Raw genomic sequence first — 115343 nt, 5'->3', positions numbered from 1 at the left:
AGTTCGGCTTCGATGGCTTCGGCCAGGGCACGGCCTTCGGCAGTCAGGCTCAGTGCCTTGGCGCGGCGATCCAGTGGGTCCTCGCTGCGGCACACCAGGCCAGCTTTGCACAATTGGTCAAGCAGGCGTACCAGCGACGGGCTTTCCAGGCCAGCGGCCTGGGCCACAGCTACCTGGTGCACGCCGTCGCCCAGGCGCACGATCATCAGCAGCGGTGCAGCGCAGGCCTCGGAAATGCCGTAGCCGGTCAAGGCGGTATGACAGATGCGCCGCCAGTGGCGGGCAGCGACTACCAGGCCACTGCTGACTTGCAGGCGCAGGAAATCAAGGGACATGAAGAGAACCAAATATATTCATAGTTTGCTAACTATCAATATACGCCCCGACATCCCCCTGTCGTCAACAGGGGGCGACGGATAGCCTGGGTTAAATGTTGTTCATTTTTCAGTCAGCACTGAAGAGACATACTCAGGGATGGATCTGGTCTTCCAGCTTCATGGTCAAGGCCAATGTGCTGCCCATCTGCACCGCCCGGTCCCGCCACTCCTGATACCGCACCGCATCACGGCTGCTGAAATGCACCGCCAGCTCCTCTGCCGCTTGCACCACCCCCGCCGCTGCCGCCAGCTCAAGCCAGTACAGCGCTGCCTTGAGGTTGGCCTCTACGTGCAGCCCATGCATCAACCGGTAGCCCACTTCAAAACGACAACGCGCTTCGCCCTGTTCGGCGCCACGCAAGAACCACTGATAGGCTTGCACCAGGTCAACCTGCCATTCCAGGTCACCGTCGCACACCTCCTCCTCATACAGGTCACCCAGGGCGGCGGCGGCATGCAGCATGCCGCGGTCGAAGGCCTGCCGGTAACACTCCGCCGCCTGCACATAGGAAGGGTCGATGCCTTTGCCGAAGTAGTGCTGCTGGCCAAGGTTGAACCAGGCAGCAGCATTGCCCTGCAGGGCCGCCATGCGCAACAGGTGCCCGGCCAGCACGGTATCGGCCCGCCAGTACTTGCCGTTGAGCCAGATCCAGCCGAGGTCGTTCAATGCGGACACGCTGCCTTGCAATGCCTGACGACGCAGGTCGACATACACCGCCTGCAGGTCGTTGGCCTCATCCAGGCGGTTGACCAGCAGCGACCGCTGGCTGGGCAAGCCCACACCGGAAAACAGCCGCTGTCGCCTTCCTGCAGGGGCAGGAGGGGCGATGACCCGCTCGGGCAGAAGGCGGGCAAGTAGCGAATGGATATTGCTGGCAACAGACATGTTCATCCTCATTGAACGACGCACAACCCCAACCTTCGGCTGTGATGAGGCGTGATTCTGCGTGATGTCACGTCAAAACCTGTCGCGAACGATTCGGCACGAGGCAACCAAATGCGACTTCCTTGATCTGAGCAGGCTGTGGCCAATTGCCATGCCCCACGCATGCCGCCATCCTATTGCGGCAAGCCTAGACAAGGACGTTATCTTTTGCCGTTCGCCACCACTCGCGCCACCCTCAGCCGACAGTGGGCGCTGCTGCGCCAGTTGCCCAGCCGTTCCCCAGGCATAACCAGCGCCGAGCTGGTCTGGCGCCTGCGTGACGTGGGGTTCACGGTCAGCAAACGCACTGTCGAGCGTGACCTCAACGAGCTTTCGCTGATATTCCCGCTGGAGCGCAATGACAAGAGCATTCCGTTCGGTTGGCACTGGTCGGCCAGTGCCGTGGGCGAATTGCGCGGTAATTTCGACTTGCTGACACATCTGCGAGGGGATGCGTTGCAGCCATCGCAGGGTGAGGGCGTGGAGCTGGTGGCACGAGTCAGCGATGCACTGGCGCGGCAGTTGCGGGATGCGCCATTGAGCAGCGACATGCAACTGACGGCGCTGGAGCATGGGCATCGGTTACGCGGCACGGTAAGTGACGGCTGGCCATTACGCTGGTGGCTGTTGAGCCATGGGGACAGGGTGGTGGTAGAGCAGCCTGCCGGCTTGCGGGAGGAGATTGGCAGGATTCTTAGCAATGCGGCAGCTCAGTACCAGAATTTGTAGCCAGTACAGGGTCTTTCGCGGCGGTTCGGCGCGTCGCGCCTCTTTCAAGGACGAAGATCCCGCAGACGCGGACTCTAGCGTCAATCTGCCGCGAAAAGGCCGGTACTGGCTTACCTGCTAGCGCTGCATCCCCCATCGCCGCACAGTCAACCGCTCCAGCGTATTGAACACCAGCCCTTCCACCAGCAGACCGATCAGGATCACCACCGCCAACCCGGCAAAGACCTTGTCGGTATACAGCTCGTTGCGGTTCTGGAAGATGTACCAACCCAACCCGCCTTTGCCACTGCTGGCACCAAACACCAATTCAGCGGCGATCAGGGTACGCCAGGCAAACGCCCAGCCGATCTTCAACCCCGACAAGATCGACGGCAGGGCTGCTGGCACGAGGATGTGCAATACCAGCCGCAGGCCCTTCAGACCATAGTTGCGGCCAGCCATGCGCAGCGTCTCCGACACACCGAGGAAGCCGGCATAAGTATTCAGCGCCAACGCCCATAGCACCGAATGCACCAGCACGAAGATCAGGCTGTTGTCACCCAGCCCGAACCACAGCAAGGCCAGCGGCAGCAGAGCAATGGCCGGCAACGGGTTGAACATCGAGGTCAGCGTGCCCAGTAAGTCTCGGCCCAATTGGGTCGACACCGCCAGGCTGGTCAGGCCAAAGGCCAGGACGATACCCAGCACATAGCCTTTGAGCAGTATTACCAGCGAAACACCGACCTTGGCGGGCAGTTCGCCACTGATCATGCCGTCCCATAGCGCCGTGGCGGTTTGCAGAAAGCTTGGCAGCAGCAGGTCATTGTCCTGGTAGCGGGCAACGGCTTCCCATAGCACAGCGATCACCAGCAATATGACCGCCTTTCTCAACCAGCCTTGCTGCCACAGGCGTTGGGCCAAGGGGAGTTGTCGTTCTACAGGCACACTGAGCAGGGGCTCCAGCTGCACCTCGTATTCCTGGCGTACAGGTGTAGTGGTCATGGCTGAGGCTCCTGTCAGTAGGCGATACGAATATCGTTGAACCCAAGGTTGTCAGGCTGTTCCGGGATATCGGCTTCATCGAACAGCAAACGGTGGATACGCCGGGCACTGGCCTGGAAGTCGCTGCCACCCAGGCTGCCCAGGCCGTATTGATGGCTATGCACCTCGGCGCGCACCCGCCCCGGGTGCGGCGACAACAGCAGGATACGATTGCCAACCACCAGTGCTTCTTCGATGGAGTGGGTGACGAACAACAGGGTGAACCGCACTTCCTCCCACAGCAGCAGCAGCTCTTCCTGCATCTTGCGCCGGGTCAGCGCATCCAGGGCGGCGAACGGCTCATCCATCAACAGGATCTTAGGCTGGGTGGCCAAGGCCCGGGCAATTGCCACACGTGCCTTCATACCACCGGACAACGTGTGTGGATAAGCATCGGCAAAGGCGGCCAGACCGACCTTCTCCAGATAATGCAGCGCCCGCTCCTCCGCTTCCGCACGCTTGAGTTGGCCAGACACCAGCAGCGGAAAGATGACGTTCTGCTTCACCGTTTTCCACGGCGGCAACTGGTCAAACTCCTGGAACACCACGATGCGGTCGGGGCCTGGGCCACGAACTGTCTGGCCCTGCAGCAGAATCTGGCCTTCTTGCGGCTGGATAAAACCGGCCACGGCTTTGAGCAGGGTGGACTTGCCACAGCCTGAGGGGCCGAGCAGTACAAAACGATCAGTGCGGTCGACTTCGAAGCTGACCTGATGGGTGGCCCGCACCACGCGTTGCGCAGTACGGTATTCGAGGCTGAGGTTATCCACCTTGAGCAAAGGCGGCGTTGCAACACGGCTCAGGTTGCTGGCCGTGTGGCCTGGCAATGGGGCGGTCATGATCGGTCAGCTCCCCTGCAGCGGGCGTTCATCCTGGAAGAAGTAATCCTTCCACGATTGCGGCTTGTGCTTGATGGCGCCTACCCGATAGAGAAAATCGGCCAGCTTGTAGGTGTTCTTGGGCGTAACGGTAAATTCGTACTGCGGGTTGTCGATCAGCTTGATCAGCGCGTCGCGGTCGATCTTGGCCTTGGTTACGCGGATATAGGTGTCGGCGGCAGCGGCCTTGTCTTTCTGGGCGAAGTCTGCGGCTTCGGCCAGGGCATCGACGAAGGCCTTGTAGGTCTTGGGGTTGTCCTTGCGGAACTTCTCGGTAGCAAACAGCAAGGTCGGCGAGTTGGGGCCGAGCAGGTCGTAGCTGTTGAGCACCACGTGCACATCCTTGTTGGCCAGCACCTGGTCCTGGAACGGCGGGTTGGAGAAGTGCCCGTTCAGCTCGGTGCCGCCCGCCAACAGTGCGGCGGTGGCGTCCGGGTGCGGCACGGCCAAGGTGTATTTGTCGAGGCGGTTGTATTCCTTGTCGCCCCACTGCTGGGCAGCGGCGTACTGCAGGAAGCGCGACTGCACCGAAACACCCACCGCCGGAACGGCGATACGGTCTTTGTCGGAGATGTCGGCGATGGTCTTCACGTTGGGGTTGCTGCTGACCAGGTAGTACGGAAAGTTGCCCAGCGAAGCCACGGCCTTCACGTTCTGCCGGCCCTTGGTGCGGTCCCAGACGGTCAACAGCGGCCCGACACAGGCGCCGGCGATGTCCACCGAACCGGACAACAATGCGTCGTTGATGGCCGAGCCACCCGACAGCTGCGCCCAATCGACTTCGATGTCGATGCCCTGCTCCTTGCCGTGCTTCTCAATCAGGTGCTGGTCACGCACCACGTTCAGCAGCAGGTAGACGATGCCGAATTGTTCGGCAATACGGATCTTGCCTTCGGCCTGGGCCACGGCGGGGGCGGCTAGGCTGCCGACGACCAGGCTTGCGCCCAGGCCGATGCTTGCCGCCAGGCGGCTGATGGATTTGCGCATGATGGTTTCCTCAGTCGTCAGAACGGGGCATCGCCCTGGATGGTGGTGCGGTACAGCTTGCGCCGCAGGTGCGCGGGGCAGCCGGTGGCCAAGTGGATCAGCGAGCGGTTGTCCCAGAACACCAGGTCATGGGGCTGCCACTGGTGGCGGTAAATGTTCTGCTCCAGCACGCTAAGGGCATACAGCTGCTGCAGCACGTCGCGGCTTTCATCATCAGGCAGGCCGACAATGCGGGTGGTGAAGCCTTCACTGACGAACAGGGCCTTGCGGCCGTTTTCCGGGTGGGTGCGGACTACCGGGTGAATGACCTCCTTTACCTGCGCCAGTTGCTCGGCAGTCAGGGTCGGGCGCCAGTTGCCTTCGAATTTGGTTTCAGCGTAACGGGCGGTATAGGAGTGAGCGGCACTGCGGCTCTCGACCACTTTGCGCAGGGTGTCAGGTACAGCGTCCCAGGCTTTATGCATGTCGGCGAACAGGGTGTCACCGCCTTCACTGGGCAGTTCCTGAGCATGCAGCATGGAACCGAGGCTTGGCAGCTCTTTGTACGACAGGTCCGAGTGCCAGAATTTGCCGGCATCACCCAGGCCGATGTTCTGGCCATTTTCGATGATGTTGGAAACGATCAGGATCTCGGGGTGGCCAGTCAGCAGGAACTGCTTGAGCACATGGATCTGTAACTCACCGAAGCGGCGGCTGAAGGCGATCTGCTGTTCCGGGCTGATACGCTGGTCGCGGAACACCAGCACATGGTGGTCGAGGTGGGCGCAATGGATACGGGTGAAATCCTCGGCGCTGACTGGTTTGGCCAGGTCCAGGCCTATGATCTCGGCGCCGACGGCACCCGAGAAGGGGCGAACTTCAAAAACTTGCGGCTGGGCGCTGTCGATGGACGACAAGGCGTTCAAGGCGGCTGACATTTTTCACTCCCACGCAATGCGCGACCTCAATGGCGCGCAACGATCAGAAACGCACGGGGATTTCCCGTGTGGGTTCAAGTCGTGCGGCGCATCGATTGGTCGACGGGTACGCAGTGAAAGTGACTATAAAGTCATAAATCCAATATTTTAAATACCATTAAGGAATAACAATATCACTGTCGCAGGAGCGTCCGGCAGTCAGATCAGCCCGCCCTGCTCTTCTTCGTCAATCAGGTTATTGAGGCTGCTGAGCGCCTTGCGCGCCGTGGAACGGTTGAGCAGCTTGGCCTGCGCGCCGGCGGGCAGGTCGGTGATCTTGAACACGCCCTTGGCGGTCAGCACGTCGATCAGATCCTCAAGCACGCGGATCATGTCCAGGTCGCTTTGTTTGAGCTGGTTGAGGCTGTTTTCCACGACATCATCGGCAAACCATTCCTGGATATCGGCATGGTCTGAAGGGAGCATTTCGGTGAACTGATCAAACGCGGCTGCTTCCACCCGCAGCAACTGGCCGGCGGCGTTGCGTTGCACGTAGAACATGGCGATGTCCCTCGTCACGTTGGTTCCTTGTTGGTAGACAGCAGCATAGGCAAAGATCGCCGGGCGCGCAGGCCCGGCGCCAGAGTATGCGCTGTGGTGGGGGTTGCGGGAAAGAGCTGGTAATGGCCTTGCCTGCCTGATGCCATCCCTGTAGGAGCGGCCTTGTGTCGCGAACGGGGCGCGAAGCGGCTCCAGCGATCTCGGCATTGCTGCTGAAACCGTGGGGGCCGCTTCGCGCCCCGTTCGCGACACAAGGCCGATCCTACAACGGACCAGTGTCAGCCAGTGATGAGCGATTGGGCTGCAGAGCAGCCCGCTAGCGCATCAGTTGTCCTTGTTGTCGATGCGGATCAATGGGTCGCTACCGGTGATTAACGAGTTGATCGAGTTGCCCGACCAGTTCACACCTTCAAGTTTGATGGTTACGTCCGCGTTGGCAACACCACCCGCAGCGTTGAGCTTGCCTTCGCTGCTGATCTGCAAAGTGGTAGAGCCGTCTGCGAAACTCATCTTCAGGTAGTTGTCGATGGTCTTGCCGGTTTCATTGACAAGCAAATCCTTCAGGTCGATCCGGTCACCTTCAGCGACCTTGAAGTCCTTGATTACGTCATTGCCGTAATCGCCGGCCTTCCAGATGAAGGTGTCCTTACCTGCTCCACCGATCAAAGTATCGTCGCCATGGCCACCAATCAGGAAGTCATCGCCGCTGCCACCCAACAGAATGTCGTTACCTCTGCCACCATCGAGCCTGTCGATGCCGCCTTGCCCGAAGAGGATATCGTTGCCATTTCCGCCTGTGAGGATGTCATCACCGTCGTTGGCACCCGAGATATCAAATTCGGTGTAGTGCTCGGCGATGTACTGATGCACGTTCTTGGCAGTGATGGTGCTGACATCCACATTACTCTTCTGCGCGACGTACTCCTGCAACCCTTGATAACCCTCGCTGACAACGCCGTTGAGGGTAATCAAGTCACCGAAGATGATGTCGTTGCCATTGCCACCATCGATGCTATCCGAGCCCGGAACGGTGGCCTCGGTATGTCCGAGAATTGCCGCCGCCAGTTTGGACGGGTCGATATTGGTTTGTGGTTTACCGGCGCTGTCATAGTCCTTGAGATCGTTCCAGCTGACATCGTTGTTAAGCCCGATAGCCTGAACTTTAGTCAAGCCAGAAAGCAGCTTGAAGCTGGCCGCCGAACCGTCACTCGCGCTATCCCAACTGCTCGAGTTACCGGAGCCCGCCCGAGAAGAAATCTCGTAGGTGCCATCCCCTTGAGCATGGATCGTCCCCAAGGATTTGTAAGAGTTGTTGACGTAAACATCACCGCTGGAGGTAATAGTAAGTCTTTGACCGTCGATCACCTTGTCGAAATAGTCACCGATCTTAAAGTTGTTGACGTTCACAACATCATCCAAATACATGCCGCGCCACAGCCGAGGATTAGTATCCTCATGGTTCTGCCAGAAGGTCGGCTTACCATCGGTGATGAAATACGTCAGGTTCTCCGCCCCTGTGTTACTGGTGGCCATGGTGCTCTTGAAGAAGTTGGCCGTTGCCTTGAACACATCTTCATAGTTGGTACCGCCACCATAGTACTCACCGCCCACCATCGAATTGAGCACCGCCTGCAGCTTGCTGAGGGCATTCGAATCGGCAAGGTTGACCGAGACGTTCTTGTTAACCTGACTGTCGAAGTCAGCCAGGAAGATGTTCACCGTACCCGAGGCATCAGATCCCAAGCTGGCTTTGAGTGAATTGAACACCGATGCAAGCTGTGCCTTGGCATCGGCAATCGATTTTTCGCTCATACTGCCGGAGCTGTCGACCATGAATGCGATGTTGTAGTTTTTGCCCTGAACCACGTTCAAGCCAGATACATCTGCCACGATGATATCGTTGCTTTCGCCACCCGTGAGTGTGTCGTTGCCCGTGGTGCCGACTGTTGGCTTGTAGTCAGCCTTGTAGACCGTAACCGGAATCTGGCCGGGGGTGCTATCCGAACCACCAAGGCTTTCAGTAGCGGTAGCGGTTACTGCGATAGTGAACTTGCCCTCGTAGTAGGCTGGCGGCGTCAGTGTCAGGCTGCTGAGTTTCCAGCCAGTCACATCTACAGGCGTACCGCCCACCTTAATCGTGTGGCCCGCACCATCGCTCAGCACCGAACCAGCCGGAATGCCACTGAGGGTTACGCTCAAGCTTTCAGAGCCGTCGGTGTCAGTAAGACCAGCAGTAATGCCAACCAACTTGACCGAGCCACCTTCCGGTCCTTCGTTCAGCTTGTAGCCGTCGTAGTAGCTCTGGCCATTAACAGTGTGCAAGTCAGACGCGGTCAGGCCTGCGGTGGCCATGTCCGCCACGCTCTGGTACATCGGGATGTTGGCACTGCTCAGGTCAACCGCAGTACCCGAACCCACCTTGATATTAAGGTCATAGCTACCAGGACCTGCCTGGTTAGCATGGTAAACCTCGATCGGGTAGTAGCCGCTGGCTTTAGCCGTGAAGGTACCCGAAATCTGTCCACCGCCACCCCAAGTGGTGGTTACGACCGTAGTACCGCCCACGGTGACCACCAAACTATCATCGGCAGTGCCGCTGAAGGTGTAGGTTTTGCCTTCTTCCAGATAGATCAGGCCAGAGGTTTTCGAGCCACTGCCAGCGTTGACGCTGCCATCAGACTGTACATTCGTTGTAGAGCCCGTTGAGGTCGCGGTACCCGAGTTGGCGAATACGGTCTTCAATGCGTCGCCCGTAATGCCATTGCCATCGGTCCCCAGTCCTTTCAAAGAAGTCCAAACTTCCTTGATCAAAGACTTGGACACGACATCGGCGCTGCCGATGCTCAGGGTGGGTTTATCAACCTGCGGAGCGATGTCGACTTTCATGGTCACTTCGCTGCCGGTATTGGTGCCATCGTTCGGTTTGTACTTGAACTGGGCGTAGTCAGCCTGCTTGTTACCAACGCCGGCACCACCGTATCCATCAATACCCGACTCGTTCAACTTTGGTACGAACTTGAGGTAGCCCTTATCAATATCCGCCTGGCTGACAACCTGTCCTGAAGTCACGTTGTTCCAGGTGTTGGTAGTGCTGTTGTAGGCCTTGAGGCTGCCGTCGACCGGGAGCGATGTGATAGTCACTGACAAGCCGGTGTTACCATCGACATCGGTGACTTTGAAGTCGCTCCAATTAAAGAGGTACTCGGTATCCTCTACACCTTCGACGGCACCGCCAGTCGAGACAGGCAGATGGTCGTTGTCGAGGACCTTGGTGGTGGCCGCAGCCGGATCCAGAGTCAGTTTCTCGAACTTGCCGTCATCTGCACCGCCAACGGTGGCGATCGAGTTGACCACTGCCGAGTTGGTACCGACGTAGACGTTGTCCGGGGCAATCACAGTAGCCGAACCGGTGGTGCTGTTGGCCGCCACGACAATTGTGGTCTTGTCGCTCAGGGTGAAGGTCAGTTCACCGTGGTTGTTGATCGGCAAGCCGTCTTTGTTGGTCAGCGTGATGGTGTAGGTGATCTCGCCGCCTTCGGTCACCGAAGGCGTCGCGGTCAGCTTGGCCACTACTTCGTCAATGGTATCGGTCACCTGGACAGTGGCCTCACCGCCCAGTTGCAGGTTCTCGAAGGTCGCGCCGGTAGCGTCTACCGCCGATCGATACCGCTTGATGCACCCTTGTCATGTAGACGTCTTCGCCTTGCCGTCAGGATGTACGCGCGCTGTTCGCCGGCTGGTGACTGGCGTTGTGTTCAGGTCGACAGTCGTGGGCACTTGGTGTTGATGTCACGTGACGCGCTTGACGTTCTCACCGAAGGCTGATCGCGGTTGGTCACCGGACAGTCGCCTTCGTACGTCTGGGACCCCGGATGCTGGCGTCGGTACTGGTTACTCGGTCCAGAGTCAGTTCTCGACTTCGTATCTGCACCCAACGGGGCATCGAGTTGACCACTGCGAGTTGGTACCGAGTAGACGTTGTCGGCAATCACGCGAACCGGTGGTGCTGTGCCGCCCGACTTGTGGTCTGTCGTCAGGTGAGGTCAGTCACCGTGGTTGTTGTCGCGCCGCTTGTGGTCAGCATGGGTGTAGGTGATCGCCGCCTTCGGTCACCGAGGTCGCGGTCAGCTTGGCCACTTCTCAGTTCGGTACGGACAGTGGCCTCACGCCGTTGCAGTTCGAAGTCCCGGTAGCGTCTACCGCCGATCGACCCAGCTGATGGCACTGTCGATGTACTCTTCGCCTCGTCATGGATGTACGGCGCGCTGGTCTCGCCGGCCTTGATGGTGACCTGGGCGTTGTTGCTCAGGGTCACGACCAGGTCGTGGGCCAGCTTGGTGTTGATGTGCACGGTGAACGCCGCTTTGACGTTCTCGGCTACCGAGGTCTGATCGGCGGTGATGGTCACCAGGACCAGATCGCCTTCGTTACCGTCTGGGACACCCGGAGTGCCTGGCTCGTCGGTAACCTGGGTTTTGACCTCGGTCTTGTCCAGAGTCAGTTTCTCGAACTTGCCGTCATCTGCACCGCCAACGGTGGCGATCGAGTTGACCACTGCCGAGTTGGTACCGACGTAGACGTTGTCCGGGGCAATCACAGTAGCCGAACCGGTGGTGCTGTTGGCCGCCACGACAATTGTGGTCTTGTCGCTCAGGGTGAAGGTCAGTTCACCGTGGTTGTTGATCGGCAAGCCGTCTTTGTTGGTCAGCGTGATGGTGTAGGTGATCTCGCCGCCTTCGGTCACCGAAGGCGTCGCGGTCAGCTTGGCCACTACTTCGTCAATGGTATCGGTCACCTGGACAGTGGCCTCACCGCCCAGTTGCAGGTTCTCGAAGGTCGCGCCGGTAGCGTCTACCGCCGACTCGATACCCAGCTTGATGGCACCCTTGTCGATGTAGACGTCTTCGCCTTGCTCGTCATGGATGTACGGCGCGCTGGTCTCGCCGGCCTTGATGGTGACCTGGGCGTTGTTGCTCAGGGTCACGACCAGGTCGTGGGCCAGCTTGGTGTTGATGTGCACGGTGAACGCCGCTTTGACGTTCTCGGCCACCGAGGTCTGATCGGCGGTGATGGTCACCAGGACCAGATCGCCTTCGTTACCGTCTGGGACACCCGGAGTGCCTGGCTCGTCGGTAACCTGGGTTTTGACCTCGGTCTTGTCCAGAGTCAGTTTCTCGAACTTGCCGTCATCTGCACCGCCAACGGTGGCGATCGAGTTGACCACTGCCGAGTTGGTACCGACGTAGACGTTGTCCGGGGCAATCACAGTAGCCGAACCGGTGGTGCTGTTGGCCGCCACGACAATTGTGGTCTTGTCGCTCAGGGTGAAGGTCAGTTCACCGTGGTTGTTGATCGGCAAGCCGTCTTTGTTGGTCAGCGTGATGGTGTAGGTGATCTCGCCGCCTTCGGTCACCGAAGGCGTCGCGGTCAGCTTGGCCACTACTTCGTCAATGGTATCGGTCACCTGGACAGTGGCCTCACCGCCCAGTTGCAGGTTCTCGAAGGTCGCGCCGGTAGCGTCTACCGCCGACTCGATACCCAGCTTGATGGCACCCTTGTCGATGTAGACGTCTTCGCCTTGCTCGTCATGGATGTACGGCGCGCTGGTCTCGCCGGCCTTGATGGTGACCTGGGCGTTGTTGCTCAGGGTCACGACCAGGTCGTGGGCCAGCTTGGTGTTGATGTGCACGGTGAACGCCGCTTTGACGTTCTCGGCCACCGAGGTCTGATCGGCGGTGATGGTCACCAGGACCAGATCGCCTTCGTTACCGTCTGGGACACCCGGAGTGCCTGGCTCGTCGGTAACCTGGGTTTTGACCTCGGTCTTGTCCAGAGTCAGTTTCTCGAACTTGCCGTCATCTGCACCGCCAACGGTGGCGATCGAGTTGACCACTGCCGAGTTGGTACCGACGTAGACGTTGTCCGGGGCAATCACAGTAGCCGAACCGGTGGTGCTGTTGGCCGCCACGACAATTGTGGTCTTGTCGCTCAGGGTGAAGGTCAGTTCACCGTGGTTGTTGATCGGCAAGCCGTCTTTGTTGGTCAGCGTGATGGTGTAGGTGATCTCGCCGCCTTCGGTCACCGAAGGCGTCGCGGTCAGCTTGGCCACTACTTCGTCAATGGTATCGGTCACCTGGACAGTGGCCTCACCGCCCAGTTGCAGGTTCTCGAAGGTCGCGCCGGTAGCGTCTACCGCCGACTCGATACCCAGCTTGATGGCACCCTTGTCGATGTAGACGTCTTCGCCTTGCTCGTCATGGATGTACGGCGCGCTGGTCTCGCCGGCCTTGATGGTGACCTGGGCGTTGTTGCTCAGGGTCACGACCAGGTCGTGGGCCAGCTTGGTGTTGATGTGCACGGTGAACGCCGCTTTGACGTTCTCGGCCACCGAGGTCTGATCGGCGGTGATGGTCACCAGGACCAGATCGCCTTCGTTACCGTCTGGGACACCCGGAGTGCCTGGCTCGTCGGTAACCTGGGTTTTGACCTCGGTCTTGTCCAGAGTCAGTTTCTCGAACTTGCCGTCATCTGCACCGCCAACGGTGGCGATCGAGTTGACCACTGCCGAGTTGGTACCGACGTAGACGTTGTCCGGGGCAATCACAGTAGCCGAACCGGTGGTGCTGTTGGCCGCCACGACAATTGTGGTCTTGTCGCTCAGGGTGAAGGTCAGTTCACCGTGGTTGTTGATCGGCAAGCCGTCTTTGTTGGTCAGCGTGATGGTGTAGGTGATCTCGCCGCCTTCGGTCACCGAAGGCGTCGCGGTCAGCTTGGCCACTACTTCGTCAATGGTATCGGTCACCTGGACAGTGGCCTCACCGCCCAGTTGCAGGTTCTCGAAGGTCGCGCCGGTAGCGTCTACCGCCGACTCGATACCCAGCTTGATGGCACCCTTGTCGATGTAGACGTCTTCGCCTTGCTCGTCATGGATGTACGGCGCGCTGGTCTCGCCGGCCTTGATGGTGACCTGGGCGTTGTTGCTCAGGGTCACGACCAGGTCGTGGGCCAGCTTGGTGTTGATGTGCACGGTGAACGCCGCTTTGACGTTCTCGGCCACCGAGGTCTGATCGGCGGTGATGGTCACCAGGACCAGATCGCCTTCGTTACCGTCTGGGACACCCGGAGTGCCTGGCTCGTCGGTAACCTGGGTTTTGACCTCGGTCTTGTCCAGAGTCAGTTTCTCGAACTTGCCGTCATCTGCACCGCCAACGGTGGCGATCGAGTTGACCACTGCCGAGTTGGTACCGACGTAGACGTTGTCCGGGGCAATCACAGTAGCCGAACCGGTGGTGCTGTTGGCCGCCACGACAATTGTGGTCTTGTCGCTCAGGGTGAAGGTCAGTTCACCGTGGTTGTTGATCGGCAAGCCGTCTTTGTTGGTCAGCGTGATGGTGTAGGTGATCTCGCCGCCTTCGGTCACCGAAGGCGTCGCGGTCAGCTTGGCCACTACTTCGTCAATGGTATCGGTCACCTGGACAGTGGCCTCACCGCCCAGTTGCAGGTTCTCGAAGGTCGCGCCGGTAGCGTCTACCGCCGACTCGATACCCAGCTTGATGGCACCCTTGTCGATGTAGACGTCTTCGCCTTGCTCGTCATGGATGTACGGCGCGCTGGTCTCGCCGGCCTTGATGGTGACCTGGGCGTTGTTGCTCAGGGTCACGACCAGGTCGTGGGCCAGCTTGGTGTTGATGTGCACGGTGAACGCCGCTTTGACGTTCTCGGCCACCGAGGTCTGATCGGCGGTGATGGTCACCAGGACCAGATCGCCTTCGTTACCGTCTGGGACACCCGGAGTGCCTGGCTCGTCGGTAACCTGGGTTTTGACCTCGGTCTTGTCCAGAGTCAGTTTCTCGAACTTGCCGTCATCTGCACCGCCAACGGTGGCGATCGAGTTGACCACTGCCGAGTTGGTACCGACGTAGACGTTGTCCGGGGCAATCACAGTAGCCGAACCGGTGGTGCTGTTGGCCGCCACGACAATTGTGGTCTTGTCGCTCAGGGTGAAGGTCAGTTCACCGTGGTTGTTGATCGGCAAGCCGTCTTTGTTGGTCAGCGTGATGGTGTAGGTGATCTCGCCGCCTTCGGTCACCGAAGGCGTCGCGGTCAGCTTGGCCACTACTTCGTCAATGGTATCGGTCACCTGGACAGTGGCCTCACCGCCCAGTTGCAGGTTCTCGAAGGTCGCGCCGGTAGCGTCTACCGCCGACTCGATACCCAGCTTGATGGCACCCTTGTCGATGTAGACGTCTTCGCCTTGCTCGTCATGGATGTACGGCGCGCTGGTCTCGCCGGCCTTGATGGTGACCTGGGCGTTGTTGCTCAGGGTCACGACCAGGTCGTGGGCCAGCTTGGTGTTGATGTGCACGGTGAACGCCGCTTTGACGTTCTCGGCCACCGAGGTCTGATCGGCGGTGATGGTCACCAGGACCAGATCGCCTTCGTTACCGTCTGGGACACCCGGAGTGCCTGGCTCGTCGGTAACCTGGGTTTTGACCTCGGTCTTGTCCAGAGTCAGTTTCTCGAACTTGCCGTCATCTGCACCGCCAACGGTGGCGATCGAGTTGACCACTGCCGAGTTGGTACCGACGTAGACGTTGTCCGGGGCAATCACAGTAGCCGAACCGGTGGTGCTGTTGGCCGCCACGACAATTGTGGTCTTGTCGCTCAGGGTGAAGGTCAGTTCACCGTGGTTGTTGATCGGCAAGCCGTCTTTGTTGGTCAGCGTGATGGTGTAGGTGATCTCGCCGCCTTCGGTCACCGAAGGCGTCGCGGTCAGCTTGGCCACTACTTCGTCAATGGTATCGGTCACCTGGACAGTGGCCTCACCGCCCAGTTGCAGGTTCTCGAAGGTCGCGCCGGTAGCGTCTACCGCCGACTCGATACCCAGCTTGATGGCACCCTTGTCGATGTAGACGTCTTCGCCTTGCTCGTCATGGATGTACGGCGCGCTGGTCTCGCCGGCCTTGATGGTGACCTGGGCGTTGTTGCTCAGGGTCACGACCAGGTCGTGGGCCAGCTTGGTGTTGATGTGCACGGTGAACGCCGCTTTGACGTTCTCGGCCACCGAGGTCTGATCGGCGGTGATGGTCACCAGGACCAGATCGCCTTCGTTACCGTCTGGGACACCCGGAGTGCCTGGCTCGTCGGTAACCTGGGTTTTGACCTCGGTCTTGTCCAGAGTCAGTTTCTCGAACTTGCCGTCATCTGCACCGCCAACGGTGGCGATCGAGTTGACCACTGCCGAGTTGGTACCGACGTAGACGTTGTCCGGGGCAATCACAGTAGCCGAACCGGTGGTGCTGTTGGCCGCCACGACAATTGTGGTCTTGTCGCTCAGGGTGAAGGTCAGTTCACCGTGGTTGTTGATCGGCAAGCCGTCTTTGTTGGTCAGCGTGATGGTGTAGGTGATCTCGCCGCCTTCGGTCACCGAAGGCGTCGCGGTCAGCTTGGCCACTACTTCGTCAATGGTATCGGTCACCTGGACAGTGGCCTCACCGCCCAGTTGCAGGTTCTCGAAGGTCGCGCCGGTAGCGTCTACCGCCGACTCGATACCCAGCTTGATGGCACCCTTGTCGATGTAGACGTCTTCGCCTTGCTCGTCATGGATGTACGGCGCGCTGGTCTCGCCGGCCTTGATGGTGACCTGGGCGTTGTTGCTCAGGGTCACGACCAGGTCGTGGGCCAGCTTGGTGTTGATGTGCACGGTGAACGCCGCTTTGACGTTCTCGGCCACCGAGGTCTGATCGGCGGTGATGGTCACCAGGACCAGATCGCCTTCGTTACCGTCTGGGACACCCGGAGTGCCTGGCTCGTCGGTAACCTGGGTTTTGACCTCGGTCTTGTCCAGAGTCAGTTTCTCGAACTTGCCGTCATCTGCACCGCCAACGGTGGCGATCGAGTTGACCACTGCCGAGTTGGTACCGACGTAGACGTTGTCCGGGGCAATCACAGTAGCCGAACCGGTGGTGCTGTTGGCCGCCACGACAATTGTGGTCTTGTCGCTCAGGGTGAAGGTCAGTTCACCGTGGTTGTTGATCGGCAAGCCGTCTTTGTTGGTCAGCGTGATGGTGTAGGTGATCTCGCCGCCTTCGGTCACCGAAGGCGTCGCGGTCAGCTTGGCCACTACTTCGTCAATGGTATCGGTCACCTGGACAGTGGCCTCACCGCCCAGTTGCAGGTTCTCGAAGGTCGCGCCGGTAGCGTCTACCGCCGACTCGATACCCAGCTTGATGGCACCCTTGTCGATGTAGACGTCTTCGCCTTGCTCGTCATGGATGTACGGCGCGCTGGTCTCGCCGGCCTTGATGGTGACCTGGGCGTTGTTGCTCAGGGTCACGACCAGGTCGTGGGCCAGCTTGGTGTTGATGTGCACGGTGAACGCCGCTTTGACGTTCTCGGCCACCGAGGTCTGATCGGCGGTGATGGTCACCAGGACCAGATCGCCTTCGTTACCGTCTGGGACACCCGGAGTGCCTGGCTCGTCGGTAACCTGGGTTTTGACCTCGGTCTTGTCCAGAGTCAGTTTCTCGAACTTGCCGTCATCTGCACCGCCAACGGTGGCGATCGAGTTGACCACTGCCGAGTTGGTACCGACGTAGACGTTGTCCGGGGCAATCACAGTAGCCGAACCGGTGGTGCTGTTGGCCGCCACGACAATTGTGGTCTTGTCGCTCAGGGTGAAGGTCAGTTCACCGTGGTTGTTGATCGGCAAGCCGTCTTTGTTGGTCAGCGTGATGGTGTAGGTGATCTCGCCGCCTTCGGTCACCGAAGGCGTCGCGGTCAGCTTGGCCACTACTTCGTCAATGGTATCGGTCACCTGGACAGTGGCCTCACCGCCCAGTTGCAGGTTCTCGAAGGTCGCGCCGGTAGCGTCTACCGCCGACTCGATACCCAGCTTGATGGCACCCTTGTCGATGTAGACGTCTTCGCCTTGCTCGTCATGGATGTACGGCGCGCTGGTCTCGCCGGCCTTGATGGTGACCTGGGCGTTGTTGCTCAGGGTCACGACCAGGTCGTGGGCCAGCTTGGTGTTGATGTGCACGGTGAACGCCGCTTTGACGTTCTCGGCCACCGAGGTCTGATCGGCGGTGATGGTCACCAGGACCAGATCGCCTTCGTTACCGTCTGGGACACCCGGAGTGCCTGGCTCGTCGGTAACCTGGGTTTTGACCTCGGTCTTGTCCAGAGTCAGTTTCTCGAACTTGCCGTCATCTGCACCGCCAACGGTGGCGATCGAGTTGACCACTGCCGAGTTGGTACCGACGTAGACGTTGTCCGGGGCAATCACAGTAGCCGAACCGGTGGTGCTGTTGGCCGCCACGACAATTGTGGTCTTGTCGCTCAGGGTGAAGGTCAGTTCACCGTGGTTGTTGATCGGCAAGCCGTCTTTGTTGGTCAGCGTGATGGTGTAGGTGATCTCGCCGCCTTCGGTCACCGAAGGCGTCGCGGTCAGCTTGGCCACTACTTCGTCAATGGTATCGGTCACCTGGACAGTGGCCTCACCGCCCAGTTGCAGGTTCTCGAAGGTCGCGCCGGTAGCGTCTACCGCCGACTCGATACCCAGCTTGATGGCACCCTTGTCGATGTAGACGTCTTCGCCTTGCTCGTCATGGATGTACGGCGCGCTGGTCTCGCCGGCCTTGATGGTGACCTGGGCGTTGTTGCTCAGGGTCACGACCAGGTCGTGGGCCAGCTTGGTGTTGATGTGCACGGTGAACGCCGCTTTGACGTTCTCGGCCACCGAGGTCTGATCGGCGGTGATGGTCACCAGGACCAGATCGCCTTCGTTACCGTCTGGGACACCCGGAGTGCCTGGCTCGTCGGTAACCTGGGTTTTGACCTCGGTCTTGTCCAGAGTCAGTTTCTCGAACTTGCCGTCATCTGCACCGCCAACGGTGGCGATCGAGTTGACCACTGCCGAGTTGGTACCGACGTAGACGTTGTCCGGGGCAATCACAGTAGCCGAACCGGTGGTGCTGTTGGCCGCCACGACAATTGTGGTCTTGTCGCTCAGGGTGAAGGTCAGTTCACCGTGGTTGTTGATCGGCAAGCCGTCTTTGTTGGTCAGCGTGATGGTGTAGGTGATCTCGCCGCCTTCGGTCACCGAAGGCGTCGCGGTCAGCTTGGCCACTACTTCGTCAATGGTATCGGTCACCTGGACAGTGGCCTCACCGCCCAGTTGCAGGTTCTCGAAGGTCGCGCCGGTAGCGTCTACCGCCGACTCGATACCCAGCTTGATGGCACCCTTGTCGATGTAGACGTCTTCGCCTTGCTCGTCATGGATGTACGGCGCGCTGGTCTCGCCGGCCTTGATGGTGACCTGGGCGTTGTTGCTCAGGGTCACGACCAGGTCGTGGGCCAGCTTGGTGTTGATGTGCACGGTGAACGCCGCTTTGACGTTCTCGGCTACCGAAGTCTGGTCGGCTGTGATGGTGACCTTGACGATATCGCCTTCGTTACCTGGAGTGCCTGGCTCGTCAGTGACGGTAGTGCTGACCGGGGTCTTGTCCAGGTTCAGGTTTTCGAACTTCCACGCATCTGCGCCGCTGACGGCGTCAATGGCATTGACCACCGGCGCGTTGGTGCCGACATAGACGTTGTCCGGGGCGGTTGCAGTGGCCGAACCGGTGGTGCTGTTGGCTGCCACGACGACAGTGGTGCCGTCGGTCAGCTTGAAGTACAGCTCCGAGTGGTTGTTGATCGGCAAGCCGTCTTTGTTGGTCAGGGTGATGGTGTAGGTGATCTCGCCGCCTTCAGTGACCGACGGGGTCGCGGTCAGCTTGGCCACCACCTCGTCGAGGGTGTCGGTGACATCCACTTTCGCGGCACCGCCCAACTCGAGGTTCTCGAACGCAGCACCAGTGGCGTCCACCGCCGAGTTGATGCCCAGGCTGATCTGGCCCGCATCCTGATAGACGTCATCGCCTTGCGCGTCGTGGGTGTACGGCGCGCTGGTTTCGCCAGCCTTGATGGTGACCTGAGCGTTGTTGCTCAGGGTCACGACCAGGTCGTGAGCCAGGGCGGTGTTGATGTGCACGGTGAACGTCGGTTTGACGTTCTCGGCCACCGAAGTCTGGTCAGCAGTAATAGTGACTTTGACGATGTCGCCTTCGTTGCCTGGGGTGCCTGGCTCGTCGGTCACCTCGGTGCTGACCGGGGTCTTGTCCAGGTTCAGGTTTTCGAACTTCCACGCATCTGCGCCGCTGACGGCGTCAATGGCATTGACCACCGGCGCGTTGGTGCCGACATAGACGTTGTCCGGGGCGGTTGCAGTGGCCGAACCGGTGGTGCTGTTGGCTGCCACGACGACAGTGGTGCCGTCGGTCAGCTTGAAGTACAGCTCCGAGTGGTTGTTGATCGGCAAGCCGTCTTTGTTGGTCAGGGTGATGGTGTAGGTGATCTCGCCGCCTTCAGTGACCGACGGGGTCGCGGTCAGCTTGGCCACCACCTCGTCGAGGGTGTCGGTGACATCCACTTTCGCGGCACCGCCCAACTCGAGGTTCTCGAACGCAGCACCAGTGGCGTCCACCGCCGAGTTGATGCCCAGGCTGATCTGGCCCGCATCCTGATAGACGTCATCGCCTTGCGCGTCGTGGGTGTACGGCGCGCTGGTTTCGCCAGCCTTGATGGTGACCTGAGCGTTGTTGCTCAGGGTCACGACCAGGTCGTGAGCCAGGGCGGTGTTGATGTGCACGGTGAACGTCGGTTTGACGTTCTCGGCCACCGAAGTCTGGTCAGCAGTAATAGTGACTTTGACGATGTCGCCTTCGTTGCCTGGGGTGCCTGGCTCGTCGGTCACCTCGGTGCTGACCGGGGTCTTGTCCAGGTTCAGGTTTTCGAACTTCCATGCATCTGCGCCGCTGACCGCGTCGATGGCATTGACCACCGGCGCGTTGGTGCCGACATAGACGTTGTCTGGGGCGGTTGCAGTGGCCGATCCGGTGGTGCTGTTGGCTGCCACGACGACGGTGGTGCCGTCGGTCAGCTTGAAGTACAGCTCCGAGTGGTTGTTGATCGGCAGACCATCTTTGTTGGTCAGCGTGATGGTGTAGGTGATCTCACCGCCTTCGGTCACCGAAGGGGTGGCGGTAAGTTTGGCCACCACTTCGTCGAGGGTGTCGGTCACTTGAACCGAAGCAGCACCGCCCAGTTCCAGGTTCTCGAAGGTGTGACCGTCTACATCCACAGCGGACGTGATGCCCAGACTGATCTGGCCAGCGTCCTGGTAGACGTCATCGCCTTGCGCGTCGTGGGTGTACGGCGCGCTGGTCTCACCGGCCTTGATGGTGACCTGGGCATTGTTGCTCAGGGTCACGACCAGGTCGTGGGCCAGCGGCTGGTTGACGTGCACAGTGAAGGTTGGCTTGACGTTCTCGGCTACCGAAGTCTGGTCGGCCGTGATGGTGACCTTGACGATGTCGCCTTCGTTGCCTGGGGTGCCTGGCTCGTCGGTCACCTCGGTGCTGACCGGGGTCTTGTCCAGGTTCAGGTTTTCGAACTTCCATGCATCTGCGCCGCTGACCGCGTCGATGGCATTGACCACCGGCGCGTTGGTGCCGACATAGACGTTGTCTGGTGCTGCTACAGTCGCCGAACCGGTGGTGCTGTTCGCTGCCACGACGACAGTGGTGCCGTCGGTCAGCTTGAAGTACAGCTCCGAGTGGTTGTTGATCGGCAGACCATCTTTGTTGGTCAGCGTGATGGTGTAGGTGATCTCACCGCCTTCGGTCACCGAAGGGGTGGCGGTAAGTTTGGCCACCACTTCGTCGAGGGTGTCGGTCACTTGAACCGAAGCGTTGCCGCCCAATTCCAGGTTTTCGAACGCAGCACCAGTGGCGTCCACCGCCGAGTTGATGCCCAGGCTGATCTGGCCCGCATCCTGATAGACGTCATCGCCCTGCGCGTCGTGGGTGTACGGTGCGCTGGTTTCGCCGGCCTTGATGGTGACCTGAGCGTTGTTGCTCAGGGTCACGACCAGGTCGTGAGCCAGGGCGGTGTTGATGTGCACGGTGAACGTCGGTTTGACGTTCTCGGCCACCGAAGTCTGGTCAGCCGTGATGGTGACTTTGACGATATCGCCTTCGTTGCCTGGCGTACCTGGCTCGTCGGTCACCTCGGTGCTGACCGGGGTCTTGTCCAGATTCAGGTTTTCGAACTTCCACGCATCTGCGCCGCTGACCGCGTCGATGGCATTGACCACCGGCGCGTTAGTGCCGACATAGACGTTGTCCGGGGCGGCTACAGTGGCCGAACCGGTGGTGCTGTTGGCTGCCACGACGACGGTGGTGCCGTCGGTCAGCTTGAAGTACAGCTCCGAGTGGTTGTTGATCGGCAGGCCGTCTTTGTTGGTCAGGGTGATGGTGTAGGTGATCTCACCGCCTTCGGTGACCGAAGGGGTCGCGGTCAGCTTGGCCACCACTTCGTCGAGGGTGTCAGTGACATCCACTTTCGCGGCACCGCCCAACTCGAGGTTCTCGAACGCAGCGCCAGTGGCGTCTACTGCCGAGTTGATGCCCAGGCTGATCTGGCCAGCGTCCTGGTAGACGTCATCGCCTTGCGCGTCGTGGGTGTACGGTGCGCTGGTTTCGCCGGCCTTGATGGTGACCTGAGCGTTGTTGCTCAGGGTCACGACCAGGTCGTGGGCCAGCGGCTGGTTGACGTGCACAGTGAAGGTCGGTTTGACGTTCTCGGCCACCGAAGTCTGGTCGGCCGTGATGGTGACCTTGACGATATCGCCTTCGTTGCCTGGCTCGTCGGTGACCTCGGTGCTGACCGGGGTCTTGTCCAGATTCAGGTTTTCGAACTTCCACGCATCTGCGCCGCTGACGGCGTCGATGGCATTGACCACCGGCTGGTTGGTGCCGACATAGACGTTGTCTGGTGCAGCTACAGTCGCCGAACCGGTCGTGCTGTTCGCTGCCACAACGACAGTGGTGCCGTCGGTCAGCTTGAAGTACAGCTCCGAGTGGTTGTTGATCGGCAGACCGTCTTTGTTGGTCAGGGTGATCGTATAAGTGATCTCGCCGCCCTCGGTGACCGACGGGGTGGCGGTCAGTTTGGCCACCACTTCGTCGAGGGTGTCGGTGACTTGAACCGAAGCGTTGCCGCCCAGTTGCAGGTTCTCGAACGCAGCACCAGTGGCGTCCACCGCCGAGTTGATGCCCAGGCTGATCTGGCCCGCATCCTGATAGACGTCATCGCCTTGCGCGTCGTGGGTGTACGGCGCGCTGGTTTCGCCAGCCTTGATGGTGACCTGAGCGTTGTTGCTCAGGGTCACGACCAGGTCGTGAGCCAGGGCGGTGTTGATGTGCACGGTGAACGTCGGTTTGACGTTCTCGGCCACCGAAGTCTGGTCAGCAGTAATAGTGACTTTGACGATGTCGCCTTCGTTGCCTGGGGTGCCTGGCTCGTCGGTCACCTCGGTGCTGACCGGGGTCTTGTCCAGGTTCAGGTTTTCGAACTTCCATGCATCTGCGCCGCTGACCGCGTCGATGGCATTGACCACCGGCGCGTTGGTGCCGACATAGACGTTGTCTGGTGCTGCTACAGTCGCCGAACCGGTGGTGCTGTTGGCTGCCACGACGACAGTGGTGCCGTCGGTCAGCTTGAAGTACAGCTCCGAGTGGTTGTTGATCGGCAGGCCGTCTTTGTTGGTCAGGGTGATGGTGTAGGTGATCTCACCGCCTTCGGTGACCGAAGGGGTCGCGGTCAGCTTGGCCACCACTTCGTCGAGGGTGTCAGTGACATCCACTTTCGCGGCACCGCCCAACTCGAGGTTCTCGAACGCAGCACCAGTGGCGTCCACCGCCGAGTTGATGCCCAGGCTGATCTGGCCCGCATCCTGATAGACGTCATCGCCCTGCGCGTCGTGAGTGTACGGTGCGCTGGTTTCGCCGGCCTTGATGGTGACCTGAGCGTTGTTGCTCAGGGTCACGACCAGGTCGTGAGCCAGCGGCTGGTTGACGTGCACGGTGAAGGTTGGCTTGACGTTCTCGGCTACCGAAGTCTGGTCGGCCGTGATGGTGACCTTGACGATGTCGCCTTCGCTGCCTGGGGTGCCTGGCTCGTCGGTCACCTCGGTGCTGACCGGGGTCTTGTCCAGGTTCAGGTTTTCGAACTTCCACGCATCTGCGCCGCTGACAGCGTCGATGGCATTGACCACCGGCGCGTTAGTGCCGACATAGACGTTGTCCGGGGCGGCTACAGTCGCCGAACCCGTGGTGCTGTTGGCTGCCACGACGACAGTGGTGCCGTCGGTCAGCTTGAAGTACAGCTCCGAGTGGTTGTTGATCGGCAGGCCGTCTTTGTTGGTCAGCGTGATGGTGTAAGTGATCTCACCGCCTTCGGTCACCGAAGGGGTGGCGGTCAGTTTGGCCACCACTTCACTTATAGTGTCCGAGATCTCAACGGTAGCCGGGCCACCCAAGGCCAGCTTCTCGAAGGTGGCACCCGGTACTGTAGCGTCGGTAACACTGAGCGTGATGGAGCCTGCATCAAGATAGACGTCATCGCCCTGAACCGAGGTCTTGTACTCGACTTCGGTCTTACCGGCTTCGATCGTCACGGTGTCGCCGTTAGACAGGGTTACGGTCAACGGACGGTCCAGCGCCTGGCTTACTTTCACAGTAAAGGAAGGCTGCTGGTCTTCGGTCACATTGCCATTGCTGACAATACTTACGGTGACGGTATCGATGCTGTCATTGATGACAGTCGAGGCTGGGGTCGGATTCGGAGTCAGCTGTTCGAAGTTGCCGCCCGTGGCGCTCTCGATGGTGACGCTGACGGTCGAGCCGTTGTTGTAGACGTCATTGGCCGGGGTCTGGAATCAACGCTGCCCTGGGTTTTGCCGGCCTCAACGGTGATGGTTTGGCCGTTGGACAGGGTCACGGTCACCGGCGTCTGGGCAGGATTGCTCAGGGTCACGGTGTAGGTGATCACGCCGCCTTCGGTCACGCTTGGCGAGGCGGTCAGGGTCGCGGTGGTGGTATCGACCGAGTCGTTGATCGTGGTCTGAGCCGGGGTCGGATTCGGGGTCAGTTGCTCGAAATTACCGCCCGTGGCGCTCTCGATGGTGACGCTGACAGTCGAGCCGTTGTTGTAGACGTCATTGGCCGGGGTCTGGAAATCAACGCTGCCCTGGGTTTTGCCGGCCTCAACGGTGATGGTTTGGCCGTTGGACAGGGTCACAGTCACCGGAGTCTGGGCAGGATTGCTCAGGGTCACGGTGTAGGTGATCACGCCGCCTTCGGTCACGCTTGGCGAGGCGGTCAGGGTCGCGGTGGTGGCATCGACCCGAGTCGTTGATCGTGGTCTGAGCCGGCGTCGGGTTCGGGGTCAGTTGCTCGAAGTTGCCGCCCGTGGCGTTCTCGATAGTGACGCTGACGGTCGAGCCGTTGTTGTAGACGTCATTGGCCGGGGTCTGGAAATCAACGCTGCCCTGGGTTTTGCCGGCCTCAACGGTGATGGTTTGGCCGTTGGACAGGGTCACAGTCACCGGAGTCTGGGCAGGATTGCTCAGGGTCACGGTGTAGGTGATCACGCCGCCTTCGGTCACGCTTGGCGAGGCGGTCAGGGTCGCGGTGGTGGTGTCGACCGAGTCGTTGATCGTGGTCTGAGCCGGCGTCGGGTTCGGGGTCAGTTGCTCGAAGTTGCCGCCCGTGGCGTTCTCGATAGTGACGCTGACGGTCGAGCCGTTGTTGTAGACGTCATTGGCCGGGGTCTGGAAATCAACGCTGCCCTGGGTTTTGCCGGCCTCAACGGTGATGGTTTGGCCGTTGGACAGGGTCACAGTCACCGGAGTCTGGGCAGGATTGCTCAGGGTCACGGTGTAGGTGATCACGCCGCCTTCGGTCACGCTTGGCGAGGCGGTCAGGGTCGCGGTGGTGGCATCGACCGAGTCGTTGATCGTGGTCTGAGCCGGGGTCGGATTCGGGGTCAGTTGCTCGAAATTACCGCCGGTGGCGTTCTCGATGGTGACGCTGACGGTCGAACCGTTGTTGTAGACGTCATTGGCCGGGGTCTGGAAATCAACGCTGCCCTGGGTTTTGCCGGCCTCAACGGTGATGGTTTGGCCGTTGGACAGGGTCACAGTCACCGGAGTCTGGGCAGGATTGCTCAGGGTCACGGTGTAGGTGATCACGCCGCCTTCGGTCACGCTTGGCGAGGCGGTCAGGGTCGCGGTGGTGGCATCGACCGAGTCGTTGATCGTGGTCTGAGCCGGGGTCGGATTCGGGGTCAGTTGCTCGAAATTACCGCCGGTGGCGTTCTCGATGGTGACGCTGACGGTCGAACCGTTGTTGTAGACGTCATTGGCCGGGGTCTGGAAATCAACGCTGCCCTGGGTTTTGCCGGCTTCAACGGTAATCGTTTGGCCGTTGGACAGGGTCACGGTCACCGGCGTCTGGGCAGGGTTGCTCAGGGTCACGGTGTAAGTGATCACGCCGCCTTCGGTGACCGACGGGCTCGCCGTTAGGGTCGCGGTGGTGGTGTCGACCGAGTCGTTGATCGTGGTCTGAGCCGGGGTCGGATTCGGGGTCAGCTGTTCGAAGTTGCCGCCAGTGGCGCTCTCGATGGTGACGCTGACGGTCGAGCCGTTGTTGTAGACGTCATTGGCCGGGGTCTGGAAATCGACGCTGCCCTGGGTTTTGCCCGCTTCAACGGTGATGACCTGGCCGTTGGACAGGGTCACGGTCACCGGCGTCTGGGCAGGATTGCTCAGGGTCACGGTGTAGGTGATCACGCCGCCTTCGGTCACGCTTGGCGAGGCGGTCAGGGTCGCGGTGGTGATGTCGACCGAGTCGTTGATCGTGGTCTGAGCCGGCGTCGGGTTCGGGGTCAGTTGCTCGAAGTTGCCGCCCGTGGCGTTCTCGATGGTGACGCTGACGGTCGAACCGTTGTTGTAGACGTCATTGGCCGGGGTCTGGAAGTCGACGCTGCCCTGGGTTTTGCCGGCTTCAACGGTGATGATCTGGCCGTTGGACAGGGTCACGGTCACCGGCGTCTGGGCAGGGTTGCTCAGGGTCACGGTGTAGGTGATCACGCCGCCTTCGGTCACACTTGGCGAGGCGGTCAGGGTCGCGGTTGTAGTGTCGATTGTATCGGTCACTTGGGTAACCGCTGGCGATTGCGGCAATGTCACCGTCAGCCCGCCACCACCGGTACTACCTGTCACGGTGGCCGAAATCTGGCCACCGTCGATGTAGGGTGTGTCGTTTGCCGGAACTGCGACGTTGACGCTACCACTGGTCTGCCCAGCCGGAATGACGATCACGGCACCGTTGGACAGAGTAATTACCAGGTTGGTGGTCGGCGCCTGACCAACGGTGGCGGTATAAACGATTACGCCACCCGCTTCACTGATGGAAGGGGTTGCGCCAAGCGTCAGCTCAGTAGCGACGGCGGTATCCGTCGGTGTGGTCACCAGGTTGTTGCCGTTAGTGTCCAGCAGGCCCACTTCTTGGTTATCGGGTACGCCCGCAAAGCCCAGCCCGTCAGTCGGGAAGCCAACCGTCGGGTCAACTCGGCCAGCCGTCTCTTCGAGCATCACGAAGCTGTGGCCACCGCCCAGCGCACCACCACCCGCTGATGACGGGCCAGCGGCGGTAGCTTCAAGCTCAGTAGTCGGGTCAACACCAGCAGCAATTGCCTGCTGCAGCTCTTCCACCGAAGGCGCGGCCTGAGCTGCCGCCTGGCTCAGGTCGGTGCTACTGTCAGGCGCATCGGCGCTCCATTGGCTGTCACGTCCAAGATCGAGCAGTCGGCCATCAGCCAGCTCCAAAGTAACTGCGCCACCCGGACCGGTGAGCACTTCCTCACCGGCCAACAGGCGGTCACCTTCGATAAGTACACGCCGGATGCCCTCTGGGGATACCGCAATAACCTGGCCGACAATGCTTTTGACGATGGCTACAACGCTGCTCATTGGACTCTCCGTGTGACCCGATGGGGTACTTCCCTGCCAGAGCGGCGCTTGCTAGCCACTTCAGGCGGAACTATGTCGATGATCTCTTGACGTTTTTGACGTCAATATTCCGTCTATAACTTTTTGGAATTGCCTAACTGCCAAACTATTGACCTTATACATGCCATCCTAAACAATCGGCAATGTAATGTCACATTGATATTTGTACCTTAGCCAAGCGTTTCCTGAGGACAAATGTCTTACATCATCAAAAAGGTGTTAAGCCATCAGTCGTAGCACTTTTTCATACACCTCAGCAGCCGTAAATCATGCGGCGCGACCCTCATACTCGGCAATGTCAGCGTTACTGGCGTCAATATCCAGATTACTGTCAATCGCCCGGACACTGATTGCCAAATAAGCACAAACCTTGCCGGAATGCGGCCAGGCAGAGGTCGATAGCCAGCCAGAGCCGGGGCGCTTGCTCACCCGAGGCCCACCAGGCTTTCAGCGCTGCGCGAGTCACAAGCAGCGATGTGTCGCAAATCAATGAGATGACGTACGAGTGCGTGAATAATGGTATCCCGATCATTGAAAATCGCTTGCGGATATTGAATGCAAGAAGGCAAGGATCCGCGCTCTATAGATGAATTCTGACTAACAAGCCACAGATATGCGCCAACAAACCAGCGCCTGTTTACTGACAGTGACTAAGCTGGAACCCAAAGCCCTTGCATGCCTTGGCTGAGTGGCAGGCTATGCTGCAACAAGCTGGATGATGGCTGGATCAAAAATGAAACAATCATTGCCCCGCTAAGTCTGGTGAAAATGAAGCACGTAGAATTGTTTACTCAACACCGATTCAAGGCGAACATTGGCCAGCTGCTCCAGCACCAGGGCGTGATAACCCTTATCAGCACAGCTTCGCAGCACCAAAGAATGCCAGGGTGAGCCGGCCTGACCTTAACGACGGCACACCCACCCCACCCACCACAAGGATGAAGAGAGCGCCGCGTGGAATCCGAAGTCAGTCGAGTTCAACTCAGCCACGATCCACGCAGTCAGCATGACGATCCCCTGCTGGATAGTCTGCTGAGCCTGTGTGTCCTGCACCAGAAGCCCGCCAGCCGGGTCATGCTGACAACAGGCCTACCGCTACCCGCCCAGCGCCTGAGCCCTGAACTGCTGCCCCGCGCTGCAGCCCGGGCAGGCCTGCAGGGGCGCCTGCTTCAGCGAAAGCTGGAGCAGATCCCAAGTATCGCCATGCCGGCCATGCTGCTGCTCAAGGAGGGCCGCAGCGCCGTCCTGCTCGGCTGGGAGAACGATGACACCGCGCGCCTGCTACTCAGCGAGAGCGACGGTGGCGAGGTGCACGTCAGCCGCGAAGCACTGCTAAGCGACTACAGCGGCCGCGTGTTCTTCGCGCAGCCGCAGCACAAGTTCGATGTCAACCACGGCAACCTCATCCCACGAGCGAAGTCGTGGTTCCGCGACACCCTGCTGCGCAGCAAGTGGTTGTATATCGACGCCATCGCCGCCAGCCTGGTGATCAACCTGATCGCCTTGGCCGCGCCGCTGTTCGTGATGAACGTGTATGACCGGGTGGTGCCAAACCAGGCCACCTCGACGCTCTGGGTATTGGCCATCGGTATCGCCGGCGCGTATATCTTCGACCTGATCCTCAAAGGCCTTCGCGGCCTGTGCCTGGACCTGGCAGGCAAGAAGACCGACCTGATCATCTCGGCAACGCTGTTTGAACGTATCGTCGGCATGTCGATGAAGTACCGGCCGGCGCGGGTCGGCAGCTTTGCCCAGAACATTCACGAGTTCCAGGGCCTGCGCGACTTCCTCGCCTCGCTGACCCTGACCAGCCTGATCGACCTGCCCTTTACCATACTGATTTTGATCGTCATCGCCATCATTGGCGGGCACCTGGTGTGGATACCGATCATCGCCTTCCCGCTGGCTCTGGGCATCGGCTACGCCCTGCAGCGGCCACTGATGGCGACCATGGAGCGGACCATGGCTTTGGCATCAGAGCGCCAGTCCAGCCTGATCGAAACCCTCGCCGGCCTGGATGCGGTAAAGGTCAACAACGCCGAGAGCGAACGCCAGTACATGTGGGAACAGACGCTCGGCACCCTAAGCCGCCTGGAGCTGCGGGTGAAGGTGCTGTCGAGCCTGGCGATGAACATCACCCTGCTGATCCAGCAACTGGCAGGCGTGGCAATGATCTGCGTCGGCGTGTACCTGATCATTGATGGCAACCTCAGCATGGGCGGCCTGGTGGCTTGCTACATGCTCAGCGGCCGCGCCCTCGGCCCGTTGGGCCAGCTCAACGGCCTGCTGGCCCGCTACCAGCAAGCCAAGGTGACCATGGTCTCCACCGACCACATGATGGATCTGCCGCAAGAGCGCAACTTCGAAGAGCGCCCACTGAGCCGCAAGGTGCTGCAGGGCAGCGTCGAGTTCCGCGGGGTCGACTTCACTTATCCGAACCAGCAGAACCTGGCCCTGAAGAATATCAACCTGACCATCCGCCCTGGCGAGAAGGTCGGTATCATCGGCCGCAGCGGCTCCGGCAAGAGCTCGCTGGCCAAGCTCATTGTCGGCCTGTACGAGGCCGATGGTGGCTCGCTGCTGGTCGATGGCGTCGACATTCGCCAGATCGATGTCAGCGAACTGCGCCACAACATCGGCTACGTCCCCCAGGATATCCAGCTGCTGGCCGGCACCTTGCGTGACAACCTGGTCAGCGGCGCCCGCTACATCGAGGACGAATTGATCCTGCAGGCCGCTGAACTGGCGGGCGTACATGAATTCGCCCGGCTGCACCCCGACGGCTACGAGCTGCAAGTGGGTGAACGCGGGCAGAACCTGTCCGGCGGCCAGCGGCAGAACGTCGCCTTGGGCCGTGCGCTGCTGCTCAACCCGCAGATCCTGCTGCTGGACGAGCCGACCAGCGCCATGGACAACACCGGTGAAGAACGCCTCAAGCAGCGCCTGCAAGCGGTGGTGGAGGGCAAGACGGTACTGCTGGTCACGCACCGTGCCTCGTTGCTGTCACTGGTAGACCGGCTGATCGTGATCGATCGCGGGCAGATTGTCGCCGACGGCCCGAAAGCCGCGGTCATGGATGCACTGAAGAAGGGGCAGATCAGTGTTGCATAAGCTGGATATGGGGCAGTTCAAGGACGGCCTGCGGCGCTATTTCAAAGGCAGCGACTCGCTTGGCGGCCAGCCGCTGCCCGAGGTAAACAAAGCCCTGATCGAAGATGCACCGCGGGTGGTGCGGCTGACCATCTGGGGCGTGATCCTGTTCTTCGTGTTCTTAATTGTATGGGCCAGCGTTGCGCCCATCGACGAAGTTACGCGGGGTGAAGGCAAGGCCATTCCGTCTTCCAAGGTGCAGAAGATCCAGAACCTGGAGGGCGGCATCGTCGCCGAAATCTTCGCCAAGGAGGGGCAGATCGTCGAAGTGGGCCAGCCATTGCTGCGCCTGGATGAAACCCGCTTCGCCTCCAACGTTGGTGAAACCGAGGCTGACCGCCTGGCCATGGCCCTGCGAGTCGAACGTTTGAGTGCCGAGGTAGAGGACCGCCCGCTGATTATCGACGAAAAGCTGCGTAAAGCCGCGCCAAACCAGGCGGCCAGTGAAGAGTCGCTGTACCAGAGCCGGCGCCAGCAACTGCAGGACGAAATTGGCGGCCTGCAGCAGCAGTTGGTCCAACGCCAGCAGGAGCTGCGCGAATACAGCTCCAAACGCACCCAGTACGCCAACAGCCTTGAGCTGCTGCGCAAGGAAATCAGCATGTCCGAACCGCTGGTGGCAACCGGCGCGATTTCCCAGGTTGAAGTGCTGCGCCTGCGCCGTGCTGAAGTGGAAAACCGCGGTCAGCTGGACTCCACTGCGCTGGCGATCCCGCGCGCAGAGGCGGCGATCCGCGAGGTGCAAAGCAAGATCGAAGAAACGCGTGGCAAGTTCCGAAGCGAAGCGCTGACCCAGCTGAACGAGGCACGCACCGAACTGAACAAGGCTACCGCCACCAGCAAGGCGCTGGACGACCGGGTGCACCGCACACTGGTCACTTCGCCCGTACGCGGTATCGTCAAGCAACTGCTGGTGAACACCATTGGCGGGGTAATCCAGCCAGGCAGCGATATCCTCGAAGTCGTGCCACTGGACGACACGCTGGTCATCGAGGCGAAGATTTTGCCCAAAGACATCGCCTTCCTGCACCCTGGCCAGGAAGCGACGGTCAAGTTCACCGCGTATGACTACACCATCTACGGTGGGCTAAAGGCCAAGCTGGAGCAGATTGGCGCCGACACCATTACCGATGAAGACAAGAAGACTACGTATTACCTGATCAAGCTGCGCACTGATCGCAGCCACCTGGGGACTGACGAGAAGCCACTGCTGATCATTCCGGGGATGGTGGCGACGGTGGACATCATGACAGGCAAGAAAACCATCATGAGCTACCTGCTCAAGCCGATCATGAAAGCGCGTTCGGAAGCGCTGCGGGAGCGGTGATAGCCAACCTGCAGGTTTCGCCATTGCTTTAGGAGCGGCCTCATGTCGCGACAAGGCTGTACAAGCAGCCCTGCAAATCGCTACGTGAACCTGGGGGCCGCTACGCGGCCCTTTTGCGGCTCTAGCCCACGCCTACAGCGGCACGCGGGAGGCCATTCAGCGCCAAGGCGCAGGCTCACCCACCAGTTTCCCCTGAATCCCGCCTACTCCCATCTCCAGCAACACCAACCGCTCTCCTTCCGTCTCGACTCGCTCGGCAATCAGCGGCAGGTCGATGCTATGCGCCGCACGCTGGATCGCTTCGATGAACAGCCGCTTGTGCTGCTCATGATCGATGTTGCGGATGTAACTGCCGTCAATCTTCAGGTACGCCAGGCCCAAATGCGCCAGGTTGCCAATCATGCTGAAGCGCCCACCGAAGCGTTGCAAAGCCAACCCGAAGCCAAGCCCATGCAGGCGCCGGGTGAGTTGCTCCAACGCGGCCTGCTCAGGCAACTGCTCCTCGCCAATTTCAAAAACCAGCCGCGGACCGAGCGCCGCATTCTGGCCCAGCAGCTCGAAAACGCGCTGAAGGGCCTTGGGGTCGGCCAGGGTGGCGGCGGACAGGTTCAACGCCAGCACCTGGTCATGCCCTCGCAGGTGCGCCAACACTTTCTCCAGCACCAGCACATCCAGCCGCGGCATCCAGCCGAAGCGCTCCAGCCAAGGCAGGAAGCGGCCCGCCGGCAAGGCCTCGCCCTGGCCATCGCGCAAACGCGAAATAACTTTGTGGTGCAGTACCCGTTGCGAGGAAGCGCACTCTATCACTGGCTGGAAGAACAACTCGAAATGCCCATTGATGAACGCCTGGTCGAGCCGTTCGTGCCAGGCATGCTGGCTATCTGCAGCAACCGCAGCAACACCTTGCTCAAGGCATACCCAGCCCGGCGTTGGCTGATTCTCAGCGCGGGCCAGAGCCTCGTCGGCCAGCTTCAGCAATGCCTGGGGTGAATCACCAGGGCTGAATGGTGCCAGGCCTATACAAGCCACCGGGTCGATATCACTGGCCCCCGTTTCGTGCAGGCTCTGCAACGTTGCCTCCAGAGCCTGGGCAAGGTGTACTGCCTCCTCATGCACCATGCCCGGTGCCAGCACTGCAAACTCGCCGCCGCGGCTGCGGGAAATGAGGTCGTTGGTTTCCGGGTAGCTGGCACAAGTACGACGCAGCTGTTCACCTACCGCTTGCAACAACTGGTCGGTACGCTGGCCGCCAAGGCGGGCGTTCAGGCCAGCCAGGCCCTGAACCCGCAGCAACAGCAGGTAGCCGGCGCGCGCGTCTTCCAGGTTGCTTACCCGATTGTTCAGCTGCATTTCAAAATAGCGGCGGTTCGACAGCCCGGTCAGGCTGTCCTGGTAGGACTCCGCACGTAGCCGCTCACTGCGCTCGGCCTGCTCGGTGAACAGGGCTTTGAGTTTCTCGACCATCTGGTTCATCGCTTGCACTACGCGGCGTAGCTCCGGCGTGCGTGGCAACTCTGGCAGGCTGAGGAATTCGCGGCGGGCAATAGCGTGGGATTGCTCGACCATGTAGTCCAGCGGCCTCAACTGGCGGCGCAACAGCAAAGCACCGAGCACGGCACTGGCCGCACCGCACAACAGCAACCAACCCAGGCTGCCCAAGGCGCTTTGCCAAAGCTTGGCAATGGCGAACATCGGGTGGCTGATCACTTCAACGCGCGCGGCCTGCTGCCAGCCACGACTGACGATTGCATCGCCGCCGGCGGCCTCAAGGCCGATCAGGCGCACGAACCAAAGCGGCACACCGCCAGGGTCTGGCTCGGCGTGACGCTCCACCAGCACGGCGTTGGAACCCAGGTCGACGACCTTGATGCTTGCATAGTAACCACTGTCGAAAATCGAGCTGACCATCAGCTCGACCATCGCTGGGTCGTCGATATTCGGCGTCAGCGAAAGCGCCAGCGCGGTGGCCGCATCCTGGGCGTGCGAGCGCAGCTGGTTGACGTACTGGCTGCGCGAGCTTTCCAGGCTGACCATGAAACTGCCACTGAAGGCGACCACCAGGAACAGGCAAATGGCCAACAGCAATTGTTTGAACAGTGACATCTGTGCTCCTTCAGTAAACCGGCTCGGCCGGGAACCCTTCGGCCTGCATTTTCTTCAACAAATCCTGCCAGCGTGACAGCCGCTTGGTATCACCAACCTTCTTGTTCCCTGCCGCGCCCGTCAGCCACAACCCCTCGCCATTGAAGGCGTACACCGGCAGCAGGTCGGTACGCTGGCTTGCCGGCTTTATGGCATCCATCAGACTGTCCAGCACCAAAGGTTGGGCCTGTGGGCTTGAATAATAGGTCAGGACCATGTGTGCCCGGTTCTGCCGCAGCGCCTTGACGTAGGTGATGCGCAGTTTCTCGCTGGGGATTCCCATGCGCCGTAGACTGAAATATTTGGCGATGGCGTAATCCTCGCAGTCCCCTGCACCTTTGATCAGTGCCTGCACAGGTGTGGCCCAGTAGTCGACCTCATGCCACAGATCGATATCCTCGACATAACGCAATTGCTGGTTGAAGAAGCGGTTGACCACTTGCAACCGTTCAAGCTCAGTACCCTGCTTCTGCGTGGCCATCAGGCTCTGCCAAGCATCGATGCGACCCTGCCCGGCACCTAGTGGGCCGTACAGAGCCTGCGACTTGCGGCTGATCTGGGAGAAATCCCAATCCGCGTGCAAGCCGCCCAGCAGAAGACTGCCCAGCAGCGCGGCAAAGCCGACATATCGCACTACGGTTTTGAGCAACCAGGATATCGCCACTGCGAAGCCCTGTTCAGACCAGTCGAAAGCAGCGATGGTGGGGCTTGCCACCGCAAAAGACAATGGCACCCTGCAATCACGCACCCGGCTGTCAGCCCGCCTATACTTTCTGCTTACATCTTTCTATAGGCAGCTTCCTTTGACGTGCGACTTCCTCCACCATAGCCGCGCTTTTGGGGCGCCCGTACCAGTGTGGGTGCAGGTTTGACACACTCACAAGCTGTTACTAGTTTAATTGGATCCAATATAGTCATCGTTGAGGCAGGCGTCGCGTGGCCAAGAAAATCAAATTGAGCAATGTGCTGGCCAGCGAGCAGTTGTTGCCGCATCAGGCCCGTGGCGTGATCGAAGAACGCCTGCGCAGCGCCATTCTCGATGGTCGCTTGCCGCCTGGTACTGCAGTTCGCCAACAAGAGCTCGCCACCTTGTACGGCGTCAGTCGCATGCCCGTGCGCGAGGCCCTGCGCCAGCTCGAAGCGCAATCCCTGTTGAAAGTGGAGATGCACAAGGGCGCCGTCGTTGCACCGCTGATCGGCGAGGATGCAGTGGACACCTATGCCCTTCGCGTATTGCTCGAGAGCGAGGCGCTGCGCCAGTCTATCCCGCTGCTTGATGCCAGCGACATCGCCAGCGCCCGCGGGTATATCCAGCAACTGGAGAACGAGACCAGCCACACCGAAATTGGCCGCCTCAACCGCCTGCTCCACATGGCGCTGTACAGCAAGGCGCCGAACAAGAAACTACTGCGCCTTATCGAGAACGAACTGAACGAGGAAGAACGCTTCCTGCGCTTCCATCTTTCGTCCATGGGCCTGGGCAAGCTCACTCAGGACGATCACAACGCACTGGTAGATGCAGCCAGCGACAAGCTGGTGGACGAAGCGGTAGCGGTGCTGGAACGGCACCTCAATGGCGGGGCGCGGGTGATCCGTAATTACCTGGATACGCAATTGGGGCGTTAGCCCATTACCGGCTTTACGCGTTAATTGATGGGTTGCAAATTAATCTTGCTCCGCCAACAATGAGACTAATTATCATTAACGTCCATTGATGCCGGCGCCCTCCTCCATGCCCAGCAACGATTCCGTGCAAACGCTCTACAGTGACCACCACGGCTGGTTGCATACCTGGCTGCGTAGCAAGCTCGGCAACGCAGCCGATGCGGCTGACCTCGCCCAGGATACCTTCGTCCGCTTGCTACAGCGTCGTGAACAATTGCAGCTGAATGCTCCCAGGGCCTTCCTGCGCACGGTAGCGCGTGGGTTGGTGATCGATCATTGGCGCCGCGAGGAACTGCACAGGGCCTACCTGGAGGCTTTGGCCCATGTGCCGGAAGCACTGGTCCCCTCAGTCGAGACCCGCGAGCTGCTGCTGGAATTGCTTGAACGTATTGCACGCATGCTCGACGGCCTCAAACCCAAGGTACGTCGCGCATTCCTGCTGGCTCAATGCGAGGGGCTGAAGCATCAGGCCATCGCCGAACAGATGGGTATCTCCGTGCGCACCGTTGAGCGCTACATCGCCGATGCGCTCTATCACTGCTACGTGCTGCGCTATGAAGACGACTGCTGATTCCATGACCGTCGCACGCCCTGATCCAAAAACGGTCAGGCAGGCCATTCAGTGGATGCTGCGGCTACGTGAGAGCGGGCACGATCCAGCTCTGCAACAACAGTGCGCGCAATGGCGCAGCAGCCACCACGAAAACGAACAGGCCTGGCAGCGTATGGTTCACCTTCATAAGGACCTCGACCTGCGCGCTATCCCGGGTGCCGGGCTGGCATTGCAGACACTGGAAACCAGCCAGCAGCGCCTGCGCCGTCGACAGGCGCTGAAGCTGCTTGGCGGCGTTGTCATGGCAGGATCAGCGAGCTGGCTGGCCAAAGACCTCGATACTGTGAGTGCCTGGACGTCAGACTATGCCACCGGCACGGGCGAGCGACGCGTCTTCACCCTGCCCGATGGCTCACTGATGCAACTCAATACCTGCAGTGCCGTGGACCTGGCCTTCCATGATCAACAGCGCCTGGTCCGCCTGAAGCATGGGGAATTGATGATCAACTGCAACCCCCGGAATCCCCTGCTGGTACAAACCCGCGACGCGCTGCTTGAAGGCTTCGAAGGACGCTTTGTGGCCTATCAGGATAGCGACTACACACGTGTCAGCGTCAGCCACGGCAAAGTGGCGATACACCGGCCTGGTGCTGGCCAACTTCAGTGGATCGAAGGTGGCCAGAACTGGCGCCTGGATGCTCAAGGTGCGCACCGGCTCGCGCACATGGACATGGATGCGATGGCCTGGACTGAAGGGTTGATCGTCACTCAGGACATGCGCCTCTCCAACTTCCTCGCGCAGGTCAGCCGCTATCGCCATGGTTACCTGGGCTGCAGCAATGATATTGCCGACCTGCGCCTGTCGGGGGTGTTCCGCCTCGAAGACCCGGAGCAACTGCTTCGGCTGCTACCGCAGACGTTGCCCGTACGACTTCGTCGACGTACACGCTGGTGGGTGCATGTAGAGAGCATCACCTGATAAGGCGTTATCGATTTCTGGCGGGTTTTGAATCCAGGTCCGGCTAGGACAGTAAGCAACACTTTCTGCCCTCGACACTTTAACGGACCCTTCATGTCTACCAACCCGGTGTTAACCCACACTTTCAGCCCGAATGATTTTCGTCCAGTCCTGCAATCAGCTCACTTGCGCCATGCCATCCGGGCTGTTCTGTTTGGTACCGCCCTGGGCCTGGCAACTGTTCCGCAACTTTCCGTTGCGGCCGACACAGCCGAAGTGAGCCAACACTATGCAATACCAGCTGGCCAACTGACCGACGTGCTCAACACAATCGCTCGCCAGGCCGGGATCACCCTATCGAGCACGCCTCAGCTGACCGATGGCCTGCATTCCAACGGACTGCAGGGGCAGTACACAGCCGATCAGGCGCTGCGCCAGTTGCTAAATGGCAGCGGACTGGAAGCCGTCAGCCAGGGGGGACGTAACTATGTGCTGCAGGCACAGCGTCAGAACGCTGCCCTGGCATTGCCAGACACCGACATCCGTAGTTTCTCCCTCGGCAACGCACTGGGCAGCATGGAGGGTTACAACGCCACGCACAGCCAGGTGGCGACCAAGACCAGCATGCCCTTGGTGGAGACATCCCAATCGGTCTCGGTGGTTACTCGCCAGCAAATGGATGATCAGGGCTCTCAGACCGTTGCCCAAGCCATGCGCTACACGCCTGGAGTACTGACCAACCCGTACGGTGCCACTCATCGCTATGACTATGTAGCCATGCGCGGCTTCAACGACGGTTCGGTGGACAACATCTACGTCGATGGGCTCAAGTCAATGGGAGACAACGGCACCTACAGCACAATGCAGGTAGACCCATACTTCCTTGAGCGCATCGACATTCTCAAGGGACCGTCCTCGGTACTGTACGGGCGAAGCTCGCCGGGTGGCCTGGTAGCCCTGACCACCAAGAAGCCACTCTTTGCCCCTTACCATCAGGTTCAGGCCACGGTAGGTACTCAGGGCCAGCGTGGCGTGGGCTTCGACTTCAGTGGGCCTGTGAATGACGACAAACGCATTGCGTATCGCCTGACGGGTTTGGCGGATGCTTCCGACACTCAGTTCGACCACAACAAGGAAGAACGTTACGCCATCGCCCCTGCTATCAGTGTCGACTTCACCGAAGACACCTCACTCACGCTGCAGGCCTATTTGCAGCACGACCCTAACGGTGGGTACCACGGCGGCAACCCTGCAGACGGCATGCTGCACAAACGCAACGGTTTTCGCCTGTCAGACCATTTCTTCGAAGGCGAGCCGAGCATCGACAACTACGAGCGCACGCAGCAATCCTTCAGTTACCAGTTTGAGCACCGCTTCAATGATGTTTTCACCGCGCGGCAGAACTTCCGTTATCAGGATTCCGACGTGTCGATGGACCAGGTGTACGCCGCCGGCTGGGCAGATGTTGACAGCAACATGCTAAACCGCGCCTATACCGGCGGCGACGAGCGTCTGCATTCATACATCATTGATAACATGCTGCAGGCAGAGTTTTTTACTGGGGCCGCCAAGCACACCCTGCTCTTGGGGGCTGACTACCAGCGGCGCAAAGCCGACGTGACATGGCGTTATGGCACCGTCGACCCGCTGGATGCTGGCAATCCGCAGTACGGCAATGGCAACCTTCAGGTACTGAGCGAGAACCGCTACCAGCGGCGTTTGCAACAAACGGGTGTGTACCTGCAGGATCTGGTGGAGCTGGACCAGTGGCGCTTTTCCTTGGGACTGCGCCAGGACTGGGTGAAGGTGTCCGAAGAGAACCGTGACAGCGACAGCAAGGTCAGTGATCAACGCTCCAGGTTCACCTCCCGGGCTGGAGTGCTCTACCTGTTCGAGAACGGCATTGCGCCCTACATCAGCTACTCGGAGTCGTTCAACCCGAACACCGTGTCCGACCAGCAAGGCCGGCCGCTAGCACCGACGGAGGGCACTCAGTGGGAAGCCGGCATCAAATATCAGCCACCAGGGAGCGACAACCTGTTCACCGCATCGGTGTTCCGCATCGAGCAGGAGAATTTGGCGTCTAAACAGCCTGACGAAGACTTCTACCGCCCTGTCGGTGAAGTCCGCTCGCAAGGGCTGGAGCTGGAGGCCCATGTGCAACTGACCGACAGCCTCAAACTGCTGGGTGGCTATACCTTCACCGATATCGAGTATTCGAAGTCAATGCCGAGCCTTGTGTCGGGCAACTTGGACAACAAGGGTAATTCGCCGACTCAGGCGCCGAAACAGATGCTCTCGCTGTGGGCCGACTATAACTTCCGCCAGGGGGCACTGGATGGCCTGCGGCTGGGCGGTGGGGTGCGATATGTGGGGTACAGCTGGGTCGATGCGGAAAACAGCATGAAGGTGCCTTCCTACACCCTGTTCGACGCCTCGATCGGCTATGACCTGGGCAAGGTCGGCCTGACGGGTGTGGATGTGCGCTTGAACGCCAACAACCTTACCAATGAAAGCTACATTACCTCATGTGCCAGCCTGAACTACTGCTACATGGGTGAAGAGCGCAATGTGAGCGCCACGGTCAGCTATCAGTTCTAACCGATATTGAAACCCGGAAAAGACAAAGCCCCTGTCTGCATCGCAGACAGGGGCTTTGGGTTTGAATCTTGACGATGACCTACTCTCACATGGGGAAACCCCACACTACCATCGGCGATGCATCGTTTCACTGCTGAGTTCGGGATGGGATCAGGTGGTTCCAATGCTCTATGGTCGTCAAGAAATTCTGTGTGCTGGCCCGTCCCTAGGACGTGCCTGCGAATCTGTGTAGTTCCTACTTAAAGACAAAACCCCTACCTGCATGCGCAGATAGGGGTTTTGCGAAATGAATCTTGACGATGACCTACTCTCACATGGGGAAACCCCACACTACCATCGGCGATGCATCGTTTCACTACTGAGTTCGGGATGGGATCAGGTGGTTCCAATGCTCTATGGTCGTCAAGAAATTCTGTTGCCAGAATGTCCAGATGGACAGCCCAGCGAATCCGGATATGCGATATTTGTGGTCTTACGAATTTTCGGGTCTTTCGTCTTCACCACCGCAATCTGCGTCAGCAAATTGCTTGGGTGTTATATGGTCAAGCCTCACGGGCAATTAGTATTGGTTAGCTCAACGCCTCACAGCGCTTACACACCCAACCTATCAACGTCGTAGTCTTCGACGGCCCTTTAGGGGATTCAAGATCCCAGTGAGATCTCATCTTGAGGCAAGTTTCCCGCTTAGATGCTTTCAGCGGTTATCTCTTCCGAACATAGCTACCCGGCAATGCCACTGGCGTGACAACCGGAACACCAGAGGTTCGTCCACTCCGGTCCTCTCGTACTAGGAGCAGCCCCTCTCAAATCTCAAACGTCCACGGCAGATAGGGACCGAACTGTCTCACGACGTTCTAAACCCAGCTCGCGTACCACTTTAAATGGCGAACAGCCATACCCTTGGGACCGGCTTCAGCCCCAGGATGTGATGAGCCGACATCGAGGTGCCAAACACCGCCGTCGATATGAACTCTTGGGCGGTATCAGCCTGTTATCCCCGGAGTACCTTTTATCCGTTGAGCGATGGCCCTTCCATACAGAACCACCGGATCACTAAGACCTACTTTCGTACCTGCTCGACGTGTTTGTCTCGCAGTCAAGCGCGCTTTTGCCTTTATACTCTACGACCGATTTCCGACCGGTCTGAGCGCACCTTCGTACTCCTCCGTTACTCTTTGGGAGGAGACCGCCCCAGTCAAACTACCCACCATACACTGTCCTCGATCCGGATGACGGACCTGAGTTAGAACCTCAAAGTTGCCAGGGTGGTATTTCAAGGATGGCTCCATGAGAACTGGCGTCCCCACTTCAAAGCCTCCCACCTATCCTACACAAGCAAATTCAAAGTCCAGTGCAAAGCTATAGTAAAGGTTCACGGGGTCTTTCCGTCTAGCCGCGGATACACTGCATCTTCACAGCGATTTCAATTTCACTGAGTCTCGGGTGGAGACAGCGCCGCCATCGTTACGCCATTCGTGCAGGTCGGAACTTACCCGACAAGGAATTTCGCTACCTTAGGACCGTTATAGTTACGGCCGCCGTTTACCGGGGCTTCGATCAAGAGCTTCGCTTGCGCTAACCCCATCAATTAACCTTCCGGCACCGGGCAGGCGTCACACCCTATACGTCCACTTTCGTGTTTGCAGAGTGCTGTGTTTTTAATAAACAGTCGCAGCGGCCTGGTATCTTCGACCGGCATGGGCTTACGGAGCAAGTCCTTCACCCTCGCCGGCGCACCTTCTCCCGAAGTTACGGTGCCATTTTGCCTAGTTCCTTCACCCGAGTTCTCTCAAGCGCCTTGGTATTCTCTACCTAACCACCTGTGTCGGTTTGGGGTACGGTTCCCAGTTATCTGAAGCTTAGGAGCTTTTCTTGGAAGCATGGTATCAACCACTTCGTCGCCTAAAGGCAACTCGTCATCAGCTCTCGGCCTTGAAATCCCGGATTTGCCTAAGATTTCAGCCTACCACCTTAAACCTGGACAACCAACGCCAGGCTGGCCTAACCTTCTCCGTCCCTCCATCGCAATAACTGGAAGTACAGGAATATTAACCTGTTTTCCATCGACTACGCTTTTCAGCCTCGCCTTAGGGACCGACTAACCCTGCGTCGATTAACGTTGCGCAGGAAACCTTGGTCTTTCGGCGTGCGAGTTTTTCACTCGCATTGTCGTTACTCATGTCAGCATTCGCACTTCTGATACCTCCAGCAAGCTTCTCAACTCACCTTCACAGGCTTACAGAACGCTCCTCTACCGCATCATCGTAAGATGATACCCGTAGCTTCGGTGCATGGTTTGAGCCCCGTTACATCTTCCGCGCAGGCCGACTCGACTAGTGAGCTATTACGCTTTCTTTAAAGGGTGGCTGCTTCTAAGCCAACCTCCTAGCTGTCTAAGCCTTCCCACATCGTTTCCCACTTAACCATGACTTTGGGACCTTAGCTGACGGTCTGGGTTGTTTCCCTTTTCACGACGGACGTTAGCACCCGCCGTGTGTCTCCCATGCTCGGCACTTGTAGGTATTCGGAGTTTGCATCGGTTTGGTAAGTCGGGATGACCCCCTAGCCGAAACAGTGCTCTACCCCCTACAGTGATACATGAGGCGCTACCTAAATAGCTTTCGAGGAGAACCAGCTATCTCCGAGCTTGATTAGCCTTTCACTCCGATCCACAGGTCATCCGCTAACTTTTCAACGGTAGTCGGTTCGGTCCTCCAGTCAGTGTTACCTAACCTTCAACCTGCCCATGGATAGATCGCCCGGTTTCGGGTCTATACCCAGCGACTAAACGCCCTATTAAGACTCGCTTTCGCTACGCCTCCCCTATTCGGTTAAGCTCGCCACTGAATATAAGTCGCTGACCCATTATACAAAAGGTACGCAGTCACCTAACAAAGTAGGCTCCCACTGCTTGTACGCATACGGTTTCAGGTTCTATTTCACTCCCCTCTCCGGGGTTCTTTTCGCCTTTCCCTCACGGTACTGGTTCACTATCGGTCAGTCAGTAGTATTTAGCCTTGGAGGATGGTCCCCCCATATTCAGACAAAGTTTCTCGTGCTCCGTCCTACTCGATTTCATTGACAAGAGATTTTCGTGTACGGGGCTATCACCCACTATGGCCGCACTTTCCAGAGCGTTCCACTAATCTCAAATCAACTTAAGGGCTGGTCCCCGTTCGCTCGCCACTACTAAGGGAATCTCGGTTGATTTCTTTTCCTCAGGGTACTTAGATGTTTCAGTTCCCCTGGTTCGCCTCTTGCACCTATGTATTCAGTACAAGATAACCAGCTTATGCTGGCTGGGTTCCCCCATTCAGAGATCTCTGGATCACAGTCTGTTTGCCGACTCCCCAAAGCTTATCGCAGGCTACCACGTCTTTCATCGCCTCTGACTGCCAAGGCATCCACCGTATGCGCTTCTTCACTTGACCATATAACCCCAAGCAATCTGGTTATACTGTGAAGACGACATTCGCCGAAAATTCGTACGTTGCTCTTTCGAGCAGAACTCACAAATTTTACCTTAGCCTGATCCACCAGCAGTGAAACTGGTGTTCAGTCTATATCTATCACATATCCGAATTTTTAAAGAACGATCTGACAAAAGCCAGAAATCAACATTCGAGCTGAATGTTCATTTCTAAGTTCTGACAAGTAACTGCGTACGGCGAAAGTGGTGGAGCCAAGCGGGATCGAACCGCTGACCTCCTGCGTGCAAGGCAGGCGCTCTCCCAGCTGAGCTATGGCCCCGTATTCTACGGCTGAACCATGTAATGGTAGGTCTGGGCAGATTTGAACTGCCGACCTCACCCTTATCAGGGGTGCGCTCTAACCAACTGAGCTACAGACCTATAACAGGGTCGCGTTACAGCATCGTCTTTTACAATGAATCAAGCAATTCGTGTGGGAGCTCATCAGCAGGCTGATGTCGTCGATTAAGGAGGTGATCCAGCCGCAGGTTCCCCTACGGCTACCTTGTTACGACTTCACCCCAGTCATGAATCACACCGTGGTAACCGTCCTCCCGAAGGTTAGACTAGCTACTTCTGGTGCAACCCACTCCCATGGTGTGACGGGCGGTGTGTACAAGGCCCGGGAACGTATTCACCGCGACATTCTGATTCGCGATTACTAGCGATTCCGACTTCACGCAGTCGAGTTGCAGACTGCGATCCGGACTACGATCGGTTTTGTGAGATTAGCTCCACCTCGCGGCTTGGCAACCCTCTGTACCGACCATTGTAGCACGTGTGTAGCCCAGGCCGTAAGGGCCATGATGACTTGACGTCATCCCCACCTTCCTCCGGTTTGTCACCGGCAGTCTCCTTAGAGTGCCCACCATAACGTGCTGGTAACTAAGGACAAGGGTTGCGCTCGTTACGGGACTTAACCCAACATCTCACGACACGAGCTGACGACAGCCATGCAGCACCTGTGTCAGAGTTCCCGAAGGCACCAATCCATCTCTGGAAAGTTCTCTGCATGTCAAGGCCTGGTAAGGTTCTTCGCGTTGCTTCGAATTAAACCACATGCTCCACCGCTTGTGCGGGCCCCCGTCAATTCATTTGAGTTTTAACCTTGCGGCCGTACTCCCCAGGCGGTCAACTTAATGCGTTAGCTGCGCCACTAAAATCTCAAGGATTCCAACGGCTAGTTGACATCGTTTACGGCGTGGACTACCAGGGTATCTAATCCTGTTTGCTCCCCACGCTTTCGCACCTCAGTGTCAGTATCAGTCCAGGTGGTCGCCTTCGCCACTGGTGTTCCTTCCTATATCTACGCATTTCACCGCTACACAGGAAATTCCACCACCCTCTACCGTACTCTAGCTTGCCAGTTTTGGATGCAGTTCCCAGGTTGAGCCCGGGGCTTTCACATCCAACTTAACAAACCACCTACGCGCGCTTTACGCCCAGTAATTCCGATTAACGCTTGCACCCTCTGTATTACCGCGGCTGCTGGCACAGAGTTAGCCGGTGCTTATTCTGTCGGTAACGTCAAAACAGCAAGGTATTAACTTACTGCCCTTCCTCCCAACTTAAAGTGCTTTACAATCCGAAGACCTTCTTCACACACGCGGCATGGCTGGATCAGGCTTTCGCCCATTGTCCAATATTCCCCACTGCTGCCTCCCGTAGGAGTCTGGACCGTGTCTCAGTTCCAGTGTGACTGATCATCCTCTCAGACCAGTTACGGATCGTCGCCTTGGTGAGCCATTACCCCACCAACTAGCTAATCCGACCTAGGCTCATCTGATAGCGCAAGGCCCGAAGGTCCCCTGCTTTCTCCCGTAGGACGTATGCGGTATTAGCGTTCCTTTCGAAACGTTGTCCCCCACTACCAGGCAGATTCCTAGGCATTACTCACCCGTCCGCCGCTGAATCAAGGAGCAAGCTCCCGTCATCCGCTCGACTTGCATGTGTTAGGCCTGCCGCCAGCGTTCAATCTGAGCCATGATCAAACTCTTCAGTTCAATACTGCTTGGGTTTTTAAGAAACCCTAAACTTGGCTCAGCAATCTCAAATGACTATGTGATTTCTCGCATGGTCACTTGTGATGCTGATAATCTTTTTGACTATCAGTCCATACTCACAAGCACCCACACGAATTGCTTGATTCGATTTGTTAAAGAGCGTTTGGTTAAGAGCTTTTCGTCTCAACCGAGGCGCGCATTCTACGCTTTCCTCAGAGCCTGTCAAGCGTTTATTTTGAAGTTTTTTGCGAGAAACTCGTTTAACTTCAGACACTTAACTCGCTTCGATCTCTCGTCGCGGGAGGTGAATAATACAGCATTCAAAAACACTGTCAACCACCTTTTTACTGCAGCTGGTTGACCTTGCGGCTTACCAGGACGAAGCATGAGCTTCTACTTAAAGACAAAACCCCTACCTGCATGCGCAGATAGGGGTTTTGCGAAATGAATCTTGACGATGACCTACTCTCACATGGGGAAACCCCACACTACCATCGGCGATGCATCGTTTCACTACTGAGTTCGGGATGGGATCAGGTGGTTCCAATGCTCTATGGTCGTCAAGAAATTCTGTTGCCAGAATGTCCAGATGGACAGCCCAGCGAATCCGGATATGCGATATTTGTGGTCTTACGAATTTTCGGGTCTTTCGTCTTCACCACCGCAATCTGCGTCAGCAAATTGCTTGGGTGTTATATGGTCAAGCCTCACGGGCAATTAGTATTGGTTAGCTCAACGCCTCACAGCGCTTACACACCCAACCTATCAACGTCGTAGTCTTCGACGGCCCTTTAGGGGATTCAAGATCCCAGTGAGATCTCATCTTGAGGCAAGTTTCCCGCTTAGATGCTTTCAGCGGTTATCTCTTCCGAACATAGCTACCCGGCAATGCCACTGGCGTGACAACCGGAACACCAGAGGTTCGTCCACTCCGGTCCTCTCGTACTAGGAGCAGCCCCTCTCAAATCTCAAACGTCCACGGCAGATAGGGACCGAACTGTCTCACGACGTTCTAAACCCAGCTCGCGTACCACTTTAAATGGCGAACAGCCATACCCTTGGGACCGGCTTCAGCCCCAGGATGTGATGAGCCGACATCGAGGTGCCAAACACCGCCGTCGATATGAACTCTTGGGCGGTATCAGCCTGTTATCCCCGGAGTACCTTTTATCCGTTGAGCGATGGCCCTTCCATACAGAACCACCGGATCACTAAGACCTACTTTCGTACCTGCTCGACGTGTTTGTCTCGCAGTCAAGCGCGCTTTTGCCTTTATACTCTACGACCGATTTCCGACCGGTCTGAGCGCACCTTCGTACTCCTCCGTTACTCTTTGGGAGGAGACCGCCCCAGTCAAACTACCCACCATACACTGTCCTCGATCCGGATGACGGACCTGAGTTAGAACCTCAAAGTTGCCAGGGTGGTATTTCAAGGATGGCTCCATGAGAACTGGCGTCCCCACTTCAAAGCCTCCCACCTATCCTACACAAGCAAATTCAAAGTCCAGTGCAAAGCTATAGTAAAGGTTCACGGGGTCTTTCCGTCTAGCCGCGGATACACTGCATCTTCACAGCGATTTCAATTTCACTGAGTCTCGGGTGGAGACAGCGCCGCCATCGTTACGCCATTCGTGCAGGTCGGAACTTACCCGACAAGGAATTTCGCTACCTTAGGACCGTTATAGTTACGGCCGCCGTTTACCGGGGCTTCGATCAAGAGCTTCGCTTGCGCTAACCCCATCAATTAACCTTCCGGCACCGGGCAGGCGTCACACCCTATACGTCCACTTTCGTGTTTGCAGAGTGCTGTGTTTTTAATAAACAGTCGCAGCGGCCTGGTATCTTCGACCGGCATGGGCTTACGGAGCAAGTCCTTCACCCTCGCCGGCGCACCTTCTCCCGAAGTTACGGTGCCATTTTGCCTAGTTCCTTCACCCGAGTTCTCTCAAGCGCCTTGGTATTCTCTACCTAACCACCTGTGTCGGTTTGGGGTACGGTTCCCAGTTATCTGAAGCTTAGGAGCTTTTCTTGGAAGCATGGTATCAACCACTTCGTCGCCTAAAGGCAACTCGTCATCAGCTCTCGGCCTTGAAATCCCGGATTTGCCTAAGATTTCAGCCTACCACCTTAAACCTGGACAACCAACGCCAGGCTGGCCTAACCTTCTCCGTCCCTCCATCGCAATAACTGGAAGTACAGGAATATTAACCTGTTTTCCATCGACTACGCTTTTCAGCCTCGCCTTAGGGACCGACTAACCCTGCGTCGATTAACGTTGCGCAGGAAACCTTGGTCTTTCGGCGTGCGAGTTTTTCACTCGCATTGTCGTTACTCATGTCAGCATTCGCACTTCTGATACCTCCAGCAAGCTTCTCAACTCACCTTCACAGGCTTACAGAACGCTCCTCTACCGCATCATCGTAAGATGATACCCGTAGCTTCGGTGCATGGTTTGAGCCCCGTTACATCTTCCGCGCAGGCCGACTCGACTAGTGAGCTATTACGCTTTCTTTAAAGGGTGGCTGCTTCTAAGCCAACCTCCTAGCTGTCTAAGCCTTCCCACATCGTTTCCCACTTAACCATGACTTTGGGACCTTAGCTGACGGTCTGGGTTGTTTCCCTTTTCACGACGGACGTTAGCACCCGCCGTGTGTCTCCCATGCTCGGCACTTGTAGGTATTCGGAGTTTGCATCGGTTTGGTAAGTCGGGATGACCCCCTAGCCGAAACAGTGCTCTACCCCCTACAGTGATACATGAGGCGCTACCTAAATAGCTTTCGAGGAGAACCAGCTATCTCCGAGCTTGATTAGCCTTTCACTCCGATCCACAGGTCATCCGCTAACTTTTCAACGGTAGTCGGTTCGGTCCTCCAGTCAGTGTTACCTAACCTTCAACCTGCCCATGGATAGATCGCCCGGTTTCGGGTCTATACCCAGCGACTAAACGCCCTATTAAGACTCGCTTTCGCTACGCCTCCCCTATTCGGTTAAGCTCGCCACTGAATATAAGTCGCTGACCCATTATACAAAAGGTACGCAGTCACCTAACAAAGTAGGCTCCCACTGCTTGTACGCATACGGTTTCAGGTTCTATTTCACTCCCCTCTCCGGGGTTCTTTTCGCCTTTCCCTCACGGTACTGGTTCACTATCGGTCAGTCAGTAGTATTTAGCCTTGGAGGATGGTCCCCCCATATTCAGACAAAGTTTCTCGTGCTCCGTCCTACTCGATTTCATTGACAAGAGATTTTCGTGTACGGGGCTATCACCCACTATGGCCGCACTTTCCAGAGCGTTCCACTAATCTCAAATCAACTTAAGGGCTGGTCCCCGTTCGCTCGCCACTACTAAGGGAATCTCGGTTGATTTCTTTTCCTCAGGGTACTTAGATGTTTCAGTTCCCCTGGTTCGCCTCTTGCACCTATGTATTCAGTACAAGATAACCAGCTTATGCTGGCTGGGTTCCCCCATTCAGAGATCTCTGGATCACAGTCTGTTTGCCGACTCCCCAAAGCTTATCGCAGGCTACCACGTCTTTCATCGCCTCTGACTGCCAAGGCATCCACCGTATGCGCTTCTTCACTTGACCATATAACCCCAAGCAATCTGGTTATACTGTGAAGACGACATTCGCCGAAAATTCGTACGTTGCTCTTTCGAGCAGAACTCACAAATTTTACCTTAGCCTGATCCACCAGCAGTGAAACTGGTGTTCAGTCTATATCTATCACATATCCGAATTTTTAAAGAACGATCTGACAAAAGCCAGAAATCAACATTCGAAGCGAATGTTCATTTCCAGGTTCTGACCAGGGAAAACGTCTTCGACAATGAATCAAGCAATTCGTGTGGGAGCTCATCAGCAGCTGATGTCGTCGATTAAGGAGGTGATCCAGCCGCAGGTTCCCCTACGGCTACCTTGTTACGACTTCACCCCAGTCATGAATCACACCGTGGTAACCGTCCTCCCGAAGGTTAGACTAGCTACTTCTGGTGCAACCCACTCCCATGGTGTGACGGGCGGTGTGTACAAGGCCCGGGAACGTATTCACCGCGACATTCTGATTCGCGATTACTAGCGATTCCGACTTCACGCAGTCGAGTTGCAGACTGCGATCCGGACTACGATCGGTTTTGTGAGATTAGCTCCACCTCGCGGCTTGGCAACCCTCTGTACCGACCATTGTAGCACGTGTGTAGCCCAGGCCGTAAGGGCCATGATGACTTGACGTCATCCCCACCTTCCTCCGGTTTGTCACCGGCAGTCTCCTTAGAGTGCCCACCATAACGTGCTGGTAACTAAGGACAAGGGTTGCGCTCGTTACGGGACTTAACCCAACATCTCACGACACGAGCTGACGACAGCCATGCAGCACCTGTGTCAGAGTTCCCGAAGGCACCAATCCATCTCTGGAAAGTTCTCTGCATGTCAAGGCCTGGTAAGGTTCTTCGCGTTGCTTCGAATTAAACCACATGCTCCACCGCTTGTGCGGGCCCCCGTCAATTCATTTGAGTTTTAACCTTGCGGCCGTACTCCCCAGGCGGTCAACTTAATGCGTTAGCTGCGCCACTAAAATCTCAAGGATTCCAACGGCTAGTTGACATCGTTTACGGCGTGGACTACCAGGGTATCTAATCCTGTTTGCTCCCCACGCTTTCGCACCTCAGTGTCAGTATCAGTCCAGGTGGTCGCCTTCGCCACTGGTGTTCCTTCCTATATCTACGCATTTCACCGCTACACAGGAAATTCCACCACCCTCTACCGTACTCTAGCTTGCCAGTTTTGGATGCAGTTCCCAGGTTGAGCCCGGGGCTTTCACATCCAACTTAACAAACCACCTACGCGCGCTTTACGCCCAGTAATTCCGATTAACGCTTGCACCCTCTGTATTACCGCGGCTGCTGGCACAGAGTTAGCCGGTGCTTATTCTGTCGGTAACGTCAAAACAGCAAGGTATTAACTTACTGCCCTTCCTCCCAACTTAAAGTGCTTTACAATCCGAAGACCTTCTTCACACACGCGGCATGGCTGGATCAGGCTTTCGCCCATTGTCCAATATTCCCCACTGCTGCCTCCCGTAGGAGTCTGGACCGTGTCTCAGTTCCAGTGTGACTGATCATCCTCTCAGACCAGTTACGGATCGTCGCCTTGGTGAGCCATTACCCCACCAACTAGCTAATCCGACCTAGGCTCATCTGATAGCGCAAGGCCCGAAGGTCCCCTGCTTTCTCCCGTAGGACGTATGCGGTATTAGCGTTCCTTTCGAAACGTTGTCCCCCACTACCAGGCAGATTCCTAGGCATTACTCACCCGTCCGCCGCTGAATCAAGGAGCAAGCTCCCGTCATCCGCTCGACTTGCATGTGTTAGGCCTGCCGCCAGCGTTCAATCTGAGCCATGATCAAACTCTTCAGTTCAATACTGCTTGGGTTTTTAAGAAACCCTAAACTTGGCTCAGCAATCTCAAATGACTATGTGATTTCTCGCATGGTCACTTGTGATGCTGATAATCTTTTTGACTATCAGTCCATACTCACAAGCACCCACACGAATTGCTTGATTCGATTTGTTAAAGAGCGTTTGGTTAAGAGCTTTTCGTCTCAACCGAGGCGCGCATTCTACGCTTTCCTCAGATCCTGTCAAGCGTTTATTTTGAAGTTTTTTGCGAGAAACTCGTTTAGCTTCAAACACTTGGCTCGCTGCGATCTCTCGTAGCGGGAGGCGAATCATACAGCACTTGGAAGCGCTGTCAACCATCATCTCAACCGCTGGCGATCATTTGATCGTAGCCCTTTCAGCTTTTGCTTTCACTACTTAACTCATTGAATCCCAAGGAGTTTTTCGTTCCGATGTCGCTGGAAGTGGGGCGCATTATAAGGGGATTCGAGAGGGCGTCAACCTTTAATTTCAATAAACTTTGATAGCGCTGAAAAGCAAAGCGGGGAGGCCTGACGGCCTCCCCGCTTTTCATCTAGAGCACCCCAGCATCACGCAGACGCTGTACCTCGCCAGCATCCAGCCCCAACACTTCCCCCAGCACCACTTCGGTATGCTCGCCCAGCAGTGGTGGCGCCCGGCGATACTCCACTGGCGTCTCCGACAACCGTATCGGGCTCGCAACTTGCGGCACACTACCCGCCAATGGATGCGGGATATTCAACGCCAACCCGCGCGCCAGCACCTGGGGGTCCTGGAACATCTGCGCCAGGTTATTGATAGGCCCACATGGCACTCCTGCAGCCTCCAACTGGGCCACCCACTCAGCCGTGGTCTTGAACACCGTAGCCTGGCGAATCAAAGGTATCAGCTCAGCCCGGTTGGCGACCCGCAGCTTATTGGTAACGAACCGAGGGTCCTCCGCCCATTGCGGCTGCCCGGCCACCTCAGCGAACTTGCGGAACTGGCTGTCATTACCGACGGTAAGAATGAAATCGCCATCTGCCGTCGGAAAGTCCTGGTAAGGGACTATATTAGGATGCGCATTACCCAGCCGACGGGGAGGGGTGCCCGTGGTCAGGTAGTTCATCGCCTGGTTCGCCAGACAGGCCACCTGCACATCGAGCAATGCCATGTCGACATGCTGGCCGACCCCTGTCTGATCCCGGTGGGCGAGGGCAGCCAGCATGGCGACCGTGGAATACAACCCGGTCAGAATATCGGTAAGCGCCACACCCACCTTGACCGGCCCTGCGCCTTCTTCACCCTCCGGACGACCGGTCAGGCTCATCAGCCCACCCAACCCCTGGATCATGAAGTCATAGCCAGCACGCTTGGCATAGGGCCCGGTCTGACCGAAGCCGGTAATGGAGCAATAGATAAGCTGCGGGTTGATCGCCTTCAGGCTCTGATAGTCCAGGCCATAGGCAGCCAGCCCACCTACCTTGAAGTTCTCTATGACGATGTCGCACTTCGCCGCCAGTTCCCGCACCAGCCGTTGCCCCTCCGGCTGGGTAAAGTCGATGGTCACTGAGCGCTTGTTGCGGTTGGCCGACAGGTAGTAAGCCGCCTCATTGGTATCCTCACCTTCAACATCCTTGAGGAAAGGCGGCCCCCATGAGCGGGTATCGTCGCCACTGCCTGGGCGCTCGACCTTGATCACGTCGGCGCCAAGGTCAGCCAGAATCTGACCAGACCATGGGCCGGCCAACACGCGCGAAAGGTCTAGCACCCGCAGATGTGATAGCGCGCCCATGGCTTGCTCCTTATTAATAGAACGCCTGGATACCAGTCTGCGCACGCCCCAGGATAAGTGCATGCACGTCGTGGGTACCTTCATAGGTGTTGACCACCTCCAGGTTAACCAGGTGGCGGGCCACACCAAACTCGTCGGAGATGCCATTGCCGCCCAGCATGTCACGCGCCATACGGGCGATATCCAGCGCCTTGCCGCAGGAATTGCGCTTCATGATGGAGGTGATTTCCACCGCAGCCGTCCCTTCATCCTTCATGCGCCCCAGACGCAGGCAGCCCTGCAGCGCCAGGGTGATTTCTGTCTGCATGTCGGCAAGCTTCTTCTGTATCAACTGGTTGGCGGCCAGTGGACGACCAAACTGCTGACGGTCCAGGGTGTATTGGCGGGCGGTGTGCCAGCAGGCTTCAGCGGCACCCAGCGCACCCCACGAAATACCATAGCGAGCCGAATTCAGGCAGGTGAACGGGCCCTTGAGGCCACGCACGTCCGGGAAGATGTTCTCTTCTGGCACGAACACATTGTCCATGACGATTTCGCCAGTGATCGAGGCGCGCAGGCCAACCTTGCCATGAATTGCCGGGGCACTCAGGCCTTGCCAGCCTTTTTCCAGTACAAAGCCACGGATATCGCCCGCATCATCCTTGGCCCACACCACGAACACATCGGCGATGGGGCTGTTGGTGATCCACATCTTGCTGCCGGTCAGCCGGTAGCCACCGTCGACCTTTCTCGCCCGGGTAATCATCGAGCCAGGATCGGAGCCATGGTTAGGCTCGGTCAAACCGAAGCAACCGATCCACTCGCCACTGGCCAGCTTGGGGAGGTACTTCTGCTTTTGAGCTTCGGTGCCAAATTCGTTGATCGGCACCATCACCAGCGACGACTGCACACTCATCATCGAGCGATAACCCGAGTCGATACGTTCCACTTCGCGAGCAATAAGGCCGTAGCACACATAGTTCAGGCCGCTGCCACCGTATTGCTCGGGGATGGTTGCACCCAACAGGCCGACTTCACCCATCTCGCGGAAGATCGCCGGATCGGTCTGCTCGTGGCGGAAGGCCTCGAGCACACGCGGCGCCAGCTTGTCCTGGGCGAACTGATAAGCGCTGTCACGCACCATGCGCTCTTCTTCAGTGAGTTGCTGATCCAGCAGCAACGGGTCGATCCAGTTGAAGCTTGCTTTACCGGCCATGAGCGAATCCTCGAAATAGGGGTCAGTTTCTTGTGCCTTTGAGCCTAGGCCTGATCGGCTGCGGGGACAAACGAGGATTGCGCACCGATTAGTGATATTTTGTCACTCCGTAAATCGGCAAAACGCCTTATTGACAGCCTTACAAGTGAGGTTGACGTACATGCGCCGCAAGATCCCCAGTACCGCCGCCCTGATTTGCTTCGAGGCGGCAGCCCGTAACGAGAGCTTTACCAAGGCTGCCCAGGAACTCGCGCTGACCCAGGGTGCCGTCTGTCGGCAGATCGGTGGCCTGGAGGCCTTCCTTAATGTGGAACTGTTCCGTCGCTCGCGCCGCGGCGTAAGGCTGACCGAAGCCGGCCTGTCCTACAGTCGCCAGGTGGCGGCCCAACTGGACGCCGTGGAGCGCGATACCTTGTCGGTGATGCGCCAGCAAGGCGCCAATGTGATCGAGCTGGCGGTAGTTCCGACGTTTGGCACTCAATGGCTGCTACCACGGCTCAAGGACTTCCAGCAGCGCCATCCGGAGGTCACAGTCAACCTCACCAACCGCACCCGGCCATTCTTGTTTGCCGACACTACCTTCGATGCCGCCATCTATTTTGGTGATGCGGACTGGTCAGGCACCCAATCGCACCAACTGATGGGTGAAAACCCGGTACCTGTGTGCAGCCCGGCGCTGCTGAACGGCCAAGGCATGCTCGAGGCACGCCACATCGCGCAGCTACCACTGCTGCAGCAGAGCACGCGCCCGTATGCCTGGCGGCAATGGTTCGGCAGTGTGGGCATGAATGTGGAGCGCGACATGACAGGCCCGCGCTATGAACTATTCTCGATGCTCGCCCAGGCGGCCATGCACGATATGGGCATTGCCCTGATACCACCGTTCCTGATCCAGCGGGAGTTGGAGGAGGGAAGGCTGGTGGTCGCTAACAGGCATGCCCTGAGTAGCGACAAGGCCTACTATCTGATGATTCCAGAGCGCAAGGTGGAGTCGGCGTCGCTACGCGCCTTCCGCGACTGGCTGGTAAGCCAGGCTCAGGCCTACATAAATAGCTCAGGGACAAACGCGACAAATTGACCCTGTAGTCAATTATTTTAAACACCTACAGATGTATGTATATGTCGCATATTCGCAAACTGTAACGCAAGCACAAAAACACCCTTTAACCGTGCTCAGTACGCGGCTTTGCGGGTTATTTTGCGACATCCAACTAGTCGTAAGCGAATTGGCCGCTTTTTTTTGATTTTTTCTCCTAATCTGCCAATGGCGCATGTTTGACGGGCTGCAACCCTATTGCTGCGACAAGCGGTCACAGGGTGACTTGTAGTTTTGACTTCGTTTCGCTCCAGAACCGGTTGAAGGCCTTCGGGTTCGTCTGCAAAATGCTTCGCCCCGCCCGGGATCCGGCGGGTTGGCGCTCCACAGCCGCCCCAGCGCACCATCCGAAGTGTGTTGGCTTCTACAAAGACAAAAGGTCACCGCAGGAGAAATAGTCGTGCACATTGGTGTTCCTCTCGAGACGCAGACCGGTGAGACAAGGGTCGCTGCGACCCCCGAAACCATCAAGAAACTGATTGGCCAGGGCCATCAGGTCACCGTTCAACGGGGGGCAGGGCTCAACGCCGCCATTCCGGACAGTGCCTATGAAGCCGTGGGTGCTTCCCTTGGGAGCGCCGCCGATGCCTACGGCGCCCAATTGGTACTCAAAGTGGTCGCCCCCAACGACCAGGAACTGGCCCTGATCAACAGCGGCAGCCTTCTGGTGGGCATGCTCAACCCCTTCAACGGTGAACTGATCGGCAAGATGGCCGAACGCGGCATTACCGCCTTCGCCCTGGAAGCCGCGCCGCGAACCTCGCGGGCGCAGAGCCTGGACGTGCTGTCGTCGCAGGCCAACATCGCCGGCTACAAGGCCGTGTTGCTGGCAGCCCATCACTACCCACGCTTCATGCCAATGCTGATGACCGCTGCCGGTACCGTTAAGGCCGCACGCGTGCTGGTACTGGGCGCCGGCGTTGCCGGCTTGCAGGCCATCGCCACAGCCAAGCGCCTGGGTGCAGTGATCGAAGCATCCGACGTTCGCCCGGCAGTGAAAGAGCAGATCGAATCACTGGGTGCAAAATTCATCGACGTGCCATACGAGACCGACGAGGAGCGAGAATGCGCCGAAGGTGTTGGCGGCTATGCCCGACCAATGCCGGCCAGTTGGATGCAGCGCCAGGCGCAGGCCGTGCACGAGCGCGCCAAGCAGGCGGATATCGTCATCACCACCGCGCTGATCCCCGGGCGCAAGGCGCCGACCCTGCTAAGCGCCGAAACCGTGGCGCAGATGAAGCCCGGCTCGGTGGTCATCGACCTGGCTGCAGCCCAAGGCGGCAACTGCCCGCTGACCGTCGCAGACCAGGTGGTGCAGGAAAACGGCGTGATCATCGTCGGCCCGACCAACCTGCCGGCCCAGGTGAGTGCCGATGCCTCGGCACTGTATGCACGCAACCTGCTGGACTTCATGAAGCTGCTGTTCGACAAGGATGGCGCGCTGATCATCAACCTCGAAGACGACATCGTCGCGGCCTGCCTGATGTGCCGTGATGGTCAGGTCGTCCGCAAAAACGGCTAAGGAGCACGACAATGGAAGACATGCTGATTTCCCACGGCATCTATAACCTGATCATTTTCGTGCTGGCCATCTATGTGGGCTACCACGTGGTGTGGAACGTCACCCCGGCGCTGCACACCCCACTGATGGCGGTCACCAATGCCATCTCGGCAATCGTCATCGTCGGCGCCATGCTGGCCGCGGCCCTGACCGTGACCCCAGCTGGCAAGCTGATGGGCACCCTGGCCGTGGCCCTTGCCGCAGTCAACGTGTTCGGTGGCTTCCTGGTCACCCGCCGCATGCTTGAGATGTTCAAGAAGAAAACCAAGAACGAGGCGAAGAAGTAAGCATGAGCATGAATCTGGTAACGCTCCTCTACCTCGTCGCCTCGGTGTGCTTCATCCAGGCGCTCAAGGGCCTGTCGCACCCGACCACCTCGCGGCGCGGCAATCTGTTCGGCATGATCGGTATGGGGCTCGCCATCCTCACTACGGTTGGCCTCATTTATAAGCTCGGGGCTGAACTTGCCACTGCCGGTATCGGCTATGTCATCGTCGGCCTGCTGGTCGGTGGCACCGCCGGTTCGATCATGGCCAAGCGCGTCGAAATGACCAAGATGCCCGAACTGGTCGCCTTCATGCACAGCATGATCGGCCTGGCCGCGGTATTCATCGCCATCGCCGCCGTACTGGAGCCGCAGTCGATGGGCATTGTGGCTGCCATCAGCGACCCGATCCCCACCGGTAACCGCCTGGAACTGTTCCTCGGCGCCGCCATTGGTGCCATTACCTTCTCCGGTTCGGTGATCGCCTTTGGCAAGCTGTCGGGCAAGTACAAGTTCCGACTGTTCCAGGGCGCACCGGTACAGTTCGCTGGCCAGCACAAACTGAACCTGATCCTTGGCCTGACCACCATCGCCCTGGGCCTGCTGTTCACTTTCACTGGCCACTACAGTGCCTTCACCCTGATGCTGGTCCTGGCCTTCATCATGGGTGTGCTGATCATTATTCCGATCGGCGGCGCCGACATGCCAGTGGTGGTGTCGATGCTCAACAGCTACTCGGGCTGGGCAGCGGCCGGCATCGGCTTCTCGCTGAACAACTCGATGCTGATCATCGCCGGTTCCCTGGTAGGTTCGTCCGGTGCCATCCTCTCGTACATCATGTGCAAGGCGATGAACCGTTCGTTCTTCAACGTCATCCTTGGCGGCTTCGGTGGCGATACCGACACTGGCGCGGCGCAAGGTTCGCAAGAACAGCGGCCGGTGAAGTCCGGTTCGGCTGACGATGCCACCTTCCTGCTCAGCAACGCCGACAGCGTGATCATCGTTCCGGGCTACGGCCTGGCGGTAGCCCGCGCACAACACGCGCTGAAAGAGCTGACCGAGAAGCTGACCCACAACGGCGTGACCGTGAAGTATGCGATTCACCCGGTGGCGGGCCGTATGCCCGGGCACATGAACGTACTGCTGGCCGAGGCTGAAGTGCCGTACGATCAGGTATTCGAAATGGAAGACATCAACGCCGAGTTCGGCCAGGCCGACGTGGTGCTGGTGCTGGGCGCCAACGACGTGGTCAACCCGGCGGCGAAGAACGATCCCAAGTCGCCAATCGCCGGCATGCCGATCCTCGAAGCGTTCAAGGCCAAGACCATCATCGTCAACAAACGCTCGATGGCCAGCGGCTATGCCGGCCTGGACAACGAACTGTTCTATCTGGACAAGACCATGATGGTGTTCGGTGACGCCAAGAAGGTCATCGAGGACATGGTCAAGGCGGTGGAGTGACACCAGCCGCTGCAAACCAGCTGATATAAAGGAAGCCCCGGTCAGAATCTGCCGGGGCTTTTCTTTTATTGATCCGGATCAACGGCTCAAATACAAGGCTTCTCATACGACCATGGTCGTGGGACGGCAATGGGCGAAATCTCTAGACTGCGCTGCAGTAGTTTCAGTAGCCCGAGATAACAATCCATGTACCGTGATCGTATCCGCTTGTCCTCCCTGCACAGCAAGGTAATGAGTGCGGCTGATGCCGCTGGTCTGATCGAGGACGGCATGACTGTCGGCATGAGCGGCTTCACCCGCGCCGGCGAAGCCAAGGCCGTACCGCATGCACTGGCCGAACGTGCCAAGCAATCGCCACTGAAAATCAGCCTGATGACCGGCGCCAGCCTGGGCAATGACCTGGACAAACAACTGACCGAGGCCGGTGTGTTGGCCCGCCGCATGCCGTTCCAGGTCGACAGCACCCTGCGCAAAGCCATCAATGACGGCCAGGTGATGTTCATTGACCAGCACCTGTCGGAAACCGTCGAGCAACTGCGCAACCAGCAGCTGAAGCTGCCGGACATCGCGGTCATCGAAGCCGTGGCCATCACCGAGCAAGGCCACATCGTGCCAACCACTTCGGTGGGCAACTCGGCCAGCTTCGCGATCTTCGCCAAGCAGGTGATTGTGGAGATCAACCTCTCGCACAACACCAACCTCGAAGGCCTGCACGACATCTATATCCCAACCTACCGCCCGACTCGCACGCCAATCCCGCTGGTAAAGGTGGACGACCGTATCGGCAGCACCGCGATCCCGATCGATCCGGCCAAGATCGTCGGTATCGTCATCAGCGACCAGCCGGACTCGCCGTCCACTGTGCTGCCGCCAGATGATGAAACACAGGGCATCGCCAACCACCTGATCAACTTCCTCAAGAAGGAAGTGGATGCAGGCCGTATGACCAACAAGCTCGGCCCACTGCAAGCCGGCATTGGCAGCATTGCCAATGCGGTGATGTGCGGCCTGATCGAGTCGCCGTTCGAAGACCTGACCATGTACTCCGAAGTGCTGCAGGACTCCACCTTCGACCTGATCGACGCCGGCAAGCTTAGCTTCGCATCCGGCAGCTCGATCACCCTGTCGACGCGCCGCAATGCCGATGTGTTCGGCAACCTGGAGCGCTACAAGGACAAGCTGGTGCTACGCCCGCAGGAAATCTCCAACCACCCGGAAGTGGTACGTCGCCTGGGCATCATCGGTATCAACACCGCACTGGAGTTCGATATCTACGGCAACGTCAACTCCACCCACGTCTGTGGCACCAGGATGATGAACGGCATCGGTGGCTCCGGCGACTTCGCCCGTAACGCCCACCTGGCGGTGTTCGTCACCAAGTCGATTGCCAAAGGCGGGGCGATTTCCAGCGTGGTGCCAATGGTCAGCCATGTCGACCACACCGAGCACGACGTGGACATCCTGGTCACCGAGCAGGGCTTGGCGGACCTGCGTGGCCTGGCGCCGCGCGAACGGGCGCGAGCGATTATCGACAACTGTGTGCACCCAGACTACCGCGCTGCGCTGAACGACTACTTCGACCGCGCCTGCCAGCGTGGCGGCCATACCCCGCACATCCTGCGTGAAGCCCTGAGCTGGCACGAAAACCTGGAAGAAACCGGGCGCATGCTGGCCAGCTGATCCAGATGTGGTACGGAACGGCGGCCCTGCTTCCGCTGTTCCGGCCTCTTCGCGGGCTTGCCCGCGAATGGGCCATAACAGTCAAACCCTTCTATCACTACGCCACTCCTCTACTAGTAGAATAATCTGTACTACTGTACTGGTTCTTTCAGACCTTCCCGACTGACAAATCCCCTTCTTCGAATCAAAACGCACCAAATAAGTGCGGACCAGTACAGTTACGCCTATTTCGAGTGCAACAGTAGGGTTACACAGTTAACTGAGCCATCGTCTTTCAACCGAACTGTATCTACTGTTATGGACGACAGAGGAGGATCATTGGCATCAGTTAAATCACTACCTAATGCCGCCATAAGCGGAAGGATGAAGCATCATGGAACGTACCCTCAGTTCCGGTCTGGTTTTTGAAAGCAACGCCCAGCAATCCAACACTTCGCTGCCACTGCGCGCATTGTCGACCCTGCTGCTGTGGCAGCGCCGTATGACCAGCCGTCGTCAACTGGCTCGCCTGGACTCCCGCCTGCTGGCAGACGCCGGTATCAGCGAGTCGCAGCGTTACGAAGAGCTGAGCAAGCCTTTCTGGCGCTAAGCTCCCGGCTTGCCGGCTTCGCCGGCACCGTGAATTCCTCAAACCCGTTGCAGGTGACTGCAGCGGGTTTTTTATTGCCCGAGAGACGCGCAGTCGCGTGCTTCAGATTGCGACCAGTACAGTTTTACAAAAATGAAAATTCGCCTTAACAGTTGTCTGGCACAGCAGTCGTTGTCATCTCTACGCAGCACTGCGTGATACGCTTGGCCTAACCGTCTGCTAGAACCCGTTGATGAAAACGTACCGTGACGAGCCCTGCAAACGTCCGATACAGCAGAACCAACCTGACCTACCCAGGAGTCCACATCATGAACCGTAAACACCTGCTTGGCGCCGCCCTGCTGCTTGGCCTGGCTGGCACTGCCAATGCCACCAGTTTCGTTGTCACCACCGACGCGGTAGTGGGCGCCGTTGCTGCCTCCACCGACGCCACATCCGACGTGAGCTCTTCCTTCCGCGACGACAAGATTGTCCAGGCAGCCCGCGATGACGCAGCCAGCTTCGTCGGCACTCAGGGCGCTATCCGCGGCGCCCGACTGGAAAGCGCCTTTGTGCACATCCGTTCGAACATGCCGGCCCTGCAAGCCAGCGATGCACAGCTGGCCCAGGCCATCCTGGCACTCTGATACGCGCCATGCACAACAGGTGCGTTGGCTTCGGCCCTCGCACCTGAGGTAGGCTTCGCCGTTCATTTTTCCAGCCTTCAAGAAAGCTCATGCGTTATCTGTTGCCATTGCTGTTCGCCGCCGCAGGCATGGCCAGCGCCCATGCCATGGATACCACCACACAAAGCCTGGTCATCACCGGCTATGTCACCAGCCAGGTCACAGTCGCACCATTCGATCGCAAACTGCTTACACAGGCCCGCGACGATGCCGCCGCATTCGTTGCCAGCGACGGGCTGATCCGTGGTGCGCGCCTGGAAGCCGCCCTGGAATCATTACGCCACAATTGCGCACGGCACGCCGTCGGCGATCTGGAACTGGCGCAGGCAATTCTCGTCCAATAACTACATCTGACTCCCTGTATTTTTCGGAGATGCTCCATGCGCAAACCGCTGATTGCCGCTTCCCTCGGCATGCTGCTGCTGGCCGACCTGGCCCAGGCACAGACCCTGGTGGCCACCAGCAACATCATCGTGCGTGCCTTTGGCCGCTCGATCGACTTCACCTCAGACACCACCACCTCGATCCGCGACTCCAAAGTGGTGCGCGAAGCCCACGACGACGCTGCAAGCTTCGTCGCCAGCAACGGTGACATCCGCGGCGTCCAACTCGAGGCGGCCTTCAGTACCCTGCGCGAGCGAGTACCGGAAGCGCGCGGCGCCAGCGACCAGGTATTGGCTGAAGCCATACTCGCACTGTGAAGCGCGTGCGTGCCTGGCTGCTTGGCTGCGCCCTGACGCTGCTCGGCACGCCCGCCTTGGCCGACCTGCAGCTTGAGCTGCAGGCGTCCGGCCTCGACCCACAACAAACAAAAGCCTCCCAAGCCCTGCTCGACGAGGCCATGGGCAAGCTGCCACCGCGCTTCAAGCAACAGCTGGACCGCCGCGTGCGGGTCAGCTGGAGCGACAACATGCCTGCCGACGCCTATGGGCAGGCATCACTGATATCCACCCTCGAGCTCAACCGCCGCTTGCTGCCCAGCCTCGCCGATGGCAGCGCCGCCGCTAAGCGCACCGACCGCCCACATGGCACGGTGCGTGAAGAGCTGCTGGCCACCGTGCTGCACGAGCTCACCCATCTCTACGACCGTGCCCGCCTGTGGCCCAGCGCCGAAAATGCGCTGATTGCACGCTGCAAACGCCAGCAAGGCACGCTGGGCAAGGTCGGCCTGCCGGAAGAATGCCGCGGGCAGGCCGAGCGCCGCTTCACCCTGAGCGACGACCCACGCCTGCTCGACCTGGCCGGGTGGCAGCAGTACGTGGGCCGACGAGGCGAGCGCGAACAGCACAATGGCCAATTCGTGCGCAGCCCCGACAGCTATGAGTTGAGCAGCCCCAAGGAATACATCGCGGTCAACATGGAGTATTTCCTCCTCGACCCGAGCTACAGCTGCCGTCGCCCGGCGCTGTATCAGTACCTTCGCGAACACTTCGGCTGGGCACCCCAACAGGACACCTGTGCCAAGGGCCTGCCATTCATCAATGCCGGCAGCGACTTCGCCCGCCAGCCCCTAGGTGAAATAGACCCGGAAAGGGTCTACGAAGTGGACTATCTGCTGGCTGAAGCCAATCAGAACCTGGTCAGCCGCTGGGGGCACAGCATGCTGCGCCTGGTGATCTGCAAGCCGGGCCGCCCACGCGGACCAGACTGCCGCCTGGACCTCGATCAAAGCCTGGTGCTGTCGTACCGCGCCTTCGTCAACGACGTGCAACTGTCCAGCTGGGACGGCCTGGTCGGCAACTACCCGTCGCGGCTATTCGTGCTGCCGCTGGGCCAGGTGATCGACGAATACACCAAGACCGAGCTGCGCAGCCTGGCCTCGGTGCCCTTGAAGCTCAGCCGCGACGAAATCGAGAACCTGGTGCGCCAGGCCGCCGAGATGCACTGGAGCTATGACGGCAACTACTGGTTCCTGTCCAACAACTGTGCCGTGGAGTCGTTGAAGCTGCTGCGCAGCGGCACCGCCAATCCACGCCTCAACGACCTGGACAGCATCATGCCCAACGGTTTGCTGGCAGTGCTCAAGGGCAGGGGGCTGGCAGATACCAGCGTGCTTGATAACCCGCGCGAAGCGTTACGCCTGGGCTACCGCTTCGATTCTTACCGCGACCGGTACCAGGCCATGTTCGAGGTGCTGAGAAAGCAGTTGCCAATCAAGCAAGCTCTGGTTGAAGACTGGCTGGCCCTCAATGCCGAGCAGCGCCGTAGCTGGTTCGCCAAGGCTGACCTGCGCACCAGTGCGGCACTGCTTCTGCTTGAGCAGGCCAGCCTGCGCCGGCAGCTTCTGCTGGCCCAGGACGAGGTCAAGCAGCGTTACCTGAATGCCGCAGCCTTGAAGGATGGCAGCATCAACAAAGCCGATGCCACGCTCAAGCAAATGCTTGCCAACAGCGGTTTTCTCAGCCGCCCGGCAGAGTTGCTCGATTCCAAAGGCTACGGGCTGCCGCAGCCAGAAGAGCGCAAGCACCTGGAGCAGGTGAGCAGAGAGCGCCAGGCACAGCTGTTGCGCTTGAGCACAAGCCTGGACAAAGAGGTGAGGGCGCTGCTGGAGCCGTCGCGAGCCAAGGAAATTGCAGCGGTCGAGGCAAACGTGAAGCAGATCGGCGAGCACTTGCGAGCGTTGCACAAGGCTGCTGGTGGCCTGCAGTTGTGATGTATGAAGGGCTGGCCCTTTCGCGGGCGAGCCCGCGCCTACAGGCGCTCCTCATCTTCCGAGGGCAAATCCTCATCCAGATGCAGCCAAGCCAACCGGCTGCCTGCCCAGATATGTCGGTTGGCTCGTACCCGCTCAGGGTGATCCAGCGTCGCCACCGTCACATCGATCGTCTGCGGGCTATGCGTGGTCACCAGCGCCACATGCGCCCCACACTGCCCACAGAAGTAGCGGCTGCAACTGGCAGGCGCCACATAGCAGCTCGGCTCGCCCCTTAACCACTGGAACCCAGAACGGGGCAGGGTAAGCCAGGTGACCACCAGTCCACCGCTGACCCGCCTGCAGATCGAACAATGGCAGTGGGCAATGTCCGTCAGGTTGCCCTCCAGCCGATAACGCAGGGCTCCACAATGGCAGCCACCTTCGGTTACATCCTGCATCACCTACCTCTCGTCACCTTTGCTTCAGCGAAAGCTGGCTGAAAGCTTGCCCTTTTAGGATAGCGCCCACTACCGGCACAAGACCGGTCAGCCAGGGCACCCGGTCAATACCGCGCCCGGCCCAATCAACAACAACAATGGTGATTCTGATGTCTTCCTGTGCCCGCCTTTTCGTAGTCCCCCTCCGCATGCTCCCCGCACAGCGCCCTACGCGCTGATACGCCCGAATCGACTGTCCTTTCGCCGCGCCACGCCTGGAGTATTGCCATGCTGACCTTCCTCGGCTTTGCCATGGTCATCACGTTCATGTACCTGATCATGACCAAGCGCCTTTCGGCCTTGATCGCGCTGATTCTGGTACCGATCCTGTTCGCCCTGTTCGGTGGTTTTTCCGCCAAGATCGGCCCCATGATGCTAGAGGGCATCAGCAAGCTCGCACCTACCGGCGTGATGCTGATGTTCGCCATCCTCTATTTCGCCCTGATGATCGATTCCGGCCTGTTCGACCCGGCCGTTCGCAAGATCCTCAAGCTGGTCAAGGGCGATCCGCTGAAAGTCTCGGTCGGCACCGCTGTACTGGCCCTGGTGGTCTCGCTCGACGGTGACGGCGCCACCACCTACATGATCTGCTGCGCCGCCATGCTGCCGATGTACAGCCGCCTGGGCATGAGCCCGCGGATCATGGCCGGCCTGATCATCCTCGCCGGCGGCGTGATGAACATGACCCCATGGGGTGGGCCGACCGCGCGTGCTGCCAGCGCCCTGCACGTAGACCCGTCAGACATCTTCGTGCCGATGATCCCGGCCATGCTGTTCGGTGTACTGGCGATCCTGGCCATTGCCTACATGTATGGCAAGCGTGAGCGTGCCCGCCTGGGCGAACTGCATCTGCCTACCGACGACATCGACCACAGCGAAATCACCGTCTCGCAGTACCCGGACGCACGCCGGCCCAAGCTGCTGTACTTCAACGGTGCCCTGACCGCTGCCCTGATGGTCGCGCTGATCGCCGGCCTGCTGCCGCTGCCAGTGCTGTTCATGATTGCCTTCAGTATCGCCATGATCGTCAACTACCCGTGCCTGCAACAGCAGAAAGACCGCATCGCCGCCCACGCCGGCAGCGTACTGGCCGTGACCGGGCTGATCTTCGCCGCCGGCATCTTCACCGGCATCCTGTCCGGCACCGGCATGGTCGACGCCATGTCCAAGAGCCTGCTGGCGGTCATCCCCGAGGCGCTGGGCCCATACTTGGCCGTAATCACCGCGATCGTGAGCATGCCGTTCACGTTCTTCATGTCCAACGATGCGTTCTACTACGGCGTGCTGCCGGTGCTGGCCGAAGCCGCCAGCCACTATGGCATCACCCCGGTGGAAATGGCCCGTGCGTCGATCGTCGGGCAGCCGGTACACCTGCTCAGCCCGCTGGTACCCTCCACCTACCTGCTGGTAGCCCTGGCCGGTATCGAGTTCGGCGATCATCAGCGCTTCACGCTCAAGTGGGCAGTGCTGGTATGCCTGTGCATAATGCTCGGCGCACTGCTGATGGGGATTTTCCCGCTGTTCAGTAGTCTTTAATACATCCGTATCACGTACGCGACGCGCCCTGACCGGGGCGCGTTGCCATTACCGCTCGAAGGAAAATACATGGAATGGCTGACCAGCCCGGAAATCTGGGTTGCCTTTTTCACCCTTACCGCGCTTGAGATCGTCCTCGGTATCGACAACATCATAATGATCTCGATTCTGGTCAGCCGCATGCCCAAGCACATGCAGCCACGCACCCGGATCTTCGGCCTGGCCCTGGCCATGGTCACCCGTATCATGCTGCTGCTGTCGATTACCTGGGTCATGCGCCTCACCGCCGACCTGTTCGTGGTCTTTGGCCAAGGCATCTCCGGGCGTGACCTGATCCTGTTCTTCGGTGGCCTGTTCCTGCTGTGGAAGAGCTCGCAAGAGATCTACCACGGTCTGGAAGGCGAGGACGAGAACGCAGAGGAGCCCAAAGGCGCAGGTGGCAAGTTCTTCTACACCATCATCCAGATCGCCATCATCGACATCGTGTTCTCGCTGGACTCGGTGATCACCGCTGTGGGCATGGTTTCCCACGTACCAGTGATGATCGCCGCCATCGTCGTGGCCGTGCTGGTGATGATGCTGTGCGCCGGCGCCATCAGCAATTTCATCGACAAGCACCCGTCGCTGAAGATGCTCGCGCTGTCGTTCCTGATCGTGGTCGGTACTGTACTGATCGCTGAAGCGTTCGATGTGCATGTGCCGAAGGGCTATGTCTACTTCGCCATGGCCTTCTCGCTGGGGGTGGAAGCCATCAACATACGCATGCGCACCGCCATGGCCCGCAAGGAAGGCAAGGATCATGAACCGGTGAAACTGCGCAAGGACATTCCGGGTCAATAAGGCCAAGGAAGTGCAGCACAACAAGGGCCCTTCGCAGGGCCCTTTTTAATGCCTTTTTTCTGTGCGTTTTTTCCTGCGCGTTGTCACTGTGGAGGCTTGCCCGCGAAGCAGCCCCCACGGGCAGTCATTCGTTTCAAGATCTGTTTCAAATAAATGACTGCCATGCGAAGCTGGCGACAGCTGGGCAAAACAACTAAAGCTTTGAGTGAGCACCGAAAATTCTTCAAATGCTCACGTTTCTTTTCTTGGCCCGATGGGCCTATGCAACAGGGGGCCTTCGCCATGCTGACCCTGCTCAACCTGCTCTCGGCCGTGACGCTTCTGGTCTGGGGTACCCACATTGTGCGCACCGGCATCCTCCGGGTATTCGGCTCGAACCTGCGGCGCATCATCAGCCAGAACATGGATAAGCGCCCGCTGGCATTCATCGCCGGTATTCTGGTCACGGCCATGGTTCAAAGCAGCAACGCTACGGCCATGCTGGTCACCTCGTTCGTCGGCCAAGGCCTGATGGCCATGACCCCGGCCTTGGCGATCATGCTGGGTGCCGACGTGGGTACCGCACTGATGGCCCGGGTACTGACCTTCGACCTATCCTGGCTGTCGCCGCTGCTGATCTTCCTTGGCGTGATCTTCTTCCTTTCGCGCAAGCAGACACGGGCCGGCCAACTGGGCCGGGTGGGCATCGGGCTTGGCCTGATCATCCTGGCACTCGAACTTATCGTGCAGGCAGCTGCGCCGATCACCCAAGCCCAAGGCGTGAAAGTGCTGTTTGCCTCACTGACCGGCGACATCATGCTCGACGCTCTGGTCGGGGCAATGTTCGCCATGATTTCCTACTCCAGCCTGGCTGCGGTTCTGCTCACAGCGACACTGGCCGGCGCCGAACTGATCAGCCTGCCGGTCGCCATCGGGCTGGTGGTCGGCGCCAACATCGGCAGCGGGCTGCTGGCCTTCATCAGTACCAGCATGCAGAACGCCGCCGGGCGCCGGGTGGCCTTGGGCAGCCTGCTGTACAAGCTGATCGGCCTGGTGCTGATCATCCCTGTGCTGCACCCGCTGGTGGCATGGATGGACTCGCTGAGTTTCAGCCCTCAGGAACTGGTCATCGGCTTTCACCTGCTCTACAACACGCTGCGCTGTCTGATCATGCTGCCCACGGTCAAACCGATGGGTCGGCTGTGCAACGCCCTGCTACCTGAACGGGAAATCGGCAATGGTCAGGTGCGCCCGCGCCACCTTGACGCCTCGGCCCTGGAAACGCCCAGCCTGGCCCTGGCCAACGCCGCCCGCGAGACTTTGCGCCTGGGGGACATCGTCGACAGCCTGCTCGAAGCCATGCTTGGAGCCCTGCGTGGCACCCAGACCGCCATGCCACAGCAAGTTCGCGCCTTGGGCGAAGACGCCGAAGCCCTGTACAGCGCAATCAAGCTGTACCTGGCGCAGATGTCACGGGAAGACCTCAGCGAACAAGACAACCGCCGCTGGGCCGAAATCATCGAGCTGTCGATTAACCTCAAACTCGCCTGCGACCTGATCGAACGCATGCTGCGCAAGGTCCAGCAGCAGAAAACCAGCCAGCGTCGGGAATTTTCCCAGGTAGGCCTGGAAGAGCTGACCGGCCTGCAGGAGCAATTGCTGGCCAACCTGCGCCTGGGCCTGTCGGTGTTCCTCAGTGCCGACCCGGAAAGCGCCCGCTTGCTGCTGCGGGAAAAACGCCGGTTCCGGGCCCAGGAACGGCGCCTCGCCCACGCCCATGTCAGCCGCCTGCAGCGCAAGGTCGTGCAAAGTATCGAGACCAGTTCGCTACACTTGGAGCTGATCGCCGACATGAAGCGGTTGAACTCTTTGTTCTGTAGCAGTGCCTATGTGGTACTGGGCGGCTCGGACACCGGAGGGCTGATGCTCGACAGTGTGCCCGATGAAGCCCGCCTGCCGTGATTTCTCCTAGCTGAGGACCCTCGCTCGCCCATGCGTTGCCTGATGTTCGTTTGCCTGCTGATCTGCAGCCTGCCCTCGTTCGCCCTCGACCGCTCGCGGGTTGAAGGCTACCTGTTGCCCAATGGTCTGCAGGTCATCCTGAAAGACGGCTACGAACGTGACCATGTGGCGATTCGTCTGGTGGTCGGCGTGGGCCTGGATGATTTCGACTGCGAGCAGAAAGAGCTGCCACACCTGCTTGAGCACCTGCTGTTCAGTGGCATCGACGAAACAGGCGAAGGCGGGCTGGAAGAGCGCCTGCAAGCGCTCGGCGGCGAGTGGAACGCCTATACCAGCAGTGCCGACACCACCTTTGTCATCGAGGCCCCGGCACGCAACCAGCGCAAGGTCCTCGACCTGCTGTTGGCAGTCATCCGCGATACCACCATCGACGCCAAGGCCCTGGCCACCGCCAAGCGCATCATAGAGCGCGAGGACGGCGGCCACTATGGCCATCTGCAGCGCTGGCTCGACCGCCAGGATATCGGCCACCCCGCCAGCGACCAACTGGCCACCGAGCTGGGGCTGAAATGCCCGGAGCGCTCCAACCTCGACGACATGACCTTGGCGCAAGTTCAGGCGTTGCGTGACCGCTGGTACGCCGCCAACAACATGACCCTGATCATGGTCGGTGGCCTCGACCGCCTGCTTCCGGTCTATCTGGAGCGGTCGTTTGGCGAACTGCCCGCCACTGAACCCGAAGAGCGCCGCAACCTTGAAAGCATCACCCGACAGGCCGAGCAGCGTCGCAACCTGACCCGCGGCTGGCTGGGTGATGGCGTCAAATTGCACTGGCTGTTCATCGAGCCGGTGCTGGACAACGACCACCAAGCCACCCTCGACCTGCTGTCGCGCTACCTGGACTGGGCGCTGTACGACCAGCTGCGCCTGCGCAACGAGCTGTCCTACGGCCCCTCCGTGCAGCGTGAGAGCTTTGGCGACACCGGCTTGCTCAGCCTCAATGCGGACCTTGAGCGCGATGACATCGACAAGGCTGTCAAGGTGATGCAGGCCCTGTTCGACCACCTGCGCAAGGAAGGCCTGGACCCGGACACCTTCGCCCGCATCAAGGAAGCCAGCATCGCCAAGGAAAGCTGGAGCACCCAAGGCAACAGCGCCTTGGCCGACTACTACTGGGGGGCGCTGAACGACTATACCGACGGGCGCTTTGCCAACCCGATGCGCAAGCTGCGCCAGGTCAGCCTGGAACAGGCCAACGAGGCACTGAAGGATCTGCTCAAGGAAGATGGCTATGTGCGCATCGAAAAGCCGTTGCTAGGCTATGACGAGCTTTACGGGCTGATGGCCTTGCTTGTGGGGCTGGGCCTGGCGGCGGGGCTGTTGCGCTGGCGGCGGCATGGACCTGAACGGCCCAGTGGTGCTACACGGCAGCGGTAAATCGGCGGTATCCTTTTGCCAGTACCGACCCTTTCGCGGGCTTGCCCGCGAAGAGGCTGGCACAGCCACCTCACTTTTCTGTCGTAGCCCCCAATGCCCCAAATCCCCCATATCGTCCAGCGCATCATCGAACTCCTCAAGCGCTACCCCGGCATCATTGCGCTCGGCGGTTTCCTCTCCGGTATCGGCAGCTTCATCCTGGTCGACCGCCAGGCTGGCCTGGCCAGCTGGGTCGCCGTGCTCATGCTGGTCAGCTGGGTCTGGCTGATGCTGGAGAACACCCTCACCGGGCTGTTCGCGCGCACTTTCAACCGCGAGATTCCTCAGCCGCTGCTGCGCTACGCAACGCAGATGATCCACCAGGAAACGCTGTTCTTCGTGCTGCCGTTCTTTTTCATCACCACCACCTGGAACAGCGGTCAGCTGGTCTTCACCGGCTTGCTCGGCGCCGCCGGCCTGGTTTCGATCACCGACCCGCTGTACTACAAGTGGCTGGCACCACGGCGCTGGCTGTTCCTGGCGCTGCATACCCTGACGTTGTTCGCCGCTCTGCTGACCGCGCTACCGATCATCCTGCACCTGACCACCGCACAAAGCTTCAAGCTGGCCCTGATCGCAGCCATGGCCTTGTCGTTCCCCAGCCTGGCCAGCAGCTTCCCGATCAACAACTGGCGCCGCGCCGTGGCACTGGTGCTGGTTACCCTGTCGGTCGGTGCCGGCGGCTGGCTGCTGCGCTCCTGGGTACCGCCGGCAACCCTGTGGATGACCGAGGTGGCGGTGAGTACCGAAGTAATGAACCGCCAACCGGGCGACTCGCTGGACGAAATTGCCGCCAGCCGCATCCGCAGCAGTGGCCTGTATGCCTACACCGCCATCAACGCGCCACGCGGCCTGAACGAGCGGATCTACCACGTGTGGCAGAAGGACGGCCAAGAGGTCGACCGCATTGCCCTGGACATCCACGGCGGGCGCAAGGAAGGCTATCGTGCCTGGACCCACAAGCAGAACTTCCCGCCCAACCCGGTAGGCAAGTGGCAGGTGAGGGTGCTGACCGAGGATGGGCAAGTGATCGGCGTGCTGCGCTTCAAGGTGGTCAATGATGCACCCGCGGGTAGTTGACCCCCTGCCTTGCGCAGCACAAGGCGGCTCCAGGTCACTGTTGCCAAGCGTACACACAGCACATAATCACCAAACAGCCCATGCCCCCTGCGCTATGATCAGCCCCTAAGCCTTAGCGCCGAGTCAATTGCATGGAGCCTATGACCAACCCCAGCGCCACCCTGGACACCAGCAGCCAACCGGCCTGCCTGCGTATTACCGGTGACTGGACCCTGGCACACTACGCCAACCTCAAGCGCGAGAGCGAGCGCCTGCGCTCGCAGTGCCCTGCCGACACCGTCGCCGACCTCAGCCAGCTGGGGCGCCTGGACACTGCCGGCGCTTCGCTGCTGGCCGAACTGCTAGGCTCCGAGCGCCTGTCGCGCTGCACCCACGCGCTGCCTGAAGCCAGCCAGGCGCTGCTGAAAAACGTCTACTGTTCGGTCCAGGATTACTGCATCCCGGTCAAGGAGCCCGAGCGCAATGTGCTGTTGCTGCTGCTGGAGCGTATCGGCCGCGCCGTCGGCACGCTGTGGCAGGACAGCATGCAACTGCTTGGTTTCGTCGGTGTGATTCTGGAAACCTTGCTGCGCCGCGCCTTCCAGCCACATCGCTGGCGCTTCACTCCTGTGGTGGCACATATTGAGCAGACCGGGCTGGACGCCGCGCCCATCGTTGCGTTGCTGACCTTTCTGGTAGGCGCCGTAGTCGCTTTTCTCGGTGCCACGGTGCTGGCCGACTTCGGCGCGACCATTTTCACCGTCGACCTGGTTGCGTTCTCGTTCCTGCGCGAGTTCGCCGTGCTGCTGACAGCCATTCTCATGGCCGGCCGCACTGCCAGCGCGTTCACCGCGCAGATCGGCTCGATGAAGGCCAACGAAGAAATTGACGCCATCCGCACGCTGGGCCTCAACCCCATGGAGCTGCTGGTGGTGCCGCGGGTACTGGCCCTGCTGATTTCGCTGCCGTTGCTCACCTTTGTCGCCATGATCTGCGGCATCGTTGGCGGGGCGGTGGTATGCGCCCTGACACTGGATATTTCACCGGCCATGTTCCTGTCGCTGCTGCAAAGCGACATTGGCGTGCAGCACTTCCTGGTAGGCCTGGCCAAGGCACCGTTCTTCGCCTTCCTGATCGCTGCCATCGGCTGCCTGGAAGGCTTCAAGGTCAGCGGCAGCGCCGAGTCGGTGGGGGCACACACCACCTCGGCAGTGGTGCAGTCGATTTTTGTGGTCATCGTGCTGGATGCGGTGGCAGCGCTGTTCTTCATGGAGATGGGCTGGTGAGTGGCCAGAATTGCGTAATCGAAGCCCGCGGCATCTGCAACCGCTTCGGCCGCCAGGTGGTGCATGAAAACCTTGACCTTGACCTGTACCGCGGCGAAATCCTCGCCGTGGTAGGCGGTTCAGGCAGCGGCAAATCGGTGCTTCTGCGCAGCATCATTGGGCTGCGCCGGCCCAATGAAGGGCAGATCAAGGTGCTCGGCCAGGACCTGACCGGCCTGCGCGAAGAACAGCGTTCACTGATCGAACGGCGCTTTGGCGTGCTGTTCCAGAAGGGGGCGCTGTTCTCTTCGCTGACGGTGACCGAAAACGTGGCCTTGCCGCTGATCGAGCACGCTGGGCTGTCTCGTAGCGATGCCGAGCACCTGGCCGGGGTGAAACTGGCCCTTGCCGGGTTGCCGATCTCGGCTGCCGACAAGTACCCGGCCTCGTTGTCGGGGGGCATGATCAAGCGCGCAGCGCTGGCCCGCGCCTTGGCCCTGGACCCGGACATCCTGTTCCTCGACGAACCCACGGCAGGCCTGGACCCGATCGGTGCCGCGGCATTTGACCAGTTGATCCTTACCCTGCGCGATGCGCTGGGCCTGTCGGTGTTCCTGATCACCCACGACCTCGACACCCTGTACACCATCACCGACCGCATCGCGGTGCTGTCGCAAAAGAAGGTCCTGGTGGCCGGCCCGCTGGCCGAGGTCGAGAAGACCAACGACACCTGGATCCAAGAATACTTTCACGGCCCACGCGGGCGCGCAGCCGAACAGGCTGCCACCCGTACCGGGCAGGAGCGCTGAGCAATGGAAACCCGAGCCCATCACGTCCTCATCGGCCTGGTCACCGTTCTGGTGGTGACAGGGGCCATGCTGTTCGGCCTGTGGCTGGCCAAGTCCAGTGTCGACGACGCCTTCAAGGATTACGAAGTGGTGTTCAACGAAGCCGTGTCCGGCCTTTCTCCCGGCAGCACGGTCCAGTACAACGGCATCAAGGTGGGCGACGTGTCCACCCTGCGTCTGGACCCGAAAGACCCGCGCCGGGTACTGGCACGCGTGCGCCTGAGCGCCGATACCCCCGTGAAGGAAGACACGCAGGCCAAGCTGACCCTGGCCGGCGTCACCGGCAACTCGTTCATCCAGCTCAGCGGCGGCACCCCGCAAAGCCCCGAGCTTAAAGGCAAGGATGGCAAGCTGCCGGTGATCATCGCTTCGCCATCGCCAATCTCGCGTCTGCTCAACGACAGCAGCGACCTGGTGACCAACATCAACATGCTGCTCCATAACGCCAACCAGATGTTCTCCGAGGACAACATAGGCCACCTCAGCAACACGCTGGCCAACCTCGACAAGACCACCGGCGCCTTTGCCGGCCAGCACGGCAGCATCGCCGAGGCCATCGCACAGCTGGTGCAGGTGGGCAAGCAGGCCAGCGCCACCCTGGCCGAAACCCAGGCATTGATGCGCAATGCCAACGGCCTGCTGGATAGCGAAGGCAAGCAGGCGATCGGCAGCGCCGAACAGGCCATGCAGTCACTGGCCCAAAGCACGGCAACCATCAATAACCTGCTCCAGAACAACAGCGAGGCTATCGGTGACGGCGCCCAGAGCCTGAACCAGCTTGCCCCGGCCATTCGTGAACTGCGCGAAACCCTGAACGCACTCAAAGGCATTTCCCGGCAACTGGAGGCCGACCCAAGCGGCTACCTGCTTGGCCGCGACAACAACAAGGAGTTCCAGCCATGAATCCGTCGCTGCGCCTGCTGACCCTGGCGGCCTCGCTGAGCCTGGCCAGTGCCTGCTCGATCCTGCCGCAGAGCGAACCTGTGGATCTTTATCGCCTGCCGGTGAACCAGCCCAGCCGCACAGCGCCGCCGCTGGACTGGTCATTGCGCCTGAACAAGCCGCTGGCCAGTGAAGTGTTGGCCGGGCCAAGGATTGCCGTGGTTCCCCAGGGCAATGTGGTGAGCAGCTACAAGGGCGCGCGCTGGAGCGATGCGGCCCCGGTGCTGCTGCGTAACCGCTTGCTCGACGGGTTCCAGCGTGAGGGCCAGGTACAGCGCCTGAGCGCTGACGACAGTAACCTGCAGGCAGACTACGAGCTGGCCGGCGAGCTGCAGGCATTTCAGAGTGAATACCGCACGGATGGGGCAGTGGAGGTGGTGATCCGCTATGACGCTCGCTTGGTCCAGGGCCGCAACCAACGCATCCTGGCCAGCAAGCGCTTCGAAATCCGCCAACCGCTGGACGACAAACAGGTATCAGCAGTGGTCGCCGGCTTCGGCCAGGCCAGCGACCAGCTGGTGGGGCAAGTCGTGAACTGGACCATCACCCAGGCCAACCAGGCACAACTGAAGCTTCAGGCAAAGAACCAGTAGCAGACGAAGATCGCCGCGACCACCCCTGAAAACTCGGCCAGCAGTGCGCAACCGACCGCATGGCGCACGCGCTGGATGCCCACGGCACCAAAGTACACGGCCAGTACGTAGAAGGTGGTTTCGGTGCTGCCCTGAATCGTCGCTGCCACCAAGGCAGCGAAACTGTCCACGCCTTGGGTCTGCATGGTCTCGATCAGCATTGCCCGCGCTGCGCTGCCAGAGAACGGCTTGACCAGCGCGGTGGGCAGGCCCTCGACGAAGCGCGTGTCCAGTCCCATCCAGCTAACCGCATGGCGGATACCGTCCAGGGCCAGCTCCAGGGCACCAGAGGCGCGCAGCACACCCACCGCCACCAGCATCGCCACCAGGTAGGGCAGCAGGCTCTTGGCCACATCGAAGCCTTCCGTGGCGCCTTCGACAAAGGCTTCATACACCTTCACCCGCTTCAGGGCGCCCACCACCAGGAACAGCATGATCACGCCAAACAGCGTGAGGTTGCCCAGGAGCGACGACAGGCTGGCCAGCGCGGCGGCCGACAGGGTGCCAAGAAAAGCCATGAAGCCTCCCAGCAGCAAAGCGCCGGGGATGAAGTAGGCAAGCACCACCGGGTCCCACAGACGCAAACGCTGCATCACTGCCACCGACAGCAGACCAACCAGGGTCGAGACGCTGGTCGCTAGCAGGATTGGCAGAAACACCATGGTCGGGTCTGGCGCGCCTTGCTGGGCCCGGTACATGAAGACAGTTACCGGTAGCAGGGTCAGCGACGAGGCGTTGAGCACCAGAAACAGGATCTGCGCGTTGCTCGCGGTGGTGCTGCCGGGGTTCAGCTCCTGCAGCGCGCGCATGGCCTTCAGGCCAATCGGCGTAGCAGCGTTGTCCAGTCCCAGGCCGTTGGCAGCGAAGTTCATGGTGATCAGGCCCAGGGCTGGGTGGCCGGGCGGCACCTCCGGCATCAGGCGGGCGAACAACGGGCCCAGCACCTTGGCCAACCATTCGACGATGCCGGCCTTTTCGGCGATTTTGAGAAAGCCCAGCCACAGGGTCAGTGTGCCGAACAGCAGCACCATCACCTCGACCGACAGCTTGGCCATGGCGAAGATGCTTTCGACCATTGCCGCGAAGATGCCTGCGTTGCCACCCACCAGCCATTGGGCTATGGCGGACAACGCCGCCACCAGGAAAAAGCCGAGCCAAAGGCCGTTGAGCATCCGTATGTTCCCCCTGAAAAGTGCCCGAATAATAGCGTATCGCAGCTGGTGACTGGAGACCGCGGGCCTGACACAGGGACTGTATAACCCTTAAGACTGCGCGCCCCCTCAGCGTTCGAGCAAGACTGTCGCTGCCACTAGAGGCCCAGGTTCTCGCAGATAGCAAAAAGCCCCGACAAGTCGGGGCTCTTGGTCAAACAGCCATCAGGCTCAGCGCTTGGCGGTTTCGCCAACCACTACAGCTCCCTGCTTCTCGGCCATCAGCGAGGCGTAGTACTGCTCGCCCTTGACCGCGTCGTACATGCCTTCCCAGCGAGCAATGACCAATGCAGCCAAGGCGTTGCCCACAACGTTCAGTGCAGTACGGGCCATGTCCATGATGCGGTCCACGCCCGCGATGAAGGCCAGGCCTTCCAGCGGAATGCCCACGCTGCCCAAGGTGGCCAGCAGTACCACGAACGATACGCCCGGCACACCCGCGATACCTTTGGAAGTGACCATCAGGGTCAGCACCAGCAGCAGCTGCTGGCTCCACGACAGGTCGATACCGTACAACTGGGCAATGAAGATCGCCGCGATGCTCTGGTACAGGGTCGAACCGTCGAGGTTGAACGAATAGCCGGTCGGTACCACGAACGAGCAGATCGACTTCGGCGCGCCGTACTTCTCCATCTTCTCGATCACCCGCGGCAGCACGGTTTCCGAACTGGAGGTGGAGTAGGCCAGGATCAGCTCATCTTTCATGATGCGCATGATCTTGATCACCGAGAAGCCGAACAGGCGGGCAACCAGGCCCAGTACCATGAAGGCGAAGAAGGCGATGGCGAAGTACACCAGCACAACCAGCTTGGCCAGCGGCAGCAGCGAGCTGAAACCGAAGTTGGCCACGGTCACCGCAATCAGGGCGAACACGCCGATCGGGGCGTAGTTCATGATCATGTGGGTGACCTTGAACATGGTCTCCGAAACAGCCTGGAAGGTACGCACCAGCGGGTCACGCAGCTCTGCCTGCAGGCTCGACAGACCCAGGCCGAACATCACCGAGAAGAAGATGATCGGCAGCATTTCGCCACGCATCAGAGCTGCGAAGATGTTCGACGGAATCAGGTTGAGCAGGGTTTCGATGAACGCGTGCTCATGTTGCACTTCGGCCGCTGTCGCCTGGTACTTGGAGATATCCACAGTGCCCAGGGTGCTCATGTCGATGCCGGCACCCGGATGGAACAGGTTGGCCAGCACCAGGCCTACGACGATGGCGATCGTGGTCACCACTTCGAAGTAGATGATGGTCTTCAGGCCGATGCTGCCCAGCTTCTTCGCGTCGCCAACACCGGCGATGCCCACGATCAGCGACGAAATCACGATCGGGACGACGATCATCTTGATCAGGCGGATGAAGATGTCACCAGCGGGCTGAAGGACGTTGCTGATCCACCATGCCTTTTCTGCACTGAAATGATTCAGTAGCGCGCCGATTGCAACACCCAGGACCAGACCGATAACGATCTGCCAGGCGAGGCTCAGTTTTGCCTTCTTCATGTCTTTACCCTTTGTTTTAGTGGTCATGGCACCTGGCGGAAACACGCGTAACAGAGCCATAGGCAAGGTCACGAGCAGTAAGGACTTCCGTCAGGCGACGTCATGTAAGGACACCGCAGGCGAGCGACAGGGCGCTCTGGCCAGCGAAAAAGGCGGCAACTATTGCGACGGCAAGGGGCGAAAGCTAATGCCTGAAACGCATAGCCCATGCCGTTTATGCATACTGCTTTCGACCTAGCCGGCAGCTTCGCAAGTGCTTGATTTATAACATTCGGAATCCCGAACAAGACCAAACCGCCATATTTCGGCAGATTTGGCGGGACAGATAGGACACGAAAGATGGCCTGTTCGACAATCCGAATGGCGGAAATGCCACTTGTAGCAGCGCCAGGAAGGTCGAAAAAAAATTGATGTACGGTCGAGACAAAATGTGTCCCAGGGGAAAAAACGCGCAAGAGAGGCGACGTTTCCTACATGGCTCCTCGGAAGTCAGGTCTGGCAAGGTATCCCTGTGACACCGCCGACCTGAGACTTCCGATTCCGCCTTTCCTGACCCGGCCCATTACTGGAGGCACTCCCTGTACCCCTAGGCCACTCCGGTCCTGTAACAATCAGAGCAGCCCGACCCCTTGGTCATGTGCTACCCCTCCTCGGGGCGGCGCATCATAGAAGGCTGAACTATAGAAAGCTTCAGCTTCTATTACGTGACAGTGAGTGACCTTTTATCCGTACCGGCAACAATGCTCAGTACCAGTTCGGGTCACGCTTGAGCTGCTCCTGCAGCATTGCCTTCATGCCGTCGTCAGGTTCGCCCAGCCAGCGGTACTGCGCATGACGGGTGGGCGACTTGTCGCTCGGCAAACCTTCGGGCACCTCGACGAGCATCCCGTAGGCATCATCCTTGTCCCAGCTGAACGCCACGATCAGCCGCTTGTAGGTGCAATTGTCCTGTTTTTCGCACAGCGGCCCGACCAGGTACTTGTCGCCGTCCTCAGTAACGGCAGACATCTGCTGCTGGGCACTGCCGGTCAGATTGACCACCCAATCGGGCAGGCGTTCCTCGCCTTCGAGGGTGTCCTGCCAGGTTTCCCGGTACTCCGGGTCGGAGCCGAGCAGTTGGTCGACCCGAACCTGGCCGTCATTGGCCGCCATGGCCGCCGCGCTGCCGCCCAGCAACAGGGCGGCGACCACGGCTGAACGAAGCTTCCTGCTCATCTTCAACCTCGTCCGCGTCCAAAGAAGAAGGAGGCTACAAACAACACCAGGAAGACAATGAACAGGATCTTGGCGATACCTGTAGCAGCGCCCGCGATACCACCGAAGCCCAGTACAGCGGCGACAATGGCGATGATGAGGAAAGTGATAGCCCAACTCAGCATGGTAGTTCTCCTTTCTTTTTGCGGAATCGATCCGGCCGCCTGGTCAAAAAACCCAGCGTTCCTGGGGAACAACTTTTTCCACAGTGGCCGGTGAGGCAATGGCCTGGCCAGCGGGCTGCCAGTCAGCGGCCTTGACCAAGGTGTTGGCACGAGTTGCCTGAATTTGCGTCAACAGGGCAGTCTGAGCCGCCACCTGCTCAGCCAGACGCGCCGTCTGCAAGCTGTAATAGAAGAGGCCAGCGGCCAAGGTCAGCAGCATCGCCATGCCGAGTGTCAGCATCTGGCGCAAAGGCAGTGCAGCGCTCTGCGAGCGGTTGACGGATTGGCGGTTCATGCTGGCTCCTCCTGCTGTATTTTTTGTTCAAACCTGAACAGGTAATTGCAGCCTGCATGCCAGCCTTTTGATTTAAATAAAACCCTTACAAATCAACTAGTTAGTGATTATTAAAAGACACCGTGAGGACGTATCCTGCACGATGACGCCTGTGTGGTCGTGCGAATTGCACGATCAGCCTTCCACCTTGGTCGCGACTTTCAGCAGGTCAGCATCCACGCCCCGTACGCCGATGATCTGCCGGGCGATCTCCACGGCGATGGTTTTCTGCTCCGCGCTGACCACCTCGCCCGAGAGCCGCACCATGCCTGCTTCGCTGGCCACCTTCAGGTTCAGGCCATCGAGGTTGCGGCTGAAGCGATAGCTGCTCTGGATCTTGTCGACGATCCAGCTGTCGCTTGGTTGCGGCCCGATTGGCGCGCCCGCCGGTGTTTCCCGCGCCTTGGCCATGGCGGCGGTATCGAGGCTGACCAGGTTGTTGACCAGGTACACGCCGTCGGTGGTACGCGCTACCACGCCCGCCAGCTCCTTGGCTTCGGCACTGTCGACCTTGCCACGCAACGTCACCACACCCTCGCTGCTCTGTACTTCTATAGGTGCCTTTTCGGTGGTACGGCTCCACAACAGCCGAGCACGGATCACCGCCGCCAGGGTCACGTCCTCCTGGCGCTGGGCGTAGGCACGCAGTTCCTGCGGGCGCTCCACCAGTTGGGCATTGAGTTGCAGCAGGTTCTCTACCTGTTCGATGCCCCGGGTAGCACGGGCCACGTCCTCGGCCAGCTGCCGCTCGACCTCGTTCTCCACCTCACCGGAAAGCCGCGCCTGCTTGCCGTCCACTTCCACCTTGATGCGAAATGAATCAAGCATGCGGTTCAGTGACAAGGCGGTTTGCAGGGCGCCTTCCAGGCGCGCGTCCTGCACAGGGTCGGCGAATGCCGGGGTAAAGATTGGCAGCAGGGTGGCGGCCAAAACGGCTGTACGCAGGGAAAAGGGCATGACAGCGCCTCCTTCGTGGGCAAAATCTGAAAATCATCGCAACCAATGTGCCAGCGCGTGCCTCTAAGCAAATCATTGAAGAATCACGGCTTGTAGACATCGTTTGGCCACTGGCTAGCATGCAAAGGACAGAATCCTTCAGAATTGACCATGCAACTTGCCCGATTTTTCCCACACTAAATAAAGATCTTTCCCTAAGGAGCACAGGAAATGGAATCAGCCCAGGACAACCAAGGCCGAATTCTGCTGGTGGATGACGAGTCCGCGATCCTGCGCACGTTCCGCTACTGCCTGGAAGACGAGGGCTACAGCGTGGCCACGGCGAACAGCGCCGCCCAGGCAGAAACCCTACTGCAACGCCAGGTGTTCGACCTATGCTTCCTCGATTTGCGCCTGGGTGAAGACAACGGCCTCGACGTGCTGGCACAGATGCGTATCCAGGCCCCGTGGATGCGGGTGGTGATCGTCACCGCACACTCGGCGATCGACACCGCAGTAGACGCAATCCAGGCCGGCGCTGCCGACTACTTGGTCAAGCCATGCAGCCCCGACCAGTTGCGCCTGGCCACTGCCAAGCAACTGGAGGTGCGCCAGCTTTCTGCACGCCTGGAAGCGCTGGAAGGTGAAATACGCAAACCCAAGGACGGCCTCGACTCCCATAGCCCGGCCATGATGGCGGTGCTTGAAACCGCCCGCCAAGTCGCCATCACTGACGCCAACATCCTCATCCTTGGCGAATCGGGTACCGGCAAGGGCGAGCTGGCACGGGCCATCCATGGTTGGAGCAAGCGTGCACGCAAAGCCTGCGTGACCATCAACTGCCCGTCGCTTAACGCCGAGCTGATGGAAAGCGAGCTATTCGGCCATACCCGCGGCGCCTTCACCGGCGCCAGCGAAAGCACCCTCGGGCGGGTCAGCCAGGCTGACGGGGGCACGCTATTCCTCGACGAGATCGGCGATTTCCCGCTGACCTTGCAGCCCAAACTGTTGCGTTTCATCCAGGACAAGGAATACGAACGCGTCGGCGACCCGGTTACCCGGCGTGCCGATGTACGTATCCTGGCTGCCACCAACCTCAACCTTGAAGAGATGGTGCGCGAAAGCCGCTTTCGCGAAGACCTGCTGTATCGCTTGAACGTGATTACCCTGCACCTGCCCCCGCTGCGCGAGCGCAGTGAAGACATCCTCATCCTGGCCGACCGCTTCCTCGCCCGTTTCGTCAAGGAATACTCCCGGCCCGCCCGCGGTTTCAGTGACGAGGCGCGCACTGCCCTGCTCAACTACCGCTGGCCTGGCAACATTCGCGAACTGCGCAACGTAGTGGAACGGGCCAGCATCATCTGCCCGCAGGAACGCGTGGAAATCAGCCACCTGGGCATGGGTGAACAACCCGCCGGCAATGCCCCGCGCGTAGGTGCCGCGCTTAGCCTGGATGAGCTGGAGCGTGCCCATATCGGTGCCGTACTGGCCGCCAGCGATACCCTCGACCAAGCCGCCAAGACCTTGGGCATCGATGCTTCTACCCTGTACCGCAAGCGCAAGCAGTACAACCTATGAAATGGCCGCCCATGAAGCTGCGTACGCGGCTTTTCCTCAGCATCTCGACGCTCGTCACCGTGGCGTTGCTGGGGCTGCTGCTGGGTCTGGTCAGCATGCTGCAGATGGCTACAGTGCAACAGCGACTGGTGCGCGATACCACCCATGCCCTGGAAGTGGGGCTGAAGTTGCGCCAGAACCTGGGCGAACAGCTGATGCTGATTCTCGATGAAGACACCGCCCCAGAAAGCCTGCGGCTGCTGCAGGACAACTTCCAGGACCTGCTCAACCAAGGGCTGGAACAAGGCGGTGAGCGCACCGGTTTCAGCAAGGCGAGCAGCAATTACCAGGCCTTCCTCCAGACCTATCGCGACAGCGCCACACCCGCTCGCAGCATGGGTGTCGATCAGCCGCTTGGGGCCGCGTTCAATCAGGTGCGCACCGACCTCATCGATTCCCACAAGCAGGCATTGGACCTGATTACCCGTAGCGAGGAACGCACCCGTGACCGCGCCTTGCTGGTCAGTGGTGTACTCGGCCTGATGGGGTTGGTGGTGTTGGTACTGGGCTTTATCACCGCGCACAACATCGCCCGGCGTTTCGGCCAGCCGATCGAAGCCTTGGCCAAGGCGGCCGACCAGTTGGGCAAGGGCAATTTCGATGTGACCTTGCCGGTCACCCAGGCCGCCGAGCTCAACCAGCTGACCCGCCGTTTTGGTCTGATGGCCGATGCCTTGCGCAAGCACCAGGCCACCAACGTCGACGAGCTGCTGGCCGGCCAGCAGCGTTTACAGGCGGTACTCGACAGCATCGACGACGGCCTGCTGATCATCGACCGTCAGGGCCGCCTCGAGCACCTCAACCCGGTGGCGCAGCGCCAGCTGGGCTGGAACGACAGCCGCTTGGGCAGCAGCCTGGTCGAAGCCCTGCAGCGCCCCGAGCTTGAGCAACAACTGCGCCAGGTTCTGCGCGGGGGCAGCCTCGACCGGCCACCGGACGACCTGAACATGGAGGTCGATGAAGAATCACGTCTGCTCACCTACAGCCTGACCCCGGTCAGCCACCCGCAGGGACCAATCCTCGGCGCGGTGATGGTGCTGCACGATGTGACCGAGCAAAGGGCCTTCGAGCGGGTGCGCAGCGAATTCGTGCTGCGTGCCTCCCACGAACTGCGTACCCCGGTGACCGGCATGCACATGGCCTTCGGCCTGCTGCGCGAGCGGGTCAAGTACCCGCCCGAAGCCCGCGAGAACGACCTGCTGGAAACTATCGGCGAAGAAATGCAGCGTCTTACCCAACTGATCAACGACCTGCTCAACTTCTCCCGTTATCAGAGCGGTTTGCAAAAGCTCGAGCTGGCCCCCTGTGCCATCGACGACCTGCTGGACCACGCGCAATCGCGCTTTGCCGAACAGGCCGCGCACAAGCAGATCGAGTTGATCAAGGAACTGGACCCGCCGCTACCGCGCATCCAGGCCGACGTCGCCCAGTTGGACCGAGTGCTGGACAACCTGCTGCACAACGCCATCCGCCATACCGCCAACGGCGGGCGCATCCGCCTGCATGCCCGACGACATGCAGAACGGGTGATCATCAGCGTCGAGGACAACGGAGAGGGCATTTCCTATGGGCAACAAGCGCGCATCTTCGAGCCTTTCGTGCAGGTAGGTCGCAAGAAAGGCGGCGCTGGGCTGGGGCTCGCACTGTGCAAGGAAATTGTGCAGCTGCACGGCGGGCGCATGGGCGTGTTTTCGCGGCCGGGGCAGGGGACCCAGTTCTACATGGCGTTGCCGGTCTGATCGCTTCGACGCGCCTACACCCGCCGCGGCAGGTGCCCACGAGTCACCAACTCGGCAAACTGCCGGGCGTTCAACGGCCGGGCAAACAACCAGCCCTGGCCATAATTGACCCCCTCGCTGTTCAGCAGCACCGCCTGGTCCTCGAACTCGATTCCTTCGGCAATTACCCGCAGGTGCAAGTCATGGGCCATGCGGATGATATGCGGGGCCACACCGCTACTGGCGGCATCGTGGCCCAGAGCGTCGATGAATGCCTTGTCGATCTTCAGGCAGTCCACTGGCAGGGTTTGCAGGTAGGCCAGGCTGCAATAACCGGTACCAAAGTCGTCGATCAGCACCTGGTGCCCCACGGCACGTAGCGCCTGCAGATTGTCACGGGCGACCACCACGTCGATCAGGCCGCGCTCGGTCACCTCGAAGGCAATCTGGCTGGGCGCCACTCGATGCAAGGCCAACAAGCGCGCCGCCACGCGGCCAATACGTGGCACCATCACATCGCAGGCCGCCAGGTTTATCGATATGTATAGCTTGGGGTGCGAGCGCAGTAGCTGTCCGAGCTGTTCAAGCACACGCTGCAGGACAAAGTCGGTGATCTGACGAATCTGCCCGGTATTCTCCGCCAGCGGAATGAAAAGGTCCGGGCTGGTCAGGGTGCCGTCCGGGCGGCGCCAGCGCACCAAGGCCTCGGCGCCCACACAGCGCCGGCTGTCGAGCTCGATGATTGGCTGGTAGAGCACCTGCAGCTCTCCACGGCGCAAGGCATTCTGCAACTCTGAACTCATCGACCGTCGTTGCAGAATCAACTGCAGTACCAACCAACCGATGCAGCAGGCCGCCAGCACGCTACCGGGGAACAGCAACCAGAGCATGCCGTTCATCTTCAACGGCAGACTGGCCCTCGGGGCAATCAGCACCAACTGGTAATCCGGCGACTTGGTCGGCATTCGGTAGATCAGCCGATCACTGAGTTCCAGCAGCGACTTGTGGCTGGTCGACCAGGCCGAGGGTGGTGGCCATACCTGTGGCGGGCCGAGCACCGGAATGGCCCGGGCGCCGTTGTCCAGCACCACCACCAGGCTGCCACCTGGGGGCAGGTCCACCACATCGGTCAAATGCCCACGGGAGGTGGAAACCAGAAACTTGCCCCGACCCAGCATCAGTGCTGCCAGGTTCTCGTTCGGCTCGGTGGTGGTGTTAAGCCAGTAGCTGTACGTCGGCCCCTGGATATCTGGCGCCCGCAAGGGAACGAACGCTCGCTCATCACCGCGGTTGGAGCAGGCAACATTGCCATCTACATAAGCCGCTTCATAGATGAAACGCGAGTTCAGGCCAACCTGCTGCAAGGCTGCCAGCATTGCCGGGCTGCAGCCGCGCAAGGGTTGGGCCTGCAGCAGGTCGACCCCTTCGCGCAATTGGCCGAACACCTGTTCGAGCCGTTCCAGAAAACGCTCGCCCTGGGCATTCATCTGTTCGCTTTCGCTTTGTTTCATTTGTTGCAGGGCAATGCCGATGCTGGCAGAGAGCAACACCGCGGCGCTGGCCAGCGCTGCCAAAGTGGCCAGCATCCAGGGACGGTAAAAAATTTGGCGCAGCAAGGCGATGAAGGCTGACATCGAAGGCATCCAGTTGATAACCAAGGTATAGCAACGGAATCAATAATCACCCTCACCGTTTGGCGCTTCGCTGCAATCCAGCCACGCTCTTTGTAGAAGCAGCCTTGTGGCTGCGATGAGACCGTCAAAGTCTATACAACTGCATCGATCCAACTCGCCTCTTCGCAGCGCAAGGCTTTGCAACAAGGACCCCGCCCGCCGTGACTCAACGCATGCGGTTTAGTACCTGCAGCATCGCTGCTGTCTGCGCATCAGGCATGCCGTCGAAGCGCTGCGGGCGGAAGCGCATCTGGAAGGCGGCGATCACATGACGTGTGGCGACATCCAGCACGCCGGTCTGCTCGATCTGATAGCCAAACCGTGCCAGCTCCTGCTGGTACCAGCCAACGCTTGGCGGGTTGACGCTGAAGTAGGCTTGCTGCCGTGCCACGGCGTTGGCATCCGGCCAGATACCCAGCCCGGCGTCGGCCAGGCGCTTCCACGGGAACAATGGCCCCGGGTCCAGCTTGCGCAGCGGGGCGATGTCACTGTGGCCGATGATATGGCGTGGTTCGATGTTGTTGCGTTTGACAATGTCCTTGAGCAGCGCGATCAGCGCCTGGACCTGCGCCTCGCTGTAAGGGTGCCAGACCCGGCCGTTCGGGGTGTCGGTGAAGCCCGGGTTGACGATCTCGATACCAATGGACGAGGAGTTCAGCCAGGTGCGCCCCTGCCACTGGCTCTCACCGGCATGCCAGGCGCGACGGTTTTCATCCACCAGCTGATACACAGTAGCCGGGCCATCGCCGATCAGGTAATGGCTGCTGACTTCACCATGGGTAAGCAGCGCCAGGGAGCGCTCCAGCGAAGCATTGGTGTAATGCAGGACAACGAACTGGATGCGGTTGTCCTGATTGGCCGAAGGGTGACTGCGGTCGATACGCAGGCCCGTCGAGCAACCGGCGACAGACAACAGCAAAAAGGAAATCAGGGTTTTTTTAAGCGTGGAAAGCACGTCAGTGGCCTCAGCGTATGAGCGCTACAGTATAACGTGCTCACCTGCGCTGTGCCTGCCGGACAGCGGCTGGCTAGCCATGCTCGACGCGATTACGCCCCAGCTCCTTTGCCCGGTACAGCGCTGCATCGGCCCGTTTGAGCACCTGGTCGCTGCGTTCGCCAGAACGGAATGCACCCAGGCCGATGGAGGTGGTGATCACCACCCGTTCTCCCTTGAAGTGGAATGGGCAGGCTTCGACTGTGGCACGCAACACCTCGGCCACTTGCGCAGCGACTGCGGGCGTAGTCTGCGGCAGCAGCAAGACGAATTCCTCGCCGCCAAAACGGGCGATGAAATCCCGGCCCCGCAGACGCTTGCGCAACTGGTCGGCCACGATCTTGAGGACCTTGTCCCCAGCCAGATGACCATAGTTGTCGTTGATGCGTTTGAAATGGTCCAGGTCAAGAATCGCCATCGCCAGATGGCCGCCGTTTTCCTGCCAGTCAAGCATTTCGCGTTCGACTCGCTCGCTCCAGGCCGCACGGTTGGGCAGGCCGGTGAGCGGGTCCAGCAGGGCTTTCTGGCGCTGTTCTTCCAGGTGCTCGCGATAGCCAAGCGCCTCATGCTCCATGCTCGCCACCCGCTCCGACAAGCCTTGCAGGCGACCGGCCAGTTCCTGCTCGCGGCGATCACGCTCGTGCTTGTGTTCGTCCATCGTCACCAGCAAGCCTTCCAGGCGGTTTTCCAGAATGTGCTTGAGGCTGTCTACATCGGCGGCACCTTGCACGCTGCTCTGCAGGCCGTCGACGTGCTCACGCAGTTGGCTATCCAGCTCGCGGGCAGCGGTGCTGTTGTCCGCGTGGCCGGCGCTGGCCTCGTGCAGGTGGCTCTGGAAACCTTCCAGGCGTTCATTGAGCTGCTGCAGGTAGGTTTCGAATTCGTGCTGGCCGCTGTCGGTGATCGCCAGCATGAGTACTGCCAAGTCATCCAACACCGGGATCAGTTCATACCAGTTCAAGCCGCGAGCAACCCGCTCGCGCATTTCCAGCGCCTGAGCCTTGTGTCGCTCGGGCAGGCTGAGGTCATCGAGCAGACCGATCAGGGTCTGCTCGATGTGCGCGGCAACCTGGCTGTAAGGCGGCTCCACTGCGTAGGGCAGGGCATAGGGGCCGTCTTCACCAAAGGTTTCTTCAAGGGGTTGTAAGGGTTCTGCCTCAGCCAACGGCTCGCTGGCGGAAACTTCAGCTTCCGGCAATGGCGCCTTGTCCCTTGGCAACGGGGCTGGCGGCATTTCGGCCGTTTCGATCAGCGCCGGGCCAAATGCCTCCAGCTCAAGCTCGGGCGCTTCGGCCACCTCGGCAGTCGGAGCAGCAGGGGCCGGCAACGGTTGTAGCGCATCGACGTCATCGTGCCGCAATGGCTCGGCACTGCCGGCTGCCTGGGGCACAACCGCGGCTGCAGGCAACGCTACCGGCGCAAGCTCTGCTCCTGCCTGTGCATCTTCCTCACGGCTTCCAAACAACCGCTGCAGAAAACCGGGTCGGGCTTCTTCACTCGGCTTGCCAAGGGCCGACAGCGCGCGCCCCTGCAAGCCGCTCAACTCGCCCAACAGCGGCGGCAGCTCGCGTGACTGGGCAACCCCGCCCTCGAGCTTCTTCGCCAGTTTTTTCAATGGCCGCGAGATATCGCTGGGCAGGGGCAGGCCTTGCAGTTGGCCAACCAGTGCGGTCAGCGCATCGCTGACCTGGTTCATGCGGGTTTCGCGACGCTGTTCGGAATCCAGTACCGCTTTCTCAAGGCGCGGAATCAAGCCAGCGAGGCCGGCGTCCATATTGTCGCTGCGAATGACATCGCGCATTTCCTTCATGCACTCGTCTACCACCTTGTCACTGCCTTCAGCAGCCAGGGTGCTGCGCACCAGGCCTCGGCGCAGCAGGTCAAGACGGGCATCCCAACGGCGCTCGAGCTTTTCTTGCTGCTCGATGCTTTTAAGGTATTTTTCTTTCCAGCGCTCAGCGTCTTCAGTCATGCCCGGGTCCGCAAACGGTGATGGCAATTAGCTCAAAACCGGCAGCGTATCCACAGTCAATGCATCAGGCAATCGAATCTCGACAGCAACGGGAAGGTGGTCCGAAATTGGCTGCGCCAGCACCTCGACACGCTCCAGCGTGAGGCTTGAACTGAGCAGAATATGATCGAGGCAACGCTGCGGTCGCCAGCTGGGGAAGGTGGCCTCGACTTGTGGGGCGACCAGGCCCAAATCGCGCAGCGGCGAATGCTCCAGCAGGTCAGTGGCATGGGTGTTCATGTCACCCATCAGCACCTGGTGACGGTAACCGCCTATCAGCTCGCGGATATAACCCAGCTGCAGGGCGCGGGTCTTGGCCCCCAATGCCAGGTGCATCATCACCACTATCAGCGCATCTTCGCCTTCGCCAAACCGCACCAGAATCGCGCCACGCCCGGCCGGGCCAGGCAACGGATGGTCTTCGAGCAGTTGCGGCTTCAGGCGGCTGAGCACACCGTTGCTGTGCTGGGCAAAACGCCCGAGGTTGCGGTTGAGCTGCTGGTACCAGTAGGGGAAGGCCCCCAAGTGGGCCAGGTGTTCGACCTGGTTGACGTAGCCCGAGCGCAGGCTGCCACCATCGGCTTCCTGCAGGGCCACCAGGTCGAAGTCGCCCAGCAGCCTGCCGATCTTCTGCAGGTTACCGGCACGCCCGTTATGCGGCAGCAGGTGCTGCCAGCTACGCGTCAGGTAATGGCGGTAGCGCTCGGTGCTGATGCCCACCTGGATGTTGAAACTGAGCAGCCGCAGACGGCCATCCTCGGGCAGGCCCGGGGCCTGCAGGTGATGCTCGTTGACCTGCGGCTCGTGCAGGCCAATGCCACGCGTAGCTCTGAAGCGGGGCATGGGTGACGCCGCCTACTTGGCAGCGCGCTCCTTGTCGATCAGCTGGTCGGCGACATTCAGCACGCCTTCCGGTCCGCCGGCAGTCCCCAGGTCGAAGCGGTACTTGCCGTTGACGACCAGGCTCGGTACGCCGGTGATCTCATACTTCTTCGCCAATTCCTTGGCCTGTTTGACCTGGCCCTTGATGGCGAACGAGTCGAAGGTGGCGAGGAACTTGTCCTTGTCCACACCTTGAGTGGCGAGGAAGTCGGCCATCTCGTTCTTGTCGGTCAGGCGCTTGTGCTGGTTCTGGATGGCATCGAACACCGCAGCATGAACCTTGTGCTCGACGCCCATGGCTTCGAGGGTCAGGAACATCTGGCCGTGTGCATCCCACGGGCCACCGAACATGGCCGGTACGCGCTTGAAGTTGACGTCCTTCGGCAGCTTTTCAGCCCAAGGGTTGATGGTCGGCTCGAAGTGGTAGCAGTGTGGGCAGCCGTACCAGAACAGCTCGACGACTTCGATCTTGCCAGGCACGGAAACCGGAACAGGGTTGCTCAGCTCGATGTATTCCTTGCCGGCGACAGGCTCAGCGGCCTGAACGGCAGTCATACCGAATACGCTGGCGGCGACCAGCGCAGCGCTGAGAATCAGTTTACGCATGCTTTACTCCTGAGCAGTCATGGGTCGCCACGACGCGACCTGCACTGAGACAGGCCGGGAAGGGCTCGAGTTCTGTAGTGTAACGGCTGCGGACGGAAAAAAGGGCAGCCCGGCCACCCTTTCATCATTGACCTACAACATTAACCGAAAGTTAATGCAGGCCCTGGATGTAGCTGGCCAACGCTTCGATGTCATGGTTGCTCAGCTTGCCAGCGATGGTGCGCATGGTCATGGCATCGCCATCGTTGGTGCGGTTGCCTTCGCGGAAGTCAGTGAGCTGCTTGGCCACGTACTGCGAGTGCTGCCCGCCCAGGTGCGGGAAGCCGGCCAGGGCGATGCCCGCGCCGTTGGGCGAGTGGCAGCCAGTGCAGGCCGGCATGCCCTTTTCCAGGTCGCCGCCATTGAACAACGCGCGGCCGCGCTCGACCAGCTTGGGATCGGCGGCACCCACGCTGCCTTTCTGGCTGGAGAAGTAGGCGGCGATATCGGCCAGATCCTGGTCGCTGAATGCGGCCAGCATGCCGGTCATTTCCAGCACGGTACGCTTGCCCGACTTGATATCGTGAAGTTGTTTTTCGAGATAGCGCTGGCCTTGGCCGGCCAGTTTCGGGAAGTTCGGTGCCAGGCTGTTGCCGTCGGGGTTGTGGCAGGCGCCACACACGGCGGTCTTGGCCTGGCCAGCGGCGGCATCGCCTTTGATAGGTTGCGCAGCAGTGGCCGCACCAGCGACACCCAAGGTCAACAGCAGACTCACGACTAGTTTGTTCATCAGCTAATCCAACACGGCTAAGGGTGAAATGTTATGTATCGGGACTGCCGCTCATCCAAAGGATGACCAAACGGTAGTCCTCGGCACTGCAGTCCATGCACAATCCACGCGGCGGCATAGCCTTGAAACCCTGGGTCACGTGCTTCACCAGTACATCCATGCCTTGCGCCAGCCTTGGCTCCCATGCTGCCCGGTCACCCCGTCTGGGTGCCTGTGGCAACTGCCCGGTGTGACAGGCCGCACACGTGCGGTTGTACAACACCTCGGGATCCTGTGTAGCCTGTGCGCTGAAAAACGGCAGGAACATACCGACAGCAAGCAGCCATTTCGCCATGCGGAACGACCTTCAGGGTTGGGGGCCGCGCTGCGTTCTGTTGCGCGAGCTATTGTTCGACACCCCATGCCCGTTCTCCTTCGCTGGGAGAATGAGCACACAAAAACTGGGGCATTATATACTTCCGCCATCCAAACGGAAACGACACCGCTTGCCAGGCTTGGCTCTACAAAGTCAGGCAACACCCACATCGGATATCCCATGCAAGTCAAGAACCCCATCCTCGGCCTCTGCCAGAAAGCCAAATTCGCCCTCAGCGCAGCCAAGGTCGAACAATGCCCGGACGACCAGGGTTACGAGGTGGCTTTTGCCGGCCGTTCCAACGCCGGCAAATCCAGCGCCCTCAATACCCTGACCCATGCCAGCCTGGCGCGTACCTCGAAGACTCCCGGGCGCACCCAGCTGTTGAATTTCTTCAGTCTGGACGATGAACGGCGTTTGGTCGACCTGCCGGGCTATGGTTATGCAAAAGTCCCGATTCCGCTCAAGCAGCACTGGCAGAAACACCTGGAAGCCTACCTGGGCAGCCGTGAGTGCCTGCGTGGCGTGATCCTGATGATGGACGTGCGTCACCCGATGACCGACTTCGACAAGATGATGCTCGACTGGGCCAAGGCCAGCAGCATGCCGATGCACATCCTGCTGACCAAGGCCGACAAGCTGACCCACGGCGCGGGCAAGAACACATTGCTGAAAGTGCAGTCGGAAATCCGCAAGGGCTGGGGGGATGGCGTGACCATCCAGCTGTTCTCGGCACCCAAGCGCCTGGGCGTGGAAGACGCCTACCGTGTGCTGGCGGACTGGATGGAACTGGAAGACAAGCCGGTCGTTTAGTGGTTTGCGCCTGACCCGGGTTTACCCGCGAAAGGGCCGGGCCTGCTCTCCACCCGCCGTTCACCGTTGCCGCCACTACCGTATTCGCGGGTAAACCCGCTCCTACACCTGATCGAGGTTGGACACGCTTTGGTGATTGGGCGCAGGTCCTTGTAGGAGCGGGTTTACCCGCGAATGCAGCGGTGAATTCGACATCGCATTCGCGGGTAAACCCGCTCCTACGGGGGCTCAGTACAAGCCATCCGGCAAATTCCGGGCAAAAAAAACCCCGGACTTCGTATGGGGAGGGGGAAGTTCGGGGTCCAAGTCCGGACCGCTAGGGCGGGGTCCAGATATCTGCCAACACTTAACACAACATAGGAGCATCGAAGGGCTTCACCAGCCATTCAGTTACTCTGAGTTCCGCTTCACCGGTTTAGTTCCGAAGCCCATAAAACTATTTGCGATAGTTTCATGAAACTTAAGCACCCCCGGCACTGAGCGGTGCTCGGATCCGCGTCACTACGTCGCAGATCCTACACAGTTTTACCTGCTCAATCAGTGAGCTTCGTCCCAATTCGCACCAACGCCTGCTTCGACAAGCAGCGGCACATCCAGCTGCGCGGCCTGACTCATGTGCTGGCGAATTTCATCTTTCACCTGCTGCACCAGGTCCTCGCGTACTTCAAGCACCAGTTCGTCGTGCACCTGCAGGATCACCCGGGCATCCAGCCCGCTCTCGCTCAACCAGTTATCTACCTTGACCATGGCACGCTTGATGATGTCGGCAGCAGTACCCTGCATCGGGGCGTTGATCGCCGTGCGCTCGGCGCCCTTGCGCAGGGCAGGGTTCTTGGCATTGATGTCTGGCAAGTACAGCCGGCGGCCAAACAGGGTTTCGACAAAGCCTTGCTCGGCCGCCTGGGCGCGGGTGCGCTCCATGTAGGCCAGCACGCCTGGGTAGCGGGCAAAGTAGCGGTCGATGTAGTCCTGTGACTGCTTGCGGTCGACGCCGATCTGCTTGGCCAGGCCAAAGGCGCTCATGCCGTAGATCAGGCCGAAGTTGATGGCCTTGGCGCTGCGGCGCTGGTCGGTGGTCACGTCTTCCAGGGCCACACCGAACACTTCGGCTGCTGTGGCGCGGTGCACGTCCAGGTCATTGCGGAAGGCATGCAGCAAGCCTTCGTCCTTGGCCAGGTGGGCCATGATGCGCAGCTCGATCTGTGAATAGTCCGCCGCCAGAAGCTTGTAGCCCGGACTGGCGATGAACGCCTGGCGGATACGCCGCCCTTCAGCCGTGCGGATCGGGATGTTCTGCAAGTTCGGGTCGCTCGACGACAACCGGCCGGTGGCCGCCACGGCCTGCTGGTAGGACGTGTGGATACGCCCGGTGCGCGGGTTGATCTGCCCCGGTAACTTGTCGGTGTAGGTGCTCTTGAGCTTGCTCAGGCTGCGGTACTGCATCAGCACCTCTGGCAGCGGGTAGCCTTGTTCGGCCAGTTCGTCGAGCACTGCTTCGGCGGTGGATGGCTGGCCCTTGGCGGTCTTGCTCAGCACCGGCATGCCCAGCTTGTCGTAAAGAATCGTGCCCAGCTGCTTGGGCGAGCCGAGGTTGAACGTCTCACCGGCGAGCTCGTAGGCACGCAGCTCCAGCTCAGCCATCTTCACGCCCAGCTCACCGCTCTGTACTTTCAACAGCTCGGCATCGACCAGCGCACCCTGGCGCTCGATCCTGGCCAGCACCGGCACCAGCGGCATCTCGATATCCATCAGCACCGGTTGCACGCTCGGCGTCTGTGCCAGGCGGGCCTGCAATGCATGGTGCAGGCGCAGGGTGATGTCGGCGTCTTCGGCGGCGTAGGGGCCGGCCTTGTCCAGGTTGATCTGGTTGAAGGTAAGCTGCTTGGCACCCTTGCCGGCGATGTCCTCGAAGGCGATCGTGGTGTGGTCGAGGTACTTCTGCGCCAGGCTGTCCATGTCATGACGGGTGGCGGTGGAGTTCAGCACGTACGATTCGAGCATGGTGTCGTAGGCCACGCCGCGCATCTCGATGGCGGGGGAGCCATTGGCGAGGATGTTGATGTCGTACTTGGCGTTCTGCCCGACCTTGGCCTTGGCCGGGTCCTCCAGCAGTGGCTTCAGCGCCAGCAGCACGGCCTCGCGGTCCAGCTGGGCCGGCGCGCCTTCGTAATCGTGGGCCAGCGGCACATAGGCCGCTTCATGCGGCTCGACTGCGAAGGACAGGCCGACCAACTGCGCCTGCTGGGCGTCCAGGCCGGTGGTCTCGGTGTCGAAGGCAAATAGCGGTGCCTGGCGCAGCTTCTCCAGCCAGGCGTCGAAACGGGCCTGGTCGAGAATGGTTTCGTATTTGGGCTCGATCTTGGCCGCAGGCTCCACGGCCGGGGCGACATCATCACCAGCCTTGGCCGCATCGCGCTGCACTTCGGCGACCCAGCTCTTGAACTCCATCTCGGTGTACAACGCCAGCAACGCCTCGCGGTCAGGTTCACCGCACACCAGCGCCTCGACCTCCACATCCAGCGGCACGTCAACCTTGATGGTGGCCAGCTCGTAGGACAGGAATGCCGCGTCGCGGTGCTCCTCCAGCTTGGCCGGCAAGGTCTTGGCGCCGCGAATGGCCAGCGCTGGCACCTTGTCCAGGTTGGCGTAAAGGTCGCTGAGACCGCCGCCGATACCGGTCAGCAGCCCCACCGCCGTTTTTTCGCCCACACCCGGCACGCCGGGGATGTTGTCGACCTTGTCACCCATCAGGGCCAGGAAGTCGATGATGTGTTCCGGGCCGACGCCGAATTTCTCGTGCACGCCAGCCACGTCCAGCACGCTTCCGGTCATGGTGTTGACCAAGGTAATGTGACCGTCCACCAGCTGCGCCATGTCCTTGTCACCGGTCGAGATGATCACCGGGCGACCCAGGGCGGCGCTGCTGCGCGCCAGGGTGCCGATCACGTCGTCAGCCTCGACGCCCTCCACGCACAGCAGCGGGTAGCCCAGCGCCTTGACGCTGGCGTGCAGCGGCTCGATCTGTACCCGCAGGTCGTCCGGCATGCTGGGGCGGTTGGCCTTGTACTCGGCGAACATGGCATCGCGGAAAGTGCCGCCCTTGGCGTCGAACACCACGGCGAAGAGGCTGTCGGGGTATTGCTTGCGCAGGCTCTTGAGCATGTTCAGCACACCCTTCACCGCGCCGGTCGGCATGCCCTTGGAGGTGGTCAGCGGTGGCAGCGCGTGGAAGGCGCGATAAAGGTAGGAGGAACCGTCCACCAGGACGAGGGGCGCTTGGCTCATGAGCAGAATCAACCTTTTCGACGGGTCCGGCGCTAGAATAGCCAGAATCATTGACGACAAAGGGACTAGGTTATCATGCGCACACTCAATCGCCTGTTACTGCTCGGCCTGTTGGCAACCATGCCTGTCGTCACCCTGGCGGCGGACGACGCCCCCTCGGCCGATCCCGAGGTGACCATTCGCACGGAAGGCGATAAAACCATCCAGGAATACCGGCAGAACGGCTTCCTGTATGCGATCAAGATCACGCCGAAAAACGGCAAGCCTTATTTTCTGGTACGCGCTGATGGCACTGATGCCAATTTCATTCGATCCGACCAGCCGGACATGCTGATTCCGTCCTGGAAGATCTTCGAGTGGTAAGCTGACGCGCACCGTTCACATCAACCCGGCACTTCCCGGCGGAAGTGCCCGTATGGGCAATTTTTCATCATGTCAGTCTTCACCCCCGTGACCCGGCCTGAGCTGGAAACCTTTCTGGCGCCGTACGAGCTGGGCCGTCTGCTCGACTTCCAGGGCATTGCCGCCGGTACCGAGAACAGCAATTTCTTCGTCAGCCTCGAACAGGGGGAGTTCGTCCTGACGCTGATCGAGCGTGGGCCCAGCGAGGACATGCCGTTCTTCATCGAGCTGCTCGATACCCTGCACGGTGCCGACATGCCGGTGCCCTATGCCATTCGTGATCGCGACGGCAACGGCCTGCGCGAGCTGTGCGGCAAGCCGGCATTGCTGCAGCCCAGGCTGTCGGGCAAACACATCAAGGCACCCAACAACCAGCACTGCGCCCAGGTCGGCGAACTACTGGCACACATTCACCTGGCCACCCGCGAGCACATCATCGAGCGCCGCACCGACCGCGGCCTGGACTGGATGCTGGCCTCGGGTGCCGAGCTACTGCCACGCCTGACTGCGGAGCAAGCCGCATTGCTGCAGCCAGCGCTGGACGAAATCAGCGCACACAAGGCGCAGATCCTGGCCTTGCCGCGGGCCAACCTGCATGCCGACCTGTTCCGCGACAACGTGATGTTCGAAGGCACCCACCTGACCGGTGTGATCGACTTCTACAATGCCTGCTCCGGGCCGATGCTGTATGACATCGCCATCACCGTGAACGACTGGTGCCTGGATGAGCAGGGCGCGGTGGATGTACCACGCGCCCAGGCGCTGCTGGCAGCTTATGCGGCGCTACGGCCGTTCACTGCAGCCGAAGCCGAGCTGTGGCCGGAAATGTTGCGGGTAGGCTGCGTGCGTTTCTGGCTGTCGCGTCTGATTGCGGCCGAGTCGTTCGCCGGGATGGATGTGATGATCCACGATCCGAGCGAGTTCGAAGTGCGTCTGGCGCAGCGCCAGCAGGTGGCATTGCACCTGCCGTTCGCGCTGTAGACCGCGTCTGCTTCTTCGCGGGCACGCCCGCTCCCACAGGTACAATGACAAACTCAAGGTTTGAGTTTATCCCTGTGGGAGCGGGCGTGCCCGCGAAGGGGCCGGCACAGGCTTACAACTGCTCCAGGCAGCCTGCCAGGTCACCGCCCAGCTTCTCCAGCAAGCGCTCATACCCTTTGCCATCCACCGGATCGGTGCCACCCAAGGCATCCAGCTCGGCAAGGCGTACCGGCAACCCGGCAGTCAGGGTCTCGGCCAATCGCGGCCGCAGTGGCGGCTCGCTGAACACGCAGGTCTTGCCCACTTCCTGAAGACGCTTGCGCATGGCCGCCACATGTTGCGCTCCAGGCTGCACCTCGGATGCCACGCTGAACACGCCCGCGTGCTTCAAGCCATATTCAGCTTCAAAATAGTCGAAGGCTTCGTGGAAGACGAAGTACGGCTTGCCGGCAATACCGGTCACGCGCGCCTTGATACGCCCATCCAACGCATCCAGGCGTTCATCGAAGGCCTTCAGGTTGCTCTGATAGCGAGCCGCATTGGCTGGGTCGACCTGGGCCAGGTCAGCTGCCATTTTTGCCGCGATTACTCGCGCATTGACCGACGATAGCCACAAATGCGCATCCAGGCTGCCTGGGCGGTGATCGTGGTCATGATCGTCATGGTCTTCTTCCTCATGGGAATGGCTGTCCTCGCCAAAGTGGCGCAGCTTCATGCCCGGCAGCGACTGCACAGCCACTGTGGCCTTGCTGCGGCTTCCCAGCACACGCGCAAGGAAGTTCTCCATGTCCGGGCCGATCCAGTACAGCAGGTCGGCATCGCCTACCCGCCGCACGTCGGAGGGACGCAGCGCATAGTGGTGGGGTGAAGCGCCGGGCGGCAGCAGCACGTCAGGGCTGCCAACACCCTCCTGCACGGCAGCGGCAATCTGCTGCAAGGGCTTGATAGTGGTGAGCACACGCACGTCGGCCTGCGCGGATAATGCGATGAAAGCGACAAACAGAGCCAGGAATCGGGACACGGTGGATACTCGAATCTTCAGAAACAGGTAACATAATAACGTCTCTGTCCAGAACCGTCGCTGCCCATGTCCATCACACCGCTGGCCAACCGTCCTCACGACCACTCCCATTGCGTACACAGCGCACTGGCTGAAGCCGACACCTTGTGCACCCGCCAGGGCCTGCGCCTGACAGCCCTGCGCCGCCGTGTGCTGGAGCTGGTGTGGCAGAGCCACAAGCCACTGGGCGCCTACGACATCCTCGCTGTGCTCAGTGAGCAGGACGGCCGCCGCGCCGCGCCGCCCACGGTGTACCGCGCGCTGGACTTCCTGCTGGAAAACGGCCTGGTACATCGCATCGCATCGCTGAACGCCTTCATCGGCTGCAGCCACCCCGAGCACGTGCACCAAGGCCAGTTCCTGATCTGCCGGGCTTGCCATGTAGCCATCGAGCTCGAGCAGAGCAGCATCAGCGAGGCCATCATCAACAGCGCCAAAGGCGTGGGTTTCACGGTCGAGACCCAGACCGTGGAAGTGGTCGGCCTGTGCGGTAACTGCCGGAGCGCGGCATGAGCGACGCCCTGATTCGCCTGGATCAGGTCGGCGTCACCTTTGGCGGCGAGGCGGTGCTCGACAGCATCGACCTGTCGGTCGCCCCAGGCCAGATCGTCACCCTGATTGGCCCCAATGGGGCAGGCAAGACGACCCTGGTGCGCGCCGTACTTGGCCTGCTCAAGCCACATCGCGGCAAGGTATGGCGCAAGCCCAAGCTGCGCATTGGCTACATGCCGCAGAAGATTCAGGTTGATGCCACGCTACCGCTGTCGGTGCTGCGCTTCCTGCGCCTTGTGCCCGGCGTAGACCGCGCGGCAGCCTTGTCGGCGCTGCAGGAAGTGGGCGCCGAGCAGGTCATCGACAGCCCGATCCAGACTATTTCCGGCGGCGAAATGCAACGCGTGCTGCTGGCCCGCGCCTTGCTGCGCGAACCCCAGCTGCTGGTGCTCGACGAACCGGTACAAGGTGTGGACGTGGTCGGCCAGACCGAGCTTTACAACCTCATCACCCGCCTGCGCGACCGCCACGGCTGCGGCGTACTGATGGTGTCCCACGACCTGCACCTGGTCATGAGCGCCACCGACCAGGTGGTGTGCCTGAACCGCCACGTGTGCTGCTCGGGCCACCCTGAGCAAGTCAGCGGTGACCCGGCGTTCGTCGAGCTGTTCGGCAAGACCGCACCGAGCCTGGCCATCTACCACCACCATCACGACCACAGCCATGACCTGCATGGCTCGGTGGTCGCCCCTGGCACCCATGTTCACGGAGAGCACTGCAAGCATGGCTGATTTTCTTCTCTACGCCTTGCTTGCCGGCTTGTCCCTGGCACTGGTTGCAGGCCCACTGGGCTCCTTCGTGGTATGGCGGCGCATGGCCTATTTTGGCGACACCCTGTCTCACGCCGCGCTGCTCGGTGTGGCCTTGGGCTTTGCCCTGGATGTCAGCCCCGCACTGGCGGTAACCGTGGGCTGCCTGTTGCTGGCGATTCTGCTGGTGACATTGCAGCAACGCCAGCCGCTGGCCTCCGACACCCTCCTGGGTATCCTGGCCCCCAGCACCTTGTCGCTGGGCCTGGTGGTGCTGAGCTTCATGCACGATGTGCGCATCGACCTGATGGCTTACCTGTTCGGCGATCTGCTGGCCATCAGCACCACCGACCTGGCCTGGATCCTCGGCGGCAGTGCACTGGTCCTGCTGCTGCTCGCTGTGCTGTGGCGGCCGCTGCTGGCGGTTACCGTGCACGAAGAACTGGCCATGGTAGAAGGCCTGCCCGTGGCCGGCTTGCGCATGGCGCTGATGCTGCTGATCGCGGTGGTGATTGCGGTTGCCATGAAAATCGTTGGCGTGTTGCTGATTACCTCACTGCTGATCATTCCTGCCGCTGCGGCACAGCGTCACGCCCGCTCACCAGAGCAGATGGCCCTGGGTGCCAGCCTGCTGGGTGTCACCGCAGTGTGCGGCGGCCTGGCCATGTCCTGGTTCAAGGACACCCCCGCCGGGCCCTCGATCGTGGTCTGCGCCGCGGTGCTATTCTTGCTGAGCCTGGCTCTGCCAAAACGCTGAAAAGCAAGGCGTGTGCAGGCACGCCTTGCAACCTTCGGCCCGTAAAGGGTCTGTAAGGCCTATTTTCGAGCGTGCGCACCTGGGTGTAGACTTGCTCGCTTTTTGCGCAAATAGAGAGTCGCAGGAATGAAGCCGTTCGCCTCCCGTTATCTGCTTGTTGCCGCGTTTTCCCTGATCCTGGCTGCCTGTTCCAATGCGCCGGTCGAACAGGCCACCGCACCTGCTCAAGCAGATGCCTGGCAGCAGTTGCAACAGAACATCGCCAGCAATGAGCTGGCTACCGCCGAAGACCAGCTTGCTGCACTGCAGGCCCAGTCGCCGGATGATGCACGCCTGGAGCAATACCAGCGCCAACTGGCCGAAGCTTACCTGCAACGTAGCCAGATCGTTCTGCAGAAGGGCGATGTAAACGCGGCAGCTACCGCGCTGGCCCGTGCCCGGGCACTGATGCCGCAGGCGCCAGCGGTCACCGGCGGGGATGCCGTGACCCAGGCCCGCAAGGCCGAGCTGGAAAAGGCTGAAGCGGCGCTGAAAGCCGCCGAGGCCAAGCCCGAGGCACGCATCATCGACCCGACAGCGCCAAGTACCGTGGTGGCCTTGAAGACCACTGACAGCCGTGCGCTGCGCCGCCAACTGGACGACATTGCCGCCGATGTGGTGAGTTACCAGTGTGAGGTGGTATTCCAGGTACCGCGCACCGAGGATGCGCCTTGGCTGAAGACCTTGCTGGAAAAGCGCGTGCGCAAGATTGACAGTGGGTTCGAGCTGAAGCAGAAGCATCAGATCCAGCGCTCGCTGCCGGCGCAGGTGGTGCTGGTCCCGCATCAGCAGTAAAAGCTTCGCGGGTAAACCCGCTCCTACATCAGGAGGGGGTTTACCCGCGAAAAGGCCTTGTCAGGCAGGAACAGCTTCAGCTGCCGCCTCCCGCTCCCACACCCGGTGACCTTCTACCGCTTTGACAAAGGCATCCACTGCCTTCTGCTCATCCCCGAGCAACAGCCCCTTGTCCTCCTTGAGCCCCAACGCTTTCGCCAATTCCTTGGTCAGCACCAGCGCCTTCAGGTGCTTGTAACCCTCCAGCACGAAGTGCTTGGCCAATCCGCTAGCCGCCAGCGCATCCGTAGAGGCCTTGCCCGCTGGCACGACAATCCCGTCGAACATGATCGAAGGCATCCCCTCCATCGACGCCGCTACCGGCAGTTGCTTGCCATCCGCCGCCTTCACCGGCGCCGAGGTCGGCCCCAGCAGCATCGGCCGGGCACTGTGCGCTTCCAGGGCCTTTACCAGTTTGTCCACGCTGACAGCGTCCACGCCATCGGCCACCAGCACAGCAATCTTGCGCCCCTTGATACCCACCGAACCTGGGTGGTTCATCTGGCTCAACGCAGGCGATTGCGCCAACTGGCTACCCTTCACCTTCACCGTACCCGCTTTCGGCGCAGGGAGGCCCAGGTTGGCCGCAACTGCCGCCGCCAGCTTCAGGTCGATGTTGGCGAGAATTTCATTCACTTCCCGGGCGCGAATATGTTCACGCTCCACTTTGCCCAACTCGAAGCTGTAAGCCTTGATGATGTGCTGTTGCTCGGTCGGGCTCATGCTCTGGAAGAACAGCCGAGCCTGCGAGAAGTGATCGCCGAACGACTCACTGCGCTGGCGAATCTTGTGCGCATCGATACGCTCCTGATAGCTCTCGAAGCCGCCGTCTTGCGCCGCAGGCGGGGTTTCCTTCGGCCAGCCGCCGTCAATCGAGTTGGGCTCGTAGGAAGCCCGGCCCTTGTGCACGACGTGCTGGTGCAGCGCATCACGCTGGTTGTTGTGGTTTGGCGCTACCGGCCGGTTGATCGGGATCTGGTGGAAGTTCGGCCCACCCAGGCGGCTGATCTGGGTATCGGTGTACGAGAACAGCCGGCCCTGCAGCAGCGGGTCGTTGGTAAAGTCGATACCTGGCACGATATGGCCTGGGCAGAACGCCACCTGTTCGACCTCGGCAAAGAAATTGTCCGGGTTGCGGTTGAGCACCATCTTGCCCAGCGGCGTGACGGGTACCAGTTCCTCCGGGATGATCTTGGTCGGGTCCAACAGGTCGAAGTCGAATTTGTGTTCGTCTGCCTCAGGCACAATCTGCACGCCCAGTTCCCATTCGGGGTAGTCACCGGTTTCGATGGCTTCCCATAGGTCACGGCGCTGGAAGTCGGTGTCCTTGCCCGCCAGTTTCTGGGCTTCGTCCCACAGCAGGGAATGCACGCCCTGGCGTGGTTTCCAATGAAACTTGACGAAGCTGGCCACGCCCTCGGCATTGATCAGGCGGAAGGTATGCACGCCAAAGCCTTCCATCATCCGAAGGCTGCGCGGGATGGCGCGGTCAGACATGGCCCACATGACCATATGAGCCGACTCCGGCACCAGCGAGACGAAATCCCAGAAAGTGTCATGAGCCGAACCGCCGGTCGGTATTTCGTTGTGTGGCTCTGGCTTCACCGCGTGGACAAAATCGGGGAACTTGATGGCATCCTGGATGAAGAACACCGGCATGTTGTTGCCGACCAAGTCGAAATTGCCTTCATCTGTATAGAACTTGACAGCAAAGCCCCGCACATCTCGCACCGTATCGCCCGAACCGCGTGGGCCCTGAACCGTCGAGAAGCGGACAAAAACCGGGGTGATCTTTTCCGGATCTTGCAGGAAGCCGGCCTTGGTCAGCTCGGCGTGGTTGCCATAGCTCTGGAAGAACCCGTGTGCCCCGGTACCGCGGGCGTGCACGATGCGCTCGGGGATACGCTCATGGTCGAAGTGGGTGATTTTCTCGCGCATGATGAAGTCTTCAAGCAGCGAAGGTCCGCGATCACCCGCCTTGAGGGAGTTCTGGTTGTCAGCAATGCGCACGCCTTGGTTGGTCCGCAGCGCCTGCCCGGTCGCATCGCTGCGGTCGGCCTCCAGGCTCTGCAGCTTGGCATTGGTGTTGGCCCTGTCAGGGGTCTGGGTACCGGCGGCCTCGCTGTGCTTGGGCGCATCCGTTTTCTTGCTGGGCATGATCGGCTCTCCTCATCAGTCTTAAGGCGTGCCCGTTCAGGGCTTGTCCAAGTAGTGACTGGAGGGCGTTGCCGAGCGTTCAATCAGGATTACCGGTTGTCGCGATATGCCCGATGGATTGGTGCATGACGAAATAAATGCTAAGAACAGCTATGGGAAAAGGCTAAAATGCGCGACCCCAGCTAACCGCTGACCCAAATTTCAATGCGCCCCACAAGGTTCGCTACGTGATCGAGTTCCAACAGGTACATAAAACCTACCGCGTTGCCGGTAGGGAAATCCCCGCACTGAATCCGACCAGCCTGACCATCGAAGATGGCCAGGTGTTCGGCCTGATCGGCCATTCCGGCGCTGGCAAAAGCACCATGCTGCGCCTGATCAACCGCCTAGAGGAGCCCTCCGGCGGCACGATCATCGTCGACGGCGAAGATGTCACCGCGTTCAACGCCAGCCAGTTGCGCGGCTTCCGCCAGCAGGTCGGGATGATTTTCCAGCACTTCAACCTGCTGGCCTCCAAGACCGTCGCCGACAACGTCGCCCTGCCACTGGCCCTGGCCGGTGAGCTGTCGCGCAGCGAAATCGACAAGCGCGTCACCGAGCTACTGGCTCGCGTTGGCCTGTCGGACCACGCCAAAAAGTACCCGGCGCAGCTGTCCGGCGGCCAGAAGCAGCGCGTCGGCATCGCCCGCGCCCTGTCCACCAACCCGAAGATCCTGCTATGCGACGAGGCCACCAGTGCCCTCGACCCGCAAACCACGGCCTCTGTCCTGCAACTGCTGGCCGAGATCAACCGTGAACTGAAGCTGACCATAGTGCTGATCACTCACGAGATGGACGTGATCCGCCGTGTCTGCGACCGCGTGGCAGTGATGGACGCCGGTCAGATCGTCGAGCAAGGCTCGGTGGCCGAGGTGTTTCTGCACCCGCAGCACCCCACCACCAAGCGCTTCGTCCAGGAAGACGAGCAGGTCGACGAAGGCGAGCAGCGCGACGACTTTGCCCACGTGCCAGGCCGCATCGTACGCCTGACCTTCCAGGGCGACGCCACCTACGCGCCGCTGCTGGGCACCGTGGCCCGCGAAACCGGTGTGGACTACAGCATCCTCGCCGGGCGTATCGACCGCATCAAGGATGTCCCCTATGGCCAGCTCACTCTCGCCCTGATCGGCGGAGACATGGAAGCGGCGTTCGCCCGCTTCAAGGCAGCTGACGTACATATGGAGGTACTGCGTTGATGGACGCCCTGAATTTCTTTGCCAACGTCGACTGGGCCGAAATCTGGCTGGCCACCGTCGATACCATGATCATGCTGTTCGGCTCGCTGTTCTTCACCGTGCTGCTGGGCCTGCCACTGGGCGTGCTGCTGTTCCTCTGCGGGCCAAAGCAGATGTTCGAACAGAAGGGCGTCTATGCGCTGCTGTCGCTGGTGGTCAACATCCTGCGCTCGCTGCCATTCATCATTTTGCTGATCGTGATGATCCCGTTCACCGTGCTGATCACCGGTACCTCGCTGGGCGTTGCAGGCGCCATCCCGCCGCTGGTGGTGGGTGCCACGCCGTTCTTTGCGCGCCTGGTTGAAACCGCCTTGCGTGAAGTGGACCGCGGCATCATCGAAGCCACCCAGTCGATGGGCGCCACCACCCGCCAGATCATCACCAGTGCGCTGCTGCCGGAGGCCCGTCCGGGCATCTTCGCGGCCATAACGGTAACCGCCATCACCCTGGTTTCTTACACTGCCATGGCCGGTGTGGTGGGTGCCGGGGGCCTTGGTGACCTGGCTATCCGCTTCGGTTACCAGCGTTTCCAGACCGATGTGATGGTAGTGACCGTGGTACTGCTGCTGGTACTGGTTCAAGTCCTGCAGAGCGTGGGCGACAAACTGGTCGTGCATTTTTCCCGTAAATAACCCCAATGGGGTCGGCCTGGCCGACCCGTTCGGGGGCCGTCGCGGCCCTCACAAGGAGTGATCAATGAAGAAGCTGCTTGCTGTCGCTGCCGCTGTCGCGGCCTTCTCGGCCCAGGCCGATACCCTTACCGTCGCCGCCACCCCGGTGCCGCACGCCGAGATCCTCAACTTCGTCAAACCACAGCTGGCGAAAGAAGGCGTAGAGCTGAAGGTCAAGGAATTCACCGACTACATCCAGCCGAACGTGCAGGTGGCGGAAAAGCGCCTGGACGCCAACTTCTTCCAGCACCAGCCTTACCTGGATGAATTCAACAAGGCCAAGGGTACCCAGCTGGTGAGCGTGGCCGGCGTGCACATCGAGCCACTGGGCGTGTATTCGACCAAGATCAAGAAACTGGACGAGCTGTCCTCCGGCGCCACCGTGGTCATCCCCAACGACGCCACCAACGGCGGCCGCGCCTTGCTGCTGCTGGACAAGGCGGGCGTGATCAAGCTCAAGGACAACAAGAACATCCTGTCGACCGTGAAGGATGTTGCCGAAAACCCGAAAAACGTGAAGTTCCGTGAGCTGGAAGCCGCCACCATCCCGCGTGTGCTGACCCAGGTAGATGCTGCCCTGATCAACACCAACTACGCGCTGGAAGCCAAGCTGAACCCGGAAAAAGACGCGCTGGCCATCGAGGGCAGCGACTCGCCTTACGTGAACATCCTGGTTGCCCGCCCGGACAACAAGGACTCGGACGACATGAAGAAACTGGCGGCGGCACTGCACTCGCCTGCGGTGAAGCAGTTCATCATCGAGAAGTACAAAGGCGCTGTGGTTCCGGCGTTCTGATCCGACCTATCACGCTCTATTCTTCGCGGGTAAACCCGCCCCTACACACATCGTTGTAGGAGCGGGTTTACCCGCGAAGCTTTTGGGGCTGACTCAATCCCGCTTGACCAGCCCCGGCAACTGCGCCCCCAGCTTCTGGTTGTTGAACGGCGCCCGAATGAACCCCCGCTGTCGCCCATCCGGCCCGACGATCGCCAGATTACCGCTGTGATCCACGGTATACCCCGGCTTGCTGGTATCCGCCGGAATGAACGGAATGCTCAAGGCATTGGCCAGCTTCTGGGTATCCTCGATCGACCCCGCCACGCCGACAAAGTCCTTGTCGAAATAGCCCAGATACTGCTTTAGCTGGTTCGGCGTATCGCGGTTAGGGTCCACGCTCACCAACACCACCTGCAGCCGGTCGACGGCATCCTTGGGCAGCTCGCTCTTCACCTGGCGCAGCTGGGCCAGGGTGGTCGGGCAGATGTCCGGGCAGTAGGTGTAGCCAAAGAACAGCAGCGACCATTTGCCCTTGAGGTCATCCATCTGCACCGGCTGGCCGTCCTGGTTGGTCATGGTGACATCAGCCACGGCTCGGCTCTGCGGCAGCAGGATGATGCCCGCATCGATCAGCTCGGCAGGGTTGGGCTGGTCACGACCATTAAGCACCTTGTTGACGGTCAGGCCCAGGATCAACGCGACCAGGGCAACGAGGATGAAGACGGTTTTCTGGGTTCGGGTCATAGGTTCAGCAACAGGTAGTGGTCAAGAAGCAACGCAATGAACAGCGCGAACAGGTAGCCGATAGAGTACTTGAAGGTGCCGATCGCCGCGTGCGGCCGGCTGCTACGGTACAACACCCAAGCCCATTGCAGGAAGCGCAGGCCCAAGGCCAGGGCACAGACCAGGTACAGCGGGCCACTCATGTGGATGGCATACGGGAGCAGGCTCACTGCCAAAAGGATCAGGGTGTACAGCAGGATATGCAGTTTGGTGTAGCGCTCGCCGTGGGTCACCGGCAACATCGGGATATCGGCCTTGGCGTATTCCTCCTTGCGGTGGATGGCCAGCGCCCAGAAATGCGGCGGGGTCCAGGCGAAAATGATCAGCACAAGCAGCAAGGGTTCGGCGCTGACATGGCCGCTTACCGCCACCCAGCCGAGCAACGGCGGAGCGGCCCCGGCCAGGCCACCGATGACGATGTTCTGTGGCGTGGCGCGCTTGAGAAAGCCGGTGTAGAGCACCGCATAACCGAGTAATGAGGCCAGGGTCAGCCAGGCGGTGAGGGCGTTGGTGAACACCAGCAGCAGGACCATGCCCAGCAGCGCCAGGGCCAAGGCGAACAACAGCGCCGGCAGGGGCTCGACTCGGCCTTGAGCCAAAGGCCGTTTGTGGGTGCGTGCCATCAGCGCATCGATGCGCCGATCCACCACATGATTGACCACTGCCGCGCCACCCGCGCACAGGCCGATACCCAGGTTGCCGAACAACAGCACGCTCCAGCTGACGCCCGCCCGGGTGGCCAGGAACATGCCCGCCAGCGAGGTGATCAGCATCAGCACCACCACCTTGGGCTTGGTCAGCTCGAGGTAATCGCGCCAGCGGGCCCGTCGTACGCTTAGAAGCGTCGCCACGAGTCGTTCCTCATATGATGGGAAATGCCCACCCCGACCACCGGCCGCAGACGCCAGCCATGGCCGACACCCACTCGAACCTTGTCGACCACTCGAATGCGGTAGTTCACCAGCACCATGCTCAGCAGCAGCATCGCCCCGCCGGCATTGTGCGCAACAGCCACCGCCAGCGGCAGGTGGAACACCACGTTGCTGATGCCCAGGCCCACTTGCAGGGCCAGCGCCAGCAGCACCAGCCGCGACAGGCCGGGGAGACCACAGCGGTGCAGCTTCCAGCTGAGCATCAGCAGCACGCAGGTCACCAGCAGCGCGCCCAGCCTGTGGCTGATGTGGATGGCCGTACGCGCATCACTGTCCAGCTGTCCGCCCAGGTAATTGGGGCCGACGTGCTGGGTCAGGTGGAAGCCGTTGCTGAAGTCCGCCGCTGGCCACCACTGGCCATGGCAGGTCGGCAGGTCGATGCAGGCCACGGCGGCGTAGTTGGCGCTGACCCAACCGCCCAGGGCGATCTGGCCGATTACCACCAGCAGCGCCAGCGCAGCGATCCGGCGCAGGCTCAGCGGCAGTTTCGGCAAGGGCGCAAAGGCCCGGGACAGACGCAGAGACAACAGAAACAGCAAGCTCAACGTGGTAAAGCCACCCAGCAAGTGCGCCGTGACCACCTGCGGCCATAGTTTCAGGGTGACCGTCCACATACCGAAGGCTGCCTGGGCCAGCACCACACCCAGTAGCAGCATCGGCAGGCGATAAGGCTGCCCATCGCGTGCATGCCGGCGCATTGCCTGGAAAGCGAGCAGGGCGATCACCACGGCCAGGCTACCGGCAAAGTAGCGGTGGACCATCTCGGCCCAGCCCTTGGCAGCTTCCACCGGGTGCTCAGGAAAGTGCAGCTCGGCATGGGCCAACTGCGCTTCACTCTTGGGCACGCTGATAAAGCCATAGCACCCGGGCCAGTCGGGGCAACCGAGGCCGGCGTGGGTCAGGCGGGTATAGGCACCGAGCAGGACGACCAGCAGTGCCAGCAGGGTGGCGAACACAGCAAGGCGAAATCCAGGTCTGGCCATGGCAGGCTCCTAGCCGATATTGGACAGCTTGAGCAGGTGGCGCAGGTCATCCAGCACATGCTTGCCGTTGACCTTGCCGTCGTAGCGCAGCACCAGGTTGCCGTGCGGGTCGACGATCCACAGCTGCGGGCCGGGCTCGGCAACCTTCTGCTGGTAGCGTTGCGCATCCAGCGGGTAGCGCTGCAACTGCGGGTACTCGCGGCCGAGCAGTGCCTGATAGTCGGCACTCAGCGGCTGGGCGGCGGCCAGCGCATGGCTGGCGCGGCTGGCATCACGCCCCAGCCCGACCTGAATCTGCCGAGCCAGGTACACCAGGCGCTGACAGTCTTCGGTGCAGGCCTGGGGTGCGCTGACCAGCAACTGCCAGCGATCGTCCTGCCCCGCCACGCCGAGATCGGCACGGCTTTCCCCATTGCCAATCATGGCGCCATGGTAGCTGCGGCCTTCCGGTACCCAGAATTTGAGCTTGTACATGCTGGTGGCCAGAACCATTGGCCCAAGCACCACCAGCAGGATCAGCAAAAGCTGCAAACGCCCACGGGCTCTGGGTTTGCTACGTTCAGGCGCGTCCAGTGGAGTGGCGGTGGCCATGGCGTTTCTCCTTGTTTTGATGCCAGCCGAAGTAGAGGTAGAGCAGAACCAGAGCGGTAGCCAGGGCAAACCACTGCACGGCATAGCCGACGTGTTTATCGGGGCTCATGGCGACAACCGGCCAGTCCAGGCGATAGCTCGCAGGGCCCGGCTCCAGGCGCAATTCCTGGGCGAAGCCTTCGCGATCAAGCTGTTGCCATAGCTGCGCGGCATCGATAGCGGTCAACAGATGCGGCCATTGCCCGCCGATGGGGTCCGGGTGCAGCTGGAAGGTGCTACCGGGCGCGACATACACAGAGGCATCCAGCGCCAAGGCCTGGGCAGGGGTTTCGAAGTGCACCGGCACCCGGCGGTCCAGCCATGGCAGCCAGCCACGATTGATCAGCAACCACAGGCCGCTGGCTTGGTCGTGAAAGGGCTGCAGCAGCTCGACACCGGCTTTGCCGTCGCGCATGCGGTTGTCCAGCAGCACGCTGTGCTCGGCGTCGAAGCGGCCATACAGGTGCACGCGGCGGAAGGCGTTGTCTTCTTTCGAGAAGAGCTGGGCGGTGGCGATCGGTGCTTCAACCCGCCGTTCTGCATAGGTGGCCAGCAGCACGCGCTTTTCCTCGGCACGGCCGAGTTGCCAGCAACCAAGCGCAATCAGCCCCGGCAGCAATGCAAGCACCACCAGCGTCGGTACCCAGCCTGGGCGAAACGGCCTCACGGGCGCCTCGCTATACTTATCCACATCACCGCATCCCCCGGGAGTAACGCCATGCTCAAGGCCGCGATTGTCCTGATGCTGTTGGCCACGATTGCCAGCCTGTTCAGTGGCCTGGTGTTTCTGGTCAAGGATGATGAAAACTCGACCCGTCTGCTCAAGGCGCTGACCATACGGGTGACCCTGGCAGCCCTGACCATAGGCCTGGTCGCCTGGGGCTTGATCAGCGGTCAACTGGTCTCCCACGCCCCTTTCTGAAGCGCTCACCCGCCCCTACAGGGTTTTCGTATTCACAACACATAGACAAAGATGAACAACCCCACCCACACCACATCGACGAAGTGCCAGTACCAACTGGCTGCCTCGAAGCCGAAGTGTTTTTCTGGGTTGAAATGCCCGCGCAGAATGCGCACGAACATCACGATCAGAATGATCGTGCCCAATGTCACGTGGGCGCCGTGAAACCCGGTAAGCATGAAAAACGTCGCACCGTAGATCCCTGAACCCAGTGTCAGCCCCAGCTTGGTATAGGCCTCGTGGTACTCGAAGGCCTGCAGTGCGATAAAGCTGATGCCCAGGACAATGGTCAGCGCCATCCAGAATTTCAGCGGGCCGCGGTGGTCACGGCGCAAGGCGTGGTGGGCAATGGTGATTGTCACACTGGAACTGACCAGCAGGATGGTGTTGATCAGCGGCAGGTGCCACGGGTCGATCACTTCCTTGGGGGGTGGGAACAGCTTGGGGTCGGGGGTATGCAGCAGCGGCCAGGTGAATTCGAAGGTTGGCCACAGCATGTGTGCAACACCTTTGGCTCCTTCGCCACCCAGCCACGGCCCCGCCAGTACGCGCACATAGAACAGCGCACCGAAGAAGGCCAGGAAGAACATCACTTCGGAGAAGATGAACCAGCTCATGCCCCAGCGGAACGAGCGGTCCAGTTGCGGGCTGTACAACCCGGCGCGGCTCTCCTTGACCACTGCCCCAAACCAGCCGAACAGCATGTAGGCCAGAAAAAACGCACCCACGAAGAAAATCAGCGGCCCGTGGGAATCCGGGTGGCCCGCCTTCATGTCGTTGAACCAGGTGCCCAGGCCGAATACCGTGATGAACATGCCGATGGTGGCGATGATCGGCCATTTGCTCTGCGCCGGAACGTAGTAGTGCTCATGACTTGCCATTGCTGTTCTCCTTCCCTTAACGGGCGCCCTGGACGTCCTGCGCCGCAACGTGCGCGACCGGCGGGTGGCGAGCGGTGATGTCGAACAAGGTGTAGGCCAGTGTCAGGTGCTTCACGCTGGCCGGCAGGTCGCGGTCGACGATGAAGCGCACCGGCATCTCGATGCGTTCGCCGGGCTGCAGCACCTGCTGGGTAAAGCAGAAGCACTCGGTCTTGTGGAAGTAGGCCGCGGCCTCGGCCGGGGTAATGCTGGGTATTGCCTGTGCACTCATCGGCCGGTCGGTCGGGTTGTGGGCGATGAAGATCATCTGGTTCACCGCCCCCGGGTTGACCTCCAGCTGGTCGGCAGTGGAGTAGAAGTCCCAGACCATGTCGCTGGCATTGGTCGACATGAACTGCACCCGCACAGCACGCGTCGGGTCACTGACCTGGCTACCTTCGTACTGGCCGCCGGTCTTGCCGTTGATACCGAAGGCTTTGCACATGACGTCGTAGATCGGCACCAGCGCGAAGCCGAAGGCGAACATCACCACCGTCAGCATCAACAGGCGCGTTACCAGGCGTTTCACCGACAGGCCGTTCATGGCGGGTTCCTATTTCACTTCCGGGGGTGTCTGGAAGGTGTGGTAGGGCGCAGGCGAGGGTATCGACCACTCAAGGCCCTCGGCGCCATCCCAGGGTTTGGCCGGTGCCGGCGCGCCACCGCGGATGCACTTGATGACAATGAACAGGAAGAAGATCTGCGTGGCGCCGAACATGAACGCGCCGATCGACGACACCATGTTGAAATCGGCGAACTGCAGGTTGTAGTCGGGGATGCGCCGTGGCATGCCGGCCAAGCCTACGAAGTGCATGGGGAAGAAGGCCATGTTCATGCCGACGAACGACAGCCAGAAGTGCAGTTTGCCGAGGGTTTCGTCGTACATGTGGCCGGTCCATTTCGGCAGCCAGTAGTAGGCCGAGGCAAAGATGCCGAAAATTGCACCAGGCACCAGTACGTAATGGAAATGCGCCACCACGAAGTAAGTGTCGTGGTACTGGAAGTCTGCCGGGGCGATCGCCAGCATCAACCCGGAGAAACCACCAATGGTGAACAGGATGACAAAGGCGATGGCGAACAGCATCGGCGTTTCGAAGGTGAGCGAACCTTCCCACATGGTGCTGACCCAGTTGAATACCTTCACCCCGGTGGGCACGGCAATCAGCATGGTGGCGTACATGAAGAACAACTCGCCGACCACCGGGATGCCGACCACGAACATATGGTGGGCCCAGACGATGAATGACAGGAAGGCAATGGCGCCGGTGGCATACACCATCGAGGTATAACCGAACAGCGGCTTGCGTGAGAATGCCGGGATGATCGAGCTGACCGCACCGAAGGCGGGCAGGATCATGATGTAGACCTCAGGGTGGCCGAAGAACCAGAACACATGCTGGAACAGCACCGGGTCACCGCCACCTGCGGCACTGAAAAAGCTGGTACCGAAGTGGATATCCATCAGCATCATGGTTACCACGCCGGCCAGTACTGGCATCACCGCAATCAGCAGGAACGCGGTAATCAGCCAGGTCCAGACGAACAGCGGCATTTTCATCAGCGTCATGCCGGGAGCACGCAGATTGAGGATGGTGGCAATCACGTTGATCGCCCCCATGATCGAGCTGATACCCATCAGGTGGATGGCGAAGATGAAGAAGGTGACGCTGGCTGGCGCATAGGTGGTGGAAAGCGGAGCGTAGAAGGTCCAGCCAAAGTTTGGCCCTCCGCCCGGGCTGAACAGCGTCGATACCAGCAGCAGGAAGGCCGCCGGCAGCAGCCAGAAGCTGAAGTTGTTCATCCGTGGCAGTGCCATGTCGGGCGCGCCGACCATCAGCGGAATCATCCAGTTGGCCAGGCCGACGAAGGCCGGCATCACCGCGCCGAACACCATGATCAGGCCATGCATGGTAGTCATCTGGTTGAAGAATTCCGGCTCCACGATCTGCAAGCCAGGCTGGAACAGCTCGGCGCGGATCACCATGGCGAACGAGCCACCCAGCAGGAACATGATGAAACTGAACCACAGGTACATCGTGCCGATGTCTTTATGGTTGGTGGTCAGCACCCAGCGCATCAGGCCCTTGGCCGGGCCGTGCGCATGGTCGTGGCCGTGGGCGTGGTCGTCGATCACTGCACTCATGTCCTGTCTCCTGCAATCCATTGATTGCCGCGAGTAACCCGGTTCACTTGGCTTCTGCCTGCTTCAGCGCCAGCACGTCCTTCGGCGTCACCATGTCGCCTTTGTTGTTGCCCCAGGCATTGCGCTCGTAGGTGACCACAGCAGCGATGTCGACTTCCGACAGCTGCTTGCCGAAAGCGGCCATGGCCGTGCCGGGCTTGCCATGGAAGACAATGCTCAGGTGGTCTTCCTTCGGCCCGGTGGCAATCTTCGAGCCTTTGAGCGCCGGGAACATTGGCGGCAGGCCCTGGCCTTCGGCCTGGTGACAGGCCACGCAGGCGGTGTGGTAGACCTTGTCGCCTCGCGCCACCAGCTCTTCCAGGGTCCATTCCTTGCTGGTCAGCTCCTTGAGCTTGGCGGCTTCAGCCTTGCGCTCGCCCAGCCAGGTGTCGTAATCCGCCTTGGACTTGACCTCGACCACCACCGGCATGAAGCCGTGGTCCTTGCCGCACAGCTCGGTGCACTGGCCGCGGTAGATGCCTGGCTTTTCGATACGGGTCCAGGCTTCGTTGACAAAGCCTGGGATGGCGTCGCGTTTGACCGCGAAGGCCGGCACCCACCAGGAGTGGATCACATCGGCAGCAGTGACCAGGAAGCGCACTTTCGCGCCCACCGGCAGCACCAGCGGCTGGTCGACTTCCAGCAGGTAATGCTCATCCTTGGGCGCCTTGTTGTGGATCTGGTCGGTGGGGGTGGCCAGGTTGCTGAAGAACTCCACGTCCTGGCCCAGGTATTTGTAGTGCCATTTCCACTGGTAGCCGGTGACCTGGACGTCGATGTCCGACTCGCTGGCGTCATAGATGTCGATCAGGGTCTTGGTAGCCGGAATGGCCATCACCACCAGAATCAGGAAGGGCACCACCGTCCAGAGAATTTCCACCCACGTGTGCTCGTGGAAATGCGCGGCCTGCTGGCCAGTGGAGCGGCGGTGGATGACCATCGACCAGAACATCGCGCCAAACACCACGATGCCGATGATCACGCAGATCCAGAAGATGGTCATGTGCAGGTCGAAGACGGCGTTGGAGACTTCCGTCGCCCCTGGGTGCATGTTCACGGTCCAGGCGGCGTTGGCCTGACCAAAAACCGACCACAACAGGAGGCCCATCCAGACATGTGGATGTCGCATCATTGCGGGTTCCCCTTCTAATTCTTGTTGTCCCGGAGGCATGGCCTGCGGCAAGAGGGAACGGCGGTCAAGACTGCATGGCTTCGACGACCGAGCCCCTGCTAAAAGCAGTCGGGCCTCATCAACGAATCACGTTCAACGGGAGTATAGACAGCGACCAATGGCACGCAATGAAGCCTGTGAAATGAACTTCATGAAATGGCCGAATGGCCGGAAAACCGCGTGCTTGACAGGGCATGGCGTAATAATGGCACGTCGATATGCCTGATAGCGCACACGTTTGCGAGGCTTATAACAAATACGTCTTAGGTATTCTGTATACCGAGCTAATTTAGTGTCTTCCGTTTGAAACGTAATGTCCCTGGAGTTGTCATGAACATCGCTGCTGTACGCGAGCAGGTAAGCCAAGCCCATCAACATGAAGGCCAGACCGGCCAATTGAAACAGCGTCTCGAGCTGCAACTGCCCCACCTGCACCCCTCGATCCAACTGCCTGAGCAGGACGCCCAGGGTACTTTGGCGCGCTTCGTCAGCGCCTACATCGATCAGGTTCCGGAATTGCTGGAGGCCGCCCACGAGGTCGCCCGCGAAGCCGGGATTGAATCGCAGATCAAACCTGTACTGAAAATTGCCGAAGCCTACTTCCTGCAGCCGCCCAGCGTGATGCAAGGGCATGTCGGCCTGGACTGCCTTTTGGATGAAGCATACCTGGCGCACCGCCTGGTGGAAGAGGTGAATGACTTGTACATCCGCCACTTCCAGCAGCCGTTGATCCCGGTCGACACCACGGTCGCCAACCTGATTGCCCACCAGTTGATTGGCGAAAGCTTTGCCAACCAGCTGGATGAGGTGGTGCACCACTCGGTCGACGAAATGCTCAATGACGAGAGCTTTGCGGTTGAATCGGTGGAGGCTTATCGAGAGAAGCTGAGCAGCCCGGCAACTGGCGCGGCGTGGAAGCGCTGGCCGTGCCTGTCGCGCCAACTGGGTGTCGAGCTGGGTCAGCCGGCCTGATATACCTGTCACGGCCTAGGTGCATCGGTGGTTCGGCGCAGGCCGTGGTAGGAGCGGGTTTACCCGCGAAAGGGCCGGCCCTGCTGGCCAATCTCCACCCGCCGATCACCGCTGCCGCCGCTACCGTATTCGCGGGTAAACCCGCTCCTACAAACACGCATCGGTGGTTCGGCACAGGCCGTCGTAGGAGCGGGTTTACCCGCGAAAGGGCCGGCCCTGCTGGCCAATCTCCACCTACCGATCCCAGTTGCCGCCGCCATCGATTACACGCATCGGTGGTTCGCCACAGGCCGTCGTAGGAGCGGGTTTACCCGCGAAAGGGCCGGCCCTGCTGGGCAATCTCCACCCGCCGTTCACCGTTGCCGCCGCCATTGATTACACGCATCGGTGATTCGGCACAGGCCGTCGTAGGAGCGGGTTCACCCGCGAAAGGGCCGGCCCTGCTGGCCAATCTCAACCCGCCGTTCACCGTTGCCGCCGCTACCGTATTCGCGGGTAAACCCGCTCCTACGCCCCAACCCCCGCCGTCGTCCGCAACCGCCCCTCGATCCGACGCTTCAGGCGCCGCTGCTCGATCAACAAGCGCGAACCATTGGCAGAATTACTGCGGCTCCAGTCCTCCAGCAACTCAAGGCACGAGTGGTCGATATAGCTCAGGTTCCCCAGCGGCACATGCAGCGTGGTGCCCGCCGGTACGGTATCCAGCACCTGGGTCAGCGCCGGCACCTTCAGGAAGGTCGCCGCACCACTGAGGCGCAGTTCCATGTGCCCATCCTTGGCCAGGCTCACCAGGTTGATCTTCAGCCGCGCCGCCTTGAACGCAAGCTTCAGCAAGGTCAGGGCAAAGCCCAGCAGCA

The 115343-nt window shown here is 60.0% G+C and carries 78 protein-coding genes, 2 tRNA genes, 7 rRNA genes and 1 pseudogene (2 of these 88 cut by a window edge); 40 read left to right on the top strand and 48 right to left on the bottom strand.

Features of this window, described 5'->3' with window-relative positions:
• Together PRJ_RS00740 and PRJ_RS00735 are read right to left on the bottom strand one after the other, a co-directional pair.
• Positions 1-335, bottom strand: the 5' portion of a protein-coding gene (locus PRJ_RS00740; protein ID WP_003255908.1) for a MarR family winged helix-turn-helix transcriptional regulator. It extends 118 nt beyond the left edge of the window; 335 of the gene's 453 nt are visible here — the first part of the coding sequence; the start codon lies at positions 333-335; the stop codon falls past the left edge of the window.
• Between the two features lie 133 nt (positions 336-468).
• Complete coding sequence (locus PRJ_RS00735; protein ID WP_014589291.1) at positions 469-1263, bottom strand: tetratricopeptide repeat protein; 795 nt, start codon at positions 1261-1263, stop codon at positions 469-471.
• A 207-nt stretch (positions 1264-1470) separates the two neighbouring features.
• Between PRJ_RS00735 and PRJ_RS00730 the strand changes: the two genes are divergently transcribed.
• Positions 1471-2031, top strand: coding sequence for a WYL domain-containing protein (locus PRJ_RS00730; protein WP_064491746.1), 561 nt, complete (start codon positions 1471-1473; stop codon positions 2029-2031).
• Between the two features lie 117 nt (positions 2032-2148).
• Here the strand turns inward: PRJ_RS00730 and PRJ_RS00725 are convergent, their stop codons facing one another.
• The 6 genes and pseudogenes from PRJ_RS00725 to PRJ_RS00695 form a co-directional block, all read right to left on the bottom strand.
• Positions 2149-3012, bottom strand: coding sequence for an ABC transporter permease (locus tag PRJ_RS00725; RefSeq protein WP_011953178.1), 864 nt, complete (start codon positions 3010-3012; stop codon positions 2149-2151).
• A gap of 14 nt (positions 3013-3026) precedes the next feature.
• Positions 3027-3890 (bottom strand): ABC transporter ATP-binding protein, encoded by an 864-nt coding sequence (locus PRJ_RS00720; RefSeq protein ID WP_104960571.1) that lies wholly within the window; start codon positions 3888-3890, stop codon positions 3027-3029.
• A gap of 6 nt (positions 3891-3896) precedes the next feature.
• Positions 3897-4916 carry an ABC transporter substrate-binding protein gene (locus PRJ_RS00715; RefSeq protein ID WP_104960570.1) on the bottom strand — a complete coding sequence of 340 codons (1020 nt, stop codon included), beginning with the start codon at positions 4914-4916 and terminating at the stop codon, positions 3897-3899.
• A gap of 17 nt (positions 4917-4933) precedes the next feature.
• Positions 4934-5833, bottom strand: a complete 900-nt coding sequence (locus PRJ_RS00710; protein WP_104960569.1) for a TauD/TfdA family dioxygenase — start codon at positions 5831-5833, stop codon at positions 4934-4936.
• A 198-nt stretch (positions 5834-6031) separates the two neighbouring features.
• Positions 6032-6373, bottom strand: a complete 342-nt coding sequence (locus PRJ_RS00705; protein WP_003255921.1) for a hypothetical protein — start codon at positions 6371-6373, stop codon at positions 6032-6034.
• Between the two features lie 324 nt (positions 6374-6697).
• Positions 6698-27293: pseudogene (locus PRJ_RS00695) on the bottom strand (retention module-containing protein).
• Positions 27294-28286: 993 nt separating this feature from the next.
• Between PRJ_RS00695 and PRJ_RS00685 the strand changes: the two are divergent.
• Together PRJ_RS00685 and PRJ_RS00680 are read left to right on the top strand one after the other, a co-directional pair.
• Positions 28287-30443: a type I secretion system permease/ATPase gene (locus PRJ_RS00685; RefSeq protein WP_003256004.1), complete on the top strand. Its 2157-nt coding sequence runs from the start codon at positions 28287-28289 to the stop codon at positions 30441-30443.
• Between the two features lie 7 nt (positions 30444-30450).
• Positions 30451-31809 (top strand): HlyD family type I secretion periplasmic adaptor subunit, encoded by a 1359-nt coding sequence (locus tag PRJ_RS00680; RefSeq protein ID WP_177429905.1) that lies wholly within the window; start codon positions 30451-30453, stop codon positions 31807-31809.
• A gap of 156 nt (positions 31810-31965) precedes the next feature.
• Here PRJ_RS00680 and lapD read toward each other — a convergent pair whose 3' ends face one another.
• Both lapD and lapG read right to left on the bottom strand, forming a co-directional pair.
• The gene (gene lapD / locus PRJ_RS00675; protein WP_104960566.1) at positions 31966-33912 is read right to left on the bottom strand and encodes a cyclic di-GMP receptor LapD; all 1947 of its coding nucleotides are present in this window, start codon (positions 33910-33912) and stop codon (positions 31966-31968) included.
• Positions 33913-33922: 10 nt separating this feature from the next.
• On the bottom strand, positions 33923-34684 hold the full coding sequence (gene lapG / locus PRJ_RS00670; RefSeq protein ID WP_011953175.1) for a cysteine protease LapG: 762 nt from the start codon (positions 34682-34684) through the stop codon (positions 33923-33925).
• 203 nt (positions 34685-34887) lie between these two features.
• Here lapG and PRJ_RS00665 point away from each other — a divergent pair, with 203 nt between their 5' ends.
• The 4 genes from PRJ_RS00665 to PRJ_RS00650 all read left to right on the top strand — a co-directional run bounded on the left by PRJ_RS00665 (position 34888) and on the right by PRJ_RS00650 (position 39728).
• On the top strand, positions 34888-35577 hold the full coding sequence (locus PRJ_RS00665) for a GntR family transcriptional regulator (protein ID WP_064492509.1): 690 nt from the start codon (positions 34888-34890) through the stop codon (positions 35575-35577).
• A 106-nt stretch (positions 35578-35683) separates the two neighbouring features.
• Complete coding sequence (locus PRJ_RS00660; protein WP_014589285.1) at positions 35684-36187, top strand: sigma-70 family RNA polymerase sigma factor; 504 nt, start codon at positions 35684-35686, stop codon at positions 36185-36187.
• A 4-nt stretch (positions 36188-36191) separates the two neighbouring features.
• A complete protein-coding gene (locus PRJ_RS00655; RefSeq protein ID WP_104960565.1) occupies positions 36192-37148 on the top strand; it encodes a FecR family protein in 957 nt (318 codons plus the stop codon).
• A 165-nt stretch (positions 37149-37313) separates the two neighbouring features.
• The gene (locus PRJ_RS00650) at positions 37314-39728 is read left to right on the top strand and encodes a TonB-dependent siderophore receptor (RefSeq protein WP_104960564.1); all 2415 of its coding nucleotides are present in this window, start codon (positions 37314-37316) and stop codon (positions 39726-39728) included.
• 66 nt (positions 39729-39794) lie between these two features.
• Here the strand turns inward: PRJ_RS00650 and rrf (PRJ_RS00645) are convergent.
• The 11 genes from rrf (PRJ_RS00645) to PRJ_RS00590 form a co-directional block, all read right to left on the bottom strand.
• A 5S ribosomal RNA gene (gene rrf / locus PRJ_RS00645) occupies positions 39795-39910 on the bottom strand.
• A gap of 109 nt (positions 39911-40019) precedes the next feature.
• Positions 40020-40135, bottom strand: a 5S ribosomal RNA gene (gene rrf, locus PRJ_RS00640).
• 131 nt (positions 40136-40266) lie between these two features.
• Positions 40267-43159, bottom strand: a 23S ribosomal RNA gene (locus PRJ_RS00635).
• Between the two features lie 243 nt (positions 43160-43402).
• Positions 43403-43478 (bottom strand) — tRNA-Ala (locus tag PRJ_RS00630).
• A gap of 24 nt (positions 43479-43502) precedes the next feature.
• Positions 43503-43579 (bottom strand) — tRNA-Ile (locus PRJ_RS00625).
• An 85-nt stretch (positions 43580-43664) separates the two neighbouring features.
• Positions 43665-45201 (bottom strand): 16S ribosomal RNA (locus PRJ_RS00620).
• A 449-nt stretch (positions 45202-45650) separates the two neighbouring features.
• Positions 45651-45766 (bottom strand): 5S ribosomal RNA (gene rrf / locus PRJ_RS00615).
• A gap of 131 nt (positions 45767-45897) precedes the next feature.
• Positions 45898-48790 (bottom strand): 23S ribosomal RNA (locus PRJ_RS00610).
• A 291-nt stretch (positions 48791-49081) separates the two neighbouring features.
• Positions 49082-50618, bottom strand: a 16S ribosomal RNA gene (locus tag PRJ_RS00600).
• The 16S, 23S and 5S rRNA genes sit together here with 2 tRNA genes alongside, the layout of an rRNA operon.
• A 554-nt stretch (positions 50619-51172) precedes the next feature.
• Positions 51173-52393, bottom strand: a complete 1221-nt coding sequence (locus PRJ_RS00595) for a CaiB/BaiF CoA-transferase family protein (protein WP_104960562.1) — start codon at positions 52391-52393, stop codon at positions 51173-51175.
• Positions 52394-52406: 13 nt separating this feature from the next.
• Entirely contained in the window at positions 52407-53588 is a 1182-nt protein-coding gene (locus tag PRJ_RS00590) for an acyl-CoA dehydrogenase (protein ID WP_003252907.1), read from the bottom strand.
• 160 nt (positions 53589-53748) lie between these two features.
• Between PRJ_RS00590 and PRJ_RS00585 the strand changes: the two genes are divergently transcribed.
• From PRJ_RS00585 to PRJ_RS00540, 10 genes are all read left to right on the top strand, one after another.
• On the top strand, positions 53749-54666 hold the full coding sequence (locus PRJ_RS00585) for a LysR family transcriptional regulator (RefSeq protein ID WP_104960561.1): 918 nt from the start codon (positions 53749-53751) through the stop codon (positions 54664-54666).
• Positions 54667-55084: 418 nt separating this feature from the next.
• Entirely contained in the window at positions 55085-56206 is a 1122-nt protein-coding gene (locus PRJ_RS00580) for a Re/Si-specific NAD(P)(+) transhydrogenase subunit alpha (RefSeq protein ID WP_020191551.1), read from the top strand.
• Between the two features lie 11 nt (positions 56207-56217).
• Positions 56218-56532, top strand: a complete 315-nt coding sequence (locus PRJ_RS00575) for an NAD(P) transhydrogenase subunit alpha (RefSeq protein ID WP_003252914.1) — start codon at positions 56218-56220, stop codon at positions 56530-56532.
• A 2-nt stretch (positions 56533-56534) separates the two neighbouring features.
• Positions 56535-57971, top strand: coding sequence for an NAD(P)(+) transhydrogenase (Re/Si-specific) subunit beta (locus PRJ_RS00570; protein WP_003252919.1), 1437 nt, complete (start codon positions 56535-56537; stop codon positions 57969-57971).
• A 186-nt stretch (positions 57972-58157) separates the two neighbouring features.
• Positions 58158-59651, top strand: coding sequence for an acetyl-CoA hydrolase/transferase family protein (locus PRJ_RS00565; protein ID WP_104960560.1), 1494 nt, complete (start codon positions 58158-58160; stop codon positions 59649-59651).
• A gap of 373 nt (positions 59652-60024) precedes the next feature.
• Positions 60025-60240, top strand: a complete 216-nt coding sequence (locus PRJ_RS00560; RefSeq protein ID WP_003252924.1) for a DUF1127 domain-containing protein — start codon at positions 60025-60027, stop codon at positions 60238-60240.
• Positions 60241-60548: 308 nt separating this feature from the next.
• A complete protein-coding gene (locus tag PRJ_RS00555; RefSeq protein WP_014589278.1) occupies positions 60549-60866 on the top strand; it encodes a DUF2388 domain-containing protein in 318 nt (105 codons plus the stop codon).
• 89 nt (positions 60867-60955) lie between these two features.
• Positions 60956-61249, top strand: coding sequence for a DUF2388 domain-containing protein (locus tag PRJ_RS00550; protein WP_010951544.1), 294 nt, complete (start codon positions 60956-60958; stop codon positions 61247-61249).
• 36 nt (positions 61250-61285) lie between these two features.
• Entirely contained in the window at positions 61286-61606 is a 321-nt protein-coding gene (locus PRJ_RS00545) for a DUF2388 domain-containing protein (protein ID WP_020192357.1), read from the top strand.
• Positions 61603-63558, top strand: a complete 1956-nt coding sequence (locus PRJ_RS00540) for a DUF4105 domain-containing protein (protein WP_104960559.1) — start codon at positions 61603-61605, stop codon at positions 63556-63558. The genes PRJ_RS00545 and PRJ_RS00540 overlap by 4 nt, the downstream gene beginning before the upstream one ends.
• A 38-nt stretch (positions 63559-63596) precedes the next feature.
• Here the strand turns inward: PRJ_RS00540 and PRJ_RS00535 are convergent, their stop codons facing one another.
• A complete protein-coding gene (locus PRJ_RS00535; RefSeq protein WP_104960558.1) occupies positions 63597-63998 on the bottom strand; it encodes a GFA family protein in 402 nt (133 codons plus the stop codon).
• Positions 63999-64265: 267 nt separating this feature from the next.
• Between PRJ_RS00535 and PRJ_RS00530 the strand changes: the two genes are divergently transcribed.
• The 9 genes from PRJ_RS00530 to PRJ_RS00490 all read left to right on the top strand — a co-directional run bounded on the left by PRJ_RS00530 (position 64266) and on the right by PRJ_RS00490 (position 74537).
• Entirely contained in the window at positions 64266-65573 is a 1308-nt protein-coding gene (locus PRJ_RS00530) for a CitMHS family transporter (RefSeq protein ID WP_010951541.1), read from the top strand.
• A gap of 69 nt (positions 65574-65642) precedes the next feature.
• Positions 65643-66413, top strand: coding sequence for a TerC family protein (locus PRJ_RS00525; RefSeq protein WP_003252940.1), 771 nt, complete (start codon positions 65643-65645; stop codon positions 66411-66413).
• A gap of 282 nt (positions 66414-66695) precedes the next feature.
• On the top strand, positions 66696-68354 hold the full coding sequence (locus PRJ_RS00520; protein WP_104962844.1) for a Na/Pi cotransporter family protein: 1659 nt from the start codon (positions 66696-66698) through the stop codon (positions 68352-68354).
• A 30-nt stretch (positions 68355-68384) separates the two neighbouring features.
• Positions 68385-69791 (top strand): pitrilysin family protein, encoded by a 1407-nt coding sequence (locus PRJ_RS00515; RefSeq protein WP_104960557.1) that lies wholly within the window; start codon positions 68385-68387, stop codon positions 69789-69791.
• A gap of 93 nt (positions 69792-69884) precedes the next feature.
• Positions 69885-70910, top strand: a complete 1026-nt coding sequence (locus PRJ_RS00510) for a DUF5924 family protein (RefSeq protein WP_104960556.1) — start codon at positions 69885-69887, stop codon at positions 70908-70910.
• 131 nt (positions 70911-71041) lie between these two features.
• Positions 71042-72175, top strand: a complete 1134-nt coding sequence (locus PRJ_RS00505) for an ABC transporter permease (RefSeq protein WP_104960555.1) — start codon at positions 71042-71044, stop codon at positions 72173-72175.
• Positions 72172-72963: an ABC transporter ATP-binding protein gene (locus tag PRJ_RS00500; RefSeq protein WP_104960554.1), complete on the top strand. Its 792-nt coding sequence runs from the start codon at positions 72172-72174 to the stop codon at positions 72961-72963. Before PRJ_RS00505 ends, PRJ_RS00500 begins: the two co-directional genes overlap by 4 nt.
• Positions 72964-72966: 3 nt before the next feature.
• Positions 72967-73905 carry an MlaD family protein gene (locus PRJ_RS00495; RefSeq protein WP_010951534.1) on the top strand — a complete coding sequence of 313 codons (939 nt, stop codon included), beginning with the start codon at positions 72967-72969 and terminating at the stop codon, positions 73903-73905.
• Entirely contained in the window at positions 73902-74537 is a 636-nt protein-coding gene (locus PRJ_RS00490; RefSeq protein ID WP_014589268.1) for an ABC-type transport auxiliary lipoprotein family protein, read from the top strand. The genes PRJ_RS00495 and PRJ_RS00490 overlap by 4 nt, the downstream gene beginning before the upstream one ends.
• Here PRJ_RS00490 and PRJ_RS00485 read toward each other — a convergent pair.
• The 6 genes from PRJ_RS00485 to PRJ_RS00460 all read right to left on the bottom strand — a co-directional run bounded on the left by PRJ_RS00485 (position 74519) and on the right by PRJ_RS00460 (position 79996).
• Positions 74519-75748: a nucleoside recognition domain-containing protein gene (locus PRJ_RS00485; protein WP_104960553.1), complete on the bottom strand. Its 1230-nt coding sequence runs from the start codon at positions 75746-75748 to the stop codon at positions 74519-74521. The two genes, PRJ_RS00490 and PRJ_RS00485, sit on opposite strands and share 19 nt — an antisense overlap.
• A gap of 210 nt (positions 75749-75958) precedes the next feature.
• Positions 75959-77287 (bottom strand): glutamate/aspartate:proton symporter GltP, encoded by a 1329-nt coding sequence (gltP, locus tag PRJ_RS00480; RefSeq protein ID WP_010951531.1) that lies wholly within the window; start codon positions 77285-77287, stop codon positions 75959-75961.
• Positions 77288-78031: 744 nt separating this feature from the next.
• Positions 78032-78502: an inhibitor of vertebrate lysozyme family protein gene (locus PRJ_RS00475; protein ID WP_014861521.1), complete on the bottom strand. Its 471-nt coding sequence runs from the start codon at positions 78500-78502 to the stop codon at positions 78032-78034.
• Positions 78503-78504: 2 nt separating this feature from the next.
• Entirely contained in the window at positions 78505-78666 is a 162-nt protein-coding gene (locus PRJ_RS00470; protein WP_003252966.1) for a DUF1328 domain-containing protein, read from the bottom strand.
• 43 nt (positions 78667-78709) lie between these two features.
• Positions 78710-79000, bottom strand: a complete 291-nt coding sequence (locus PRJ_RS00465) for a hypothetical protein (protein WP_003252968.1) — start codon at positions 78998-79000, stop codon at positions 78710-78712.
• A gap of 174 nt (positions 79001-79174) precedes the next feature.
• A complete protein-coding gene (locus PRJ_RS00460; RefSeq protein ID WP_104960552.1) occupies positions 79175-79996 on the bottom strand; it encodes a BON domain-containing protein in 822 nt (273 codons plus the stop codon).
• 210 nt (positions 79997-80206) lie between these two features.
• Here PRJ_RS00460 and algB point away from each other — a divergent pair, with 210 nt between their 5' ends.
• Both algB and PRJ_RS00450 read left to right on the top strand, forming a co-directional pair.
• Positions 80207-81553: a sigma-54-dependent response regulator transcription factor AlgB gene (algB, locus tag PRJ_RS00455; RefSeq protein ID WP_014589262.1), complete on the top strand. Its 1347-nt coding sequence runs from the start codon at positions 80207-80209 to the stop codon at positions 81551-81553.
• Positions 81550-83331 (top strand): KinB sensor domain-containing domain, encoded by a 1782-nt coding sequence (locus PRJ_RS00450; protein WP_104960551.1) that lies wholly within the window; start codon positions 81550-81552, stop codon positions 83329-83331. Before algB ends, PRJ_RS00450 begins: the two co-directional genes overlap by 4 nt.
• Before the next feature lie 14 nt (positions 83332-83345).
• Here PRJ_RS00450 and PRJ_RS00445 read toward each other — a convergent pair whose 3' ends face one another.
• The 7 genes from PRJ_RS00445 to PRJ_RS00415 form a co-directional block, all read right to left on the bottom strand.
• On the bottom strand, positions 83346-84944 hold the full coding sequence (locus PRJ_RS00445) for an EAL domain-containing protein (protein WP_019437393.1): 1599 nt from the start codon (positions 84942-84944) through the stop codon (positions 83346-83348).
• A gap of 205 nt (positions 84945-85149) precedes the next feature.
• Positions 85150-85938 carry an N-acetylmuramoyl-L-alanine amidase gene (locus tag PRJ_RS00440; RefSeq protein ID WP_104960550.1) on the bottom strand — a complete coding sequence of 263 codons (789 nt, stop codon included), beginning with the start codon at positions 85936-85938 and terminating at the stop codon, positions 85150-85152.
• A gap of 73 nt (positions 85939-86011) precedes the next feature.
• Positions 86012-87949: a GGDEF domain-containing protein gene (locus PRJ_RS00435; protein ID WP_104960549.1), complete on the bottom strand. Its 1938-nt coding sequence runs from the start codon at positions 87947-87949 to the stop codon at positions 86012-86014.
• Positions 87950-87976: 27 nt separating this feature from the next.
• Entirely contained in the window at positions 87977-88831 is an 855-nt protein-coding gene (locus tag PRJ_RS00430; protein WP_003252985.1) for an endonuclease/exonuclease/phosphatase family protein, read from the bottom strand.
• A 12-nt stretch (positions 88832-88843) separates the two neighbouring features.
• Positions 88844-89476, bottom strand: coding sequence for a thiol:disulfide interchange protein DsbA (gene dsbA, locus PRJ_RS00425; RefSeq protein WP_010951523.1), 633 nt, complete (start codon positions 89474-89476; stop codon positions 88844-88846).
• A gap of 151 nt (positions 89477-89627) precedes the next feature.
• Positions 89628-90245 (bottom strand): cytochrome c, encoded by a 618-nt coding sequence (locus PRJ_RS00420; protein WP_003252989.1) that lies wholly within the window; start codon positions 90243-90245, stop codon positions 89628-89630.
• 31 nt (positions 90246-90276) lie between these two features.
• Positions 90277-90579: a cytochrome c5 family protein gene (locus PRJ_RS00415; protein ID WP_003252992.1), complete on the bottom strand. Its 303-nt coding sequence runs from the start codon at positions 90577-90579 to the stop codon at positions 90277-90279.
• A 201-nt stretch (positions 90580-90780) separates the two neighbouring features.
• On the opposite strand from PRJ_RS00415, the gene yihA reads away from it, so the two are divergent.
• The gene (yihA, locus tag PRJ_RS00410) at positions 90781-91413 is read left to right on the top strand and encodes a ribosome biogenesis GTP-binding protein YihA/YsxC (protein WP_010951522.1); all 633 of its coding nucleotides are present in this window, start codon (positions 90781-90783) and stop codon (positions 91411-91413) included.
• Between the two features lie 537 nt (positions 91414-91950).
• Here yihA and polA read toward each other — a convergent pair.
• Entirely contained in the window at positions 91951-94698 is a 2748-nt protein-coding gene (gene polA / locus PRJ_RS00400; protein WP_104960548.1) for a DNA polymerase I, read from the bottom strand.
• A gap of 75 nt (positions 94699-94773) precedes the next feature.
• Between polA and PRJ_RS00395 the strand changes: the two genes are divergently transcribed.
• Positions 94774-95061, top strand: coding sequence for a DUF2782 domain-containing protein (locus PRJ_RS00395; protein WP_010951520.1), 288 nt, complete (start codon positions 94774-94776; stop codon positions 95059-95061).
• A 69-nt stretch (positions 95062-95130) separates the two neighbouring features.
• A complete protein-coding gene (locus PRJ_RS00390; RefSeq protein WP_003252998.1) occupies positions 95131-96081 on the top strand; it encodes a homoserine kinase in 951 nt (316 codons plus the stop codon).
• Positions 96082-96193: 112 nt separating this feature from the next.
• Here the strand turns inward: PRJ_RS00390 and PRJ_RS00385 are convergent, their stop codons facing one another.
• The gene (locus tag PRJ_RS00385) at positions 96194-97102 is read right to left on the bottom strand and encodes a zinc ABC transporter substrate-binding protein (RefSeq protein WP_104960547.1); all 909 of its coding nucleotides are present in this window, start codon (positions 97100-97102) and stop codon (positions 96194-96196) included.
• Between the two features lie 66 nt (positions 97103-97168).
• Between PRJ_RS00385 and zur the strand changes: the two genes are divergently transcribed.
• The 4 genes from zur to PRJ_RS00365 all read left to right on the top strand — a co-directional run bounded on the left by zur (position 97169) and on the right by PRJ_RS00365 (position 100033).
• Positions 97169-97654, top strand: coding sequence for a zinc uptake transcriptional repressor Zur (gene zur, locus PRJ_RS00380; RefSeq protein WP_020191160.1), 486 nt, complete (start codon positions 97169-97171; stop codon positions 97652-97654).
• Entirely contained in the window at positions 97651-98424 is a 774-nt protein-coding gene (znuC, locus tag PRJ_RS00375; RefSeq protein ID WP_010951517.1) for a zinc ABC transporter ATP-binding protein ZnuC, read from the top strand. Before zur ends, znuC begins: the two co-directional genes overlap by 4 nt.
• Positions 98417-99199, top strand: a complete 783-nt coding sequence (gene znuB, locus PRJ_RS00370) for a zinc ABC transporter permease subunit ZnuB (RefSeq protein ID WP_004575255.1) — start codon at positions 98417-98419, stop codon at positions 99197-99199. Before znuC ends, znuB begins: the two co-directional genes overlap by 8 nt.
• 126 nt (positions 99200-99325) lie before the next feature.
• Positions 99326-100033 carry a PA5502 family lipoprotein gene (locus PRJ_RS00365; RefSeq protein ID WP_010951515.1) on the top strand — a complete coding sequence of 236 codons (708 nt, stop codon included), beginning with the start codon at positions 99326-99328 and terminating at the stop codon, positions 100031-100033.
• 60 nt (positions 100034-100093) lie between these two features.
• On the opposite strand, the gene katE is transcribed toward PRJ_RS00365, so the two are convergent.
• Complete coding sequence (katE, locus tag PRJ_RS00360; RefSeq protein ID WP_104960546.1) at positions 100094-102229, bottom strand: catalase HPII; 2136 nt, start codon at positions 102227-102229, stop codon at positions 100094-100096.
• 227 nt (positions 102230-102456) lie between these two features.
• On the opposite strand from katE, the gene PRJ_RS00355 reads away from it, so the two are divergent.
• The 3 genes from PRJ_RS00355 to PRJ_RS00345 all read left to right on the top strand — a co-directional run bounded on the left by PRJ_RS00355 (position 102457) and on the right by PRJ_RS00345 (position 104970).
• On the top strand, positions 102457-103464 hold the full coding sequence (locus PRJ_RS00355; RefSeq protein WP_003253013.1) for a methionine ABC transporter ATP-binding protein: 1008 nt from the start codon (positions 102457-102459) through the stop codon (positions 103462-103464).
• Positions 103464-104135, top strand: coding sequence for a methionine ABC transporter permease (locus PRJ_RS00350; protein WP_010951513.1), 672 nt, complete (start codon positions 103464-103466; stop codon positions 104133-104135). The genes PRJ_RS00355 and PRJ_RS00350 overlap by 1 nt, the downstream gene beginning before the upstream one ends.
• Before the next feature lie 64 nt (positions 104136-104199).
• Complete coding sequence (locus tag PRJ_RS00345; RefSeq protein ID WP_020191163.1) at positions 104200-104970, top strand: MetQ/NlpA family ABC transporter substrate-binding protein; 771 nt, start codon at positions 104200-104202, stop codon at positions 104968-104970.
• 93 nt (positions 104971-105063) lie between these two features.
• On the opposite strand, the gene PRJ_RS00340 is transcribed toward PRJ_RS00345, so the two are convergent.
• From PRJ_RS00340 to PRJ_RS00320, 5 genes are read right to left on the bottom strand one after another with little or no spacing between them, the layout of a single operon-like run.
• Positions 105064-105696 carry an SCO family protein gene (locus tag PRJ_RS00340; RefSeq protein WP_003253019.1) on the bottom strand — a complete coding sequence of 211 codons (633 nt, stop codon included), beginning with the start codon at positions 105694-105696 and terminating at the stop codon, positions 105064-105066.
• On the bottom strand, positions 105693-106586 hold the full coding sequence (cyoE, locus tag PRJ_RS00335; protein ID WP_010951511.1) for a heme o synthase: 894 nt from the start codon (positions 106584-106586) through the stop codon (positions 105693-105695). The genes PRJ_RS00340 and cyoE overlap by 4 nt, the downstream gene beginning before the upstream one ends.
• A complete protein-coding gene (locus PRJ_RS00330; protein ID WP_104960545.1) occupies positions 106571-107650 on the bottom strand; it encodes a heme A synthase in 1080 nt (359 codons plus the stop codon). Before PRJ_RS00330 ends, cyoE begins: the two co-directional genes overlap by 16 nt.
• A 9-nt stretch (positions 107651-107659) precedes the next feature.
• Positions 107660-108241, bottom strand: a complete 582-nt coding sequence (locus PRJ_RS00325; RefSeq protein ID WP_020191167.1) for a hypothetical protein — start codon at positions 108239-108241, stop codon at positions 107660-107662.
• A complete protein-coding gene (locus PRJ_RS00320; protein ID WP_104960544.1) occupies positions 108210-108947 on the bottom strand; it encodes an SURF1 family protein in 738 nt (245 codons plus the stop codon). Before PRJ_RS00320 ends, PRJ_RS00325 begins: the two co-directional genes overlap by 32 nt.
• Before the next feature lie 51 nt (positions 108948-108998).
• Between PRJ_RS00320 and PRJ_RS00315 the strand changes: the two genes are divergently transcribed.
• On the top strand, positions 108999-109202 hold the full coding sequence (locus PRJ_RS00315) for a twin transmembrane helix small protein (RefSeq protein ID WP_020191169.1): 204 nt from the start codon (positions 108999-109001) through the stop codon (positions 109200-109202).
• Positions 109203-109234: 32 nt separating this feature from the next.
• Here the strand turns inward: PRJ_RS00315 and PRJ_RS00310 are convergent, their stop codons facing one another.
• From PRJ_RS00310 to coxB, 4 genes are read right to left on the bottom strand one after another with little or no spacing between them, the layout of a single operon-like run.
• A complete protein-coding gene (locus PRJ_RS00310; RefSeq protein WP_104960543.1) occupies positions 109235-110122 on the bottom strand; it encodes a cytochrome c oxidase subunit 3 in 888 nt (295 codons plus the stop codon).
• Between the two features lie 16 nt (positions 110123-110138).
• Entirely contained in the window at positions 110139-110705 is a 567-nt protein-coding gene (locus PRJ_RS00305; protein WP_003253035.1) for a cytochrome c oxidase assembly protein, read from the bottom strand.
• Positions 110706-110714: 9 nt separating this feature from the next.
• The gene (gene ctaD, locus PRJ_RS00300) at positions 110715-112304 is read right to left on the bottom strand and encodes a cytochrome c oxidase subunit I (protein WP_014589242.1); all 1590 of its coding nucleotides are present in this window, start codon (positions 112302-112304) and stop codon (positions 110715-110717) included.
• A 43-nt stretch (positions 112305-112347) separates the two neighbouring features.
• A complete protein-coding gene (gene coxB / locus PRJ_RS00295) occupies positions 112348-113475 on the bottom strand; it encodes a cytochrome c oxidase subunit II (RefSeq protein ID WP_104960542.1) in 1128 nt (375 codons plus the stop codon).
• Between the two features lie 369 nt (positions 113476-113844).
• Between coxB and PRJ_RS00290 the strand changes: the two genes are divergently transcribed.
• Entirely contained in the window at positions 113845-114486 is a 642-nt protein-coding gene (locus PRJ_RS00290; RefSeq protein ID WP_014861534.1) for a hypothetical protein, read from the top strand.
• 507 nt (positions 114487-114993) lie between these two features.
• Here PRJ_RS00290 and PRJ_RS00285 read toward each other — a convergent pair.
• On the bottom strand, positions 114994-115343 hold the 3' end of the coding sequence (locus PRJ_RS00285) for a SulP family inorganic anion transporter (protein WP_104960541.1). It continues 1183 nt past the right edge of the window; only the last 350 of its 1533 coding nucleotides appear in the window; its start codon lies off the right edge, out of view — the gene reads right to left on this strand; the stop codon is at positions 114994-114996.

The organism is Pseudomonas sp. XWY-1, assembly GCF_002953115.1.
Taxonomy (GTDB): Bacteria; Pseudomonadota; Gammaproteobacteria; order Pseudomonadales; family Pseudomonadaceae; genus Aquipseudomonas; species Aquipseudomonas alloputida.
Note: the sequence above shows the minus strand (reverse complement) of the source record. Positions and strands in the feature narration are given on the sequence as shown.

What these genes read in the sequence shown, in the direction of transcription:
- ctaD (WP_014589242.1), bottom strand. Translation starts at nt 112,304, where the DNA reads ATGAGTGCAGTGATCGACGACCACGCCCACGGCCACGACCATGCGCAC.
- PRJ_RS00725 (WP_011953178.1), bottom strand. Translation starts at nt 3,012, where the DNA reads ATGACCACTACACCTGTACGCCAGGAATACGAGGTGCAGCTGGAGCCC.
- PRJ_RS00560 (WP_003252924.1), top strand. Translation starts at nt 60,025, where the DNA reads ATGGAACGTACCCTCAGTTCCGGTCTGGTTTTTGAAAGCAACGCCCAG.
- znuC (WP_010951517.1), top strand. Translation starts at nt 97,651, where the DNA reads ATGAGCGACGCCCTGATTCGCCTGGATCAGGTCGGCGTCACCTTTGGC.
- PRJ_RS00490 (WP_014589268.1), top strand. Translation starts at nt 73,902, where the DNA reads ATGAATCCGTCGCTGCGCCTGCTGACCCTGGCGGCCTCGCTGAGCCTG.
- znuB (WP_004575255.1), top strand. Translation starts at nt 98,417, where the DNA reads ATGGCTGATTTTCTTCTCTACGCCTTGCTTGCCGGCTTGTCCCTGGCA.
- PRJ_RS00395 (WP_010951520.1), top strand. Translation starts at nt 94,774, where the DNA reads ATGCGCACACTCAATCGCCTGTTACTGCTCGGCCTGTTGGCAACCATG.
- PRJ_RS00655 (WP_104960565.1), top strand. Translation starts at nt 36,192, where the DNA reads ATGACCGTCGCACGCCCTGATCCAAAAACGGTCAGGCAGGCCATTCAG.
- PRJ_RS00505 (WP_104960555.1), top strand. Translation starts at nt 71,042, where the DNA reads ATGGAGCCTATGACCAACCCCAGCGCCACCCTGGACACCAGCAGCCAA.
- PRJ_RS00525 (WP_003252940.1), top strand. Translation starts at nt 65,643, where the DNA reads ATGGAATGGCTGACCAGCCCGGAAATCTGGGTTGCCTTTTTCACCCTT.
- PRJ_RS00465 (WP_003252968.1), bottom strand. Translation starts at nt 79,000, where the DNA reads ATGAACCGCCAATCCGTCAACCGCTCGCAGAGCGCTGCACTGCCTTTG.
- PRJ_RS00350 (WP_010951513.1), top strand. Translation starts at nt 103,464, where the DNA reads ATGGACGCCCTGAATTTCTTTGCCAACGTCGACTGGGCCGAAATCTGG.
- PRJ_RS00495 (WP_010951534.1), top strand. Translation starts at nt 72,967, where the DNA reads ATGGAAACCCGAGCCCATCACGTCCTCATCGGCCTGGTCACCGTTCTG.
- PRJ_RS00535 (WP_104960558.1), bottom strand. Translation starts at nt 63,998, where the DNA reads ATGCAGGATGTAACCGAAGGTGGCTGCCATTGTGGAGCCCTGCGTTAT.
- gltP (WP_010951531.1), bottom strand. Translation starts at nt 77,287, where the DNA reads ATGAAGAAGGCAAAACTGAGCCTCGCCTGGCAGATCGTTATCGGTCTG.
- PRJ_RS00415 (WP_003252992.1), bottom strand. Translation starts at nt 90,579, where the DNA reads ATGGCGAAATGGCTGCTTGCTGTCGGTATGTTCCTGCCGTTTTTCAGC.
- PRJ_RS00305 (WP_003253035.1), bottom strand. Translation starts at nt 110,705, where the DNA reads ATGAACGGCCTGTCGGTGAAACGCCTGGTAACGCGCCTGTTGATGCTG.
- katE (WP_104960546.1), bottom strand. Translation starts at nt 102,229, where the DNA reads ATGCCCAGCAAGAAAACGGATGCGCCCAAGCACAGCGAGGCCGCCGGT.
- yihA (WP_010951522.1), top strand. Translation starts at nt 90,781, where the DNA reads ATGCAAGTCAAGAACCCCATCCTCGGCCTCTGCCAGAAAGCCAAATTC.
- PRJ_RS00550 (WP_010951544.1), top strand. Translation starts at nt 60,956, where the DNA reads ATGCGTTATCTGTTGCCATTGCTGTTCGCCGCCGCAGGCATGGCCAGC.
- PRJ_RS00530 (WP_010951541.1), top strand. Translation starts at nt 64,266, where the DNA reads ATGCTGACCTTCCTCGGCTTTGCCATGGTCATCACGTTCATGTACCTG.
- PRJ_RS00420 (WP_003252989.1), bottom strand. Translation starts at nt 90,245, where the DNA reads ATGAACAAACTAGTCGTGAGTCTGCTGTTGACCTTGGGTGTCGCTGGT.
- PRJ_RS00315 (WP_020191169.1), top strand. Translation starts at nt 108,999, where the DNA reads ATGCTCAAGGCCGCGATTGTCCTGATGCTGTTGGCCACGATTGCCAGC.
- dsbA (WP_010951523.1), bottom strand. Translation starts at nt 89,476, where the DNA reads ATGCGTAAACTGATTCTCAGCGCTGCGCTGGTCGCCGCCAGCGTATTC.
- PRJ_RS00595 (WP_104960562.1), bottom strand. Translation starts at nt 52,393, where the DNA reads ATGGGCGCGCTATCACATCTGCGGGTGCTAGACCTTTCGCGCGTGTTG.
- PRJ_RS00660 (WP_014589285.1), top strand. Translation starts at nt 35,684, where the DNA reads ATGCCCAGCAACGATTCCGTGCAAACGCTCTACAGTGACCACCACGGC.
- PRJ_RS00365 (WP_010951515.1), top strand. Translation starts at nt 99,326, where the DNA reads ATGAAGCCGTTCGCCTCCCGTTATCTGCTTGTTGCCGCGTTTTCCCTG.
- PRJ_RS00555 (WP_014589278.1), top strand. Translation starts at nt 60,549, where the DNA reads ATGAACCGTAAACACCTGCTTGGCGCCGCCCTGCTGCTTGGCCTGGCT.
- PRJ_RS00485 (WP_104960553.1), bottom strand. Translation starts at nt 75,748, where the DNA reads ATGCTCAACGGCCTTTGGCTCGGCTTTTTCCTGGTGGCGGCGTTGTCC.
- PRJ_RS00705 (WP_003255921.1), bottom strand. Translation starts at nt 6,373, where the DNA reads ATGTTCTACGTGCAACGCAACGCCGCCGGCCAGTTGCTGCGGGTGGAA.
- PRJ_RS00460 (WP_104960552.1), bottom strand. Translation starts at nt 79,996, where the DNA reads ATGCCCTTTTCCCTGCGTACAGCCGTTTTGGCCGCCACCCTGCTGCCA.
- PRJ_RS00325 (WP_020191167.1), bottom strand. Translation starts at nt 108,241, where the DNA reads ATGGCCACCGCCACTCCACTGGACGCGCCTGAACGTAGCAAACCCAGA.
- PRJ_RS00345 (WP_020191163.1), top strand. Translation starts at nt 104,200, where the DNA reads ATGAAGAAGCTGCTTGCTGTCGCTGCCGCTGTCGCGGCCTTCTCGGCC.
- PRJ_RS00565 (WP_104960560.1), top strand. Translation starts at nt 58,158, where the DNA reads ATGTACCGTGATCGTATCCGCTTGTCCTCCCTGCACAGCAAGGTAATG.
- coxB (WP_104960542.1), bottom strand. Translation starts at nt 113,475, where the DNA reads ATGATGCGACATCCACATGTCTGGATGGGCCTCCTGTTGTGGTCGGTT.
- PRJ_RS00430 (WP_003252985.1), bottom strand. Translation starts at nt 88,831, where the DNA reads ATGCCCCGCTTCAGAGCTACGCGTGGCATTGGCCTGCACGAGCCGCAG.
- PRJ_RS00520 (WP_104962844.1), top strand. Translation starts at nt 66,696, where the DNA reads ATGCTGACCCTGCTCAACCTGCTCTCGGCCGTGACGCTTCTGGTCTGG.
- PRJ_RS00585 (WP_104960561.1), top strand. Translation starts at nt 53,749, where the DNA reads ATGCGCCGCAAGATCCCCAGTACCGCCGCCCTGATTTGCTTCGAGGCG.
- PRJ_RS00330 (WP_104960545.1), bottom strand. Translation starts at nt 107,650, where the DNA reads ATGGCCAGACCTGGATTTCGCCTTGCTGTGTTCGCCACCCTGCTGGCA.
- PRJ_RS00710 (WP_104960569.1), bottom strand. Translation starts at nt 5,833, where the DNA reads ATGTCAGCCGCCTTGAACGCCTTGTCGTCCATCGACAGCGCCCAGCCG.
- polA (WP_104960548.1), bottom strand. Translation starts at nt 94,698, where the DNA reads ATGAGCCAAGCGCCCCTCGTCCTGGTGGACGGTTCCTCCTACCTTTAT.
- zur (WP_020191160.1), top strand. Translation starts at nt 97,169, where the DNA reads ATGTCCATCACACCGCTGGCCAACCGTCCTCACGACCACTCCCATTGC.
- PRJ_RS00290 (WP_014861534.1), top strand. Translation starts at nt 113,845, where the DNA reads ATGAACATCGCTGCTGTACGCGAGCAGGTAAGCCAAGCCCATCAACAT.
- PRJ_RS00310 (WP_104960543.1), bottom strand. Translation starts at nt 110,122, where the DNA reads ATGGCAAGTCATGAGCACTACTACGTTCCGGCGCAGAGCAAATGGCCG.
- PRJ_RS00510 (WP_104960556.1), top strand. Translation starts at nt 69,885, where the DNA reads ATGCCCCAAATCCCCCATATCGTCCAGCGCATCATCGAACTCCTCAAG.
- PRJ_RS00720 (WP_104960571.1), bottom strand. Translation starts at nt 3,890, where the DNA reads ATGACCGCCCCATTGCCAGGCCACACGGCCAGCAACCTGAGCCGTGTT.
- PRJ_RS00515 (WP_104960557.1), top strand. Translation starts at nt 68,385, where the DNA reads ATGCGTTGCCTGATGTTCGTTTGCCTGCTGATCTGCAGCCTGCCCTCG.
- lapD (WP_104960566.1), bottom strand. Translation starts at nt 33,912, where the DNA reads ATGTCACTGTTCAAACAATTGCTGTTGGCCATTTGCCTGTTCCTGGTG.
- PRJ_RS00735 (WP_014589291.1), bottom strand. Translation starts at nt 1,263, where the DNA reads ATGTCTGTTGCCAGCAATATCCATTCGCTACTTGCCCGCCTTCTGCCC.
- PRJ_RS00715 (WP_104960570.1), bottom strand. Translation starts at nt 4,916, where the DNA reads ATGCGCAAATCCATCAGCCGCCTGGCGGCAAGCATCGGCCTGGGCGCA.
- PRJ_RS00680 (WP_177429905.1), top strand. Translation starts at nt 30,451, where the DNA reads ATGGGGCAGTTCAAGGACGGCCTGCGGCGCTATTTCAAAGGCAGCGAC.
- PRJ_RS00475 (WP_014861521.1), bottom strand. Translation starts at nt 78,502, where the DNA reads ATGAGCAGGAAGCTTCGTTCAGCCGTGGTCGCCGCCCTGTTGCTGGGC.
- PRJ_RS00450 (WP_104960551.1), top strand. Translation starts at nt 81,550, where the DNA reads ATGAAATGGCCGCCCATGAAGCTGCGTACGCGGCTTTTCCTCAGCATC.
- PRJ_RS00570 (WP_003252919.1), top strand. Translation starts at nt 56,535, where the DNA reads ATGAGCATGAATCTGGTAACGCTCCTCTACCTCGTCGCCTCGGTGTGC.
- PRJ_RS00545 (WP_020192357.1), top strand. Translation starts at nt 61,286, where the DNA reads ATGCGCAAACCGCTGATTGCCGCTTCCCTCGGCATGCTGCTGCTGGCC.
- PRJ_RS00390 (WP_003252998.1), top strand. Translation starts at nt 95,131, where the DNA reads ATGTCAGTCTTCACCCCCGTGACCCGGCCTGAGCTGGAAACCTTTCTG.
- PRJ_RS00590 (WP_003252907.1), bottom strand. Translation starts at nt 53,588, where the DNA reads ATGGCCGGTAAAGCAAGCTTCAACTGGATCGACCCGTTGCTGCTGGAT.
- PRJ_RS00445 (WP_019437393.1), bottom strand. Translation starts at nt 84,944, where the DNA reads ATGTCAGCCTTCATCGCCTTGCTGCGCCAAATTTTTTACCGTCCCTGG.
- PRJ_RS00575 (WP_003252914.1), top strand. Translation starts at nt 56,218, where the DNA reads ATGGAAGACATGCTGATTTCCCACGGCATCTATAACCTGATCATTTTC.
- algB (WP_014589262.1), top strand. Translation starts at nt 80,207, where the DNA reads ATGGAATCAGCCCAGGACAACCAAGGCCGAATTCTGCTGGTGGATGAC.
- PRJ_RS00340 (WP_003253019.1), bottom strand. Translation starts at nt 105,696, where the DNA reads ATGACCCGAACCCAGAAAACCGTCTTCATCCTCGTTGCCCTGGTCGCG.
- PRJ_RS00470 (WP_003252966.1), bottom strand. Translation starts at nt 78,666, where the DNA reads ATGCTGAGTTGGGCTATCACTTTCCTCATCATCGCCATTGTCGCCGCT.
- PRJ_RS00435 (WP_104960549.1), bottom strand. Translation starts at nt 87,949, where the DNA reads ATGACTGAAGACGCTGAGCGCTGGAAAGAAAAATACCTTAAAAGCATC.